Source organism: Flavonifractor sp. An10 (assembly GCF_002161215.1).
Taxonomy (GTDB): Bacteria; Bacillota; Clostridia; order Oscillospirales; family Oscillospiraceae; genus Flavonifractor; species Flavonifractor avistercoris.
The window spans coordinates 452,082-535,123 of record NZ_NFMB01000001.1 but is presented as its reverse complement, the minus strand read 5'-3'; the positions used below and the strand labels follow the sequence as shown (position 1 = coordinate 535,123).

Below are 83,042 nucleotides of genomic sequence, written 5' to 3'. Positions count from 1 at the left end.
GAACTTTTTGAAACTTCAAAAAAGTTTCAAAAAGTTGTTTGATCCAACGCGAAAGGGAACCCTGACGGTTCCCTTTCACACTATCCCTCCCTCCGAATCCTTCGGCCGGTGGGTTTATCGGCAAGCCCGAACAGCCGCACTGGGCGGCTATTTTCTGTACTCTGCCAGCTCGGCCGCCGCCCGGATCAGGCGGCGCAGCTCCTGCTGGGTATTGAAGGCGGAGACGCTGACGCGGACGGTGCCTGTCTCCAGGGTGCCGGCGGAGCGGTGGGCCAGGGGCGCGCAGTGGAGCCCCGCCCGGACGGCGATGCCCCGCCTGCCCAGGGCCTCCCCCGCCGCCTCGCAGTCCATGCCGTCGATCCGGAAGGAGAGCACACCGGCCTGGGCCGCCGGCTCCTCCGCCTGGAACACTGTGATGCCGGGAATCCGGGCCAGTGTCTCCCCCGCCGGACGGAGCAGCCGGCGCTCATGGGCCAGGATGCGCTCCGTCCCCTGGGCCCGGACGTAGCGGAGGCCCTCCAGCAGGCCGGCGATGCCCGGCATGTTGTGGGTGCCCGCCTCCAGCCGGTCGGGGAGGAACTCCGGCATGTCCTGGAGGGCGGAGGCGCTGCCCGTGCCCCCCTGGAGAAGAGGCTTTGTCTCCGCGCCGCACAGCAGCAGGCCGGTGCCCTGGGGGCCGTAGAGGCCCTTGTGCCCCGGCATGGCGATGAAGGCCGCTCCCAGTTCTCCCATCCGCACCGGCAGGCAGCCGGCGGACTGGGAGGCGTCCAGCACAAAGGGGATCCCCCGCGCCCGGCACAGGGCGGCAATCTCCTCAACCGGCAGCACGAAGCCGAATACATTGGACACGTGGGTGCAGAGCACCGCCTTCACGTCCCCGTCCAGCTGCCGCTCAAAGGCCGCCAGCTGGGCCTCCCGGTCAAAAAGGGGTGCCTCCGCCACCCGCACCTCCGCCCCCAGGGCGCGGAGGGGACGGGTGACGGCGTTGTGCTCATAGCCGGAGATCACCACCGCGTCCCCCGGCTCCAGCAGGGAGCGGATGGCGATGTTCAGGCCGTGGGTAGCGTTGAAGGTAAACACCACCTGCTCCGGGTTCTCCAGCTGGAAAAGCTCCGCCGCGGCCCGGCGGCAGGCAAATGCCGTCTCCGCCGCGGCCATGGCGGGGGCGTGGCCGCCCCGCCCCGGGGTGGCCAGATGGTTCACCGCCCGGGCCATGGCCCGGGCCACGGCGGGCGGCTTCTGCAGGGTGGTGGCTGCGCTGTCCAGATAGATCATAACAGCACCTCTTTATAGCCGCCGTCCCCGGACATGATATAGATCCGCCTGGGGGAGAGCCCCACCCGCTCCAGCACCAGCAGCGCGCGGGCCAGGTTCCGCTCCGACACCTTGACGGAGTGGCTGCACCCCTCGCCGGCGATGATTCTGGGCGAGCGGAGAATATAGGCCGTGATGCCCGCCCGCTCCAGGGCGGCCGCCGTCCGCTGGGCGTAGGTCAGCGAACGGCACACGATGAGATAGTAGACCATAGCAAAACGCTCCTCTCGTGCCAGTGTATGCACGAAAGGATCGTCGGGTTCTGCCCCGTTGTCCGCGGTCAGCCGTCCTCCTCCACCAGGCAGACGGCGTGGGCGGCCATGCCCTCCCCCGCACCGGTAAAGCCCAGGCCCTCCTCGGTGGTGGCCTTGACGCTCACCCGGGACAGGGGCACCTGGAGCCGGTCGGCCAGGTTCCGGCGGATGGCGGGCAGGTGGGGGGCCAGCTTGGGGGCCTGGGCCAGCACGGTGGCGTCCACATTGCCCACCCGGAATCCCCCGGCATGGAGCCTGGACACCACCTCGTCCAGCAGGCGGAGGCTGTCCGCCCCGGCGAAGGCCGGGTCGCTGTCCGGGAACAGATGGCCGATATCCCCCAGGGCGCAGGCACCCAGCAGGGCATCCATCACCGCGTGGGTGAGCACATCCGCGTCGGAGTGGCCCAGCAGCCCCCGCTCATAGGGGATCTCCACACCGCCCAAAATCAGCTTTCGCCCCTCCGCCAGCCTATGTACATCATAGCCGTGTCCGATTCTCACTGCTCTTCCCTCCATGCCAGAAGCGCCTCCGCCACCGCCAGATCCTCCGGGGTGGTGAGCTTCAGATTGCAGTAGTCCCCCTCTGTCAGGGCCACGCCGATGCCCAGCCGCTCCACCGCGGCGCAGTCGTCGGTGAGCTCCGCCCCGTCCTCCAGGGCCTTTTGCAGCGCGGTTTTGATCAGATCCACCTGGAACACCTGGGGGGTCTGCACCGCCCGCAGCTCGGCCCGATCCAGGGTGGCCGTCACCAGCCCGTCCCGCGCCCGCTTTACCGTGTCCTTCACCGGTACTGCCGGGGCCGCCGCGCCGCACTCCGAGGCCCGGCGGATCACCGCCTCCAGCACCGCCTGGCTCACCAGGGGCCGGGCCCCGTCGTGGATGGCGGCCAGCTCCGCGTCCGGGGAGAGCTCCCCCAGGCCGGCCAGCACCGAGTGGCTGCGGGTCGCCCCGCCCACGATCACCTTGCGCACCTTCTCCAAAGCGGCATCCCGGCACAGCTGGCCGATGGGGACGATCAGCTCCTCCCGGGTCACCACCACGATCTCCGTGATATAGGGGCACAGTTCCAGCGCCCGCAGGGTGTGCAGCAGCACCGGCTGCTCCCCCAGAGGGAGCAGCAGCTTATCCTGCCCCATGCGGGTGGAGCTCCCCGCAGCCGGCACCACGGCGGAGCAGCGCAGCTCCTCCTCCCGCCGCCGCCGGAACAGGCGGCCCAGCAGTCCGGCCATGTCCATCTCTCCTTTCAAAAAAAGGGAGCCTCTTCGGCTCCCCCCTCCAATTGATTTTGCCCGGCCCGGCCGGGCGGTTCCGCAGAACCGCCCCCTACAGACTTATTGGGCCAGGGCGGTATTTATGCGCGCCTCCACCTCGTCATAGCTGGAATTCTGGGAGAGAACGATCTCGGAGATCAGGATCTGCTTGGCGGAGTGGAGCATCTTTCGCTCCCCCGTGGACAGCCCCCGTTCCCCCTCCCGGAGCATCAGGCCCTTGACCACCCGGGCCACCTCCAGCAGATTGCCGCTTTTCAGGCGCAGCATGTTCTCCCGGTAACGCTGGTTCCAGTTGGGAATCATGTCCACCTTGATGCCCGGAATGGCCGCGATGACCCGGTCGGCCTCCTCGCCCTTAATGACGGGCCGCACGCCGATCTCCTCGCTGTTGGCCGTGGGGATCATCACCAGCATGCCGCCCACCGGCAGCTTGAGAATGTAGTAATCTCTGACGACGCCGTTGACTTTCTTCTGCACGATGCTGTCAATCACGCCGGCACCATGCATCGGATGGACAATTTTGTCTCCCACCTGAAACACGTTTCCACCTCCCAGCAGAACATTCCGTTTCGTATACCTCCAATTTTACCCTACGTAATGTATTATAGTCGCCTTTTTTCCCCTTTGCAAGCCGTTTCCTGTTTATTTTTTGTAAATCCGAAAAAAACAGCGCCATTTCCACAGGAAATGGCGCTGTTTGGTCAATCAGGTGATTACTCTTCGTTGACGTCCTCGTCCTCGGCGGCGGGCTCCTCCAGGAGCGCGCGGATGGACAGGGAGACCTTCTCGTGCTCGTAGTCGATGTCGATGATCTTCACATCCACCATCTGGCCCTCGCTGAGCACGTCGCCGGGCTTGTCGATGCGGTGATCCGCGATCTGGGAGATGTGGATCAGGCCGTCCACGCCGGGGACGATCTCGGCAAAGGCGCCGAAGGTCATCAGCTTGACGATGCGGACATTGGCCACGTCGCCCACGTTGTACTTGCCGGTGAAAATCTCCCAGGGGTTCTGGGTGCGATCCTTCATGCCCAGAGAGATCTTCTTCTTCTCCTTGTCGAAGGAGATGACATACACGTCCACGGTGTCGCCCACGCTCACCACCTCAGAGGGGTGCTTGATGCGGGACCAGGACAGCTCGGAGATGTGAACCATGCCGTCCACGCCGCCGATGTCCACGAAGGCGCCGTAAGAGGTCAGGCTCTTGACGGTGCCGGTGTAGTGCTTGCCCTCCTCGATGTTCTCCCACACCTCGGCGGCCTTGGCGGCGCGCTCCTCGGCCTCCACGGCGCGGATGGAGCCCACCACGCGCTTGCGGGCGCGGTTGACCTCGGTGATGCGCAGGCGCACCTTCTGCTTGACCAGCTGGCTCATGGGAGTGTCCCGGGGCAGACCGGTCTGGGAGGCGGGCACAAAGACGCGCACGCCCTTGATGTTGACGACAACGCCGCCCTTGTTCTCCTCGGTGACCACACCCTCGACGGTGGTGCGCTCCTCGCGGGCCTGCTCAATGTCCTCCCAGCTCTTGACCGTGTCAAGGCGCTTCTTGGAGAGGGTGACCACACCCTCCTGGTCGTTCACGCGCATGACATAGGTCTCAATCTCGTCGCCGACTTTTACCAGATCCTCAACCTTGACCGCAGGGTCGTCGGTCAGCTCGGACACCGGTATGTAGCCGGCGTGCTTAGTCCCAAGATCCACATAGATCTCAGTGGGCGTAATGCCAGTGACAACGCCTGTGACCTTCTCCCCTGTATGCAAAGTTTTGATCGACTTCTCCAGCATTTCAGCAAAGGATTCCTCGATCTCAATGTTTTCGTCGCTCATTTTGTCATAGACCTCCTTTATAATCCACTCAGGCGTGGACGCGCCCGCAGTGATTCCAATAGAAGCCTTCCGACACAGGGTGGAAGGTTCCAGCTCCGCCGCCCGTTCGATCCAAACCACCATGGGGCAGAGCGCCCCGCATAGTTCCGCCAGCCGTTTGGTGTTGGAGCTCTCCCGTCCTCCGATGACGACCACAGCATCGGATCGCGCGGCAAGCGCCTGGGCCTCAGACTGCCGTTTACACGTAGCATTACATATTGTATCAAAAATTTTTAAGTTTGTACACTCTTTTTTTGCTTTTTCTACGCAGGAATCCCAAATAAATCGGGTGGAGGTGGTTTGGGACACCATGGTGAGGGGCATTTCCCGCCGCTCCGGGGCCTCATCCAGCCAGTTTGACAGGGCCTCTGCCCCCTCCAGCACCACGGGACGGGCACACCAGCCGGCAATGGCGGCCACCTCCGGATGGGTGGGCGTGCCGATGATCAGCACCTGCCGCCCCTCCTCCTCCGCCTGGGACACAATGCCGTGGATGCGGGATACGTTGGGGCAGGTGGCGTCAATCACCGTACACCCACGGGCGGCCAGGGCCTCGTGGACGGCCCTCCCCTCCCCGTGGGAGCGGATGAGCACGGCGCTTCCCTCCGGGATCTCCTCCATCGAGGCGGTCAGGCCCACGCCCATGGCCTCCAGCCGGGAGATCTCGTCCCGGTTGTGGATGATGGGCCCCAGCATGACGCAGGGCCTGCCCTGTCCCGCCGCCTCCTCCGCCAGCTGCACCGCCCGGCGGACGCCGTAGCAGAAGCCGGCGGTTCTGGCCAGCTCGACTCTCATCGGCCGGCCTGAGGCTTCAACGCCTCAATGCGCTCCATCAGATCATCCGCCACGGCGTGGTAGTCCTCCTGGGTGGGCTTGCGCCCCTCCGGCACCTTGGGATAGTATGCCTCGCCGAACACCACGGGATTCCACCGGAAGAATCTTTTTTCCGCCGGTAAGTAGATGGGGATGATGGGCACGCCGGTGCGCAGGGCCAGCATGGCCGCGCCGGTCTTGGCGTCGCCGAAGTCGCCGTCCTGGTGGCGGGTGCCCTCGGGGAACATGAGGAGCAGCTCCCCGTTTTTCAGGTACTTGATGGAGGTCTTGATGGCGGCCACATCCGCCTTGCCCCGCTTGACGCCGAAGATGCCGCCGTGGCGGAGCACCCAGCCGATGAAGGGCCAGTGCATGATCTCCTCTTTTGCCATCACATGGATCTGATAGCGCCACCCCAGGGCGTAGGCGATGAACAGGGGGTCGTTGGTGCGGGTGTGGTTGGCGCACAGCAGCGCGCCCCCCCTGGGGCGGTTCTGCTTATTGATGCACCGGGTGGGCATCACAATACGAAACACCACCCAGAGTACAATATAGGCAATACAGTAGACAAGGTTCTTCTTTGGCTTCTTATTCATGCATGCAGCCGCTCCTTTATGGTGTCCAGCAGGACGCCCAGACTCTTCTCCAGAGAGTTGCCGGTGGTGTCCACCAGCAGAGCGTCCTCTGCCTGCCGCAGGGGGGCGGCGGCCCGCCTGGTATCGTGCTCATCCCGCTGAATCACATCCCGCAGGACGGTATCATAGTCGGTCTCCTGCCCCCGCTGGCACAGCTCCTCATAGCGCCGGCGGGCCCGGTCTTCCGGAGAGGCGGTGAGGAAGATCTTCACGTCGGCCCGGGGCAGCACCACGGTGCCGATGTCCCGGCCGTCCATGATCACGTCGTGGGTGCGGGCCAGCTCCCGCTGGCGCTCCAGCAGAAAGTCCCGCACCGCGGGAACGGCAGAGACACAGGAGGTATACCGGGAGATCTCATGCTGACGGATGGCGTCGGTCACGTCCTCGCCGTCCAGGTACATGTGCTGCAGGCCGTCCCCGCCGTATTTCAGCTCGATGTTCAGGCCGGGCAGCAGGGCGGTCACCGCCGCCCCGTCCTCCGGATCCACCCCCTCCCGGTATGCCTTCAGCCCCACCGTGCGGTAGATCGCCCCGGTGTCTACGTACAAAAAGCCCAGCTCCTTGGCCAGCAACTTGGCCAGCGTGGATTTCCCCGCCCCGGACGGCCCGTCCACGGCGATGCTCTTGTGCTCTGTCATGGGTTGCTTCCTCCTCGGTTTTCAGTGCAGGACAGGGCGGCGGCCTCCCCGGCCGCCCGGCCGGTGGCCCAGGCGAGCTGCAGGTTGAAGCCGCCGGTATAGGCATCCACGTCCAGCACCTCTCCGGCAAAATAGACGCCGGGGGCCAGCTTGGACGCCATGGTGGTGGGGTTGACCTCCGACACCTTGACCCCGCCGGAGGTGACGATGGCCTCCTCCACCGGGCGGGGGCCCTTGATGTCAATGCGCAGGCATTTGAGGGTGTCCAGCAGTCGGCGGCGCTGGGCCTTGGTCACAGAATGTGCCTTCTCCTCCGCCGGGATGCCGGTGAGCTCCACCAGCACCGGCACCATCAGTCGGGGCACCAGCCCTTCCAGCACATTGTGGAAATCCCGGTTGGCGTTTTCCTCCAGATCCCGGAGCAGCCGCTTGTCCAGCTTCTCCTCGTCCAGGGCGGGCTTGAGATCCAGGTTGATGTAGTAGTGCTCCTTCTCAAAATCCCGCATGTGGGCGCTGGCGCTGAGGATCAGCGGCCCGGACAGGCCGAAGTGGGTGAACAGCAGCTCCCCCTGCTCGGCGTAGACCGCCTTTTTCTTCCCGTTTCGCACCTGGATGGCCACGTTGCGCAGGGACAGGCCCTGCATCCTGGCGCAGAAATCCTGCTCTGCCACCAGGGGCACCAGGCTGGGCCTGGGGGGCAGAACGGTGTGCCCCACGCTGCGGGCCAGCGCATAGCCGTCGCCGGTGGAGCCGGTGAGCGGGTAGGACACCCCGCCGGTGGCGATCACCGCCGCCCCGCCGGGGTAGAAGCCGCCCTCCCCTTCCACACCCAGGAGGGCGCCGTCCTCCCGCCGCAGGGACACGGCCCGATCCTGCACCACGGACACCCCCGCCCGGCGCAGGGCGCGGAGCAGGGCGTCGATGATGTCGGCGGCCTTGTCCGACTGGGGAAAGACCCGGTTCCCCCGCTCCGTCTTCAGCGGCACGCCCAGGCCCTCAAAAAACGCCTTCACCGCCTCCGGCGGGAAGCGGGTGACGGCGCTGGTGAGGAATCGGCTGTTGTGGGGGACGTTTTGGAGCACCTCCTGCACCGTGCAGTCGTTGGTCACGTTGCAGCGGCCCTTGCCGGTGATGTACAGCTTGCGCCCCAGCTTGGGGTTGCGCTCCAGCAGGGTGACGGAGGCCCCCCTTTGGGCGGCGGCAAGGGCGGCCATGCATCCGGCCGCGCCGCCGCCGACAACAATCACATCACTCAATGGTTCTCTTCCACCTTCTCATAGACCTGATACTCATCCCAGATCTGCTCCAGCGTCTCAAAGGTCTGGGAGAGGTCGTCGTTCTTCTTCCGCCCGATGGCCACGATCAGGGCATTGACCAGGGACAGCGGGGCCACCAGGGAGTCCACGAAGGAGGCCATGTCGCTCTTGGCCAGCAGCTTCAGCGTGGAGATGGGGGCCAGAGGCGAGGTCTCGCTGTCGGTGAGGGCGATGGTGGTGGCCCCCCGGTCGCTGGCAAACTGCATGGCCGTCACCGTCCGGCGGGAGTACCGGGGGAAGCTGATGCCGATCACCACATCCCCGGGCCCCACCCGCAGCAGCTGCTCGAACACCTCACTGGTGGAGGTGGAGTGCACCACCGTCACATGGTCGAAGATAAGGTTGAAATAGAAGCCCAGGAAGCTGGCCAGGGCCGCCGCCGAACGCACCCCCAGGATATAGATGTGCCGGGCCGCCACAATGGCGTCCACCGCCCGGTTGAAATGCTCCCGGTCTGTCTCCTCCAGAGTCATGCGGATCTTTTCCATGTCCGACTGCATCACCATGGACAGGATATCCTGGTCGCCGATGCGGTCGTTGGACACCTCGATGCGCTGGATGGAGGTGAGCTTGGAGCGGATCATCTCCTGGAGGGCCTTCTGCATGGCGGGATAGCCGTCATAGCCCAGTTCTGCGGCAAAGCGCACCACCGTGGACTCGCTGACGCGGACGGTCTTGCCCAGGCGGCTGGCGGTCATGAAGGCCGCCTTGTCATAGGACTCCAGAATGAAATTGGCAATCAGCTTCTGTCCCTTGGAGAAGGTGGGCATATTGCCCTGAATCACCGATAAAATGTCGTTGGACATGGATGGATCCCCCTACTGTCTGTCCGCTCCGGCGGGAGTGGCGCCCAGACGCGGATTTCAATCTTCTTTATCATACCGGGTCTGGCGGGGAAAAGCAATCCCCTTTTGCAAGTTTTTCTCCCAATCTTGCAAAGAGGGACGTCACAGGCCCAGCAGACGGAGCTCCTCCGCCGTCAGGCGGCGCCACTTCCCCGGCGGCAGGGCGCCCAGTCGGAGCGCCCCCTCCCGCACCCGCTTCAGGCGGCGCACCTTCAGCCCGGCGGCGGCGCACATGCGCCGCACCTGGCGGTTGCGCCCCTCGTGGATCACCACGGAGAGCAGCCCGGGCCCCAGCTCCTCCACCCGGGCCGGGTGGAGCGGGATCCCGTCCAGCTCCATGGGGCCCCGCAGCACCGGCAGGGCGGCGGCCACATCCCCCTCCACCCGGACATGGTACTCCTTCTCCACCTCGTGGCTGGGGTGGATGAGCCGCTGGGTGAGCGCCCCGTCGTCGGTAAGGAGCAGCAGGCCCTCCGAGTCCAGATCCAGCCGCCCCACCGGCCACACCCGGGCCCCGCAGCCCGTCACCAGCTCCGCCACGGTTTTCCGCCCCCTCTCGTCGGACAGGGTGGTCACATAGCCCCGCGGCTTGTTGAGCATCACATAAGTACGGCGGGCCGGCTCCGCCAGGAGCCGCCCGTCCACCCGGATCTCGTCCCGCTCCGGGTCGGCCTTGTCCCCCACCCGGGCGGTGCGGCCGTTCACCGTCACCCGTCCGGCGGCCAGCCAGCCCTCCGCCGCCCGCCGGGAGGCCACGCCGCGGGCGGACAGGATTTTTTGCAGCCGCTCCTCCACGGCGCGTCCCCCCTTTTATAGGTTACAACAGAAAGATTCCTCGCTATGCCCCGCCGCGGAGGCGGTTCAAAAGCCCCTCCAGCAGGCCGGGGCCGGCCCGGTCGTCGAACACGGACTGGCTGTACACCAGCTCGGTCTCCCCGATCACCTCTCCGTCCAGGGTGAACACCAGCTGTCCTGCCGTCTCCCCCGCCTGGACAGGGGCCGCCACCGCCTGGGACAGTTCGATTTTTGCCTCCACCCGTTCCCCTTCCGTCAGGGGATAATACACGTCGGAGACCGTCTCCACCGGCACAAACCGGCACAGGCTCCCCGACACCGGCACCGCGGACACCGCCCGGCCCGCCAGGGCCAGCATGGTATTGGGATAGCCGGCAAAGCCGTAGTCAAACAGGGCGGCGTGATCCGCCCAGTCGTTGCGGTCATTGAGGGTGACGGCAATCAGGGTCTGGCCGTCCCGCTCCGCGCTGGACACCAGGGTGCGCCCCGCCGCCTCGGTATAGCCGGTCTTGAGGCCGGTGCAGCCCTCATACTGCCACAGCAGCTTGTTGTGGTTGGTGAGGGAGCGGCCCGCCACCGAGACGGATCGGGTGCTGACGATGCGGGCCAGGGTCTCGTGCTCCAGCACTGCCCGGGCCAGGCGGGCCATGTCGGCGGCGGTGGAGTAGTGCCCCTCCTCGTTCAGGCCGCTGGGGTTGGTAAAACGGCTGTGCTCCATCCTCAGTCGGGCGGCCTTCTCGTTCATCCAGGCCGCGAAGGTCTCGCTGTCCCCGGCACAGTAGCCGGCGATGGCCTCCGCCGCGTCGTTGCCCGACACCAGCAGCAGGCCGTAGAGCAGCGCCTCCAGGGTGAGCTGCTCCCCCGCCTTCAGGTACATGGAGGAGCCCTCAATGCCCGTCCACTCCGGCCGGATGGTGACCACGTCGGACAGCTCCGGATGGCGCTCCACCGCCACCAGGGCGGTCATCAGCTTGGTGATGCTGGCGATGGGCCGCTCCTCGTCGGCATTTTGGGCGTAGAGCACCCGGCCGCTGCCGCCGTCGATCAGGATGGCGGAGGCGGCCGACGTGGACGGCCCCGCCGCGTCGGCGGCGGGGCACAGCAGTACCAGAACCAGCAGAAGGGCGGAGACGCGCTTCAAGGGACATCACCTCGGGCAGAAGATGCCCTTAGTATGTCTCTCCCGTCTCCCCTTTATCCTGGCCCTTGGCCTGCTGCTTCTCGATGAAGTCGGTGACCTTGTCCACCACCTCGGGCACCATCTCCACCACACGATCCACGGTGGTGGCCGCCGGGGGCGCCACGGGCATCAGCTTCACCGTGTCCCCCTTGACGATCAGGAAGGCCACCGGGGACAGGTTCATCCCCGCGCCGCTGCCGCCGCCGAAGGAGTTGTCAGCCTCCGGCTTCTGGTTTTTGGAGACAAAGTCGCTGCCGCCGGAGGCAAAGCCCACCGTCAGGCGGGAGATGGGGATGATGGTCACATTCCCCGCCTGGATGGGCTTACCCACGATGGTGTTCACATCCGCAATCTCCCGGAGCTTCTGCATGGTGGTGCTCATGAGGTCGTCAATGGGATGCTGCTTTTCCATAGCTTAAACCGCCTCTTTCTGTCTGGCCGGGGCCTTGGCCCCGGAATTGGATTGGGAATTTGCTTTCAGAAACCCCGCTGCCAGCCGCAGGGCCAGGGAGATGGCCTGGGCCGCGGTGAGGGTGGCCGCCGCGGAGAGGGCAATCTCCGGCCGCTGGGCGGTAAAGTCCACCCGGGTGCGGATGTCCCTGTCCTTCACGTTAAAATTCTGCTCCACCAGGGGCCAGATCATACCCACCGCCGCATTGGCTCCGCCGAACATCAGGGCCGCCGACGCCGGGTCGGACGCCGCGGCGGTGAACTCCAGGGTAAAGCTGTCGACGCGGATCTTCCGCTTCAAACGCCCTGCCGCGTCGGTGATCAGCGGCAGGTACTGCCTGAGCTGGGCCAGCGGGCTTGCCCTCTCCTTGGGCTTGTCCGGCTCTTTTTTCTTCTTTTTCCGCTTTTGCGGCTTCTCCGGCCTGGGCGGCCGCGGATAGGCCTGAATCCGCAGAGGCCCTGCCTTGACGCGCACGCACAGGCCCTGGGCGGTGTAATCCACCGCCGCTCCCAGGCGGATCTGGCCCAGGAGCACCAGGGCCAGCACCACCGCGGCCAGGATCACAAGGGCTGTCATGGGCTTATTGCGCCTCCTCCGTCTGGGCCAGCTCCCGGGCGGCCTGGAGGATCTCCTCCTCCGTCACATCGGCCGTCTCCCCTTCCGCCTGTTCCTCCGCCTGGAGCTTCTCCAGCGCCGCCTGCATCTCCAGGGTGATCTGTCCGTCCTCCGGGGATGCGTTGGGCAGCTCAGGCAGCTCCTCCAGGCTGGACAGGCCGAAGGCGCGCAGGAAGTTCTGGGTGGTGCGGTACTGGATGGGCCGGCCGGGCACCGCCAGGCGGCCGCACTCCTCGATGAGCTCCCGCTCCAGCAGCAGGCCCACGGTGTAGGAGCTGTCCACCCCCCGGATCTGATCCACATAGGCCCGGGTGACGGGCTGGTAGTAGGCGATGATGGCCAGCACCTCCAGGGCGGGCTGGCTTAGGCGGGCGGGCCGCCGGCTCTCGAAGGCCCTGCGGATATAGGGGGCGAACTCCGGCGCGGAGCAGAGCTGATAGCTGCTGTCCAGCTTCAGAAGCCGGATGCCCCGCCGCTCATAGCTGTAGGCGTCCGCCAGACGCTGGCACACCGCGTCCGCCGTGGCCCGGTCGATCTCCAGGGCCAGGCAGATGCGCTCCACCCCCACAGGTTCCCCGGCGGCGAACAGGATGCCCTCAATGGCGGATTCAATTTCCTTCAATTCCATAGTATAACCCCAATCTGCCCCGATGTAACCCGGCAGTGATGTTCCCCTACTCCGCCGTCTCGGCGTCGGTGGTCAGCTCCAGCTCTCCCGCCGCCCCCTCCTCGGTGCAGGTGACGGTGCAGTCGGTCTCCGTGCCCGCCAGGCGCAGCCGCCGGGCCTTGCACAGCTCCAACACGGCGATGAAGGTGGCCACCACCTCGGAGCGGCTGCGGTTGCCCTTGAACAGGGCCCGGAACCGGGTCACGCCGAAGCGGCTGAGCCGATCCAGGATCTCGCTGGCCTTGTCCGCCACCGGGTAGGGCTCCCGGCCCACGATCCCCTCGAAGGCGGCCATGGGGGGCGGCAGGCGGTGATCCACCCGCTCCAGCACCGACCGCATGGCCCGCACCAGATCCTCGGGCCTGTGGACATAGCGGTAGGTCTTCTCCACCGGCATGGGCTCCGGCGTCTTGGTCAGATAGTCCCGGCCCACGGCGTAGCGGTCGGACAGCTCTGGCACCACCGCCTTGATTTTGGCAAAGTTCTCGTGGCGCTGGTGCTCCTCCAGGGAGGCGATGAGCTGTTCCATCTCGGACAGGGCCTCCTCGTCGTGGATGGACAGGAGCATCCGGGTCTTGATGAACACCAGCTGGGCCGCCATGGTGACGAACTCGCTGGCTACCTCCAGATCCAGTTCCTTCCGCCGGGCCATCCACGCCAGGTACTGATCCAGGATCAGGGAGATCTGGATGTCCTTGATCTCCATTTTATTTTTGCTCAGCAGGTGGAGGATCAAATCCAGAGGGCCGTTGAAGTCCTCCATCTCCTCATCCCGTGCCTTGACCACCTTTTCCAGGTGAAAAATCGGCGTTTCGATGGCGCTCACCTCAAAACAGTTGAAAGATACTGGCCGCGTCCTGGAACACCAGCAGGGCCCCCATGGGCATGCCGGTCACGGCGCAGAAGCCCTGGAGTATATGGAGCATGAGGAAGGACAGGGGCCGGTCAAACGCCCCCAGCAGCACCAGGACGATCAGCACCCCCATGACGTACTTCTCATAGCGCAGGATGGTGTAATACGCCCGGTCGGGCAGCAGGGCGAACAGGATCTTGGAGCCGTCCAGGGGGGAGATGGGGACCAGGTTGAACAGCCCCATGCCCACGCCCAGCAGGGCCAGGTTGGACAGCAGGCACAGCACCGCCACCCACACCGGGTGGAGCGGGGCAATGTGGTAGATCAGGGAGGCAATCGCCGTAGCCGCCAGGGCGGTGAGGAAATTGGCCGCCGGCCCGGCCAGGGCGGTGAGGGCCATGCCCTGCTTGGGGTGCTTGAAATAGCGCATATCCACCGGCACCGGCTTGGCCCAGCCCACCTTGGCGATGAGCATCATCAGCAGGCCGAAGAGATCCAGGTGCTTGATGGGGTTGAGGGTGAGCCGCCCGGCGTTTTTTGCGGTGGGATCCCCCAGCCGCCAGGCCACGAAGCCGTGGGACAGCTCGTGCAGGGTGATGCACAGCAATGCCGCCGCCGCGCTGATGAGCAGGGTGAGCAGGCCCCACCAGTCCATGCCCCGGACAAATTGTGTTACAGAACCCAAAGGCTATTCCTCCAGCAGTTTCTCCCGCAGCCGGTTCAGCTGTCCCTCCGACAGCCCGGCGGCGCGTAAGTAATCCGGCACGGAGCCGTAGGCCCCCTCCAGCCGGTTCAGGCAGTCCTCCAGATACTCCGTCCGGGAGGCGCCCACATAGGCGGGCAGGTTTTCCTGTGTCTGCCTCATCCACTGGATCACGGGGCGGATGTAGGTCTCCGAAACCTGATAGTCGGCCAGAATATCCAGCCGACCCACCCCCGCCAAGGTAAGCAGCAGGGCGGCCACGCAGCCGGTGCGGTCTTTGCCCGCCATGCAGTGGAAGAGCACGCCGCCGGGGGCGTCGGCGATGGCAGCCAGCACAGCGGCCACCTCCTCCTTCCGCTCCAGCATCTGGAAGTACCCCCAGCCCACCAGCTCCTCCTCATGGGGCAGCTTCACGCCCCCGGACAGGGGGAGATGGCGGCAGGTAAAGCCGGGCTGTCCGGCCAGCTCGTCAGGCAGTTTCTCCATCTCCGCCGGGCTGCGCAGGTCGATCACCGTGGTGATCCCCCGCTCCAGCAGCCAGTCCCGGTCGGCCTGGGAGAGCCCCGTCGGGTTGTCGCCCCGGAGCAGCCGCCCCCACCGGGTGGTCTTCCCGCCGGTCGCAGGATAGCCGCCCAGATCCCGCAGATTCAGCATCTTTCCAAGCCGGATGCGGCGGTACATGCCCCTTCCTCCTTCCGCCGCCCCTCCGGGCGGCTGATACGGTAAAGCCAATTATAGCAAATTCCCCCGAAAAGCACAAGGGGATGCCCGCCGTTCCGCCGGAGAGAACCCTTCTCCCCCCTTCCGGCATAGGATGGGCAAAAAGGAGGAATGTCCCTTGGCCTCAATTGGAACCATCATGCTCCGCGTCTACACCTCCCGGGCCCAGCTGCCGGTGCTGGGGGCCACGGTGGCGGTCACCCAGAAGAGCGGCGGCGGGCGGCATACCCTGCTGGCCGTCCGCACCACCGATGAGAACGGCCGCATCGCCCCGGTGCGGGTGGCCACCCCCGACCCGGCCGCCAGCGAATCCCCCGGCACCCCAACCCCTTTCGCCTCCTGCGACGTCTGGGTGGAGGCGCCGGGCTATGAGATGCTCTATCTGGAAAATATGCAGGTGTTCCCCAACACCGAGACCCTCCAGGAGGTGGATCTGACGCCCCTGCCCGAGCAGGCCCCGCCCGCCTCCCGCGGTGAGACCGTCAACGTCACCCCCCAGGAGCTGTAAAGGAGGCCGTCTGTATGCCCACCACCCCCATCACCCCCTATGTGCCACAGTCCATCACCGTCCACCTGGGGCCCCCCGGCGCGGACGCGGAGAACGTGACGGTCTCCTTCCCGGACTATGTGAAAAACGTGGCCTCCAGCGAGATCTACCCCACCTGGGAGCTCGCCGCCATCCGGGCCAACGTGCTGGCCATCATCTCCTTTGCCCTCAACCGGGTGTACACCGAGTACTACCCCAGCCGGGGCTACCCCTTCAACATCACCTCCAGCACCGCCTATGACCAGAAGTTCATCAAAGGACGCAGCATCTTTGAGAACATCAGCCAGATGGTGGACTCCATCTTCACCTCCTACATACGCCGCATCGGCTTTGTGGAGCCTCTGGCCGCCAAGTTCTGCAACGGCACCACCACCACCTGCGACGGCCTGTCCCAGTGGGGCAGCCAGGCCATGGCGGAGCAGGGCGCCGACTCCATCACCATCCTCCGCAGCTACTATGGCGACAACATCGAGATCGTCACCAACGCCCCAGTGATGGGCATCCGGTACTCCTACCCCGGCGCCCCGGTACGGCTGGGAGACCGGGGGGAGGCGGTGCTGCGCATCCAGACCATGCTCAACCGCATCTCCCGGGACTACCCCGCCATCCCCAAGGTGCAGCCGGTGGACGGCATCTTCGGGGAGGGCACCGAGCAGGCCGTGATCAAGTTCCAGCAGATTTTCAGCCTCACCCCCGACGGCATCGTGGGCAGCGCCACCTGGTATAAGCTGGTGTTCCTCTACGTAGGGGTGCTGGATCTGGCGGAGCTGGTCAGCGAGGGCCAGACCTTCTACGCCAACGCCATCCCCCTGGAGTTCTCCGACGTGGTGGCCCCCGGGGACACCGGGGAGGAGGTGCGGGTGATCCAGTACCTGCTCTCCGTGGTGTCCGAGTTTTACAGCAACGTGCCCCCGGTGGCGGTGGACGGCGTCTACGGCCCGGCCACCCGGCAGGCCGTCATCGCCGTACAGCAGATGGCCGGTCTGCCCCAGGACGGAGTGGTGGGGGAACAGACCTGGCAGGCCCTCTACCGCCTCTATGCCGGCATCGCGGACACCATGACCGAGTACACCAACGTGATCCCCGAGCAGTACCGCCCCCAGCTGGCGGAGAGCGACGCCACCAGCCTGACCCAATACCCCGGCCGCCCCCTGACCCTGGGCAGCACGGACGCATAAGGAGGCCCACCCATGATCCGCACCGACACCCACTACATCGGCCGGCCGGTGCGCAGCCTGCAGACCATGCTGCGCACCCTGTCCTATGTCTACCCCTTCCTCCCCCGGGTCACCCCGGACGGGATCTTCGGGGAGCGCACCCTGGAGGCGGTGATGCTCCTCCAGCGGGAGTTCTTTCCCCCGGTCACCGGCAGGGTGGATCAGGGCACCTGGGACGCTATCACGGCCCTCTACCGTCAGGCGGAGCGCCGGCTGTCCGCCCCCCTGCCCGTCACCACCAGCCCCGGGGATGAAATCGTCCACCTCAACAGCGTCCAGTCCATGTTTCGGGGGCTGGGCAGCGTCCTGGACGGGGTGGAGCCGGGGGCGGTGAACGGCCGCCACGACGGCCCCACCACCCGGAACCTCCAGTGGCTCCAGCGTGCCGGTGGAAGACCCGAGACCGGCAGGCTGGATCCGGAGAGCCAGCACACCCTGGAGCAGCTGTACCGCATCTTTGTCACCCACGCCCAGTCGCCCTGGCTCACCCGGCCGGAGCTGCTGGGTGGGAGTTGAATGAAAAAGCGCGCCGGGAGAGGTTCTCCTCCCCGGCGCGCCTGCGTCTCAGGTCTCGTGATCCACGGTTTTCATCTGCTTCAGGTTGCCGATCTTCCGGCTGCGGCGCTCCAGCTCGGCCAGCACCGCCTCCAGAGGAATGTCCTGAGCCGCCAGCAGCACCATCAGGTGGTAGAGCAGGTCGGAGATCTCCTCCACCGTCCGCTCCTGCACGCCATTCTTGGCGGCAATGATGGTCTCGGCGCTCTCCTCCCCCACCTTCTTCAAAATCTTGTCCAGGCCCTGGTCGAAAAGATAGCAGGTGTAGGAGCCCTCCTGGCGCTCCGCCTTACGGCCCAGCACCACCTGATAGAGATCTTGCAGAACAGTATCGCTCATGGTTCTTCCTCCCAAATTTCGTTGAAAAAGCAGCTTTGGGCCCCGGTGTGGCAGGTGGGCCCCTCCGGCACGCAGAGGTAGAGCAGGGTGTCGGTGTCGCAGTCGGTGACCACCTTCTTCACGTGGAGGAAGTGGCCGGAGCTCTCCCCCTTGTTCCACAGCTTCTGCCGGCTGCGGCTCCAGAACCAGGCGGTCTTGGTTTGCAGGGTCAGCTCCGCCGCCTCCCGGTTGGTGAAGCCCAGCATCAGCACCTCCAGGCTGCTCGCGTCCTGAATAATCACCGGGATCAGCTCTGATTTCCGGAAAAGCTGATCCAAATCGAAGGTTGTCTCCATCTTCCTCACCTCACCGGAATATTCCGCGCCCGCAGGTAGTCCTTCACCTGGGGCACAGTCAGCTCCCCGAAGTGGAACAGGGAGGCCGCCAGGGCCGCGTCGCAGCCCGTCTCCTCAAACACCTCCGCGAAGTGGGACAGGCTCCCGCAGCCGCCGGAGGCGATCACCGGGATGCCCACCGCCTCGGTCACCGCCTTTGTCATGGGCAGGTCGAAGCCCGCCTTGGTGCCGTCGGCATCCATGGAGGTGAGGAGAATCTCCCCCGCCCCCAGGGCCTCCCCCTTTTTGACCCACTCCAGCAGATCCAGGCCCGTGGGCTTCCGCCCGCCGGCCACCACCACCTCCCAGGTGCCGTCTCCCCGGCTCCGGGCGTCCACGGCCAGCACCACACACTGGGAGCCGAACCGCTCCGCCGCCTCGGTGATCAGCTCCGGCCGGGCCACAGCCGCCGAGTTGACGGAGATCTTGTCCGCCCCGGCCCGCAGCAGCTCCCGAAAGTCGTCCAGGGTGCGGATGCCGCCCCCCACCGTCAGGGGGACAAACACCTGCTCCGCCGTCCGCTCCACCACGTCGGCCACCGTCTTGCGGGCCTCGTGGGTGGCGGTGATGTCCAGAAAGACGATCTCGTCCGCCCCCTGGTCGGAGTAAAACCGGGCCAGCTCCACCGGGTCGCCGGCGTCCCGGATGTTGACGAAGTTGACCCCCTTCACCACCCGGCCGTCCCGTACGTCCAGGCAGGGGATGATGCGCTTGGCTAACACTGCTCGCCCGCCTCCTTTACCGCCAGGGCCAGATCCACAGCCCCGGTGTAATACGCCTTGCCCACGATGGCCCCGTAGAGACCCATGTCCCGCAGGCGTCGGATGTCCTCGTTGCTGGACACACCGCCGCTGGCGATAATTCGACAAGTAATTTTCCTTTGCAGACTTTCAAGGCGATCCCAGGAGGGGCCTGTCAGCATGCCGTCCGTCTCAATATCTGTAAAGATGACAATCTTTACACCTATTTGCTCCATGGATGCGGCAAAGTCCAGATAGTCCAGCCCGGAGGAGTCCTCCCAGCCGGCGGTTTTGACCACGCCGTCCCTGGCGTCAATGCCCACGGCGATGCGCTCTCCGTACCGCTCCACGGCGGCCCGTACAAAATCCGGGTCGCTCACCGCCGCCGAGCCGATCACCATCCGGGTGACCCCCATTGCGTCGGCGGCCTCCAGATCCGCCAGGGTGCGCAGGCCGCCCCCCAGCTCCACCTTCAGGCCGGAGTGCTCCGCCACGGCGCGCACCTCCGCCTCGTTCTTCCGGGCCCCGCTGCGGGCGCCGTCCAGATCCACCATATGGATGTATTTTGCCCCGGCGGCGGCAAAGGCCCGCGCCGTCTGGAGGGGATCCTCCGCCACCCGGTGGACGGTGTGAAACTCCCCCTTGCGCAGGCGGACTACCTGGTGATCCTTCAAGTCAATGGCAGGCAGCACAATCATCGGCTCAGCCCTCCGAAGTTCTTCAAAATGGTCAGCCCCACTTCCCCGCTCTTCTCCGGGTGGAACTGACAGCCGTACACCAGCCCGTGGTTCACCGCCGCCGTCACCGGCGCGCCGTAGTCGGTCGTAGCGATCACGTCCGCCGGATCGTCGGCCAGGGCGCAGTAGGAGTGGACGAAGTACACCGACGCCCCCTCGTCCAGCCCCCGGAACAGGGGGGATTCCCCGGGAAATGTCAGGGTGTTCCAGCCGATGTGGGGCAGCTTATAGGGGGTCTCAATCTTTTTGACGGAGCCGTGTACCAGTCCCAGCCCCTCACAGGGCCGCACCTCCTCCCCCCGGTCAAAGAGCAGCTGCATCCCCAGGCAGATGCCCAGCATGGGCTTCCTGGCCGCCTGCTCCGTCAGCAGGCCCGCCAGGCCGGTCTCCCGGAGCCTCTCCGCCGCGTCGGGGAAGGCCCCAACGCCGGGCAGGAGGATAGCGTCGGCCCGCTCCAGCTCCGCCCGGTCACTGGTGATGCGGCTGGGCAGGCCCAGGTAGTTCATGGCGTTGGTCAGACTCTTGAGATTGCCAACCCCATAGTCCACAATCGCTGTATAGCTCATTTCCTTGTCACCGTCTCTCTCACAGGACTCCCTTGGTGGAGGTCACGCCGGTGCCGGTCACCTGCACCGCGTCCTTGATGGCCACGCCCAGAGACTTGAACAGGGCCTCGGTGATATGGTGGGCATTCTTTCCATAGAGGGCCTTCGTGTGTAAAGTCAATCCACTGTTCATTGCTAGCGCCCGCATGAACTCCTCCGTCAGGCAGGAGTCGTAGCCCCCGATCATGGGCTGGGGCATCTCGGCGTCGAACACCAGGAAGGGCCGGTTGGAGAAGTCCAGGGCGGTGAAGCACAGGGCCTCGTCCATGGGGATGCAGGCGGAGGCAAACCGGCGGATGCCCTTCCGGTCGCCCAGGGCCCGGCTCATGGCCTGGCCCAGCACGATGCCCACGTCCTCCACCGTGTGGTGGCCGTCCACCTCCAGATCGCCCCGGGCGGTGAGTTCCAGCCCCAGGCCGCCGTAGAAGGCCAAGGCGGTGAGCATGTGGTCGAAAAAGCCGATGCCGGTGTGAACCTCCACCACCCCGCCATCCAGGCATAGGCGGAGATCGATCCGCGTCTCCTTGGTTTCCCGGGTAATCTGGGCCGTCCTCATGCTCTCCCCTCCCCTTTGTCTGCCGGGCCGTCCACGTCCTCAAACCGCACCCGGATGGAGTTGGCGTGGGCGGTCAGGTGCTCCGCCTCCGCCAGCCGGATGATGTCGTTCCGGATGGGCTCCAAGCTGGCCTTGCCATACTGGATGATGCTCATGGTCTTGAGGAAGCTGTCCACGCTCAGTGGTGAGAAGAACCGGGCGGTGCCGCTGGTGGGCAGCACGTGGTCAGGCCCGGCCAGGTAGTCCCCCAGAGGCTCCGGCGACCAGGCCCCCAGGAACACCGCCCCGGCATTTTTGATCTGGGACAGCAGGGCCCGGGGATTCTCGGTCATGATCTCCAGGTGCTCCGGGGCGATCTCGTTGGCCAGGGCCGCGCAGTTGTCCAGGGTGCCGCACACGATGGCGCAGCCGAAGTCCCGGAGAGAGGCCTCCATGATCTCGCTGCGGGTCAGGTAGCCAGTCTGCCGGACAATCTCCCGGTCCACCGCCTCCGCCAGAACCCGGCTGGTGGTGAGCAGCACGGCGGAGGCCAGCTTGTCGTGCTCCGCCTGGCTCAGCAGATCGGCGGCCGCCAGCCTGGGATCCGCCTTTTCATCGGCGATCACCAGCACCTCGGAGGGGCCGGCCACCATGTCGATGTCCAGCTGGCCGTAGGCCATGCGTTTGGCGGCGGCCACGTAGGCGTTGCCCGGCCCCACCAGCTTGTCCACCCTGGGGATGAAGCCCGCCCCGTAGGTCAGGGCGGCCACCGCCTGGGCCCCGCCCACGGCGATCACACGATCCACGCCGGCAATTTTCGCGGCGGCCAGCACCGCGTCGTTCAGGTTCTCCGTGGGGGGCGTAACCATGACGATCTCCCCCACCCCTGCCACCTTGGCGGGGACGGCGTTCATCAGCACCGAGGAGGGGTAGGCCGCCGTGCCGCCGGGCACATAGATGCCCACCCGGCTCAGGCCCCGGACGATACGGCCCACCACGCCCCCGTCGGGGGAGCGCCACTCCTGGCTCTTGAGCAGCAGCTTTTCATTGTAGTCCCGGATGTTGGCCGCCGCCCGCTCCAGGGCAGAGAGCAGTTCTGGCGGGCAGGCCGCGCAGGCCGCCTCCAGCCGCTCCGGCGCAATCTCATAGGGCTCCGCCCCGTCGAATTTCCGGGAGCAGGCCGCCACCGCCGGGTAGCCGTTCTCCCGCACGTCCTCTAGGATGGCCGCTGCGGCCCTGTTGATCTCCGCGCCCGCCTGGGCGGCCCGGGCCCGCATGGCCTGGAGTACCTCCCGCTCCCGCCGCCCGTCGGCTGTCACAATCTGAATCATGCTCTTCTCTCCAATTCCGCCTCACACCGGGCAATAAAGTCCTCGATGGCCTCCTTGTGCAGCTTCATGCTGGCCGTGTTGACGATCAGCCGGGCACTGACCTGGGCCACGTCCTCGATGGGCACCAGGCCGTTCTCCCGCAGGGTGGCCCCCGTCTCCACGATGTCCACGATGGCGTCGGCCAGGCCCAGGATGGGGGCCAGCTCCACCGAGCCCTCGATCTTGATGATATCCACGTCCATGCCCTTCTTCTCGAAGAAGGCACGGGCCACGTTGGGGTACTTGCTGGCAATGCGCCGGGTCTGGTAGGTGCCGTAGAAGTCGCTTCCCTCCTTCACCGCCAGGGCGAAGCGGCACTTTCCGAAGCCCAGATCCAACACCTCATAGAAGGTACGGCCCTGCTCCAGGATGGTGTCCTTGCCCACGATGCCCAGGTCGCACACCCCGTGCTCCACGTAGGTGATCACGTCCGGTGCCTTGGCCAGCACCGCGTCCAGGGGGTAGTTGGGGATGGCGTGTACCAGCCGCCGGCCGGGGTGTTCGATGGGGGTGCAGTCCAGGCCCATGGCGGTGAACAGCTCCACGCTCTTGTCCAGCAGCCGCCCCTTGGTCAGGGCGATGCGCAGTCGGTTTTCCCGGTTCACGCTCATAGCCGCACCAGCCTTTCCGCGCCGTTCTCCAGGGTGAGCACCCCGGAGGCGCCCCGCTCCCTCGCCAACTCCATCGTCTCCTCCAGCGTCTCGCAGGGGGAGAGCTCCCGCCGGCCGCCGCCGCCCTGCTCCAGGGCGGTGAGGGCCCAGGAGAGCTGCCCCGGCTCAAAGTAGACCAGCAGCTCCAGCCGTGGGGACTCCTCCAGGGGCAGGCAGCCCGCCACCGCGTCGGCGTCCACGGCGAAGCCGGTGGCGGGGGCGCTCCGGCCGAAGGCGGCGGTGAGGCCGTCGTACCGGCCGCCGGAGAGCACCGCGTTGCCCGCTCCGTCGGCATAGCCCCGGAACACCACGCCGGTGTAGTAGTCAATCTGGTGAACCAGCCCCAGATCAAACCGGATGAACGCGCCATAGCCGGCCGCCTCCAGCTCCCGGTACAGATTCCGGAGGTAGGTCAGGGCCTCGTGCTCCCCGGCCAGCTTCTCCGCCTCGTCCAGCACCTCCACCCCGCCGAACAGGCGGGAGAGGCGGCGCAGGGCCTGACAGGCCGGACGGTCGCCGTAGGGCTCCAGCAGATCGTTGAGGGCGGCGAAGTTCTTCCCCTCGATGAGGGCGCGCATCCGCTCCACCTCGTCCTCATCCATCTCCATCCGGGCGGCCAGGTTCCGGAAAAAGCCGGCGTGGCCCAGCTCCACGTGGAAGTCCGTCAGCCCGCAGGAGCGCAGGGCGTCCACCGCCAGGGCCACCACCTCCAGATCCGCCCGGGCGCCGGCGGCGCCGATGAGCTCCACGCCGCACTGAGCGATCTCGCTACTGCCCCCCCGGTGGGCATCACCGGAGCGGAATACCGTCTGGTCGTAGTAGAGCCGCTGGGGCAGCGGCAGGTTTTTCAGCTTGGTGGCCGCCACCCGGGCGATGGGTGTGGTGCAGTCGGGCCGCATCACCATGATCCTGCCGCCCCGGTCGATGATTTTCAGCATGGCCTCCTGGGGCAGCGGACTGCCCGACTGGAGAAACAGGTCGTAAAATTCCACCTCCGGGGTGCTGACCTCCCCGTAGCCCCGGCCCTGAAACAGGCCGGTCAGCGCCTGCCGCACCCGCCGGCGCCCCCGGCACTCGGCAAAGAGGCGGTCTCTTGTCCCCTCCGGTGTATTGATAATGGATCTCAATGGGGCTCCCCCCTTCTTGCTTTATCACACTACTACGCTAATATACTATATTGTACTCATCCTGTCAACTGTCAAATAAAACAGCCCCCATCGGATCCGATGAGGGCTGTTGGTGTAGATTGCTTAGAGGGTCAGGCTGGGGGCGGCATAGACACGGGCCGCCAGCTCGCTGTTGAGCATGTACAGGCCCTTGGCGTCGTCGCCGTAGAGCTCCATCTTTTTGATCAGATCCTCGGCGTTCTTCTCCTCCTCGCCCTGCTCCTTGACGAACCAGTCCAGGAACTGCATGGTGCGGAAGTCCTTCACGCTGTAGGCCGCGTCGTAGATGGCGTGGATCAGGCCGGTGACGTAGCGCTCGTGCTCCAGGCCGGCCTGGAGCACCTTTGCCCGGTCGGTGGGGGCGCTCTCCGGCTTGGCAACGGCCTCCAGCGCCGGGCGTACGTTGTTGTTCTGGAGGTACTGGAACATGAGCATGGCGTGATCCCGTTCCTCCTGGGCCTGTACCTTGTACCAGTTGGCGAAGCCGTCCAGGCCCTCGTCCTCAAAGAAGGCGGAGAACTCCAGATAGAGATAGGCGGAGTAGAACTCCTTGTTGATCTGCTCGTTGAGCAGCTCTGCAACTTTCTTGTCCAGCATGTGCTGTCACCCTTTCTGCTTTCAGTAAGTTAAGGATAACACGGACGCTTCCGTTTGGCAACCCAAATTGTTTCCAACGGCCCGGCGCGGCGGGGACGGCACGGCCTTAAAATCCGTCGAACAGGGTGATCTGGCTGGTATCCGGCATGCCGTCCAGGGCCCCGGCGGCCTTGAGCTGCTCGATGTGGGTCTTGGACACCTTGGGGCAGGCGGCGGAGAACTCCTCAATGGAGATGAACTGTTTTCCCTTCCGCTGCTCCATTATCGACCAGGCCGCCGTCTCCCCCAGGCCGGGCACGGAGGTGAAGGGAGGCAGCAGGCTGTTCTTCTCGTTGTCGGGCAGGAAGTTCACCGCGTGGGAGCGGTAGAGATCCATGTGCTCGAAGGTAAAGCCCCGGAGATAGAACTCGTACACCACCTCCAGAGTGACCAGGATATCCTCCTCCACCGGGGTGGGCTTCTCCTTGGACTCAATCTCGCGCATCTTGGCCTTGCACACATCCATGCCCTGGCACATGAAAGTGGCGTCAAAGGCCTTGGCCCGGATGGAGAAGAAGGCGGCATAGAAGGCCAGGGGCCGGTGAACCTTGAACCAGGCGATGCGGAAGGCCATCATCACGTAGGCCACGGCGTGGGCCTTGGGGAACAGGTACTTGATCTTCTTGCAGGAGCCGATGTACCAGTCGGGCACGCCGGCCGCCTTCATCTCGTCCTCCGCCCCCTCGGGCAGGCCCCTGCCCTTGCGCACCGACTCCATGATCTTGAAGGCCCGCTTCTCCGGCATGCCGCAGGAGATCAGGAAGAGCATGATGTCGTCGCGGCAGCCGATGGCCTGGCCGACGGGGATGCCCTGATCCACAATCAGATCCCGGGCGTTGCCCAGCCACACGTCGGTGCCGTGGGAGAAGCCGGACAGGCGGAGCAGGATGTCGAACTGGTGGGGCTGGGTGTCCACCAGCATGCCCCGGGTGAACTTGGTGTTGAACTCGGGGATGGCCACGGCGCCGGTGGGGCCCAGGATGGGGTCGTTCTCAAAGCCCAGCACCTTGGAGGAGGTGAAGATGCTCATGGTGTCCGGGTCGTCCAGGGGGATCTTTTGGGGATCCACCCCGGTGAGATCCTGGAGCATGCGGATCATGGTGGGATCATCGTGGCCCAGCATGTCCAGCTTCAGCAGGTTGGACTCCATGGAGTGATATTCAAAGTGGGTGGTGATGATGTCGCTGTTGGGGTCGTCGGCGGGGTGCTGCACCGGGCAGAAGTCGTAGATCTCCCGGTTCTGGGGGATGACCACCATGCCGCCGGGGTGCTGTCCGGTGGTGCGCTTGACGCCGGTGCAGCCCTGGGCCAGCCGGTTCTCCTCCGCCCGGGTGATGTGCATCCCCCGCTCCTCCATGTACTTCTTCACATAGCCAAAGGCGGTCTTTTCCGCCACGGTGCCGATGGTGCCCGCCCGGAACACGTGGGTCTGGCCGAACAGTTCGAAGGTATAGCGGTGGGCGTTGGCCTGATACTCGCCGGAGAAGTTCAGATCGATATCGGGCACCTTGTCGCCGCCGAAGCCCAGGAAGGTCTCGAAGGGGATGTTGAAGCCGTCCTTCTCGTAGGGGGTGCCGCACACCGGGCACACCGCGTCCGGCATGTCCGCGCCGCAGCCCCAGCCCCCCTCCTTGGCCGCCTCAAAGTCGGAGTGCTTGCACTTGGGGCAGCGGTAGTGGGGCGGCAGGGAGTTGACCTCGGTGATGCCCGACATGAAGGCCACCAGGGAGGAGCCCACCGAACCCCGGGAGCCCACCAGATATCCGTGAGCCAGAGAATCCTGCACCAGCTTCTGGGCGGACATGTAGATCACGTCGTACTTGCACTTGATGATGTCCCCCAGCTCGGCGTTGATGCGGTCTACCACGATCTGGGGCGGTTCCTCACCGTAAAGGGCTTTCGCCTTCCCCCACACCAGGCCTGTCAGCTCCTCCGCCGAGTTCTCGATTTTGGGGGCGAACAGCCCCTTGGGCAGGGGCACCACGTCCTCACACCAGTCGGCCACCAGGTTGGTGTTGCGCACCACCACCTCGTAGGCCTTCTCCTTCCCCAGGTAGGCAAACTCCTCCAGCATCTCGGTGGTGGTCTTGAAGTAGATGGGCAGCTCGGAGTCCGCGTCCTCAAAGCCCTTGGAGGCCAGCAGGATGTGCCGGTAGATCTCGTCCTCCGGATCCAGGAAGTGAACGTCTCCGGTGGCGCACACCGGCTTGTCCAGGGCCTCCCCCAGGGCCACGATGGTGCGGTTGAAGTCCCGCAGCTCCTCCTGGCTCTGCACCATGCCCTTGCGCAGCATGAAGGCGTTGTTGCACAGGGGCTGGATCTCCAGGAAATCGTACCAGGAGGCGATGCGCTTGAGCTCGGCGAAGTCCTTCCGCTTCACCACCGCCTGGAACAGCTCGCCGGCCTCGCAGGCCGAGCCGATGATCAGGCCCTCCCGGTGCTGGTTGATCAGGCTCTTGGGCATAATGGGGTAGCGCCTGAAGTGCTCCAGGTGGGAGGCGGAGATGAGCTGGTACAGGTTGCGCAGGCCCAGCTGGTTCTTTGCCAGGATGATCAGGTGCTTGGGCTGGCGGCGGGCCTTGCCGCCGGAGCGCAGCCTGGTCATGGCCGGGTTGATCTGCTGGAGGGTGTGGACGCCCAGATCCCGCAGCATCTGGAAAAAGGGCACCAGCATATAGCCCACCGTGGCCGCGTCGTCGTAGGCCCGGTGGTGGTTGAAGGCGGGCAGGTTCAGATGCTCCGCCACGATGTCCAGCTTGTGCTTGCCCAGCTGGGGCAGCAGATTCTGGGCCAAAATCAGGGTGTCGATGGAGGTGGGCTCGAAGGGCCGGCCCATGCGGCGGCAGCCCTCGGCGATGAAGCCCAGGTCGAACTCCGCGTTGTGGGCGGCCAGGGGCCGATCCCCCACGAAGTCCAGGAAAGCGCTGATGGCCTCCGCCTGGGAGGGGGCCCCCTCCAGCATCTGGTCGGTGATGCCGGTGAGCTCGGTGATCTCCCGGGTCAGGGGCCGCTCCGGGTCGGCAAAGGTGGAGAACTGCCCGGTGATCTCCCCGTTTTTCAGCACCACCGCGCCGATCTCGGTGATCACGTCCCGCCGGTTGTCCAGGCCGGTGGTCTCGATGTCAAAGCAGACGATCTCCCCGTCGAAGCCCTGGTCGCCCTCCCCGTGGATGGCTACCCGGTCGTCCACGTCGTTGATGAAGTAGGCCTCCACGCCGTAGAGGATCTTGATGTTCTTGGCCGAGTGCCAGGCGTCGGGGAAGGCCTGGGCCACCCCGTGGTCGGTGATGGCGATGGCCCGGTGGCCCCAAGACTCCGCCCGCTTGACCACGTTCTTGTCCGGCCCCGCCTTGGGGCTCACCTGGGTCAGGGCGTCCATGGACGACATGGTGGTATGTAAGTGCAGCTCCACCCGCTTTTCCGGGGCGTCGTCGGTCTTCACCGGCTTGGAGCTCTCCATGATGGCGAAGGGCTCCAGCACCATGTCGCCGGTGAAGCGGTCAATGTTCAGCTTGCCCTGGATGAGCAGGTGCTGCCCCTTCTTCACCCCGTCCACAATGGGCTTGCCCTCCTCGCCGGGGAAGAACTTGGACACCCGCACCGAGCCGGTGTAGTCGGTCACGTCGAAGCAGATCACCCAGGCGCCCCGCTTTTTCAGCTCCCGGTGATCCAACGAGAACACGTCGCCCTCCACGATGACGGTGCCCATGTCCAGCTCCAGGCCGCTCATGGGGACGGGCTCCTTTTTGATCTCGTGGCGGCCATAGAGCAGCTTGCCCCTGGGCGCGCCGCCGCCGGGCTTTTTCTCCCGGGGGCGGGCGGTCTTGAGCCCGGCCAGGGCCTTTCGCCGGATCTCCTCCGTCCGCCGGAAGGCGGCCTGGGGATCATCCGCCGGGGCGGGAGCCGGCGCGCTGTCCGCCGGCACCGCCGGGGCCGTCATCCGCTCCAGAGGGGGCGCCTGCGGTATGGAGGGCGTTGGGGCCGGGGCCGGTTCCCCCGCCATATCCAGCTCCACCTTCTCCACCCGGTAGGCCAGCGCCAGGCTTCTCTCAATCTGCCGCCGCAGCCCGTCGTCCGGCAGGCGGCTGCACGCCACCTCCGCCCGGATAGAACGGGACGCCTTGTCGATCACCGCCCGGGTCACCAGGTACTGATCCACCAGTCCGGCCAACTCCTCCGGCGGACGCCAGGCGGAGAACAGCCGCAAAAAGGGTATCTTCTGTGCTTCTGCCATGCTCACTAACGCTCCTATGTCACAGTTCCTCAATCAGCGCAAACAGCTCGTCCACCAGGGCCTCCTGGGGTACCTTCTTCACAATCTCCCCCTTTCGGAAGAGCAGGCCCTCCCCTACGCCCCCGGCGATGCCCACATCGGCGGCGGAGGCCTCCCCGGGGCCGTTGACCGCGCACCCCATCACCGCAACGGTGATGGGCTTGTCCACGCTTTTCAGCCGCTCCTCCACCTCATTTGCCAGGCCGATGAGGTCGATGCGGGTGCGGCCGCAGGTGGGGCAGGCCACCAGCTCCGGCCCGTCCTTCCGCACCCCGGCGGCCTTCAGAATGTCCCGGGCGGCGTAGACCTCCTCCACCGGGTCGGCGGAGAGGGACACCCGCATGGTGTCCCCGATGCCCAGGGCCAGCAGGCCGCCGATGCCCACGGCGGACTTGAGAATCCCCATGCGGGGGGTGCCCGTCTCGGTGACGCCCAGATGTAAAGGATAATCACTTTTCTTGCTCATCAGGCGGTAGGCCGCCATGGTGACCGGCACGCTGGAGGACTTGAGGGACACGCAGATGTCGGTGAAGCCGAACTTCTCCAGCAGCCTGATATGGCCGAAGGCGGACTCCACCAGGGCCTCCGGCGTGACGCCGCCGTATTTGGCCAGGATGGGCTTCTCCAGGGAGCCGCCGTTGACCCCGATGCGGATGGGGATGCCCTTTTGGCGGCAGGCGTCCGCCACCTGCCGTACCCTGTCCTCCCCGCCGATGTTGCCCGGGTTGATGCGCACCTTGTCACACCCGGCGGCCACGCACTCCAGGGCCAGCTTATAGTCGAAGTGGATGTCCACCACCAGGGGGATGTCGATCTGCTCCTTGATCGCCCCCACAGCCTTTGCCGCGGCCAGATCGGGCACCGCCACCCGGACGATCTGGCATCCGGCGGCGGCCAGGCGGCGGATCTGCGCCACGGTGGCCGCCACGTCGTCGGTGCGGGTGTTGGTCATGGACTGAATGGTGACAGGGGCGCCGCCCCCCATGGGGACGCCGCCCACGAAAATCTGTCGGGTCACGAAAATGCCTCCTTCGAGGATTTACAAAATGAACTTCCGCACGTCGCTGACGGCCACCACCACCATCAGCCCCATCAGGCACACAAAGCCCACCATGTTGATGTAGCCCAGTACCTTTTGATCCAGGGTCTTTCGGGTGATCAGGCGGTACACCGCCCCCACCAGCACGAAAAGGATCTGCCCCCCGTCCAGGGCGGGAATGGGCAGCAGGTTCATGACCGCCAGGTTGACGGCGATCAGGGCGGTGAAACTGAGCAGGTTGAGAAAGGCCCCCGCCAGTCCGGCGGCCTGGGCCCCCTGCTCCCCCATCTGCCCGGCCACCGCGACAATGCCGATGACGCCGGACATGTCGTCCAGCCCCACCGCGCCGCTGATCAGATCACCCAGGCTCATCCACACCGTGCGCACGTAGTCGATGGCCTGGTACCATCCGTAGCGCAGGGTGTCCAGGATGCCCATATCCCGCACCTGGCCCACGGTGATGCCCCGCTTGAGCACCTGCTGGCCGGTCTCATCGGTGAGGGTGCGGTAGGGCAGGTGGAGGGTGCCCAGATCCACCCGCTGGCCGTCCCGCACCACCTCCACCGCCACGTCCTCCCCCGCCCGGTTCAGGAAGAGAAGGGCGTCGCTCTGAAAGTAGATGCGGTGGCCGTTGATGGAGTAAAATTCATCCCCCGGCAGCAGGCCCTGCTCCTGGATGTCCTCCGCCCCCGCCAGGTAGCCGTTCACCACCGGAAGGGAGGGCACGCCGGACACCGCGAACAAAAGCACGATGATCACCAGTCCGGCCACAAAGTTCATGAACGCCCCGGCCACCAGGATGATCAGCTTCTTCCAGGCGGGCTTATTGCTGAAGGAGCGGGGGTCGTCGGAGCTCTCCTCCTCCCCCTCCATGGCGCAGAAACCGCCGATGGGCAGGGCCCGGAGGGAGTAGGTGGTCTCCCCCTTTTTCCGGGAGAACAGCTTGGGCCCCATGCCGATGGCGAACTCCTCCACCCACACCCCCAGGGACTTGGCGGCGATGAAATGGCCGAACTCGTGGACGGCGATGAGCACGCCGAAGAACAGGATGATCAGGACAATGGATAAAATGGTCATAGACACCTCAAATCAGCGGTTTACCAGCGCCCGGGCGGCCTCGTCCGCCGCCAGGATCTCCTCCAGGACGGGGGACTGGATGGCCGGAATGGCGGCCAGGGCCTCCTCCACCTTTTGGGCGATGCCGGCAAAGGAGAGCTTTCCGGCCAGGAACTGCCCCACCGCCGCCTCGTTGGCACCGTTGAGCACCGCCGTGGCGGTGCCCCCTGTCCGGGCGGCCTCCAGCGCCAGGCGGAGGCAGGGAAAAGCCTCGCAGTCCGGGGCGTGGAAGGTCAGGGGCGGGCAGGTGAGCAGATCCAGCGGTTTCGCCACCCCCTCACTCCGGCGGGGCCAGGTGAGGGCGTACTGGATGGGCAGGCGCATGTCGGGCGCGCCCAGCTGGGCCAGGATGGCATGATCAGAGTATTCCACCAGGGAGTGAATGATACTCTCCCGGTGGATGACAATGGAAATTTTCTCCGGCGGCATGCGGTAGAGCCGCATGGCCTCGATAAATTCCAGCCCCTTGTTCATCATGGTGGCGGAGTCCACCGAGATCTTGGCCCCCATAGACCAGTTGGGGTGGGCCAGGGCCTGCTCCACCGTCACGCGGTCGAGCTGCTCCGCCGTCCAGCCCCAGAAGGGGCCTCCGGAGGCGGTGAGGATCAGCCGGCGCACCCCCCCCCTGTCCCGGCAGCCCTGGAGGCACTGGAACAGGGCCGAGTGCTCCGAGTCCACCGGCACGATCTCCGCGCCAGAGCGGGCGGCCCCGTCCATCACCAGCTCGCCGCCGCACACCAGGGTCTCCTTGTTGGCCAGGGCGATGCGCTTGCCCGCCTCCACCGCCGCCAGGGTGGGCCGCAGGCCCACAATGCCCACCACGGCGGTGAGCACCGTGTCCGCCTGGGGCAGGACGGCGGCCTCCAGCAGGCCGTCCATGCCGGCGGCCACCCGGATTCCTGTGTCCGCCAGGCGCACCCGCAGATCAGACGCCGCCGCCGGATCCATCATCACCGCCAGCGCCGGGCGGAAGCGGCGGCACTGCTCCTCCAGCCGATCCACGTCCCGGTTGGCCGTCAGGGCGGCCACGGCCATATCCTCGGCCGCAATCACCTCCAGGGCCTGCCGGCCGATGGAGCCGGTGGAGCCCAGCAGGGAGATACAGCGTTTTTCCTCCACGGCACTACACCCCCACCGCGGGCAGAACGTGGAGCAGAAGCTCCATCAGCGGCGCGCAGAAGATCACGCTGTCAAACCGATCCAGGATGCCGCCGTGTCCGGGCAGAATATTGCCGAAATCCTTCAGCCCGTACTCCCGCTTGATATAGGAAAAGGCCAGATCCCCCAGCTGGGAGGCCGCGCTGCCCAGTGCGCCGTAGACGGCCAGATACAGATAGTTCACCGGCACCTGGAACCCGAACTGGAGCACGGCGCCGTACACCACGGTACAAACCACCGCGCCGGCAAAGCCGCCCACGGCCCCCTCCACCGTCTTTTTGGGGGAGAGCTCCGGGGCCAGTTTGTGCTTTCCAAAGGCCATGCCGGCAAACAGGGCAAAGGCATCGCTGAGGAAGGCCGCCTCCAGGGGCAGGAGGATCAGGTACTGCCAGTGCTCCATCTGCCGGATGCGCAGGAAGGAGGACAGGAAGAAGGGGATCACGATGGACAGGAAAAAGGCGCCTCCCAGCTTCTCCAGGCTGATGCGCTTGTGGGCGGCGATGGCCTCGGCAAAAAGGAGCACCACATACACAAACAGGCCGCACAGGGCGGGCAGGCTCTCTCCGTCGTAGTAGACCCAGAAGGGGATCAGGCCCGCCAGCACGATGGAGTAGCCGGAGATGCGGGCGTGCTTCAAAAAGCCGGTAGACCAGAGCACCTCATGCACCGAGATCATGGACAGTCCGGCAACCAGCAGGCACAGGGCCCAGGGGTAGGCAGGTGCAATCCCGTAGATGAGCACCAGCAGCAGCGGGATAAAGATCACCGCCACAAGGATTCGCTTGCCCATTGTCATACACCTCCAAACCGGCGGTCACGGCTCTGATAGGCCGCCAGCGCCCGGCACAGCTCTTCCGGCGTAAAGTCGGGCCACAGCACATCCGTCATATAGAGCTCGGCATAGGCCGACTGCCAAAGCAGGAAGTTGGACAGCCGCATCTCCCCGCTGGGACGGATCACAAGATCCGGATCCGGTACCCCGGCGGAGTAGAGATACTCCCCGAACATGCCCTCGGTCAGCTCCTCCGGCCGCCGGCGCCCAGCCGCACAGTCCAGGGCAAAGGCCCGGGCGGCCCGGACGATCTCGTCCCTCCCGCCGTAGTTGAAGCAGACGTTGACCTGCATACCGTCATACCGCTTGGAGATCTCGTTGGTTCGGTCGCACATCTCCCGGAGCTCTCCGGGCAGGGGCTCCAGATCCCCGAAGAAGTGGAGCTTGATCTTATCCCGCTCCATCTTCTGGATGGACTCCAGCAGATATTTTTTCAGCAGGCCCACAATGGCGGAGACCTCCTCCAGCGGCCGCTTCCAGTTCTCCGTGGAGAAGGCGTAGACGGTGAGATACTCCAGCCCGATGTCCTTGCAGTAGGTGGCGATGGTGCGGAAGGTCTCCGCCCCGGCGGCGTGGCCCGCCGTGCGGGGCAGGCCCCGGCGCTTGGCCCAGCGTCCGTTGCCGTCCATGATGATGGCCACGTGGCGGGGCAGCCGGGAAAAATCCACCGTCGGCTCATCCTTCGGTTGAGTTGGTTTGATAAAAGCCATGATGAAACCCTACCTGGTCACATGAATAGGGGTGCGGGACACACAGGTGTCCCGCACCAGGATAACGTATTGCCGTTTTTCGGCTCAGACCGCCATCAGCTCCGCCTCTTTCTTGGCGGTGAGCTCGTCAATCTGCTTGCAGCGCTTCTCGGTGATGTCCTGAAGCTCCTTCTCGTAGTCCTTCCGGTCGTCCTCGGTGATCTCCGACTTCTTCTCCAGGGCCTTGAACTTGTCCATGGCATCCCGGCGGATGTTGCGGATGGCCACCTTGCCGGCCTCGCCGTACTTGCGCACCTGCTTGGTCAGCTCCTTGCGGCGCTCCTCGGTGAGCTGCGGGAAGGCCAGGCGGATCACCTTGCCGTCATTCTGGGGGTTGATGCCCAGGTCGGAGGTCTGGATGGCCTTCTCAATGGCCTTGAGCAGGGTGCCGTCCCAGGGCTGGATCATCAGGCTGCGGGGGTCGGGGGAGGAGATGGCCGCCACCTGGTTCAGGGGGGTGGGCGCGCCGTAGTAATCCACGGTGATCTTGTCCAGCACGGCGGCGTTGGCCCGCCCGGCCCGGACGCTGGCGAAATCGCTCATGACCACGTCAATGGTCTTCTGCATCTTTGCATCGAATTCCTTGTTGACCTCTTTCATTTCACGGTTCCTCCTTGACAATGGTTCCAATTTTCTCTCCCATGACGACCCGGAGAATGTTCTCCGGATCCTTCAGCGCGAACAGAATGACCGGAATCTTGTTGTCCATCGACAGCGACGTGGCGGTGGAATCCATGACCTGGAGGTGCTGGGCCAGCACGTCGTCATAGGTGATGGTATCGTACTTCACCGCAGTGGGATCCTTTTTGGGGTCGGCGCTGTAAACGCCGTCGATGTTCTTGGCCAGCAGGATGGCGTCCGCGTCGATCTCCGCGGCCCGCAGCACCGCCGCCGTGTCGGTGGAGAAGAAGGGATTGCCGGTGCCGCAGCCAAAGATAACCACCCTTCCCTTCTCCATGTGCCGGATGGCGCGGGAGCGGATATAGGGCTCGGCCACGGCGCGCATCTCAATGGCGGTCTGCACCCGCACATCCACGCCCTTCTGCTCCAGCACGTCGGCCACGGCCAGGGCGTTGATGGTGGTGGCCAGCATGCCCATGTGGTCGGCCCGGGTGCGCTCCATCCGGTCGCCGCCGTCCTTGAGGCCGCGCCAGAAATTGCCGCCGCCCACCACGATGCCCACCTGGACACCACAGTCTACACACTTCTTGATCACGTCGCACACGCTGCCGATCACGTCGAAGTCCAGGCCCCGGCCGGCCCCGCCGGCCAGCGCCTCGCCGCTCAGCTTCAGAAGAACCCGCTTGTACTGCGGTTCGCTCATACTGTCATCTCCTTTGAGGGGATTATGGAGTCCTCTCTATTTTAATATAAACCGGCCTATAATGCAATCATTACCGTCAGAATAATTTACAGTCCTGCCCGCCGCCGGGCCCGGACAAAAAATTCGGCCCGGCGCACTCCCGCGTCGGGCCTTTGACCTGTGTATCTCTCTGTTTCCATGCAAATCCGGGTGTCCGGCTCCTCAGGAGCGGCGGAAATCGTCCACAACATCGGCCAGATGGAGCGGTGAGAGTCCGGCACTGTTGCAGCTCTCGGCCAGCCGGTTCACTTCCTGGAAGTCCGTGGAAATCCGACCCACGCTGACGCCATTTGTCCCCCGAATTCCGTACATGTGCGGGCGGGAGGCCACGTCCAGAAATACACAATAGGTCTTGTGATGGTTTCTCATGGTTAGCTCTCTCCTCATTCCTACAACTTTTCCGGTGATAAACGACAGATTTTGACCAGGTTTTTCCGGTTTCTCTGGTATAATGCACGTTGCGCTACAGCCTATCCTCTCTCAGCCATCCCCCTTATCTTGCGTTTTGCCCCAGAGCCTATCACTATATTATGTATTTTCCGCCGTTTGTCAACCGGATCTGCCCAATTGACCCGGTTGCCCGGGCTTTTTTACCAGATCCGGTTAACACTGCGGGAGGTGCTCCTCTTGTCCATGACAGAGAAACTGGCCTACATCAAAAAACTCCGGCACCTGACCACGGAGGAGATTGCCCGGCACTCGGGGGTGCCGGTGGGGACGCTGAACAAGATCTTCTCCGGGCAGACCAGGCATCCCGCCGCGGAGCCCATGGCCCGGCTGGCCCAGAGTCTCCGTGTGCCCATCCGCTACCTGCTGGACGACGCCCTGCCCCTGGAGTGCTACATCAGCCTCAACGGAAGCGACGGCCCCATCCTGCTCTCCGACGAGGAGATCCGCCTGCTCATGCGCCTGCGGGAGCTGGAGCCCCGCAGCAGGCGTGCGATGGGGATCATGGCCGAGCTGCTGGGCGCCCCTGCGCCCTGCCTGGCCGGCGGCATTGCCACGCGCCACCTGTTCTGTTTCCTGGCCGCCGGCTCTGAGGCGGAGAACCCGGCCTGGGGCGTGCTCCGCCCCCGTCCCGTCCTGATCCCGGAGCCGGACGCCGCCGCCCGGGAGGCCGACTTTGCCGTCCTCCTGCCGGACGGAAGCCTGGAGCCCCTCTATTCCGCCGGGGCTGTCCTGCTCTGCCGGAGGGAGCGCACTCTCCCCCGCCAGGGATATGCCCTCTTTCTTCTCAACGGCGCACCTCTTCTCCGCCGCCTTTACCGGCGCAACGGCGCCTCCAAGCTGGTGGCCCCCAATGTGGACTTCAAGGCCATCCCCGTCGGGGACGGGGACTGCCTGGAGTATATCGGCACGATTACCGGCCAGGCCAAGAATTTCCGGTGGGAGTAGCGGCCGCACCGTCTCCTCTCCCCCGCCGTCCTCATTCTTTATTTATTAAATTTTAAGAAAATTTTCATTTTTTGTCTTGACACTTCCCGGGGTTCCGCTAGTATATTAAGAGATTTCTTTCTATTTTCTTGCAAACCCCTTAAGAAGGATGTGTTGACGATGAACAAGCGGAAAATTCTGAAGCGGCTGATCATCGCCGCCGTCTGCGTGGTGTGTGCAGTGGTGGTGTTTGAGATCGTCGTCCGGGTCATGATGGACTCGGAGATGCGCAGCCGGGATGACTGGAATGTGCAGGTGGGCGAGCATCAGTACACCAGCGAGGAGCGGGCCGTGTCGGTCTACGACGCCTCGGTGGAGTCCACCATCTCCGTCTCCCGGATCGTCCCCGACGAGTATGAGGAGGACGGCTTTACATACTACGACGAGGACGTGCAGCAGCGCCTGGGCCAGCAGCTGATGGAGATTGTCGGACAGGACGCCTCCATGGACGCCCCCCTGGCCATTCTGGATCCCTTCGGCACCGGGAGTAACGGTCTGCTGCTGTCCTTCCAGACCGAGCGGCGCAGCCAGATCCGCTATACCGTCCACACCACCAGCGCTGAGCTGCCGGACTACACCGCCGTGGCCCAGAGCTCGGCGGACGGCAATTCGTTCAGCCGGAACCACTGCTTCCTGCTCATCGGCCTGGTTCCCGGCGAGACCAACGAGGTCACCCTGGAGGCCCTGGGAGAGCGGGGCCGGGTTCAGCAGACCGTTACCTTCACCATCAACATGCCGGAGGCCATCTCCGGCTACGCCAACCAGCTGGACACCAGCGACGGGGACAGCACGGCGGCCCTCACCGACGGGCTCTACTACGCCATGGGCCTGGGTGACTATTACGGCTATACCTTCTTCTTCGACAACGACGGCGTTCTGCGCTATGAGATGGTGCTGGAGGGCTTCCACTCCGACCGCTTCCTCTACACCGACGGCGGTCTCTACACCTGCGTCAGCAGCCGCAAGATCGCCCTCATGAGCCCCCTGGGACAGGCCGTCCGGGTGTACGACCTGGGCCAGTATGAGCTCCACCACGACATCAACTGGGGGCCCGACGGCACCATCCTGGCCCTGGTCAACGACACCGAGCAGGACACCGTCATGGACGTGGTAATCTCCCTGGATCCCGCCACCGGCGAGGTGTCCGAGGTGGTGGACTTCTCCGAGCTGATGGACGGCTACTACGGCGAGATGACCCACCCGGTGCCCATCACCGGCGGCTCCTTCTGGCAGGCCGGCGAGGACGACTGGCTCCACCTGAACTCCGTGCAGTACATGGAGAAGGACGACAGCATCCTGGTCAGCTCCCGGGAGACCTCCACCATCATCAAGGTCAGCGACATCGGGGGCACCCCCACCCTCTCCGCCTTCATCGGCGACCCGGCGTTCTGGGCGGACACCCCCTATGCCGACCTGTGCTATGCCATGGACGGCGACTTTGTGGCCCAGTACGGCCAGCACGATGTGGAGCTGGTGGCGGACGACAGCCTGGAGGACGGCCAGTACCTGCTGCGCATGTATGACAACAACTACTGGAGCCTGAGTACCCGGGACGGCTACGCCCCCGAGCTGGCGGACAGCGTCAGCACCTCCCTCACCAGCGGCGACGCCTCCTACATCACTTTCTACCTGGTGGACGACAATACAAAAACCTTCTCCCTGGTGGAGCAGCACGCGGTGCCCTACTCCGCCATCGTGTCCAACGCCCAGGAGATCGGCGGCAACTTTGTGGTCAACAGCGGCGTGGCCCACCAGTTCGGCGAGTACGACAGCGACGGCAATTTGATCCGCGCCTTCGACTACGACTGCATGATGAACGGCTACCGGGTCATGAAGGGCGACTTTGTCGGCTACTGGTTCCAGGAGACTGACGCATAATCTGTTCCAAATCACAAGGGCCGTCGGCGGTTGCCGGCGGCCCTCTCTGTTATCTCTGCTTTTGTTCGTCGATCATCTGGTGGAGGCAGGCCAGGGCGTCGGACAGGCCGCCGATGGCGTCGATGAGGCCGATGCGCACCGCCTCCTCCCCGTAGATCACACTGCCCACATCGGCGGCCAGCTCCCCGGTCTGGAGCATCAGCTTTGTAAAGGTTTCCCGCTTCACGGCGCTGTTGCGGGTGACGAACTGGATGATCCGCTCCTGGATGCGCTCAAAATAGGTAAAGGTCTGGGATACGGCGATCACCAGGCCGTTGAGCCGCACCGGGTGGATGGTCATGGCCGCCGAGGGCGCGATAAAAGACCGCTTGGCCGACACCGCCAGGGGCACCCCGATGGAGTGGCCGCCCCCCAGCACCAGGGAGACGGTGGGTTTGGACATGGAGGCAATCAGCTCCGCAATGCCCAGCCCAGCCTCGATATCGCCCCCCACTGTGTTGAGGAGCACCAGCAGGCCGTCCACCTCGTCGCTCTCCTCAATGGCCGCCAGCAGGGGCATCACGTGCTCGTACTTGGTGGTCTTGGCCGTGGATGGCAGGAGCTGATGGCCTTCGATCTGTCCCACGATGGTCAGGGTGTGGATGGTGCCCCGGGCTGTGGTGATGGTGGTGGAGCCCATGTCCACGATCTGCTGCTGCCGCTGTTCATACTGGTTCTCGCTGTCGCCAACCGTCTCGCCGGTGGGCTTCGTCTCGTCCATGCCGCCGCCTCCCATGCTGTCCTGTTGGATTCAGTATGGGAATTTTCCGCTTTTTTATGCGCCGGGCTTGACACTTCCCTTACGTCAGATGGTATGCTGGAGGGGAAAGGAGGCACGGAGATGAAAATGAAGGAGGTCTGCACCGCTTCCGGGCTTACCGAGCGGGCGGTGCGGTTTTATGTGCAGGAGGGGCTGGCCGCCCCGGACGCCCAGCGCCGGGGCGGGCGCACCTGGCTGGACTTCTCCCCCGCCGATGTGGAGCGGCTGAAAGCCATCGCCACGCTGCGAAGGGCCGGCTTTACGGTGGAGGAGCTGCGGGCCATGACAAAGGACTTCCCGCAGGCCGCCCCCGAAGCCGCCTTTGCCCTGAGGCGGCGGCTTCGGGAGCGGCTGGACGCCTATGAGCGGGTGTGCCAATCCGACCCGGCCCTGGCGGAGGGCCTGGAGGATTACGCCGCCCAACTGCGGGGCGACGTGGCCCGGGAGCCCCTTCCCGCCGCTGACCGGGCCCGCTCCCCCCTGCCGTGGGAGCGCTGGGTGGAGTGGGGCTCCATGGCCCTGGCCGCCTGGCTGGGCTTCCGGCTGTACGTCCCCCTGTACAGCCCCCTGGGGGGGCTGCTGTTCTCCCTGGGGATGAACCCTGTGAACACCCTGCTCTTTCTCATGCTGTTTCTGGCGGTTGTCCTTCCCATCTGCCTGGCGCTGGGCAGCCGGTTCGGGAAATGGCTGGCCAGCCACCTGGACTTTTAGCCCGCCCGGCCGGACTCCTGCGCGGGCAGCTCCGCCAGCCAGTATCCCGGCCCGGCGGTATCGTCGGACTGGATGGGGATATAGCGCATGCCGATGGAGACCCCCACAACTTGGCCGGGGTCGATGGGGGCCTCTGTGCTCCAGTGGTTGAAGGAATACCCCTGTCCGTTGGAGGTGGTATCCGGCTTGCCCAGGGCCAGCGTGGTTCCGTCCGAGAAAAACAGTGAGGCGGGGTACCCCAGGGTATCCGGCGTCTCTCCCGGGTCGCTCTCCACCGACATCCCCATGGCGGTCAGGTCAAGATAGGTCAGCTTGATGTGTCCGATGTACTCCCCCACCGGAATGCGGCGGTGGGGCACATTTTCCAGCGGGATGGACAGGTTCCACTCCCCTTCGATCAGTTCTCCCCCGATAAACCGGCCGGATACACCGCCCAGAGAGACATCCTCCCAGTCGGAGGGCCAGATGTTATAGCATGTGTCCTGGTACCATGCCCCCCCGTACTCAAACAGCGTCTCTCCGCCGTCCTCTCCCATGTCGAAATACCGCAGGAGCCGGTCATAGGCCGCCTGATCCCCGCCGCCCGACGCCTCATAGCTTCTGGAGCCCACTTCCAGGTGCAGGGTGCTCTCCGCGGCGTTGATCCCCTCTCCATACCGGAATTGGATGTGCAGCCGTCCGTCTGTGCCGAACCCGACGGCGGACAGGAACCCACTTTGGATCCCCTCCAGGCCGGTGGGCGTCTGCTCCGGCACCAGCACCGTCTCCCCGGTCTCCAGCTCCATGACCTCCAGCAGATCCTGCGTCAGCAGCTCCTGAGGCATGGCGCTCTCCTCCGTCCACAGGGACGGCGTGAAGCTCCTGATCCCCAGCTCCAGCGTGCCGCCGCTGGCCGGGGGGCCGTCTCCGGTAAAGGTGAACCGCATCAGAGCCGTGTGCGTTTCCGCATCATAGCTGACCGTCTGGCCGCTGCTGAACGTGCCTCCGACGTAAGCTGCTTCCGGCCGGTCTACCCACAGGGTCTGGAATGTGGTCTGTGCGCCGAGCCGCTCCTGCTCCAGATCCCGCGCCTCCAGATATATCACCGTCTTGTTGCCGTCGGACAGGGCGGAGACCACCCGCAGCTGGATGCTCTGATCCGTGGCGGCCACTCCCTCCACCTCCTGGGCGTAGGGCTCAAAGCCGCCCAGCATATGGGCCAGTGCCTCCCGCAGGGATGGGGACGCCGCCACGGCGGTCACCGCCAGGGCGGCACACAGGGCCGCCGCCGTCAGGCACACCCGCCAGGGCCGCCCGCCCCGGCGGCGGGCTCCGGCCCCACCTGCAGCAGCCAGAATGGCGGCCCTGCGGGCCTCGCTCAGCCGAACCGGCGCCAGCTCCGCCTCCAGAGCGTCATGAAGTGTCTGCCTATTCTTCCCCGTCATAATACCACCCCTTCAGCTTCTCTTTCAGCATGCCTCTGGCCCTGGACAGCCGCACCGTCACCGTGGAAACCGGGATGTGCAGCCGCTGGGCGATCTCCCAGGCCCTCCACTCCTGGTAGTAGTAGAGGATCACCACCTCCCGGTACTTGGGCGGCAAGGCCTGCACCGCCTTCACCAGGGTGTCGTCCTCCGGCTCCGGGCCCTCGGCGCGCAGCCCCTCCAGCGCCTCCGCCGGGGCGCGCCGCGTCCGCCAGGGGCTCTTCATCTGGTTCTTGCACACATTGATGGCGATGCGCACCAGCTAGGTCTCCACCGTGGACTCCCCCCGGAATTTGGGCCACGCCTGGAGCGCCCGCAGGAAGGTGTCCTGCACCGCGTCCTCCGCCTGGCTCTGCTCCCCCAGGTACAGGGTGCACAGCCGCAGCAGATGGTCGCCGTGCTCCTCCACCAGGGCCGCCAGATCCAGCGGCCCCGGCGCCGCCGCCTCCAGTGGCTGTTCCATATCTCTGCGCCTCCCCTCTTGCTTCCTGCTGATTAGACAACCCATGCCCCGGTTTTGCTTCAAAAAAATCCGCCCGCGGAGTCCGCGGGCGGATTTTGGTTTCCGTCTTTATTTCGCCTCGTAGAAGGCCTTGATCCCCTTGTAGGTCATGAAGCAGTCCAGCTTGGACACGGTCTCAAAGGGGGCGTGCATGCTCAGCACCGGAACGCCGGCGTCGATGGTGTCGATGTCGCGCTCGGCCATGAAGCAGGCCACGGTGCCGCCGCCGCCGGCGTCCACCTTGCCCAGCTCGGCCATCTGCCACACCACGTTGGCCTCGTCCAGCACCTTGCGGACGTAGCCCACCACCTCAGCGGAGGCGTCGGAGGCGCCGGACTTGCCCCGGGCGCCGGTGTACTTGCACAGGCCCACGCCGTAGTTCACCCGGGCGCTGTTGCGCTTCTCGTAGACCTCGGCGAAGTTGGGGTCAAAGGCGGCGGTCACGTCGGTGGACAGGCAGAAGGACTTCTCATAGCAGGCCTTCAGGGGCACCCGCTGGGCATCGCACAGGTCGCTGACGAAGGTGTCGAAGGCGGCGGACTTCATGCCCGTCACGCCCTGGGAGCCGATCTCCTCCTTGTCAGCCAGCATGCAGATGGCGGTCTTGTCCGGGGTGCCCAGGGCCAGGGCGGCCGCCAGGCAGGCAAAGCCGCACACCCGGTCGTCGTGGCCGTAGGCGCCGATGAGGGAGCGGTCAAAGCCGATGTCGGTGGCCTTGAAGGCGGGCACCACCTCCAGCTCGGCGGAGATAAAGTCCTCCTCCACGATGCCGTACTTCTGGTTGAGCAGCTCCATGACGGCCAGCTTCACCCGGTCGGCGCCCTCGTCGTCCTTAAAGGGGCGGCTGCCGATGAGCAGGTTCAGGCTCTCGCCGGGGATGGCCTCGCCCAGGGGCTTCTTGGACTGCTCCGCGCCCAGATGAGGCAGCAGATCGTCGATGGTGAACTGGGGGTCGTCCGCGCCGCCGCCGATGGACACCTTGACGGTGGAGCCATCCTTCAGGGCCACCACGCCATGGAGCTCCAGGGGGATGGTCACCCACTGGTACTTGCGGATGCCGCCGTAGTAGTGGGTCTTGAAGAAGGCCAGCTCGGCGTCCTCATAGAGGGGATTGGGCTTGAGATCCAGCCGGGGGGCGTCGATGTGGGCCGCGCCGATGTTGACGCCCTCGCTGAGGGGCCTGGTGCCGATCACCGCCAGCATCAGGGCCTTTCCCCGGTTCACCCGGTAAAACTTGTCGCCGGGATTCACCGCCATACCCCGGGTGAAGGGCTTGAAGCCCTTGGCCTCGGCCAGGCGCACCGCCTCGTCCACGCACTCCCGCTCCGTCTTGCCGGCATCCAGAAATTTCTTGTAATCGCCGCAGTAGGCGTTCATATCCGCCTCGTCCTGAGCGCTGAGTCGGTCATATCCGTTCTTGGGCTGATAGAACAGCGCCTCCCGGCGCAGCTCGCCGGCCTTTTTCTGCTTTTCTTCCATGGTTGCTTCCTCCTTATATGAATGTCAAATCTGCAAAATCTGCTCAAACAGGGCACGGGCACGGGCGCGGAAGGCCTCCGGCGTGTCGTCCTCCCGGTTTTCCAGGATATAACCGCAGTGGGCGCGGAAAAAGCCGTCCCCCTGCTGGGCCTCCACCCGCCTGCGGGCGTAGTCCTCAGAAATGCCCTCCCGGGCCATGATGCGCCGGATGCGCACCTCTTTGGGGGCCAGAACCCCCACCACCGCGTCACAGCCCTCCCCCAATCCGCTTTCGATGAGGGCAATGGCGTCAATGGCCGCGGCAGGGCGGCCATCCCGCTCCGCCTGCGTGAGCTGGCGGTGGATCTCCTCCCCGATAAAGCGGTGGGTAATCGTGTTCAGCTCATCCAGGGCTTCGGGGTCGCCGAACACCACATTGCCCAGCGCCTTCCGGTCTATCCGCCCCTCCGGGGTCAGGATGGAAGGGCCGAAGCGTTCCGCCAGGGCGGCGCGCAGGGGGCCGCTCTCCTCCAGCAGGCGGTGGTACACCGCGTCCGCGTCGATGATGTGGGCGCCCAGGTCGGTCAGAACCCCCAGGGCCGTGGTCTTGCCCGCCCCGGTTGGGCCGGTGATGCCGATTCGCTTCATGGGGCCTCGCCTCCGTGGTGTAAGTATAGCATATCCCATGCCGAGTGTGTTATGGATTTGTGAATTTCCGCAGCTGTTCCCGCAGCAGACGGAAGCGGCGCTCCATGTCCAGCAAAATCGGCGCAGCGGCTGGTTGCGGCCCTCATTCCGCCTGGACGATGTGAAATCCCGCCGCCTTGTTCAGCCGGTTGGCCACCGCCAGGCCGATGCCGGCGGCCTCGGGGCACTGGGCCCAGATCTGCTGCACGTCGGTGCCGTCAAACCACCGCAGGGCGTCGAACACCCGCCGGGCCTGCTCCGGCACGTCGGTGCTGGGGCCCAGCTGCTCCAGGGGGTGGCCGTCAAACAGACCGGCGTACTCGTCGAAGCAGATCACCCCGTCGCCGGGGGCCATGTGATCCTGGATGTACCGGGCCGCCGCCGCCGGGGCCCCCTGCACCACCGTCACCGGGGCCTTGGGGGCGTAGTGGCGGTACTTCATGCCCGGGGCCCGGGGCTTCTCCCCCTCGCCCATGAGCCGGGTCACGGCGGGATCCACCGCCACCTCCCCCAGCACCTCCCGGAGCTGCTCCAGGGTGATCCCGCCGGGCCGCAGCAGCCGGGGCGGCACGCAGGTCAGGTCGATGATGGTGGACTCCACCCCCACGGCGCAGGGGCCGCCGTCCACGATACCGTCGATTTTGCCGTCCATGTCCTCCAGCATGTCCGCCATATTGGTGGGGCTGGGCCGGCCGGAGGTGTTGCCGGACGGGGCCGCCACCGGCACACCGGCGGCGGCGATAATGGCCCGGCACACCGGGTGGGCCGGGCAGCGCATGCCCACGGTGTCCAGTCCGGCGGTCACCGCGTCGGGCACGATGGGCTTATGCCTGAGGATCATGGTCAGCGGCCCGGGCCAGAACCGCTCCGCCAGGGCATAGGCCGAGGGCGGGATATCCTCGCAGTACCGCTCCAGCCAGTCCGCCGATGGGATATGGAGGATCAGCGGATTGTCCTGGGGGCGGCCCTTGGCCGCGAAGATGCGGCCCACCGCGCCGGCGTCCAGGCCATTGGCCCCCAGGCCGTACACCGTCTCCGTGGGGATGCCCAGCAGGCCGCCCCGGCGGAGGATCTCCGCCGCCGTCTCCACCTGTTCCGCCGTCAATCGCAGGGTCTGCACTTGCCTCGCCCCTTTGCTCAGAAGTGGCGGGTAATGCTCCGCCGCCGTGCCCGGGGCCGCTGCGCCAGGGTCAGGATTCCGGCCGCCAGCAGGGCCGCGCCGGACAGAAGAACCAGGATGCCAATCGCTTTTTTCATGGATCTCTTCTCCTTTGTTGTGATTTTCCATCTATGGATGCGGGCGCGCGCACAGGTGCGCCCCTACTCGTAGATGCCCACCGGCGTACCCGCCAGTTCGATGGTGGTATCGGGGGCAAACCGGGCCTTTTGCAGGTAGTTCTTCACGGTGAGTATGCCATACTTGGGGTTGACCTTCTCGTCCTCCAGCTCCATCTCGATGTAGTCCGCCCCGGAGCCGGTGAGCCAGCCGTCGTCCTCCAGCAGCTCCGCCAGGTCGGACTTGACCATGTCCAGAGACAGCTTCTCCGGCAGGGTGGTAAAGTGAATGATCAGTTCCACGTCTGTCTTGCTCCTTTTCTAGTTCTGTTCGCTGTTCTTTAGTCTTTCCGCCTGATCAGCTGTAACCAGCGCGTCGATGATCTCGTCCAGGTTCCCGTCCATGACGCTCTCCAGCTTGTAGAGGGTCAGGCCGATGCGGTGGTCGGTGAGCCGCCCCTGGGGGAAGTTATAGGTGCGGATGCGCTCGTTGCGCATGCCGGTGCCCACCTGGCTGCGGCGCTCGGCGGTGACGGCCTCCTCCTGCTCCTGCACCTTGGCCTCGTACAGCCGGGAGCGCAGAATCTGCATGGCCTTGTCCCGGTTCTGGAACTGGCTGCGCTCCTGCTGGCACTCCACCACCGTGCCAGTGGGCTTGTGGATCAGCCGCACGGCGGAGGAGGTCTTGTTGATGTGCTGCCCGCCGGCGCCGGAGGAGCGGAACACCTGCATCTCGATGTCCGCCGGATTGAGCTCGAAGTCCACCTCGTCCACCTCGGGCAGCACCGCCACCGTGGCGGTGGAGGTGTGGATGCGTCCGCCGGACTCGGTCTCCGGCACCCGCTGCACCCGGTGGACGCCGCTCTCGAATTTCAGCCGGGAATAGGCCCCGTCCCCCTCGATGGTGAAGCAGATCTCCTTGATGCCGCCCAGCTCGGTCTCGTTCACCGAGTCCACCTCCACCTTCCAGCGGCGGGCGTCGGCGTACATGGAGTACATGCGGAACAGGGAGTGGGCGAACAGGGCCGCCTCCTCCCCGCCCACGCCGGCCCGGATCTCCACGATCACGTTCTTGTCGTCGTTGGGATCCCGGGGCAGCAGGAGCACCTTGATCTCCTCCTCCAGCCGGGCGATGTCCTCCCTGGCCTGGTGAAACTCCTCTTGGGCCAGCTCCTTCATGTCAGGGTCGCCCATCAACGCCTCGGCGTCCGCCAGATCCTGCCGGCGGCGCTGCCAGGCCCGGTAGGCGGACACCACCGGCTCCAGCTCCCGCTGCTCCTTGTTGAGCTTTGCCACCAGGGCGGGGTCGTCATAGGTCTCCGGCGCGCCCAGCCGGGCCTCCACATCCGCGTAGTGGAGATCCAGCGAGCGTAGTTTTTCCATCATTTCCAAATCGTATCACCTGTCAAACAAAAAGGACTTTACCAGGGCAAAGGGCTCCCGGAAGAACATCTGCACCCGGGAGGGAAAGTGGCTCACCGGCGCGGCCAGGGTGGAGAGGGTGTCTCCGCCGCCGCTGGCCCGGTTCCACAGCATCTGAATGCGGGTCAGGTGGAAGTCGCTGGACACCAGCAGCACCCGTTCCGTATCCGCCGCCTCTCCGCTCTGAAAAAGCTCCAGCGTGTAGTTGATGTTCTGCCAGGTGTTGCGGGACTGATCCTCCCGGATGATCTGAGCCCCGTCCACCCCGTGCTCCACCAGGTAGTCATACATGGCCTGGGCCTCGCTGACGGGCTCGTCACTGCCCTGGCCGCCGGCCACCACAACCGTCATATCCGGGTGAGCCTCCAGATAGCCCAGGGCGGTGTCCAGCCGATCCCGGAGCAGGATGGACGGCCCGTCCGGCTCCACCTTGCACCCGAAGATCACCATGACCTCCGGGGCGCCGTCCCCCGCCGCCACCCGGGTGCGGCCGCCGGAGAGCACAATGCCCTCCAGCACGGCAAAGGCCACCACCGCCAGCAGCACCAGTGCAAGCAGAATTTTCAGCCACAGGGGCTTCCTCCGCCCCTCGTAGGGGTGGTAGTAGTTTTTCTTTCTCTGTCTCAGCTTCACCCTTTGGCCTCCTCCAGCTCCGCCGCCAGGGTCTCCCACCTGGTGTAGAGGGTGGCGATCTCCTCCTCCAGGGCCTTCTGCTCCTCATAGACCTTCTGGAGCTCCAGGTAGTTGGAGGCCACCTCCTCGGCTTTCAGCGACAGCTCGTACTGCCGCTCCTCCGCCTTGGCCACCGCCCGCTCCGCCGCCGCCACCTGCTTCTCCAGCTCCTTGGTGCCGCCGGGGCGCTTGGGCTTCTCCTTTTTGGCGGACTGCTCCTTTTCGGCGGGGGCAAGCCCCCGCCCTACCTGTTTCTCCTTGCCGGAGGCCGCAGCCTTGGCCCGCTCCTGGGCCGCCCGGTACTCCTCAAAGGTACCCCGGAAGTCAGTGATCTGCCCGTTTTCCAGCATCCAGATGCGGGTGGCGAAGCGGTTGATGAAGTAGCGGTCGTGGGAGACGAAGAGCAGGTTGCCCTCGTAACTCTCCACCGCCTCCTCGATCCACTCCCGGCTGGCCACGTCCAGGTGGTTGGTGGGCTCGTCCAGGATCAGCAGGTTGATCTTCTCGTCCATGAGCATGCACAGGCGCAGGCGGCTCTGCTCCCCGCCGGACAGGGCGGACACCGGCTTGAACACGTCCTCCCCCCGGAAGTTGAAGGCCGCCAGGCGGTTGCGGGCGGTCTGGGTGGAGCAGTCCTGGTCGTAGATCATAGTGTCCACCAGGTTCCGCTCCGGGTGGGCGAAGTGGATGATCTGGGGCAGGTAGCCGATCTTCACCGTGGGGCCCATGCGGATTTTTCCGCTGTCCGGCGCCTCCTCCCCCAGCAGGATTTTCAGCAGGGTTGATTTGCCGGTTCCGTTGTCCCCCAGCAGGGCAATCCGTTCCCCGCCGATCACCTCCAGGTTCACGTGGTCGAAGAGCACCCGGCCGTCAAAGGACTTTTTCAGCTCCTTGATGGTGAGCACCTCGTCTCCCCGGAACTGGCTCTCCCCGAACTTCCTGTCCAGGCGGCGCTCCCTGGTGGGCTTGTCGGTGGTGCGGATGCGCTCAATGCGCTTCTCCATGGACTGGGCCCGCTTGAAGATCTTGTCGTTGCCCGAATAGGCCCAGATGCGCAGCTGCTCGGCGGCCTTCTCCAGCTGTTCGATCTTGGCCTGCTCCTTCTCGTACTGCCTGAGCCGCTCCTGATACCGCTGCTCCTTCTCCACCACGTAGAAGGAGTAGTTGCCGGAGTAAAACTCCGCCTTGCCGTCGTGGATCTCGATGATCCGCTTGACCACCCGATCCAGGAACCAGCGGTCGTGGGAGATGGCCAGCACCGTGCCCTTGTAGCGATCCAGATACTCCTCCAGCCACTCGGTGGCGTGGAGATCCAGGTGGTTGGTGGGCTCGTCCAGCAGGAGGATGTCGGTGTCCTCCAAAATCAGGCGGGCCAGGTTGACCCGGGTCTTCTCCCCGCCGGACAGGGAGGAAAAGAGCTGTCCCCGCATGTCCGGGGAGATCTCCAGGCCGTTGCACACCTTGTTCAGCTCGGTCTGGGTATCGTAGCCGCCCCCCGCCTCAAAGGCGGCGGTGAGGGCGTCGTACCGCTTCAGCAGGGCGGGGTCGCTGTCGCTGGCCATGCGCCCGGCCAGCTCGGCCATCTCTTTCTCCATGGCGTGGAGCCTGTCAAAGGCGGTCTGGAGCACGTCCTCCACGGTATAGGCCGGCGGATAGACCGGGATCTGGGAGATGAGGCCCACCCCCTTGCCCGGGGCGATGTGCACCTCCCCCTCGTCCCAGTCCAGCTCCCCGGTGAGGATCTTGAACACCGTGGTCTTGCCGGCGCCGTTCTTGCCCAGCAGACCCACCCGCTCCCCCTGATCCACCTGGAAGGTGAGGCCGTCCAATATTTTTTTGCCTACCTCGAACTCCTTGGACAGGTTCGAGACGGATATGTCAATCATTTGTTTACTCCCGTTGTCCGTTGTGTTATAGTAACAAGTGAAATCAAGGAATGGAGGTTTTCCCTATGGACGCCATCCGCTGGGAAGGAAATACCCTTTACTTACTGGATCAGACCAAGCTCCCCGTCACCGAGGCGTGGATTTCCTATACCGACTACCGCCCCGTGGCCGATGCCATCCGCACCATGGTGGTGCGGGGGGCCCCCGCCATCGGCGTCACCGCCGCCTACGCCTACTGCCTGGCCGCCCTGGCCGGGGAGGATCTGGGGGAGGCCAGGGCCGTCCTGGCCTCCAGTCGCCCCACAGCGGTGAACCTGTTCTGGGCGCTGGAGCGCATGGCGAACAGGGCGGAGGACTGCGGCGGTGACCCCGCCGTCCTGGTGGAGGAGGCCAAGGCCATCCACGCCGAGGACGTGGCCATGTGTAAAGCAATGGGGGCTTACGGGGCGGCGGTGGTGCCGGAGCACGCCCGCATCCTCACCCACTGCAACGCCGGGGCCCTGGCCACCGGCGGCTACGGTACCGCCCTGGGGGTGATCCGGGCGGCTCACGAGCTGGGTAAAGTGGAGATGGTTTACGCCGACGAGACCCGCCCCCTGCTCCAGGGCGCCCGCCTCACCGCCTACGAGCTGGTTCACGACCACATCCCCGCCACCCTGATCGCCGACAACATGGCGGCCAGCCTGATGGCCAAGGGGAAGATCGACCTGGTGGTGGTGGGGTGCGACCGCATGGCCGCCAACGGCGACTTCGCCAACAAGATCGGTACCTATTCGGTGGCGGTCAACGCCCACCACCACGGGGTGCCCTTCTATGTGGCCCTCCCCTGCTCCACCATCGACCTGACCCTGCCCGACGGCAGCGGCATTCCCATCGAGGAGCGGGACAAGGACGAGGTACGCACCCTCTACGGCGTCCAGACCGCCCCGGCCCAGGTGGAGGTGTACAACCCCGCCTTTGACGTGACCCCCCACAGCCTGGTCACCGGCATCATCACCGAGAAGGGGGTCATCTACCCGCCTTTCAAAGAAAACCTGTCCAAGCTTTTCGGGTGAGTGAACGGCTGCGGCGCGTCAGGGATGCCGCGCCCTGCACGGATTTTTCCAACGCAAATGGCAGCAGGGCGGGGCTTGCCCCCGCCGTCCGCCCGCCGGATCAGCTGATCCGGCGGGCACTTTTTATGCCTCCTTGGTGATCTCCAGCAGGTAGTCCACCAGCTCCTCCATAGCCATGCCCCGGGATGCCTTGACCAGAATGGTGGTGTTGGGCCTCACCAGGCCGTCCAGCACGGGCTTGGCCGCCTCCTTGGTGGGGCAGTAATGGCACTCGGGCACGCCGGCGGATTTGGCCGCGTCGTAAATGTGCTTGGCCAGCTCCCCCACCGCCACCAGGCAGTGGATGCCCGCTTTTCCCAGGTAATCGCCGATGCCGGCGTGGAGGGCGGGGGCCAGGGGGCCCAGCTCGAACATGTCGCCCAGCACGGCCACCTTGTACTCCCCCCTGGCGCCGGAGAGCACCTGCACCGCCGCCCGCATGGACTGGGGATTGGCGTTGTATGCGTCATTGAGGACGGTAATCCCCTCCCCCCGGTGGAGGATGTTCATCCGCATCTTGGTGGGGGCGAAGTGGAGCACGCCGTCGGCAATCTGCTGGTGGGTCAGGCCGAAGTGCTCTCCCACCGCCGCCGCCATGAGGGTGGGGTAGATCATGTGCGCCCCCAGGGCGGGGATCTCCACCGGGAACTCCCCGGAGGGGGCGACGATCCGGCAGGTCATGCGGCTGGCGCCGTCGCTCTCCACGTCCACGGCCCGGTAGTCCAGACCCTCCCCGGCACCGATGCGGGTGAAGGAGAAGGGCAGCCTGCCGGGCAGGGTGCTGAGCAGGGGGTCGTCCCCGTTGATCACCACAAAGGCGTCCGGCCTGGCGTGGTGGAAGATCTCGCTCTTGGCCTCCAGGATCTTCTCCCGGGAGCCGAAGTGCTCGATGTGGGAGTCGCCGATGTTGGTCATCAGCACCACGTCGGGCTCCACCATGGCGGAGAGATAGTCGATCTCCCCGGCGTGGTTCATGCCCAGCTCCAGCACGGCGATCTCGTGCTCGCTGCTCAGCCGCAGCAGGGTCATGGGCACCCCGATCTCGTTGTTCAGATTGCCCTCGGTCTTGAGTACCCTGTACTTCTCCCCCAGAACCGCGGCCACCATGTCCTTGGTGGTGGTCTTGCCCACCGAGCCCGTCAGGGCCACCACGGGTATGGGAAACTTTTTCTTGTAATACCTGGCCAGATCCCGCAGGGCACGCTGGGTGGAGTCCACCTTGATGTAGAACTTGCCGGGCAGGTAGCTCTCCCGCTCCCGCTGGGTGAAGCAGCCCGCCGCGCCCCCCTCCAGGGCGGAGTTGATATAGGCGTGGCCGTCAAAGCGCTCCCCCATCAGGGGCACAAAGAGGGATCCGGCGTGGATGGTGCGGCTGTCGGTCTCCACCCGGCTCACCGTGCGGTTCACGTCGCCGAACTCGCCCAGCAGCCTGCCGCCCACCGCGTCCAGAATCTCTCGAATGGTCATGGGCTCCATAATCCTGTCCTCGCTTCCTTATCTTCCCTGTTTTCGGGCCTCCAGAGAGGCGTACACAATGCGCTCACACAGCTGGTTGTAGTCGATCCCCGCCGCGGCCGCCTCCTGGGGCAGCAGGCTGGTGGGGGTCATGCCGGGCAGGGTGTTGATCTCCAGGAACCAGGGCTCCCCGTCGGCGGTGAGGATGAAGTCCGCCCGGGAGTACACCGACAGGCCCAGGGTCTGGTACACCCGCAGGGCGGCGGCGCGCACCTTCTCCTCCTCCGCCGGGGTGATCTCCGACGGGCAGACCTCCAGGGCCGCGCCGGGCTGGTACTTGTTCTCGTAGTCGTAGAACCCCTGCTTGGGGATGATCTCAATGGAGGGCAGGGCTTTGTCCTCCAGGATGCCCACCTGGATCTCCCGGCCCTTGATGTACTCCTCCAGCACCGTGCGGCCGCCCAGGGCCAGGCCGTCGGTGAGGGCCTTCCGCAGCTCGTCGTGGGTGTGGACAATGGACACGCCGATGGAGGAGCCACTGGCCACCGGCTTCACCACCAGAGGCAGCCGGGCGGTTTTTACCAGTCCCTCGATGTCCCCCTCGGTGTACTCCACCGTCTTCCAGCCGGGGGTGGACACCACGTCGGCCACCATCCGCTTGGTCAGATCCTTGTCCATGGCGATGGCGCTGCCCAGGTAGCCCGCGCCGGTGTAGGGGATGCCCAGCAGCTCAAAGGCGGCCTGCACCCGGCCGTCCTCCCCGCAGGTGCCGTGGAGGGCCAGGAACACCAGATCCGCCATCCGGCACAGCTCCAGCACGCCGGGGCCGAACAGGCTCCCGCTGTCCCCCGGGCGGCTGCGCCGCACCTCCTCCAGATCCGGCGCCTGCCGGCTCACCTTTTTGTAGGCCTCGGAGATGGGCGCGTCAAAAAAGGACTCGTCCGCCCCGCCGCCCTCCAGGCCGAAGTACATATCGATCAGGCCCGCCCGGTGGCCCAGGGCCCGCAGGGCCTCCGCCACCATGGTGCCCGTAGAGAGGGACACATTCCGCTCCGGGGAGAGGCCCCCCGCCAACACAACGATTTTCATAATACACCTCGATAGAGAGTCTACGATCACATCATACGCGCTAGTGGTATATTATAGCACGACCAGCCCCGATTCTCAACCTGTTTCCCGCTTTTTCCCCGGAATAACAGCGCGGCCAGGCGCATAAAGGCGCCTGGCCGCAGTCTCGGAGCTCAGAACCAGCCCGTGTCCCGGCTGTCCAGCAGCTCCAGCGCGGAGCAGAGCATCTGGGCGGCCTCTCCCCGGGTGAGGGTCTCGCCCAGGCTGCTGCCCGCCGGAAGCACCCCGCAGGTCGCCAGATTGGCCGCCGACTGGGCCGCCCAGGCGGGCACCCCTTCCGCGGCCCAGGTCTCGGCGGATACATCGGTGACCTGGAGGGCGCGATCCAGAAGCACCGCCGCCTCGGCGGCGGTAATGGGCTCCTCCGCCTGGAACACCACCTGGCCGTCCGCGTCACGGCTGCCCTGCACCAGGCCTGCCTTCAGGGCGGAGGCGGCGTATGCCTTGGCCCAGGTGGGGATGGCCTCGTCGTCGGCAAAGCCGGTGCGCTCCACACCGGCCAGGGCCTCCACGCCGGCGGCATCCATGGCCATGGCCACAAACTCCCCCCGGGTGACGGCGGCATCCGGCTGGAAGAAATAGGCCCCGCCCATGCACTCACCCACGTAGATGCCCTCCTCCGCCAGTCGGATGGCCGCCTTGTGGGCGGGATCTCCCTCCATGTCGCTGTAGGTGACCTTGGTATCGGGCTTTTCGATCCTGAGCTTCACCGTGGCCGGGTCGGAGGCGTTGCCCACCGCGTCCACCGCCACATAGGTGAAGGAGTCCTTGCCGGTCTTGTCCTCATAGGGGGTATAGACGAAAGTGGAGCTTCCCTCCTCCGGCATAGTGACTGCACCGCGGGCCGGCTTTTTGATCAGGTGATAGGTGATCAGATCCCCCTCGGGATCCACCGCCGAAAACTGCCCGGTGACCGCCACATTTTTATAGGTGGTGAGGGTCAGGTGCTCCGCCACCGGGGCTCCGTTGGCCTCAGACAGCAGGTGGAGCTCCACCGATACCTCCTCCCCGCTCTGCCCATCGGCAAAGACAGGGGTGAACCGGAAGCCGGCCGCATCTGAGGCCGGGGCGGCCATGGGAGTGAAGCAGAGGCCCGCCACGGCGTCCATGGCGATCACATCCCCCACCTGGATGGCCCGGCCGCCCAGGTTCAGGATGCCGGCGCCGGTGTCCGGCAGGCTGGTGATCACAATGCTGTCCAGCTTACCGGAGCCGTCCACCACAAAGTCCGCCTCAGAAAAGGAGATGGGCTCCCCCAGCGGGCCGTTTTTGGAGATGGGCGCCACCGTGGATTCCTCCGTCTGTCCAAAGAAAAAGGCGGAGGCGGGCAGCTGGAGCGCGAACAGGAAGGCCGCCAGCACTGCCAGGGGCAGGGCGCGGCGCAGAAGGGCGCGGTGTTTCAAGTCAAAAACCTCCTTGTTTGGTTGTCGCCCATAGTCTTTGCCAAAACAAGGAGAATATACAGAAGGAGCCCGCCGCATGATCTACACGGCGGGCCCCTTTTTCTTGTTGATCAGTTCAGGAAATCCTTCAGCTTCTTGCTTCTGGAAGGATGCCGCATCGCCGTCACGGGCTGCGTATCCTTCGCTTCCGCCTCTGGCGAAAGCTCACTCACTCCGCCGCTCCGGCTCTCCCCACGGAACCCGCAGGGCTGGGCTTCCGTGGGGGCCCCAAACTGCGCCCACACCTGCCAAGCAGCTTCCCCTATCTCAGTTCAAAAAATCCTTCAGCTTTTTGCTCCGGCTGGGGTGGCGCAGTTTTCTGAGGGCCTTGGCCTCAATCTGGCGGATGCGCTCCCGGGTGACGTTGAACTCCTTGCCCACTTCCTCCAGGGTGCGGGTGCGGCCGTCCTCGATGCCGAAGCGCAGCTTGAGCACCTTCTCCTCCCGGGGGGTCAGGGTGGACAGCACGTCCACCAGCTGCTCCTTGAGCAGGGTGAAGGAGGCGGCCTCAGAGGGCTCGGAGGCGTCCTCGTCGGGGATGAAGTCTCCCAGGTGGGAGTCCTCCTCCTCACCGATGGGGGTTTCCAGGGAGACGGGCTCCTGGGCGATCTTCAGGATCTCCCGCACCTTGTCCACGGGCATGCCCATCTCCTCGGCGATCTCCTCGGGGGAGGGGTCGTGCCCCAGCTCCTGGAGGAGCTGGCGGGACACCCGGATGACCTTGTTGATGGTCTCCACCATATGGACGGGGATGCGGATGGTGCGGGCCTGGTCGGCAATGGCCCGGGTGATGGCCTGGCGGATCCACCAGGTGGCATAGGTGGAGAACTTGTAGCCCTTGGTGTAGTCGAACTTCTCCACCGCCTTGATCAGGCCCAGATTGCCCTCCTGGATCAGATCCAGGAAGAGCATGCCCCGGCCCACATACCGCTTGGCGATGGATACCACCAGGCGCAGGTTGGCCTCGGCCAGGCGCTGCTTGGCCGCCTCGCCCCGCTTCAGCAGGCGGCGCAGCTCCTTCTCGTCCTCCTCGGAGATGGGGCTCTCCTCCCCCGCCTTGCGGGCCTTCTCCAGCTCGGCCAGCTGCTCCTTGGCGGCGTCGCCGGCGCCCATATCCTGGGCCAGCTGGATCTCCTCGTCGGGAGTGAGCAGGTTCACCTTGCCGATCTCCTTCAGATACATGCGCACGGGGTCGTCAATGCCGAAGGAGTCCACCAGCGTGTTGGGATCTACGATCTCCTCCTCGGGGATCTCCTCGATGTCGCCCAGATCCTCCAGCTGCGGGCCCACGTCGTCGGCCAGCTCGGTGAGATAGTCATCCCCCACCGTGTCAATGCCCAGGTTCTCCAGGGTATCGTAGATCTTGTCCATCTGGTCGCTTTCCAGGGCCATGTTCTCCAGCACGTCCATCAGCTCACTGGCCGACAGCTTGCCGTTCTTCTTGCCCTTTTCAATCAGCTCCGCCAGCTTTTCGGCACCCTGGACACCCTCCACCACCTTCATGACCTCGATCTTGCCCTGCTCCATCTTCTTGGCGTTGGCCTGGGCCAGCTTGGCCTGATCCTCCAGGGTAAGGGTGTGCTCCTGCTTGCCGGTGGTCTTCTTCTCGCTCATTCGGTTATCCTCCATACGCTTTTCTTTCTCTGAACTTTTCCCGCGCCGCCAGCAGGGGGTCGTCCTGCCCGCCCCCGCCCCGCTTGAGGGCCTCGGTCTGAATGATCTCTATGTAATCGCGGAGGGCCTGGCTGCTGTGGGCCAGTGCCTCCGGCTGATCCATCACGCGAACCAGGTGGCTCATCTCGTCCGCCGTCAGCGCCCCGGTGAGGGCCGCCAGCTGGGTGGAACGCCCCTCCCGGTGCCGCTGGCACAGCAGGGCGTAAATCCTGGCCAGCACCGGGGCGGAGAACTGCTCCGGCCCCAGGGCCCCCTCCACCTGGGGAAACAGGGCCGGCTCCAGCAGGAGCAGGCGGATCACCCCCTCCTCCGCCCGGGCGGAGCGGATGTTCTCGTACCGCAGCTCCCGCTCCCTGGGCTGGAGCTGGGCCGCCGGGGTCAGCTCCTTCCGCTCCTGCCGCTTTCTGGCCTGCCACGCCCGGTTTTTCCGGTACCGCTCCACCTCCTGGGCGAAGGCAGTGCCGGAGATGCCCGCGGCGGCGGCGGCCTTGTTTCCGTAGATCTCCCGCTCAATAGGGCTGGGGAGGGCCGCCACAGTCTCCACCGCCTCCCGCAGAAAGGCCATGCGGCCCTCCTCGTCTGCCGTGTTGTGCTTTTGCAGCAGGGTCTCCAGCCGGTAGTCATTCTGCCCCGCGCTGCCGTTGAGGCACTTCTCAAAGGCGGCGGGGCCGAATTTCTTTACAAAATCGTCGGGATCCTGCTTGATGGGCTTGCCCTCAGCGTCGTAGGCGTTGGGCAGCTGGAGCACCCGCACGTTCAGGTTGGCGTTCTTCAGGATGTTGAGCACCCGGTCGGTGGACTGCTTCCCCGCCGCGTCGTTGTCGTAGCAGAGCACCAGCTCCTTGGTGTACCGGGCCAGGATGCGGGCGTGCTCCTCGGTGAGGGCGGTGCCCATGGTGGCCACCACATTGTCAAAGCCCGCCTGGTGGAGGGTGATCACATCGATGTTGCCCTCCACCAGCACCAGGTTGGGCCGCTTGGTGCTCTTGGCGAAGTTGAGGGCGTAGATCAGCCGGCCCTTGTGGAACACCATGGTCTCCGGGGTATTCAGGTACTTGGGCCCCTCCACCCCCGGCAGGATGCGGCTGGTGAAGCCCACCACGTCCCCCCGCACATCGATGACGGGGAGCATGAGCCGGGCGCGGAACTTGTCGTAGATGCCGCCGTTTTTCCCAGCCACCGCCAGGCCCGCGTCGATGAGCTCCATCTTGCTGTAGCCCTTTTCCGTGAGGGCCCTTGTCAGGCCGTCCCACTGGTCGGGGGCGGCCCCCAGGCCGAAGCGGGTGGCGGTGCGGGGGGTGAGCTGCCGCTGGGCGATGTAGTCCCGCACCCGCGCGCCCCCCGGGCTTTTCAGATAGTCGTGGTAGAACCGGGCGGCGTCCTTGTTGGCCGCCAGAAGCCGGGCCCGCTTTTTCCGGCCCGCCTCGTCGGTGCCCGTCTCCGGCACCTCCATCCCCGCCCGCTGGGCCAGCAGGCGCACCGCGTCGGGGAAGGACAGGTTCTCCATCTCCATAATAAAGGAGATCACCCCGCCTCCCTTGCCGCAGCCGAAGCAGTGGTAGATCTGCTTATCCGGCGAGACGGAAAAGGAGGGGGTCTTTTCGTTGTGAAAGGGGCACAGGCCCCACAGGTTGTTCCCCTTCTTGGTCAGGTGGACATAGGAGGAAACCACGTCGGAAATCTCGCTGCGGGCCACCAGCTCGTCGATAAATTGTTCCGGGATCGGCACGGCCCGCCCTCCTTCCGACTATGTTTACCACAATATACCAGATTCATACGCCCCGCGCGGCCTGCGGCCGCCGTATTTGGCGGCCCTACTTCACGCTCCACGACTTGGGGATGAACGCCTCGCCGAACCGCTCCACCGCGTACTTGTCCGTCATGCCGGAGATGTAGTCGCAGACCGCCCGCTCCACACCCTCCTCATACCGGATGTCCTGGTACTCCGGCGGCAGCTTGTCCGGCTCCTTTACATAGTACTCGAACAGGCGGCGGAGCATGTCCTGGGCCTTGCCCTCCTCCCCCTTGGCCACCGGGTTGCGGTAGACATACTCAAACATGAACTCCCGCAGCTCGTGCATGGCGTCCCGGCAGGCGGGGGACTGGAGAATCTCGTCCTTTCCGGCGCTGGCGGTGATCACGTCCACCGTCAGGGTGTTGATCCGCTCCGAGTGGGTGAAGCCCAGCACCTGGGAGACGGACAGGGGTATGTCCATGGGGTAGATGATCCTGCCCCGGATGGCATCGTCGATGTCGTGATTGATGTAGGCGATCTTGTCCGCCAGGCGGAGAAGGCGCCCCTCCAGGGTCTCCGCCCGGTCGGGGCCGGTGTGGCAGAGGATGCCCCGCCGCACCTCATAGGTCAGGTTGAGGCCCTCCCCGTCCTTCTCCAGCCGGTCTACCACCCGGAGGGACTGCTGGTTGTGGGCAAAGCCGCCGGGCATGATCTCCGCCAGCACCCGCTCCCCGGCGTGGCCGAAGGGGGTGTGGCCCAGATCGTGGCCGTAGGCCGCCGCCTCCGCCAGATCCTCGTTGAGCCGCAGGCCCCGGGCGATGGTGCGGGCGATGCGGCTGACCTCGATGGTGTGGGTCATGCGGGTGCGGTAGTGATCCCCCTCCGGCTCCAGGAACACCTGGGTCTTGTGCTTGAGCCGCCGGAAGGCCTTGGAGTGGACAATCCGGTCGATGTCCCGCTGAAAGCAGGTGCGGGTGGGGCAGGGCTCCAGAGGCACCTGCCGCCCCCGTGATCGGGAGGACAGGCAGGCATAGGGGGAGAGCATCTCCCGTTCCATGGCCTCGGTCTGTTCACGCAGGGTCATCCGGTTCACCCTCCTATCCGCCGATTTGCTCTATAGCTATATACGCCGCTCCGCCGAAAAATCCTTCTTTTTCGCAAAAGATTCACGAATTGTTCATATTATTTTCTGGGGACGGCCTTGAAGGCCTCCCCGGACACGGTGCAGGCCGAGCCGCCGGCGGTCAGCTCGGTGACCCGGGCGGAGAAGGCCTCCACCGCCCCCTCGGGCAGCAGGGCGTGGACCGTCACGTCGGCGGCGTACTCGGTCTCCCCCAGCACGCCCCCCACGGCCTCCACCTCCAGCCTGAGGCGCTCGAAGAAGGAGTAGGGGCAGGGTACGGTGACCTCCACCCACCGGCGCATCACCGAGATGCCCGCCGCGTCCAGGGCGTCCTTGGCACTCTGGGTGTAGGCCCGCACCAGGCCGCCGGCCCCCAGCAGCACCCCGCCGAAGTACCGGGTCACCACGCAACAAACGTTGGTGACTCCCTCCCGCTGGAACACGTTGAGCATGGGCTGGCCCGCGGTGCCCTGGGGCTCCCCGTCGTCGGAGTACCGCTCCACGCCCCCCTCCCGGATGCGGTAGCACCAGCAGTTGTGCCGGGCGTCATAGTGCTTCTTCTTGGTCTCCTCGATGCGGGCCCGGGCCTCCTCCTCGCTCTCCACCGGCCACACCTGGCCGATGAAGCGGGAGCGCTTCTCCACCAGCTCCGTCTCGGCGCGGCCAGTGGGGATCAGGTATTCCGTCATCGTTCCCACTCCCTCCTGCTGATGGCAAAGTAGTGGGCCAGCCGGGTCTCCCCCAGCTGCTCCACCGGCTCCACCCGGGAGAGGCGGTAGGTCATACCGCACTTGAGCATCACCCGCTTGGACTTGCGGTTGCCGTCGTAGTAGGCCGCCCAGATGGCCTGATAGCCCAGATCGGCGAAGGCGTGGCGGAGGATCTCCCGAACCGCCTCGGGGATGAGCCCCCGGCCCCAGCAGTCCCGGGCCAGGGAGTAGCCCACCTCCTCGCTGGGCAGCCCCAGCTCCTTCCGGTGCTTGCCCACAAAGCCCGCCGAGCCGATCAGCCGGCCGTCGGCCTTACGCACCACTGCCAGGGTGTCCGAGGGAATAAAGATGCTCTCGATGACCTGCCGGCTCTCCTCCAGGCTCCGGTGGGGATGCCACCCCGCCGGGGGGCCCACCTCCGGGTGGCTGGCATAGGCGTACAGCCCCTCCGCGTCGTCCAAAGTGAAGGGGCGCAGGATCAGGCGTTCGGTCTCCAGGGTCTGCATGGTGTTACCTCCTTTTTGCGCGTGCCGGGTCGTCACGCGCCACGAATGGGGTGGGCTGAGCCGCGTGGGGCGCGGCGAACCGACGCGCCATACCTCAGTCCTCCCAAAACTCCTTGGGCGGCGTCCAGCCGGACACCACGTAGTCCTTCAAGCGCCCCAGCTGGACAGGGGTGCACACGGCGGTGACCTGGATGGTCTCGCCGTAGTCCACCTGCTCCACCCTGGCCTCCCGGTGGAGGAGATCCACCAGCCCCCCCTTGTCGTAGGGGATGGACAGCTCCACCCGGCAGGCGCCGGTGTCCAGGTGGCCGCCGATCTTCTCCAGCAGCTCGTCCAGCCCCTGGCCGGTCTTGGCGGAGATGGATACGATGTCCGCCCCGTGGGGCAGGATCTCCGCCGGGCACTTGTCGCACTTGTTGAATACGTCGATGCGGGGGGTCTGCTCCGCCCCCAGCTCGGCGATCAGCTTCTCCACCACCTCCGCCTGCTCCCGCCACTCCGGGTTGGAGGCGTCGATCACGTGGAGCAGAAGGTCGGCATAGCTCAGCTCCTCCAGGGTGGCCTTGAAGGCCTCCACCAGATGGTGGGGCAGCTTGCGGATGAAGCCCACCGTGTCGGAGAGGAGCACTGTGCAGGTGTCGGAGATCTCCAGGGTACGGGTGGTGGTGTCCAGGGTGTCGAAGAGGCGGTTGTTGGCGGGGATGTCCGCCCCGGTCAGCCTGTTGAGCAGGGTGGACTTTCCCGCGTTGGTGTAGCCCACGATGGCCACCACCGGCACCTCGTTCTTCTCCCGGCGGGAGCGCTGGGTGGCCCGCACTCTCCGAACCTGCTCCAGCTCCTCCCGCAGCTTGGAAATTTTCCGGCGGATGTGCCGCCGGTCGGTCTCCAGCTGGGTCTCGCCGGGGCCCCGGGTGCCGATGGCTCCCTCCTGCCGCTCCAGGTGAGTCCACATGCCCAGCAGCCGGGGCAGCAGGTACTGGTACTGGGCCAGCTCCACCTGGAGGCGGCCCTCCTTGGTGCGGGCCCGCTGGGCGAAGATGTCCAGGATCAGGGCCGCACGATCCAGCACCTGGACGCCCAGCTCCTCGGACAGCACCCGCTGCTGGGACGGGGACAGGGGGTTGTCCACGATCACCATGTCCGCCCCCATGGCCCCCACCAGCTCCTTCAGCTCCGCCACCTTGCCCTCTCCCAGGAAGGTGCGGGGATCCGGCGTGTCCTTGTTCTGGAACACCGTCCCCACGCACACGCCCCCGGCGGTCTGGAGCAGCTCCTCCAGCTCCTCCATGGAGGTCTCGTCGGCGTTCTCCTCGTCGGGCAGGCAGCGGGCGTTCAGGCCCGCCAGCACCGCCCGGTTGATGTTGGTCTTGTTCTCTTCTGTCATTCGTTCCTCCGCAGCGGGGGCAAGCCCCCGCCCTACTCTTTTCGCAGTGCTTCCACAATCTCCCCGATGAAAATCCGGTGATAGTCCTTCCCGGGGTACCATTTGTTGTCGATCTCCCCGTCCAGGAAGTGGGCGGGATCCATGTCCTGCCAGTATGCCTTCCGGCACACCAGCACCAGCTCCGCCTCGGCAAAATAGGGCGCGCCGCACCCGGCCTCCGCCACCGTGAAGCCGCACTCCTTTACCTTGTCGATCTCCCGGCCGCTCTTGGACCCGCACAGGGCCAGGGCCTTGCGGTATGCCTCGCCAAAGAAGGACAGGGTAAAATAGCCGCTATTCTCCACAAACTCCAGGGTGTACCGCTGGGGGCGGATATAGACGGTGGCCACCGGCCCGCCCCACAGCACCCCCAGGCCGCCCCAGCTGGCGGTCATGGTGTTGCACTTCTCCTTCGTCCCGGCGGTGATGAGCATCCACTGGTCACCGATCAGGGAAAAAACGTTCTGGTTCAGCTCCTTGGGGTCGATTCTGGTAAACATCATCACTACCTCCAGCCGTTTCGTTTTTACCGCATCCTCCTTATTGTTATGCCGCACCGGCGGCGGGTATCCTCGGGATGCGCTTCGGATGGAAAAGAGCCCGTACCGAAACCGGTACGGGCTCTTGAATTGACCAACTTACTTCTTGTCCAGGCCGAACTTCTTGTTGAAGCGGCTGACGCGTCCGCCAGTATCCACCATCTTCTGCTTGCCGGTGAAGAAGGGGTGACACTTGGAGCAGACTTCCACGCGGATGTCCTTCTTGGTAGATCCGGTTTCGATCACGTTACCGCAGGCACATCTGATCGTGGTCTGTTCGTAGTTGGGATGGATGCCTTCCTTCATGTTGTGTTCACCTCTTTCTCGTTCTGGGTGAGACGGCGCAGCAAACCTCCACGCCTTATAAACGCTAGAATATGATAGCACAATCAAATGGGAATTGCAACACTTTTTTCGAGAAAATTTTCAAGGATTTTTCCTTTACACCTCCACCGCCTGGTCGATGGCAAAAAACCACAGGCAGCGGCGGACCACCGGCTTCCCGGTGATCTCCTCCAGGGCCCGGCTGTAGGCGGTGAGCTGGGGCCGGTACTCCTCCGCCCGCTCCGCCACGGTTCGTTTGGTCACCCGGTCGGTCTTGAAGTCCACCACCGTGATGCCCTCCAGGGTCTCGAAGCAGCAGTCCACCACGCCCTGGAGCAGCACCTGCTCCCCTTCCTCAGCCTCTTGATAGTAATCCGCCGCCGGCACCAGGATGGAGAACTTGAACTCCCGCCGCAGGGAGGTGGAGGACATCAGCTCCCGGCCCAGGTCGGAGGAGAAAAAGGCCGCGATGCGCTCCGGGTTCACCGCCTCCCCCTGCTGGGGGGTGAGAAAGGCCTGTTCCACCAGCCGGTGGATCTCCGCAGTCACCCCCTCCGCCGTCTCCGCCCGTTCAAAGTCGATGTACTGCATCACCAGGTGGAGGGCGGTGCCCCGCTGGGCCGGGGTGAGGCCGAACTCCTCGGCGGCAAACCGGGGCCGGCCGAAGGTCAGGGGCCGGGGCGGCCTGGGGGCCTCCTCGGCGGCCTCTTCGTCCAGGGGCCGCCCCTTCAACTGGGTAGCGGTGAGCTTGGAGGGCAGCTCCACCTGGGCGGCGTGGGGGTAGATCCAGGCCAGCTTGGCCGCCAGGGCGGCCGCGTCCTCCCCGCCCTCGCCGGAAATCGTCTCTCCGTCCGGCGGCCCGGATGGGCTGATCATTTCCTCCGCCGGTTCCGCCTGGAACTCCATCCCGTCCACGAAGCGGATGTCCCAGCCAGGGCCGCAGTCCGCCGCCGTCAGGGGCACCTGTACCCCGGCGGCCCGCCGCAGGGCCTCCCCGTCCGGCCGGGCCAGGGCGGGCAGCAGCACCCACTGCCCCACGCTCTGGCAGCCCGCCAGCACCTGGGGCTCCACCGGGCAGGCGGCGTCCCCCGCCAGCTTCTCCAGATCCCGCCCGCCGCCGGTGAGGGCCACCGACAGGATCAGCTTCTCCTTGGCCCGGGTCACGGCCACGTACAGCAGCCGCAGCTCCTCCGCCATCATCTCCAGCTCCAGCTGCCGGGCCACCGCCCGGCGGGCCAGGGTGGGGTACTCCACCCCACGCTCCACATCCAGCCGCTTGGGCCCCACACCCAGCTTGGGGTGGAACAGGATGGGCCGGTTCATGTCCTCCCGGTTGAGTCGTCGGGCCAGCCCGCACACCAGCACCACCGGGAACTCCAGGCCCTTGGACTTGTGGATGCTCAAAATGTGCACGCCGCCCCCCTCCCGGCCGGGAGCGGGCAGCACCAGCTTCTCCCCGTTCTCCCGCAGGCGGGTCAGGTAGGAGAGAAAGCCAAACAGGCCCTTGTGGCCCGCCCCCTCGAACCGGCGGGCCAGCTCCGCCAGGGTGAGCAGGTTGGACTGCCGCTCCTCTCCCCCGCTCATGGCCCCGAAGATGCCCAGCAGGTTGGTGCGGTCGTAAATCTGCCAGATTAGCTCATGGCTGCTCAGCTCCCCCGCCCCAAAGCGCAGCTCGTCCAGCTCCGCCAGGAAGGCCCGGCTGTCCTCGCCGCCGTCGGCGGCCAGGGCGGCGTAAAAGTCGGTGTCCGGGCTGCCCGCCCGCAGTTCCGCCAGCCGGTCGGCGGAGAAGCCGTACACCGGGGAGCGGAGCACCGAGATCAGGGGCACGTCCTGCCGGGGATTGTCCACGATCTGCAGCAGGGACAGGGCCACCGAGATCTCGGTGGAGCCGAAAAAGTCCCCGCCCCCGTCCGCCTCCCAGGGGATGTTCCGCTCCCCCAGGGCTCGGGCGTAGTGGTGGAGCACCGTGCCCGGGGAGCGGAGGAGGATCACGATGTCGGAGGCCCGGACGGGCCGCTCGCCCCCTTCCCCGTCGGACACGGGGAAGCCACCGTCCAGCAGTTCCCGGATGCGATTGGCGGCAAAGCGGGCCTCCATCAAGTCACGGGGGGGCTTCTCCCCGTCGTCCCTGTCCTCCGCCGAGGCGTCCAGGGCGTCCAGCTCCACCGCGTAGCGGCCGTCGGGCCGGTACGCCGCGCCGGGGTACAGGGCCTCGTCGTCGGTGTAGTCCATCTCGCCGAAGGCGGTGGACATGAGATTGCGGAACAGGAAGTTGGCCCCCTCCAGCACCTCGGGCCGGGAGCGGAAGTTCTTGGACAGGATCAGCCGCCGGGGCTTCCCCTCCGCCGCGCCGGTATAGTCGGGCCAGGCCCGGTACTTGCCCAGGAAGATGGTGGGGTCGGCCAGGCGGAAGCGGTAGATGGACTGCTTCACGTCCCCCACCAGGAAGAGGTTGGTGCCGTCCCTGGACAGGGCGGTGAAGATGGCGTTCTGCACCTCGTTGGTGTCCTGGTACTCGTCCACCATGATCTCGTCATACCGGGCCGACCACTGGCGGGCCAGCTCGGTGGGGGCACCGTCTTCCCCCACCAGGAGCTCCACCGCCATGTGCTCCAGATCCGCGAAGTCCACCATGCCCCGGCGGGCCTTCTCGGCGGTGTAGGCCGCCTCGAAGTCCTTCACCAGGGCGAACAGGCCCCGCACCGCCGGATGAACCGCCCGGAGATCCTCCAGCAGATCCGCCCCGCTGTCCTCGAACCAGTCGGACAGCTTGTCCATCCGCTTCTTGCAGGCGGCGCGGAGGCGCTTGACCTCCTCCGCCGCGTCGGGGCAGTCCACAATCTTCTTCCGCCCCGCCGGGGGGAACGGGATAGGCAGGACGGCGCGGGCCGCGTCCCAACCCTCCGCCGCCCCCTTGACGAAGGCGTCCAGCCCCGCCAGAGTGGCGGACAGGCTGGGGCCGTAATTGGCGTCCAGGTTGGCGTCGCAGGGGCAGAGCTCCAGAGCGGCGGCGATCTTCCCCCGCCAGTAAGCCCCCTGCCGGGCCGCGTCATCCAGCAGCAGGTGGCCCCAGGTGGTGTGGGCCGGGTCGCTCACGCCATCCAGTGTAAAGGTCTTCTCCTGTTCATCCAGCCAGGCGGCGGGGTTGGGGTGGGCCTGCACCCGGCCCCGGATGTCCAGGACAATCTGCATCAGCCGGGAGTCATCCCGCCCGGCGGCCATGGTGTCCACCAGCTGGGCGAAGTCGCTGCCCGGCGTGATGTCCTCATAGCGCCGCTCCAGCACGTCGTTGAGGGCCCGGAGCATGAGTATGCCCGCCTCTCCCTCGTCACACAGCCGGAAGTCCGGGTCTAAGTCCAGCAGGTGGCCGCACTCCCGCAGCAGCTGGGCGCAGAAGGCGTGAACCGTGGAGATCTGGGCCTTGTAAACCAAAGTCGCCTGACGGCGCAGCTGGGCGCAGAAGGCGTGAACCGTGGAGATCTGGGCCTTGTAAACCAAAGTCGCCTGACGGCGCAGATGGGCGTCGACAGGGTGCTCCGCCAGCCGGGCGGACAGCTCCTCCACGATGCGGCCCCGCAGCTCGGCGGCGGCGGCCTTGGTGTAGGTGATCACCAGGAAGCGGTCGATGTCCAGCCCCTCCCCCGTCACCCGGGCCAGGAGCCGCTCCACCAGCACCCGGGTCTTGCCCGACCCGGCTGCGGCGGACACCAGCAGCCCGCCGCCCCGGTTGTCCACCGCGGCCTGCTGTTCGGTTGTCAGGGAGAATGCCATGGGCGCTGCTCCTTTCTGGTGGGTTGTAAAACAATCTGTAGGGGCGGATATCATCCGCCCGCCTGGTGGAGGCCCGGCCTCCCGGCGGGGGCCTGCCCGGCCGGGGCCCCCATTTCTTCCCGAAGAAATGGGGGGAAAGAAGGGCCGGGGGGCTCCGCCCGCCCTGGACCCCCCAGTACGGGGGTTCATGGCGGCGGTGGGCTGTGTTTGGTCTGCAAGAACCGGGCTTGCATTGCCGCCCGCTCTACGGGAGATTACGTTACAGGCGCTGCCGCGCCCCGGGTGGCACGCATCGGGATTACCCTGCAAGCCCTGCAAAGGGCTGCGCTGTACCGGCTTGGCCCGCCGGGCCGCCGTCGGTACCATGCCTCTGAAAAACTTTGGCGGTTGTGGTAATTATCTGTAGGGGCGACCTGCGGTCGCCCGCCCCGAGCCGAGGGGGCGTTACAACGTAAGCCCCCTCGGCCGGTATGTTACCTGTAGGACAGCTCCGGGGGGTACATCCAATAGGGGGGACCGCAGTCCCCCCTGATTGGTCGTTTCAAGGAGGGGGTGCAGGGAGGTTTGGGCGTAAAGAAACGTGCCGGTGGCACGTTTTAGCCCAAAAGAAATCCAGGCGAAGCCACCTTAACCCGTGGAATCGAAATCCCTCCCCCTGCTGGTTTTCCCCCCGCTTTTGACATCAAAAGCGGGGCGCCCGCCGCGCAGGCGCGCCCTCGGGGGTGCCCCGTTTAGCGGACAATATCCCGGTGGTCGGAACGGCCCACCAGGTAGTCCAAAGACACATTGAAATAGTCCGCCAGGGCAATCAGGCCGTTGAAGTCGGGACGATTTTTGCCCGCCTCATAGTTATGGACGGCCCAGCGGGACACCTCCAAAACGTCGCCAATGGTCTGCTGGGATACGCCCGCATTGGTACGCAGCTCCACAAGCCGCTCCTCAAATGTGGCCATTTTGTTCTCACCTCTTGACAAGTAGAGTTATACTCACTATAATGATTGTAGAGTTAAACTCTACAAAGGAGGTATTACCGTGTTTGACCTATCAGAATTGGAACACCTGCTTCCCGACGAACCCTCTCCAGAATACAACGAGCAGCTCTCTAAAATCAACGACTACTTAGTACGGATCAAGCCCGAAGTCCCCGCGGGTATCCTGGAACGCCTCTCCACCGAGTACATCCGCCTGAATGAGATCGACGCCAGGGAGATGTTCCTCTCCGGGTTATACCTGGGGGCTAACCTGATTCTTGCTCTCTCGCAACCGCCTGCCAGAATTCCTCGCCGGTGACCGAGGGCAGCCAGCGGCGGCAGTCTCCGCCGTGCCCCTCCTCGAAGTGGCAGGCCTCGGCGTAGTCGCACCACTGGCAGGCGTTGTGCTCCGGCCCCCGCCAGAAGGGGTCGGCGGCGATGTTGCCCGCCGCCAGCTCCTGGCCGATCTCCTCTAAAATCCGCCCGGTGTGGCGGGCCAGCTTGCCCAGCCGCTCGGCGGACACCAGGGCCTCGCCGGTGATGGCCCCCGCCCGGTTCACCCGCACGGGCAGGAACCGGGGGCCTCCCTCCCCCAGCTCCTCCATGGCGGAGAGCACCTCCGGGTCATCCAGCACGATGCCGCGCCGCCGCAACTCGGCGTCCACCTTCCTGCGGCGCTCTTCCTCGGTCATGGCCCGACTGCCCGCTACCACCGCCTCCCGGGCGGGCAGGTAGAGCACGCCGGCCGGCTCAATCTGCTTTCCGTACAGGGCCTCCCCCTCGTCGGCCAGGGTGAACAGGTAGAGCAGCATCTGGAGGCCCATGCCGTTCCAGATATCTGTCAAGTCAAAGGACTTGCGCCCCGTCTTGTAGTCCACCACCCGCAGGCAGAGCTTTCCGTCGTGCTCCCAGCCGTCCACCCGATCCACAAAGCCGGAGATGCTGACGGTGACCCCGTCCACGGTGAGCTCCACCGGGGGCAGATCCTTCCCCGCGCCGAAGCCCAGCTCGAAGGAGATGGGCTGGAACTGGGAGGCGCGCAGCTCCTCCGCCACATTGTCCACCACGGCGAACACCGATTTCAGCAGGCGGCGGAACAGGTACTGGAACCGGGCGGTCTCGTGCTCCAGCCCGCCCAGCTCCTCGGCCACGTAGCGCTCCACCGCCTCCCGGGCCAAAGCCCGCAGCTCCTCCCGGGAGACCTCCTTCACGCCCCCCCGCGCCTGGCAGGCGCGGAGCACGTGTTCCAGCACGTAGTGGACGAAGGTGCCGTACTCCGGGGCCTGGAACCCAGCGGCCTTGCGGGCCTCGGCCTTCAGGCCGTACTGCATGAAGTAGGAGAAGTGGCAGGACTTGTACTTGTCCATCCGGGAGGCGGACATGGGCACCCGCTTTCCGTAGAGGGCGTCCACCGCCGGGCGGGTGAGGTGTCCCCGGGTGAGCCCGGCGGCCCGCTCCATCCGCCCCACCAGGGGAGCGTAGTCCGGCAGGGTTTTCAGCGCCGCCCCCGCCTGGGGGAAGCGCCCCGCCAGCTCCAGGGCGGGCCGGGGGGCTGCCAGCCGGAAGGAGCCGTCCAGCAGCCCCTCCTCCACCCGTTTCGCATGGGGGAACAGCACCTTTAATTTGGAGAGCAAAAAGGAGGGCCGCTTCTCCTCCCCGTCGGCCCCGGCGGCGGCCCAGCTGACACAGAATCGCTTCTGGGGCAGGGCACAGGCCTCGTAGACGATGGTCATCTCCCGGTACAGCTTGTCGGACAGCCGGGGGGCCAGCTCCAGCCCGTAGGAGGCCAGCAGGCTTCGGTCGTCGTCGTTGAGCAGGCCGGGCGACGGCGCGGCGGCGGGGATGGCCCCGTCGTCCGCCCCCAGCAGGAACACCACCGGGCAGCTCCGGTGGGCCAGGCGGGGCATCTCCCCGGCGCTCACCCGATCCAGGGACACGGGGATGGAGCCCACGTCGTACTGGGAGAGCACCAGGGCGAAGAGCCTGGAGAACTCGTCCAGCTCCATGGGGGCGTCCCCCAGGATCTGGGCGCACTGCTCCAGACCGCCGCACAGGATGTCCCACAGCTGGGCGTACTCCTCCGCCAGGGCGGCCTGGCCCCGGCGGTTCAGCTCCGCCGTGCGCTCGGCCAGCCGCTCCGGCACCCCCGCCGCCTCCAAAAAGCTGTAAAGGGCGACCGCCTGCCCGCGTCCTGTCCTGTCCGGGTTCTTGCGCAGGGCCTCCAGGGGGGCAGCCACCTGCTTCCGCAGGGCGTTGAGCCGAGAGAGCAGGGCGGTGTCCTCCTCGGTGAAGGTGCGGCCGTAGCCCTTGGGGTGGTTGGCCCAGTCCCGCTTGGCCGTCCAGGCGCTCCCCTCCAGGTTCCACTTGAGCACGTAGTTCTCCAGCAGATCCACGTCCTCCGCCGACAGGGCGGTGAGGCCGGTTTTCAGGTAGCGGAACACGTCGTCGTAGCGGTAGCCCCCGGCGGCCGTCTCCAGGGCGGAGGTGATCAGGGCCAGGATGGGCTTCTGGAGGATGTCGCTCATGCGGCTGAGGAACACGGGGATGCCGTACCGGGCGAACACCGTCTCGATCAGGGAGCCGTAGCCCTCCATGCTGCGGGCGCACACGGCGATGTCCCGGAAGCGGCACCCCTCCTCCCGCACCAGGCGGAGGATCTCCGAGGCCGTCCACTCCACCTCGGAGTAGGGGGAGTTGGCGGTGAACAGGGTGAGGGCGTCCCCCTCCCCCGTCCAGGGGGCGGGCGAGGGGGCAAAGAGCTCCCGCTCCAGGTGGGCCAGGGCGGGGGCCTTGGGCCCGGCCTGGCCGGTGCGCACCACGATTTCCCGGGAAATGCCCCGCTCCTTGGCCAGCCGGAGCAGCTGCCGGGCGGTGCGCCGGGCCGGGGAGAAGATCCCCGCGCCCCCCTCGTCCTCCTCCAGGTGGTCGCAGGTCAGGGCCACGGTGACGGAGTTGGCCCTGGCCAGCAAAGCGGAGAGCACCTGCCGCTCCTGGGGGGTAAAGTCGGTGAAGCCGTCCAGATAGAAGTCCTTCCCCGCCGCCCAGTCCTCCCGGGCGAGCACCTCCGCCAGCCGGGTCAGCCTGTCCCGGGGGTCGGCCCCCTGCCGGGCGGTGAGGGCCTCGTAGGCGCCGTAGATCAGAGACAGGTCGGTGAGCTTGTCCCCCTCCGGCCCCTCCGCGTCCACCCCCGCCGTCCAAAGGTGCTCCGGCGTGATGCAGCAGGTTTTCAGCTCCTCCACCGTGGCCAGCAGGCCGGAGAGGAAGGCGGGCTTGCGGGAGGGCCGCTGGTACACCTTCAGCTCCGGCGCCACGGACTTGAGGGCGGCGCACAGCAGCAGGAGCCGCCCGCCCCCGTCCAGGGCCGGGGCGGCCAGGCCGCCGTACACCGAAAATACCCGGCTGGCCAGACGGGTGAAGGAGAGCACCTCCGCGTGGAGGGAGACCTGGTTGCCCCCCAGGGCGCACAGCTGCCGCTCCATGTTGTGGGAGTGCTGCTCCGGCACGATCAGCACCTGGGGCCGGTCGGACTGGGCGGCAATGGCCTCCAGCAGGGCGTGGGTCTTACCCGTCCCCGCCCGGCCCAGCAGCAGCTTCAGCATGGCGCTTCCTCCTTCCCGCGTTCAGTAAAAAGTATTATAGCATACCCCGCTGCCCTAGGGCAATGCTCCAGTGAAAAGCCCTCCGCTCCAATCAGGAAGTTTCAGCTCAAGCAGCTTTACAAAAGCCCGCGACTGGGCAGATGTCCGGCAATCCACTACTCCCAGGATAGCTCACATCTTCCAGTAGCTTTTCTAAATTCCCAGCGGAAAAAGTATTTGTTGTTTTTTATCCAGTTTCACCACTCCCGTGGGAGCGCATCGGTTCAGTCTCAACAGCGGCTGTTTCTTTGCGTCTGATATCACAATCTCCGCGTCTCCCTTAGACAGACCGCCATGGAAATGAAACTGATAGGAGCGGCTTTCCGGAAATCTGACCGTGTGCCTGAGCGAACCGGAGCAGGAATCCACAGTCGCACTTTCTCCATTCTCACTGCGCCGGAATACAAACAGAGCCGCGGCTATCCGTTTCGATGTCAAAAAGCCCTGGCGGTATCCGACATTCAGGAAAGCCATAAGGGCCGCTACCGAAACAACCGTGAACAAGCAGATACCGATTTTCATAGACATCGCCTCCTGCCCCGCTGTTTCAGCGTATCATATTTCATTACCTATTGCAATCATTTCAATTGGGGGCGTTTTCTTTGTTTTCTGTCCGCACATCTTTCCTGCATTGAGTCCCGAAAGATCCCATGGTACGGCCACGCCCATTCTGTTATACTAACTAAGGAAACCGTAGAGGAAGGAGATCTTTCATGCGCTCTGTCATTCTCTATATCGCCATGAGCCTGGACGGCTATATCGCCGACCGGGAGGGCGGGGTGGACTGGCTGGCTGGCCAGGAGCCCGGTCAGGACATGCCGGACAGCTACAACACCCTGCTGGAGCGGATCGACACCGTGCTTCTGGGGTGGAACACCTACCACCAGCTGACCACCCAGCTCTCGCCGGAGCAGTGGCCCTACGAGGGGCTGGACTGCTATGTATTCACCCACCGGTCTCTCCCGCCAAAGGAGGGGATCACCTTTTCCGATGCCGACCCCTGCGCCCTGGTGCGGGAGCTGAAGGCCCGGCCGGGCAGGGACATCTGGCTGTGCGGCGGGGCCGTCCTGGCCCAGGCCCTGGCGGCGGCCGGCCTCATTGACCGCTACGAGATCACCGTCATTCCCACCCTGCTGGGGAGCGGCGTCCCGCTGTTCGGCGCGCTGGTACAGGAACAGAAGCTCCGCCTGCTCGGCACCGGCACCTTCAACGGCATGGCCGAGCTTATTTATGTACCCAGATAAGCAAGACCCGCCGCCCGAAATCGGGCGGCGGGTCTGAGGCTGTCGATAAACCCACCAGCCGAAGGATTCGGAGGGAGGGATAGTGTGAAAGGGAACCGTCAGGGTTCCCTTTCGCGTTGGATCAAACAACTTTTTGAAACTTTTTTGAAGTTTCAAAAAGTTCTGCAGCGTGTCGAAAAACTTTTTCGACACGCTGACCCGCCGCCCGAAATCGGGCGGCGGGTCTGATTTTACTGGATGCCGCAGGTCTCCCACAGCGTCAGGGTGTTCTGGATGGTGAGCTTCTCCGCGAAGAGCTCCCGGAACTGGGCGGTCTTCTGCTTCCCTTCGGCCTTGAGGGCCTCCATCCGGGCGGTGACCTCCCCCTGGCGGGCCGTCAGGCGCTCCCAGGCGTTTTCAAAGGATGCCAGCCGCCGGGCGGCCGCGCTCTCCTTCCCCTCGGGAATCTCATACGTCCCGTCCGGGCCGGATACCGTGATGCGCTCCATAGCCTTACCCGATTACTGCGGATTGAGGGTGTAGTTGGGGGCTTCCTTGGTGATATAGATATCGTGGGGGTGGGACTCCTTCAGGCCGGCGGAGGTGATCTGCATGAACTGGGCCTTGGACTGGAGCTCCTCCACGGTGTGGCAGCCGGTGTAGCCCATGCCGGCCCGCAGGCCGCCCATCAGCTGGTAGATGGTGTCGCCGGTCAGTCCCTTGTAGGGCACGCGGCCCTCCACGCCCTCGGGCACCAGCTTCTTGTTGTTCTGCTGGAAGTAGCGATCCTTGGAGCCGCAGGCCATGGCGCCCAGGGAGCCCATGCCGCGGTAGACCTTGAACTGGCGGCCCTGGTAGACCTCGGTGTCGCCGGGGGACTCCTCACAGCCGGCCAGCAGGGAGCCCAGCATGACCACGTTGGCGCCGGCGGCCAGAGCCTTGGCGATGTCGCCGGAGTACTTCACGCCGCCGTCGGCGATGATGGGCACGCCGTACTCGGCGGCCACGCAGGCGGCGTCGTAAACGGCGGTGATCTGGGGCACGCCGATGCCGGCCACCACGCGGGTGGTGCAGATGGAGCCGGGGCCGATGCCGATCTTCACGCAGTCGGCGCCCGCCTCAATGAGGGCGCGGGTGCCCTCGGCGGTGGCCACGTTGCCGGCGATGAGCTGCACGTCGGGGTACAGGGCCTTCACCCGGCGCACGCAGTCCAGGATGTTGTGGGAGTGTCCGTGGGCGGAGTCCAGGCAGAGCACGTCCACACCGGCCTCCACCAGGGCCCGCACGCGATCCAGCACGTCGGCGGTGACGCCGATGGCGGCGCCCACCAGCAGGCGGCCCTTCTCGTCACGGGCGGAGTTGGGGTACACAGTGGCCTTCTCGATGTCCTTGATGGTGATGAGGCCCTTCAGGTGGTAGTTGTCGTCCACGATGGGCAGCTTCTCGATCTTGTGGCGGCGGAGGATCTCCTTGGCCTCCTCCAGGGTGACGCCCTCCTTGGCGGTGACCAGGTTCTCCTTGGTCATCACGTTGTCCACCAGCTGGCTCATGTCGGTCTCAAACTTCATGTCCCGGTTGGTGATGATGCCGATGAGCTTGCCGTCCTTGCAGATGGGCACGCCGGAGATGCGGTACTTGGCCATGAGCTCGTCGGCCTCGGCCAGGGTGTGGCCGGGGGCCAGCCAGAAGGGGTTGGTGATGACGCCGTTCTCACTGCGCTTCACCATGTCCACCTGCTCGGCCTGGGCGCCGATGGACATGTTCTTGTGGATGATGCCGATGCCGCCCTCCCGGGCGATGGCGATGGCCATGCGGTACTCGGTAACGGTATCCATGGCCGCGCTCATCAGGGGGATGTTCAGCCTGATCTTGCGGGTGAGCTGGGTGTGCAGATCAATGTCTGCGGGCAGGACGTCGCTCTCCGCGGGGATAAGCAGCACGTCGTCGAAGGTGAGGCCCTGCCGGGTGAACTTCTGGCGCTCGTCAGTGTTGACCATATCGCATCTCCTTTATCTTTCTCTCAGAATCTCAAAAGCTGAAATTTTATCTATTTTACTCGATGCCCCACCGTCTGTCAAGGGGTGATGTGGGACAGCTCCACCGCGCCGTCAAAGCGGCTCTTTCCGGCCGGATCCGCGCCGTGGACATACCAGATTCCGTCCTCCTGCCCGGTGCAGAGCTCAATGGTCTCCCCCGCCCGGCACTCGGCCAGATAGCCCACCTGGAGGGAGGACACATACCGCTCGGGGCCCAGGTTCTCCATGTGGAGGGCGTCGCAGATGAAGTCCACGTAGCGCACGTTGTTCACGTGGCCGTTGACGTCGGTGTCGCTGTAGTGGAGGGCACGGCTCTCCACGTGCTCCATGTGCGCCGGCAGGTGGAGGCCTGAGAGGGTGCGGCTCTTGCACAGCTCCCCGCCGTCGGTGCCCTGAAACTCGTCCACCCTGCTCATGCGGAAAATCCGGTGGGTGTCCGCGTCGGCCAGCACCCAGGTGGACACCGCCTCCCCCACCAACTTTCCCTCCACATACAGGTCAAAGTCCCGGTAGGTGGACGCCCCCCGGGCGCCCCGGTGCCAGGTGCGGATGGTGACCTGATCCCCCCAGCTCAGGGGCCGGTTCAGGCGGTACCACATCCGAACCAGCATCCAGAAGCAGTGGTACTTGGCCATGGTCTCGTCCCGGGAGACGTGGAGGGCGCAGGCCGCCTCCACCGCCGCCTCCTGAAGGGCGCCCAGCAGGCCGGAGGGGCGGCAGTGGTACCAGGGATCGATGTCCCGGGAGTCCACCAGGTATTCCTTTTCGTAGTACATCAGCGCCGCCCCCTATGCCTGGCCATGGATGACCAGCTTGTCCTTGCAGCAGATGTCGTCGATGTCGCTGGCGGTGGCCGCCGGGATGCGCATGGCCCCGCCGCAGTCGGCGCAGAACAGATCCACCGAGCTGTAGTTGACCTGGAGCTTCCAGTTCCGGGAGCCGCAGGTGCAGGAGATGCCGCCCCGCTGGGCGATGTCCTTGATCTCGGAGAGCACCTCGTGCATCACCAGCTCGTCCAGGAAGGTGCCCTTCTCCCCTGCCTGGGCCTCCAGCTTGTCCACCGCCTCCTCCAGGCGCTTCAGGGCGGCGAACACCGGCCCCTCCTCCCCCACATAGCAGCAGTCCAGCCCGGAGGCGGCGCAGGAGAAGGCCAGCACCTTCTCGTGGAGGAAAGCGTGGGAGGAGCAGGTGACGCTGTGATCCTTGCCGCAGAACAGGCAGGGCACGGTGAGGCGCACCCGGTCGCCCATCATCTCCACCCGCAGGGAGGATTTGCCGCAGGGGCAGGGCAGCTCGTTGGCGGATGCAGCCAGCTGGAAAATGCTGCGCTCCACCGCGACGCTCTGCCGGCAGGACGGGCAGAGATAGGCCAGGGTGCGCTTGGCTTGCTCAACCATGAAAAACCTCCTAAAATTTCGCGCAGGATGTTGTTTTTATTATAGCGCAAACCGCCCCGTTTGACCAGCGTATCCGGGAACAAAATCCGTCCTCATATTTTCCCGCCTTTTCGTTCAAAATAGCACCATCCTGTGAGAAAAGGAGGCGGCGCGGTGGAATCGAAAAAGCGGGGGCGGCAGACCGTCGCCCTGTCCCATCCGCCCGCTGTGGCGGGCTTTGCCAGCATTGTGGGCAAAAAGGAGGGGGACGGCCCCCTGGCAGACACCTTTGACCTGGTGAACCAGGACGACACCTTTGGGGAGAAGAGCTGGGAGAAGGCGGAGAGCGCCATGCAGAAGCTGGCCCTGTCCACCGCTCTGGACAAGGCGGGGCTGTCCGCCTCCCGCCTGGACTATATCCTGGCGGGAGATCTGCTCAACCAGTGCATCGGCACCGGCTTTGCCCTCCGGGGGCAGGACGTGCCCTTTTACGGGCTGTACGGGGCCTGCTCCACCATGGCGGAGAGCCTGTCCCTGACGGCCCTGCTGCTGGACGGGGGCTTCGGCGGCTGTGCCGCCGCCATGACCTCCTCCCACTTCTGCTCCGCCGAGCGGCAGTACCGCACCCCCCTGGAGTACGGCGGCCAGCGCACCCCCACCGCACAGTGGACGGTGACCGGCTCGGGCTGTGTGATCCTGTCCGCCGAAGGGGCGGGCCCCAGGGTGACCCACGTAACCACGGGAAAAATCGTGGACAAGGGCATCAGGGATGCCAACAACATGGGGGCGGCCATGGCCCCGGCGGCCTATGAGACGATCAAGGCCCATCTGGAGGATCTGGGGCGGAAACCGTCGGACTACGATCTGATCCTCACCGGCGATCTGGGCAGCCTGGGCAAGGAGATCCTGCTGGATCTCTTTCACCGGGACGGGATGGAGCTGCCCAATCTGGAGGACTGCGGCGTGCTCATCTACGACGCGGAGAAGCAGGACGTACACTGCGGCGGGTCGGGCTGCGGCTGCTCCGCCGTGGTGCTCTGCGGGCTGATCCTCAACGGGATGAACCGGGGGCGCTGGAAAAAGCTGCTCTTTTGCGGCACCGGGGCCCTGCTCTCCCCCACCTCCACCCAGCAGGGGGAGAGCATCCCCTGTATCTGCCATGCCGCGGCCCTGGAAGGGCCGAAGGATTGAGGTGTCTGAAATGGAAATCTTCTGGGAATATGCCCGCGCCTTCCTGTGCGGGGGCGTGCTCTGCCTGATCGGGCAGGTACTCATCGACAAGACCAAGCTGACCCCCGCCCGCATCCTGGTGCTCTATGTGGTGTCCGGGGTGGTGCTGGGGGGCCTGGGCATCTACAAGTATATCGCCCAGTTCGGCGGCGCGGGGGCCACGGTGCCCCTCACCGGCTTCGGCTGGCTGCTGGCCAAGGGCACCGCCAAGGCGGTGTCCGAGCAGGGGGTGCTGGGGGCACTCACCGGCGGCGTCACCGCCGCGGCGGGGGGGATCGCCGCCGCCGTGTTCTTCGGATTGCTGGCGGCCCTGATCTTCAAGCCAAAATCCAAATCATAGCATAAGTCAGGGGGACGCTGTACGGATCAGCGTCCCCTTGGTCTGTCAGCGTGTTCTGTTCAAGCCTCCGCCAGCCACTCGTAGGCCAGGCGGGGGGTGCCGTCCTCCACCCAAATGGTGCCGCAGGGGGCAAAACCGTGTTTGAGGATCAGATGCTGCATCACCCCGTTGTCCCGATGGGTGTCAATGCGCAGATGGTTCACACGAGCCCTGCAGAAGTCCATGCAGGCGGCAAACAGGCCGGGCACCGCCCCGTCGCTGGCCACCCGGTGGATGGTGCCGTAGGGGGTGTCAGAGCGCCATGCCCCCTGGATCTCCCGGTAGTTGGCCTCCTCCCCCAGCTGGAGGACAAAGGCCCCGTGGACGGCCCCGTCCGGCGCCCAGACGTACAGCTGCCCCTTGCCGATGTCCTCCTCCAGATCCTCGGTCAGGGGATAGCGGTCGCTCCACTGGGTGGGGTTTCCGTTTTCGGCCATGAAGCGGCGGGCGGCCGCGTAGACCGGGCCCAGGGCGGGCAGATCCTCGGGTGTTGCAGTTCGTATCATGGGCAGCTGTCTCCTTTACTCGGGCAGGGTAAGGCCGGAGGCCCTGGCGGCGGCCTCCAGCACATGGCGGGCCAGCACGGTGGTGGTCACCGCGCCCACACCGCCGGGCACAGGGGTGATGGCCCGAACCACATCCTGAGCGGCGGCGAAATCCACGTCCCCCGTCAGGCTGCCGTCCTCATCCACGTTGATGCCCACGTCGATCACCACCTGGCCGGGGGCCAGGTGATCCGCGCCGATCACCTTTGCCTTTCCGGCGGCGGCAATGAGCACGTCGGCCCGGCGGCACTCGGCGGCCAGGTCGGCGGTGCGGGTATGGCAGAGGGTGACGGTGGCGTTGCGCCCCAGCAGCAGCATGGCCGCCGGTCTGCCGATCACCAGGCTGCGGCCAATCACCACCGCCCGCCTGCCGGTGAGATCATATCCATAGTAGTCCAGCAGCTCCATGCAGGACTGGGCGGTGCAGGGGGGATAGCCCAGCCGGTCGCCGGAGAACACCGACGCCAGAGAGCCGGGTGTGATGCCGTCCACATCCTTGGCCGGAGAGAGGGCGGCGCACACCGCGCTCTCGTCCATGTGACGGGGCAGTGGGCGGAACAACAGGCAGCCGTGGATCTCCGGCGTCCCGTTGATCTTCCGGAGCAGCGCTGTCAGCTCCTCCTGGGAGGCATCCTCCGACAGGATAAACCGCTTGACAGCAATGCCCACCTTCTCGCACCGCTTCACGGCCCCCCGCTCATAGGACAGATCCTCCGGCCGCTCCCCCACCCGGACAATGGCCAGGGCGGGAACCACGCCGGCCTGCCGCAGGGCGGCGGCCTGGACGGCCAGCTTCTCCGTCAGGGCCGCCGCCGCCGGCGCGCCCTTCCACAACTCTGCCATCAGGAAAACCTCCCCATGACCGCCTCATAGACCTGCTCGGCGATTTTCCAGTACTGATTCACCAGTTGGTCGGCCTCGCGGTTCATGGCCTCGGCATAGGCCCGGTCGGCCATGCTCTTGGTGTTCACCTTCACGTTGAGGCAGGCGCCGTACAGGGCGCTCCAGCAGAATATGACGCCCGTGCCCACGTCGGAGAGCATCATGACGCTGCCCTTGTCCAGCATCTCTCTGTGAAGGTCAATTGCTTCACAGCTCAGGCGGAGGATCTCCATGGGGGCGGCGGCCGCGTCCCGCAGGCACTGCTCCATGATCTCTCCCCGCCCGGGGTCGTCCTTGGGGATGGAATATGCCCTGGACAGGGGTTCAAAGGCAGCGGCGTCCGCGTCCACCAGGGCCAGCAGCCTGGCCCGGATGTCCTCCGCCTTTCCCATGAGAGCTTTCACGTCCTCCTCCACCCCGGCATATTTCTTCTTGCCCACCGTGTAGTTGCCCACCATGGTGCACAGGGCAGTCCCCAGGGCCCCCACCAGGGCAGAAGCGCCGCCGCCGCCGGGTGTGGGCGCCTTGGAGGCCAGCGCGTCCAGAAACGCGCCGCAGGTCTGGTTGGCGGTATCCATTGTATTCACTCCTCATTTGACCGGGCGGCCAGAGGCCGCCCCTACAAGTCGGATGTAGGGGCGGTCTGTGGTCGCCCGTGCATGCAGCATACGTTCAGAACAGCCCGGAGATCCTGCCGTTCTCGTCCACGTCCACCTTCTCTGCGGCGGGCACCTTCGGCAGCCCCGGCATGGCTCCCCACAGAACGGCGTTCTGCGGGGCCCCGGATAATTTTATCTGCACGGGCGGAGTGAATCCGCCCGGCATCAAGGTTTTGGCTGCGCCAAAACGCTTGGACGCCGCATCCGCGGCGGACATGACCATGCCGGGATCAGAACAGCCCGGAGATTCTGCCGTTCTCGTCCACGTCCACCTTCTCTGCGGCGGGCACCTTGGGCAGTCCCGGCATGGTCATGATGTCGCCGGTGAGGGCCACCAGGAAGCCGGCGCCGGCGGACACCTTGAGATTGCGCACGGTGACGGTGAAGCCGTCGGGAGCGCCCAGCAGGCTCTGGTTGTCGGAGAAGGAGTACTGGGTCTTGGCCATGCAGATGGGCAGATTTCCGAAGCCCAGGGCGGTGAGCTCCGCCGCCTGCTTCTTGGCGGCGGGGGTGAGCACCACACCGTCGCCGTGGTAGATCTTTGTCACGATGTCGTGGAGCTTGGCCTCGATGGGCTGCTCCAGCTCATAGGCGAAGGTGAAGTGGTTGGGCTCGCCGCACAGGCGGATGACCTCCTGAGCCAGGGCCTCGCCGCCCTCGCCGCCCTTGGCCCACACCTCGGACAGGGCCACGTTGACCCCAAGGGCGCGGCACTTGTCCTCCACCAGACGCAGCTCCGCCTCGGTGTCGGTGGGGAAGCGGTTGATAGCCACCACGCAGGGCAGGCCGTAAACCTTGGTGATGTTCTCCACGTGGCGGAGCAGGTTGGGCAGGCCGGCCTCCAGGGCGGCCAGATTCTCCTGGCCCAGCTCGGCCTTGGGGCAGCCGCCGTGGTGCTTCAGGGCCCGGACGGTGGCCACCAGCACCACCGCGTCGGGTTTCAGGCCCGCCAGGCGGCACTTGATGTCCAGGAACTTCTCCGCGCCCAGATCGGCGCCGAAGCCGGCCTCGGTGACCACGTAGTCCCCCATCTTAAGGGCCACCCGGGTGGCCATGACGGAGTTACAGCCGTGGGCGATGTTGGCGAAGGGGCCGCCGTGGATGAAGGCGGGGGTGCCCTCCAGGGTCTGCACCAGGTTGGGCTTGATGGCGTCCTTGAGCAGGGCGGCCATGGCCCCCTCGGCCTTGAGATCGTGGGCGGTAACGGGAGCTCCGGCGCGGGTGTAGGCAACCACCATGCGGCCCAGCCGGGCCTTCAGATCCGCCAGACCGCTGGCCAGGCAGAGCACCGCCATGATCTCCGAGGCCACGGTGATGTCAAAGCCGTCCTCCCGGGGCACGCCGTTGACCTTGCCGCCCAGACCGCAGACAATGCTGCGCAGCTGCCGGTCGTTCATGTCCACGCACCGCTTCCAGGTGATGCGCCGCACATCGATGTCCAGCTCGTTGCCCTGCTGAATGTGGTTGTCCAGCATGGCGGCCAGCAGGTTATTGGCCGCGCCGATGGCGTGGAAGTCGCCGGTGAAGTGGAGGTTGATGTCCTCCATGGGCACCACCTGGGCATAGCCGCCGCCGGCGGCGCCGCCCTTGACGCCGAATACCGGGCCCAGGGAGGGCTCCCGCAGGGCCACCACGGTGTTCTTGCCCAGCCGGCGCATCCCGTCCGCCAGGCCCACGGTGGTGGTGGTCTTGCCCTCCCCCGCCGGGGTGGGGTTGATGGCCGTCACCAGGATCAGCTTGCCGTCGGGCCTGTCCGCCCGGTCGGCAAGCAGCTTCAGGTCGATCTTGGCCTTGTACTTTCCATAGTACTCCAGGTACTCCTCGTCCACCCCGGCCACCGCCGCGATGTCCCGGATGGGCTTCATGGCACAGGCCTGTGCGATCTCAATATCCGACTTCACTTCCGCATCCACGCTCCTTCATGTTATCTGTTGTGATGATCCGCCAGACGCCCCGTCTGTTTGGAGAACTTAATCGTATCATCCTTTTTCTCCCTTGTCAACCGAGAGCCGTCCGGGGCGGCGGGTACCAAAACCGCCCGCTGCAAGGGCAGCGGGCGGTCTCCGTTTGCACTATTCCTCTTCCAGCACCTGCCGGGCGGTGTCCGCCAGGCTGAGGCGCCCGTCCATGCTCCGGCGTCGGAGCATGCGGTAGGCCTCCTCCTCCGACAGGGCATGGCGGGCCATCAGCCGCTCCTTGGCCCGGTCGATCAGGGCCTGCTCCCCGGCACTCCGCCGGGGAGGCCGGAGGCGGCCCAGCCGCTCCCCCATGCGCAGGAGCATCTGCACCGACACCACCAGCTCCCGCCGGGTGGCGGGGGCGGGCAGGCGGAACAGGGCCTCGTTCTGGATCAGATCCAGCAGGCCCTGGGATGCCACCACCAGCACGTTGCAGGTATCGTACAGATCCTCCGCCAGCTCCTCCGCCGTGCCGTCCGGGAACTTGTAGCCGCAGACCACGGTGGTGATGCGCTGCTGGCTCACCAGTCGCCGAACCTGGTCAGCGGAACGGCAGAGCAGACAGGAGGCCGCGCCGGCGCTCTCCAGAATCTCCTTCACCCGGCGGCCGTTCTGCTCGCCGGCGAAGGCCACCACCACCGTCTCCATGGCGCTTAATAGTTGATGATATACTTCTCCCGCTCCCAGGAGGACACCCGGGTGCGGTACTCGTCCCACTCCCGCCACTTGCCGGCCAGGTAGTTGGCGGCCACGTGCTCGCCCAGGGCGTCCAGGATCAGCTGGTCGTCCTCCAGGGCGTGGAGGGCCTCCTCCAGGGAGCCGGGCAGGCTCTCGATGCCGTGGGCCTTTCGGGCGGCGTCATCCATGGCATAGATGTTCTCGGTGATCTCCGCCGGCGGGGTCATGCCCTTCTCAATGCCGTCCAGGCCGGCGGCCAGGCAGACGGCGAAGGCCAGATAGGGGTTGCAGGCCGGGTCGGGGGAGCGCAGCTCCACCCGGGTGCCCTGCCCGCGGCTGGCGGGAATCCGAATCAGGGCGGAGCGGTTGGAGGCCGACCAGGCCAGGTAGCAGGGGGCCTCGTAGCCCGGCACCAGCCGCTTGTAGGAGTTGACCAGGGGGTTGGTGATGGCGGCCATGCCCCGCATGTGGTGGAGCAGGCCGGCGATGAAGCTGTACGCCTCCCTGGACAGGCCCTTGGGATCGTTGGGATCGTAGAACACGTTCCTGCCGTCCCGGAACAGGGACATGTTGGTATGCATACCAGAGCCGGCCACCCCGAAGATGGGCTTGGGCATGAAGGTGGCGTGGAGGCCGTTGCGCTGGGCCAGGGTCTTCACCGCCAGCTTGAAGGTCATGATGTTGTCGGCGGCATGGAGGGCCTCGGCGTACTTGAAGTCGATCTCGTGCTGGCCCTGGGCGCACTCGTGGTGGCTGGCCTCGATCTCGAACTCCATCTGCTCCAGGGCCATGCAGATCTCCCGCCGGGTGGACTCCCCGTGATCCAGGGGGCCCAGGTCGAAGTAGCCCGCCTCGTCGTTGGTCTTGGTGGTGGGCTTGCCCTCGTCGTCGGTCTGGAACAGGAAGAACTCCGCCTCGGGGCCCACATTGAAGCGGTCAAAGCCCATGGCGTTGGCCTTCTCGATCACTCTCTTGAGCACATACCGGGGGTCGCCCACGAAGGGGGTGCCGTCGGTGTTGTACACGTCGCAGATGAGCCGGGCCACCTTGCCGTGGCTGGGCCGCCAGGGGAAGATGCGGAAGCTCTTGAGGTCGGGATAGAGGTACTGGTCGGACTCGTCGATGCGGACGAAGCCCTCGATGGAGGAGCCGTCGAACATGCACTGGTTGTTGACCGCCTTCTCAATCTGGGAGGCGGTGATGGCCACGTTTTTCAGCATGCCGAAGATGTCGGTGAACTGGAGGCGGATGAACTCAATCTCCTCCTCCTTTACAATACGGATGATGTCCTCTTTGTTGTAGACCACCATTGGCCGGTGCCCCTTTCTTCTTACAAATGAAGGCGCTCCGCCCTCCGGGTCGGAACGCCTTTGTTCACAACGATTGTCCCAAGTATATCCCGCCGGGCCGCCCGCTGT

84 protein-coding genes and 1 pseudogene are annotated in these 83,042 nt (G+C 65.6%); 11 read left to right on the top strand and 74 right to left on the bottom strand.

The window, feature by feature from the left end; genetic code table 11:
- Positions 1-147: 147 nt before the first annotated feature.
- The 18 genes from B5E42_RS02705 to B5E42_RS02620 form a co-directional block, all read right to left on the bottom strand.
- Entirely contained in the window at positions 148-1,275 is a 1,128-nt protein-coding gene (locus tag B5E42_RS02705) for an aminotransferase class V-fold PLP-dependent enzyme (RefSeq protein ID WP_087236614.1), read from the bottom strand.
- Positions 1,272-1,526 carry a DUF3343 domain-containing protein gene (locus B5E42_RS02700; protein ID WP_087236613.1) on the bottom strand — a complete coding sequence of 85 codons (255 nt, stop codon included), beginning with the start codon at positions 1,524-1,526 and terminating at the stop codon, positions 1,272-1,274. The genes B5E42_RS02705 and B5E42_RS02700 overlap by 4 nt, the downstream gene beginning before the upstream one ends.
- 68 nt (positions 1,527-1,594) lie before the next feature.
- Complete coding sequence (gene ispF, locus B5E42_RS02695; protein WP_087236612.1) at positions 1,595-2,071, bottom strand: 2-C-methyl-D-erythritol 2,4-cyclodiphosphate synthase; 477 nt, start codon at positions 2,069-2,071, stop codon at positions 1,595-1,597.
- Positions 2,068-2,799, bottom strand: a complete 732-nt coding sequence (gene ispD, locus B5E42_RS02690) for a 2-C-methyl-D-erythritol 4-phosphate cytidylyltransferase (RefSeq protein WP_242966992.1) — start codon at positions 2,797-2,799, stop codon at positions 2,068-2,070. Before ispD ends, ispF begins: the two co-directional genes overlap by 4 nt.
- 102 nt (positions 2,800-2,901) lie before the next feature.
- Positions 2,902-3,381: a CarD family transcriptional regulator gene (locus tag B5E42_RS02685; protein ID WP_087236610.1), complete on the bottom strand. Its 480-nt coding sequence runs from the start codon at positions 3,379-3,381 to the stop codon at positions 2,902-2,904.
- A 173-nt stretch (positions 3,382-3,554) separates the two neighbouring features.
- On the bottom strand, positions 3,555-5,501 hold the full coding sequence (locus B5E42_RS02680) for a bifunctional 4-hydroxy-3-methylbut-2-enyl diphosphate reductase/30S ribosomal protein S1 (RefSeq protein ID WP_087236609.1): 1,947 nt from the start codon (positions 5,499-5,501) through the stop codon (positions 3,555-3,557).
- Positions 5,498-6,115, bottom strand: coding sequence for a lysophospholipid acyltransferase family protein (locus tag B5E42_RS02675; RefSeq protein WP_087236608.1), 618 nt, complete (start codon positions 6,113-6,115; stop codon positions 5,498-5,500). Before B5E42_RS02675 ends, B5E42_RS02680 begins: the two co-directional genes overlap by 4 nt.
- Positions 6,112-6,792, bottom strand: a complete 681-nt coding sequence (cmk, locus tag B5E42_RS02670; protein ID WP_087236607.1) for a (d)CMP kinase — start codon at positions 6,790-6,792, stop codon at positions 6,112-6,114. Before cmk ends, B5E42_RS02675 begins: the two co-directional genes overlap by 4 nt.
- On the bottom strand, positions 6,789-8,006 hold the full coding sequence (locus B5E42_RS02665; RefSeq protein WP_242966997.1) for an NAD(P)/FAD-dependent oxidoreductase: 1,218 nt from the start codon (positions 8,004-8,006) through the stop codon (positions 6,789-6,791). Before B5E42_RS02665 ends, cmk begins: the two co-directional genes overlap by 4 nt.
- A gap of 38 nt (positions 8,007-8,044) precedes the next feature.
- Positions 8,045-8,914 carry a MurR/RpiR family transcriptional regulator gene (locus tag B5E42_RS02660; protein WP_087236605.1) on the bottom strand — a complete coding sequence of 290 codons (870 nt, stop codon included), beginning with the start codon at positions 8,912-8,914 and terminating at the stop codon, positions 8,045-8,047.
- Positions 8,915-9,055: 141 nt separating this feature from the next.
- Positions 9,056-9,748, bottom strand: coding sequence for a pseudouridine synthase (locus B5E42_RS02655; protein WP_087236604.1), 693 nt, complete (start codon positions 9,746-9,748; stop codon positions 9,056-9,058).
- A 43-nt stretch (positions 9,749-9,791) separates the two neighbouring features.
- Entirely contained in the window at positions 9,792-10,889 is a 1,098-nt protein-coding gene (locus B5E42_RS02650; protein WP_087236603.1) for a D-alanyl-D-alanine carboxypeptidase family protein, read from the bottom strand.
- Between the two features lie 28 nt (positions 10,890-10,917).
- Positions 10,918-11,340, bottom strand: coding sequence for a GerW family sporulation protein (gene ytfJ, locus B5E42_RS02645; protein WP_087236602.1), 423 nt, complete (start codon positions 11,338-11,340; stop codon positions 10,918-10,920).
- 3 nt (positions 11,341-11,343) lie between these two features.
- On the bottom strand, positions 11,344-11,955 hold the full coding sequence (locus tag B5E42_RS02640; protein WP_087236601.1) for a DUF2953 domain-containing protein: 612 nt from the start codon (positions 11,953-11,955) through the stop codon (positions 11,344-11,346).
- 4 nt (positions 11,956-11,959) lie between these two features.
- Positions 11,960-12,622, bottom strand: a complete 663-nt coding sequence (scpB, locus tag B5E42_RS02635) for an SMC-Scp complex subunit ScpB (RefSeq protein ID WP_087236600.1) — start codon at positions 12,620-12,622, stop codon at positions 11,960-11,962.
- Between the two features lie 46 nt (positions 12,623-12,668).
- The gene (locus B5E42_RS02630; protein WP_087236647.1) at positions 12,669-13,424 is read right to left on the bottom strand and encodes a segregation/condensation protein A; all 756 of its coding nucleotides are present in this window, start codon (positions 13,422-13,424) and stop codon (positions 12,669-12,671) included.
- A gap of 64 nt (positions 13,425-13,488) precedes the next feature.
- A complete protein-coding gene (locus B5E42_RS02625) occupies positions 13,489-14,199 on the bottom strand; it encodes a site-2 protease family protein (protein ID WP_087236599.1) in 711 nt (236 codons plus the stop codon).
- 3 nt (positions 14,200-14,202) lie between these two features.
- On the bottom strand, positions 14,203-14,898 hold the full coding sequence (locus B5E42_RS02620) for a tyrosine-protein phosphatase (protein WP_087236598.1): 696 nt from the start codon (positions 14,896-14,898) through the stop codon (positions 14,203-14,205).
- A gap of 157 nt (positions 14,899-15,055) precedes the next feature.
- Between B5E42_RS02620 and B5E42_RS02615 the strand changes: the two genes are divergently transcribed.
- From B5E42_RS02615 to B5E42_RS02605, 3 genes are read left to right on the top strand one after another with little or no spacing between them, the layout of a single operon-like run.
- Positions 15,056-15,445: a spore cortex-lytic protein gene (locus B5E42_RS02615; protein ID WP_087236597.1), complete on the top strand. Its 390-nt coding sequence runs from the start codon at positions 15,056-15,058 to the stop codon at positions 15,443-15,445.
- Positions 15,446-15,459: 14 nt separating this feature from the next.
- Complete coding sequence (locus tag B5E42_RS02610; protein WP_087236596.1) at positions 15,460-16,662, top strand: peptidoglycan-binding protein; 1,203 nt, start codon at positions 15,460-15,462, stop codon at positions 16,660-16,662.
- Between the two features lie 12 nt (positions 16,663-16,674).
- Entirely contained in the window at positions 16,675-17,217 is a 543-nt protein-coding gene (locus tag B5E42_RS02605; protein WP_087236595.1) for a peptidoglycan-binding protein, read from the top strand.
- Between the two features lie 48 nt (positions 17,218-17,265).
- Here the strand turns inward: B5E42_RS02605 and hisE are convergent, their stop codons facing one another.
- The 19 genes from hisE to B5E42_RS02510 form a co-directional block, all read right to left on the bottom strand.
- Positions 17,266-17,595: a phosphoribosyl-ATP diphosphatase gene (gene hisE / locus B5E42_RS02600; protein ID WP_087236594.1), complete on the bottom strand. Its 330-nt coding sequence runs from the start codon at positions 17,593-17,595 to the stop codon at positions 17,266-17,268.
- Positions 17,592-17,930 carry a phosphoribosyl-AMP cyclohydrolase gene (gene hisI / locus B5E42_RS02595; protein WP_087236593.1) on the bottom strand — a complete coding sequence of 113 codons (339 nt, stop codon included), beginning with the start codon at positions 17,928-17,930 and terminating at the stop codon, positions 17,592-17,594. Before hisI ends, hisE begins: the two co-directional genes overlap by 4 nt.
- A gap of 5 nt (positions 17,931-17,935) precedes the next feature.
- Positions 17,936-18,691, bottom strand: coding sequence for an imidazole glycerol phosphate synthase subunit HisF (hisF, locus tag B5E42_RS02590; RefSeq protein WP_087236592.1), 756 nt, complete (start codon positions 18,689-18,691; stop codon positions 17,936-17,938).
- Positions 18,685-19,407, bottom strand: a complete 723-nt coding sequence (gene hisA, locus B5E42_RS02585; RefSeq protein WP_087236591.1) for a 1-(5-phosphoribosyl)-5-[(5-phosphoribosylamino)methylideneamino]imidazole-4-carboxamide isomerase — start codon at positions 19,405-19,407, stop codon at positions 18,685-18,687. The genes hisF and hisA overlap by 7 nt, the downstream gene beginning before the upstream one ends.
- Entirely contained in the window at positions 19,404-20,012 is a 609-nt protein-coding gene (gene hisH / locus B5E42_RS02580) for an imidazole glycerol phosphate synthase subunit HisH (RefSeq protein ID WP_087236589.1), read from the bottom strand. Before hisH ends, hisA begins: the two co-directional genes overlap by 4 nt.
- A gap of 19 nt (positions 20,013-20,031) precedes the next feature.
- Positions 20,032-20,607, bottom strand: coding sequence for an imidazoleglycerol-phosphate dehydratase HisB (gene hisB, locus B5E42_RS02575; protein WP_087236587.1), 576 nt, complete (start codon positions 20,605-20,607; stop codon positions 20,032-20,034).
- Positions 20,604-21,917 (bottom strand): histidinol dehydrogenase, encoded by a 1,314-nt coding sequence (hisD, locus tag B5E42_RS02570; protein WP_087236585.1) that lies wholly within the window; start codon positions 21,915-21,917, stop codon positions 20,604-20,606. The genes hisB and hisD overlap by 4 nt, the downstream gene beginning before the upstream one ends.
- The gene (gene hisG, locus B5E42_RS02565; RefSeq protein WP_191378782.1) at positions 21,914-22,561 is read right to left on the bottom strand and encodes an ATP phosphoribosyltransferase; all 648 of its coding nucleotides are present in this window, start codon (positions 22,559-22,561) and stop codon (positions 21,914-21,916) included. Before hisG ends, hisD begins: the two co-directional genes overlap by 4 nt.
- Before the next feature lie 2 nt (positions 22,562-22,563).
- Positions 22,564-23,733: an ATP phosphoribosyltransferase regulatory subunit gene (gene hisZ / locus B5E42_RS02560; RefSeq protein ID WP_087236581.1), complete on the bottom strand. Its 1,170-nt coding sequence runs from the start codon at positions 23,731-23,733 to the stop codon at positions 22,564-22,566.
- A 123-nt stretch (positions 23,734-23,856) separates the two neighbouring features.
- A complete protein-coding gene (locus B5E42_RS02555) occupies positions 23,857-24,369 on the bottom strand; it encodes a ferritin (RefSeq protein ID WP_087236579.1) in 513 nt (170 codons plus the stop codon).
- A 106-nt stretch (positions 24,370-24,475) separates the two neighbouring features.
- On the bottom strand, positions 24,476-28,642 hold the full coding sequence (locus B5E42_RS02550; RefSeq protein WP_087236577.1) for a PolC-type DNA polymerase III: 4,167 nt from the start codon (positions 28,640-28,642) through the stop codon (positions 24,476-24,478).
- Positions 28,643-28,661: 19 nt separating this feature from the next.
- Positions 28,662-29,699 (bottom strand): flavodoxin-dependent (E)-4-hydroxy-3-methylbut-2-enyl-diphosphate synthase, encoded by a 1,038-nt coding sequence (ispG, locus tag B5E42_RS02545; protein WP_087236575.1) that lies wholly within the window; start codon positions 29,697-29,699, stop codon positions 28,662-28,664.
- 21 nt (positions 29,700-29,720) lie between these two features.
- Positions 29,721-30,797 carry a M50 family metallopeptidase gene (locus B5E42_RS02540; protein ID WP_087236574.1) on the bottom strand — a complete coding sequence of 359 codons (1,077 nt, stop codon included), beginning with the start codon at positions 30,795-30,797 and terminating at the stop codon, positions 29,721-29,723.
- Positions 30,798-30,809: 12 nt separating this feature from the next.
- Positions 30,810-31,955 (bottom strand): 1-deoxy-D-xylulose-5-phosphate reductoisomerase, encoded by a 1,146-nt coding sequence (locus B5E42_RS02535; protein WP_087236572.1) that lies wholly within the window; start codon positions 31,953-31,955, stop codon positions 30,810-30,812.
- A 4-nt stretch (positions 31,956-31,959) separates the two neighbouring features.
- Positions 31,960-32,784: a phosphatidate cytidylyltransferase gene (locus tag B5E42_RS02530; RefSeq protein ID WP_087236570.1), complete on the bottom strand. Its 825-nt coding sequence runs from the start codon at positions 32,782-32,784 to the stop codon at positions 31,960-31,962.
- Between the two features lie 2 nt (positions 32,785-32,786).
- The gene (locus B5E42_RS02525; protein ID WP_087236568.1) at positions 32,787-33,536 is read right to left on the bottom strand and encodes an isoprenyl transferase; all 750 of its coding nucleotides are present in this window, start codon (positions 33,534-33,536) and stop codon (positions 32,787-32,789) included.
- Positions 33,537-33,620: 84 nt separating this feature from the next.
- Positions 33,621-34,175, bottom strand: a complete 555-nt coding sequence (gene frr / locus B5E42_RS02520; protein ID WP_087236566.1) for a ribosome recycling factor — start codon at positions 34,173-34,175, stop codon at positions 33,621-33,623.
- Position 34,176: 1 nt separating this feature from the next.
- Positions 34,177-34,899 (bottom strand): UMP kinase, encoded by a 723-nt coding sequence (pyrH, locus tag B5E42_RS02515; protein ID WP_087236564.1) that lies wholly within the window; start codon positions 34,897-34,899, stop codon positions 34,177-34,179.
- Positions 34,900-35,100: 201 nt separating this feature from the next.
- Positions 35,101-35,307, bottom strand: coding sequence for a DUF6514 family protein (locus B5E42_RS02510; RefSeq protein WP_087236562.1), 207 nt, complete (start codon positions 35,305-35,307; stop codon positions 35,101-35,103).
- Between the two features lie 264 nt (positions 35,308-35,571).
- Between B5E42_RS02510 and B5E42_RS02505 the strand changes: the two genes are divergently transcribed.
- Entirely contained in the window at positions 35,572-36,333 is a 762-nt protein-coding gene (locus B5E42_RS02505) for a helix-turn-helix domain-containing protein (protein WP_087236646.1), read from the top strand.
- A 159-nt stretch (positions 36,334-36,492) separates the two neighbouring features.
- On the top strand, positions 36,493-38,250 hold the full coding sequence (locus B5E42_RS02500) for an aryl-sulfate sulfotransferase (RefSeq protein ID WP_087236560.1): 1,758 nt from the start codon (positions 36,493-36,495) through the stop codon (positions 38,248-38,250).
- Positions 38,251-38,299: 49 nt separating this feature from the next.
- On the opposite strand, the gene B5E42_RS02495 is transcribed toward B5E42_RS02500, so the two are convergent.
- On the bottom strand, positions 38,300-39,010 hold the full coding sequence (locus tag B5E42_RS02495; protein WP_087236558.1) for an ATP-dependent Clp protease proteolytic subunit: 711 nt from the start codon (positions 39,008-39,010) through the stop codon (positions 38,300-38,302).
- 120 nt (positions 39,011-39,130) lie between these two features.
- On the opposite strand from B5E42_RS02495, the gene B5E42_RS02490 reads away from it, so the two are divergent.
- On the top strand, positions 39,131-39,760 hold the full coding sequence (locus tag B5E42_RS02490; protein WP_162613893.1) for a helix-turn-helix domain-containing protein: 630 nt from the start codon (positions 39,131-39,133) through the stop codon (positions 39,758-39,760).
- On the opposite strand, the gene B5E42_RS02485 is transcribed toward B5E42_RS02490, so the two are convergent.
- The 10 genes from B5E42_RS02485 to B5E42_RS02440 all read right to left on the bottom strand — a co-directional run bounded on the left by B5E42_RS02485 (position 39,757) and on the right by B5E42_RS02440 (position 49,125).
- Positions 39,757-41,184: a hypothetical protein gene (locus B5E42_RS02485; RefSeq protein WP_087236554.1), complete on the bottom strand. Its 1,428-nt coding sequence runs from the start codon at positions 41,182-41,184 to the stop codon at positions 39,757-39,759. The two genes, B5E42_RS02490 and B5E42_RS02485, sit on opposite strands and share 4 nt — an antisense overlap.
- Positions 41,168-41,482: a sigma-70 family RNA polymerase sigma factor gene (locus B5E42_RS02480; protein ID WP_087236552.1), complete on the bottom strand. Its 315-nt coding sequence runs from the start codon at positions 41,480-41,482 to the stop codon at positions 41,168-41,170. Before B5E42_RS02480 ends, B5E42_RS02485 begins: the two co-directional genes overlap by 17 nt.
- Positions 41,483-41,485: 3 nt before the next feature.
- Entirely contained in the window at positions 41,486-41,686 is a 201-nt protein-coding gene (locus B5E42_RS02475) for a sigma factor (protein WP_162613892.1), read from the bottom strand.
- A gap of 108 nt (positions 41,687-41,794) precedes the next feature.
- Positions 41,795-43,204, bottom strand: coding sequence for an aminopeptidase (locus tag B5E42_RS02470; RefSeq protein WP_087236548.1), 1,410 nt, complete (start codon positions 43,202-43,204; stop codon positions 41,795-41,797).
- Positions 43,205-43,228: 24 nt separating this feature from the next.
- Complete coding sequence (coaE, locus tag B5E42_RS02465; RefSeq protein WP_087236546.1) at positions 43,229-43,831, bottom strand: dephospho-CoA kinase; 603 nt, start codon at positions 43,829-43,831, stop codon at positions 43,229-43,231.
- Positions 43,832-43,973: 142 nt separating this feature from the next.
- Positions 43,974-44,990 carry an L-threonylcarbamoyladenylate synthase gene (locus tag B5E42_RS02460; protein ID WP_087236544.1) on the bottom strand — a complete coding sequence of 339 codons (1,017 nt, stop codon included), beginning with the start codon at positions 44,988-44,990 and terminating at the stop codon, positions 43,974-43,976.
- A gap of 200 nt (positions 44,991-45,190) precedes the next feature.
- Positions 45,191-45,448, bottom strand: coding sequence for a hypothetical protein (locus B5E42_RS02455; protein WP_087236541.1), 258 nt, complete (start codon positions 45,446-45,448; stop codon positions 45,191-45,193).
- Positions 45,449-45,466: 18 nt separating this feature from the next.
- Positions 45,467-46,531, bottom strand: a complete 1,065-nt coding sequence (gene prfA, locus B5E42_RS02450) for a peptide chain release factor 1 (RefSeq protein WP_087236539.1) — start codon at positions 46,529-46,531, stop codon at positions 45,467-45,469.
- A 12-nt stretch (positions 46,532-46,543) separates the two neighbouring features.
- Positions 46,544-47,200 carry a YdcF family protein gene (locus B5E42_RS02445; protein ID WP_242966991.1) on the bottom strand — a complete coding sequence of 219 codons (657 nt, stop codon included), beginning with the start codon at positions 47,198-47,200 and terminating at the stop codon, positions 46,544-46,546.
- Positions 47,197-49,125, bottom strand: coding sequence for an ABC-F family ATP-binding cassette domain-containing protein (locus B5E42_RS02440; protein ID WP_087236537.1), 1,929 nt, complete (start codon positions 49,123-49,125; stop codon positions 47,197-47,199). Before B5E42_RS02440 ends, B5E42_RS02445 begins: the two co-directional genes overlap by 4 nt.
- A gap of 65 nt (positions 49,126-49,190) precedes the next feature.
- Between B5E42_RS02440 and mtnA the strand changes: the two genes are divergently transcribed.
- Positions 49,191-50,180, top strand: coding sequence for an S-methyl-5-thioribose-1-phosphate isomerase (gene mtnA / locus B5E42_RS02435; protein WP_087236535.1), 990 nt, complete (start codon positions 49,191-49,193; stop codon positions 50,178-50,180).
- A gap of 123 nt (positions 50,181-50,303) precedes the next feature.
- Here mtnA and murF read toward each other — a convergent pair whose 3' ends face one another.
- The 13 genes from murF to B5E42_RS02370 all read right to left on the bottom strand — a co-directional run bounded on the left by murF (position 50,304) and on the right by B5E42_RS02370 (position 67,002).
- Positions 50,304-51,695 (bottom strand): UDP-N-acetylmuramoyl-tripeptide--D-alanyl-D-alanine ligase, encoded by a 1,392-nt coding sequence (gene murF / locus B5E42_RS02430; RefSeq protein WP_087236532.1) that lies wholly within the window; start codon positions 51,693-51,695, stop codon positions 50,304-50,306.
- 18 nt (positions 51,696-51,713) lie between these two features.
- Positions 51,714-52,763, bottom strand: coding sequence for a D-alanine--D-alanine ligase (locus B5E42_RS02425; protein ID WP_087236530.1), 1,050 nt, complete (start codon positions 52,761-52,763; stop codon positions 51,714-51,716).
- Between the two features lie 152 nt (positions 52,764-52,915).
- Positions 52,916-54,205: an Ig-like domain-containing protein gene (locus tag B5E42_RS02420; RefSeq protein WP_087236527.1), complete on the bottom strand. Its 1,290-nt coding sequence runs from the start codon at positions 54,203-54,205 to the stop codon at positions 52,916-52,918.
- A gap of 306 nt (positions 54,206-54,511) precedes the next feature.
- Positions 54,512-55,747 (bottom strand): RNA polymerase sigma factor RpoD, encoded by a 1,236-nt coding sequence (rpoD, locus tag B5E42_RS02415; protein WP_087236644.1) that lies wholly within the window; start codon positions 55,745-55,747, stop codon positions 54,512-54,514.
- A gap of 115 nt (positions 55,748-55,862) precedes the next feature.
- The gene (gene dnaG / locus B5E42_RS02410; RefSeq protein WP_087236525.1) at positions 55,863-57,647 is read right to left on the bottom strand and encodes a DNA primase; all 1,785 of its coding nucleotides are present in this window, start codon (positions 57,645-57,647) and stop codon (positions 55,863-55,865) included.
- 85 nt (positions 57,648-57,732) lie between these two features.
- Positions 57,733-58,737 (bottom strand): deoxyguanosinetriphosphate triphosphohydrolase, encoded by a 1,005-nt coding sequence (locus B5E42_RS02405; protein ID WP_087236523.1) that lies wholly within the window; start codon positions 58,735-58,737, stop codon positions 57,733-57,735.
- A gap of 98 nt (positions 58,738-58,835) precedes the next feature.
- Positions 58,836-59,465 (bottom strand): YigZ family protein, encoded by a 630-nt coding sequence (locus B5E42_RS02400; RefSeq protein WP_087236521.1) that lies wholly within the window; start codon positions 59,463-59,465, stop codon positions 58,836-58,838.
- Positions 59,462-59,992 (bottom strand): GNAT family N-acetyltransferase, encoded by a 531-nt coding sequence (locus B5E42_RS02395; RefSeq protein ID WP_087236519.1) that lies wholly within the window; start codon positions 59,990-59,992, stop codon positions 59,462-59,464. Before B5E42_RS02395 ends, B5E42_RS02400 begins: the two co-directional genes overlap by 4 nt.
- A gap of 94 nt (positions 59,993-60,086) precedes the next feature.
- Complete coding sequence (hflX, locus tag B5E42_RS02390; protein ID WP_087236517.1) at positions 60,087-61,376, bottom strand: GTPase HflX; 1,290 nt, start codon at positions 61,374-61,376, stop codon at positions 60,087-60,089.
- A gap of 32 nt (positions 61,377-61,408) precedes the next feature.
- Complete coding sequence (locus B5E42_RS02385; protein WP_087236643.1) at positions 61,409-61,915, bottom strand: flavin reductase; 507 nt, start codon at positions 61,913-61,915, stop codon at positions 61,409-61,411.
- Positions 61,916-62,053: 138 nt separating this feature from the next.
- On the bottom strand, positions 62,054-62,260 hold the full coding sequence (gene rpmE / locus B5E42_RS02380) for a 50S ribosomal protein L31 (protein ID WP_087236514.1): 207 nt from the start codon (positions 62,258-62,260) through the stop codon (positions 62,054-62,056).
- A gap of 135 nt (positions 62,261-62,395) precedes the next feature.
- Positions 62,396-66,049 carry a helicase-exonuclease AddAB subunit AddA gene (gene addA, locus B5E42_RS02375; protein WP_087236512.1) on the bottom strand — a complete coding sequence of 1,218 codons (3,654 nt, stop codon included), beginning with the start codon at positions 66,047-66,049 and terminating at the stop codon, positions 62,396-62,398.
- A gap of 731 nt (positions 66,050-66,780) precedes the next feature.
- Positions 66,781-67,002, bottom strand: coding sequence for a helix-turn-helix transcriptional regulator (locus B5E42_RS02370; RefSeq protein WP_087236510.1), 222 nt, complete (start codon positions 67,000-67,002; stop codon positions 66,781-66,783).
- A 79-nt stretch (positions 67,003-67,081) separates the two neighbouring features.
- Here B5E42_RS02370 and B5E42_RS18620 point away from each other — a divergent pair, with 79 nt between their 5' ends.
- The gene (locus B5E42_RS18620) at positions 67,082-67,339 is read left to right on the top strand and encodes a hypothetical protein (RefSeq protein WP_162613891.1); all 258 of its coding nucleotides are present in this window, start codon (positions 67,082-67,084) and stop codon (positions 67,337-67,339) included.
- Here B5E42_RS18620 and B5E42_RS02365 read toward each other — a convergent pair.
- A complete protein-coding gene (locus tag B5E42_RS02365) occupies positions 67,287-70,619 on the bottom strand; it encodes a PD-(D/E)XK nuclease family protein (RefSeq protein ID WP_204244366.1) in 3,333 nt (1,110 codons plus the stop codon). The genes B5E42_RS18620 and B5E42_RS02365 overlap by 53 nt on opposite strands.
- A gap of 192 nt (positions 70,620-70,811) precedes the next feature.
- Positions 70,812-71,180: a hypothetical protein gene (locus tag B5E42_RS02360; protein WP_087236508.1), complete on the bottom strand. Its 369-nt coding sequence runs from the start codon at positions 71,178-71,180 to the stop codon at positions 70,812-70,814.
- A 191-nt stretch (positions 71,181-71,371) separates the two neighbouring features.
- On the opposite strand from B5E42_RS02360, the gene B5E42_RS02355 reads away from it, so the two are divergent.
- Positions 71,372-71,902: a dihydrofolate reductase family protein gene (locus B5E42_RS02355; RefSeq protein WP_087236506.1), complete on the top strand. Its 531-nt coding sequence runs from the start codon at positions 71,372-71,374 to the stop codon at positions 71,900-71,902.
- 230 nt (positions 71,903-72,132) lie between these two features.
- Here the strand turns inward: B5E42_RS02355 and B5E42_RS02350 are convergent, their stop codons facing one another.
- The 4 genes from B5E42_RS02350 to B5E42_RS02335 all read right to left on the bottom strand — a co-directional run bounded on the left by B5E42_RS02350 (position 72,133) and on the right by B5E42_RS02335 (position 75,314).
- Positions 72,133-72,390 carry a hypothetical protein gene (locus tag B5E42_RS02350; protein ID WP_087236504.1) on the bottom strand — a complete coding sequence of 86 codons (258 nt, stop codon included), beginning with the start codon at positions 72,388-72,390 and terminating at the stop codon, positions 72,133-72,135.
- Between the two features lie 12 nt (positions 72,391-72,402).
- Positions 72,403-73,878, bottom strand: a complete 1,476-nt coding sequence (gene guaB / locus B5E42_RS02345; protein WP_087236502.1) for an IMP dehydrogenase — start codon at positions 73,876-73,878, stop codon at positions 72,403-72,405.
- Between the two features lie 77 nt (positions 73,879-73,955).
- Positions 73,956-74,693 carry an acyl-ACP thioesterase domain-containing protein gene (locus tag B5E42_RS02340; protein ID WP_242966990.1) on the bottom strand — a complete coding sequence of 246 codons (738 nt, stop codon included), beginning with the start codon at positions 74,691-74,693 and terminating at the stop codon, positions 73,956-73,958.
- Positions 74,694-74,705: 12 nt separating this feature from the next.
- On the bottom strand, positions 74,706-75,314 hold the full coding sequence (locus B5E42_RS02335) for a hypothetical protein (protein ID WP_087236498.1): 609 nt from the start codon (positions 75,312-75,314) through the stop codon (positions 74,706-74,708).
- Between the two features lie 153 nt (positions 75,315-75,467).
- Between B5E42_RS02335 and spoVAD the strand changes: the two genes are divergently transcribed.
- Entirely contained in the window at positions 75,468-76,484 is a 1,017-nt protein-coding gene (spoVAD, locus tag B5E42_RS02330) for a stage V sporulation protein AD (protein ID WP_087236496.1), read from the top strand.
- Positions 76,485-76,494: 10 nt separating this feature from the next.
- Positions 76,495-76,863, top strand: a complete 369-nt coding sequence (gene spoVAE / locus B5E42_RS02325; protein WP_087236494.1) for a stage V sporulation protein AE — start codon at positions 76,495-76,497, stop codon at positions 76,861-76,863.
- A 59-nt stretch (positions 76,864-76,922) separates the two neighbouring features.
- On the opposite strand, the gene B5E42_RS02320 is transcribed toward spoVAE, so the two are convergent.
- From B5E42_RS02320 to glnA, 7 genes and pseudogenes are all read right to left on the bottom strand, one after another.
- A complete protein-coding gene (locus B5E42_RS02320) occupies positions 76,923-77,408 on the bottom strand; it encodes a hypothetical protein (RefSeq protein WP_087236492.1) in 486 nt (161 codons plus the stop codon).
- A gap of 15 nt (positions 77,409-77,423) precedes the next feature.
- The gene (locus B5E42_RS02315) at positions 77,424-78,290 is read right to left on the bottom strand and encodes a tetrahydrofolate dehydrogenase/cyclohydrolase catalytic domain-containing protein (RefSeq protein WP_087236490.1); all 867 of its coding nucleotides are present in this window, start codon (positions 78,288-78,290) and stop codon (positions 77,424-77,426) included.
- Positions 78,290-78,907, bottom strand: coding sequence for a cyclodeaminase/cyclohydrolase family protein (locus B5E42_RS02310; RefSeq protein WP_087236488.1), 618 nt, complete (start codon positions 78,905-78,907; stop codon positions 78,290-78,292). The genes B5E42_RS02315 and B5E42_RS02310 overlap by 1 nt, the downstream gene beginning before the upstream one ends.
- Before the next feature lie 94 nt (positions 78,908-79,001).
- Positions 79,002-79,079, bottom strand: a pseudogene (locus tag B5E42_RS18615) (formate--tetrahydrofolate ligase); the annotation flags it as partial.
- A gap of 139 nt (positions 79,080-79,218) precedes the next feature.
- Complete coding sequence (locus tag B5E42_RS02300) at positions 79,219-80,889, bottom strand: formate--tetrahydrofolate ligase (protein WP_087236484.1); 1,671 nt, start codon at positions 80,887-80,889, stop codon at positions 79,219-79,221.
- Positions 80,890-81,060: 171 nt separating this feature from the next.
- Positions 81,061-81,594 carry an ANTAR domain-containing protein gene (locus B5E42_RS02295; protein WP_087236482.1) on the bottom strand — a complete coding sequence of 178 codons (534 nt, stop codon included), beginning with the start codon at positions 81,592-81,594 and terminating at the stop codon, positions 81,061-81,063.
- A 5-nt stretch (positions 81,595-81,599) separates the two neighbouring features.
- On the bottom strand, positions 81,600-82,934 hold the full coding sequence (gene glnA, locus B5E42_RS02290; protein ID WP_087236480.1) for a type I glutamate--ammonia ligase: 1,335 nt from the start codon (positions 82,932-82,934) through the stop codon (positions 81,600-81,602).
- Positions 82,935-83,042 lie beyond the last annotated feature (108 nt).

Excerpts from the sequence above, each read along its gene's own strand:
- B5E42_RS02705 (WP_087236614.1), bottom strand. The coding sequence starts at position 1,275 with ATGATCTATCTGGACAGCGCAGCCACCACCCTGCAGAAGCCGCCCGCC.
- B5E42_RS02700 (WP_087236613.1), bottom strand. The coding sequence starts at position 1,526 with ATGGTCTACTATCTCATCGTGTGCCGTTCGCTGACCTACGCCCAGCGG.
- ispD (WP_242966992.1), bottom strand. The coding sequence starts at position 2,799 with ATGGCCGGACTGCTGGGCCGCCTGTTCCGGCGGCGGCGGGAGGAGGAG.
- B5E42_RS02680 (WP_087236609.1), bottom strand. The coding sequence starts at position 5,501 with ATGAGAGTCGAGCTGGCCAGAACCGCCGGCTTCTGCTACGGCGTCCGC.
- B5E42_RS02675 (WP_087236608.1), bottom strand. The coding sequence starts at position 6,115 with ATGAATAAGAAGCCAAAGAAGAACCTTGTCTACTGTATTGCCTATATT.
- cmk (WP_087236607.1), bottom strand. The coding sequence starts at position 6,792 with ATGACAGAGCACAAGAGCATCGCCGTGGACGGGCCGTCCGGGGCGGGG.
- B5E42_RS02665 (WP_242966997.1), bottom strand. The coding sequence starts at position 8,006 with ATGGCCGCCCTTGCCGCCGCCCAAAGGGGGGCCTCCGTCACCCTGCTG.
- B5E42_RS02660 (WP_087236605.1), bottom strand. The coding sequence starts at position 8,914 with ATGTCCAACGACATTTTATCGGTGATTCAGGGCAATATGCCCACCTTC.
- ytfJ (WP_087236602.1), bottom strand. The coding sequence starts at position 11,340 with ATGGAAAAGCAGCATCCCATTGACGACCTCATGAGCACCACCATGCAG.
- B5E42_RS02640 (WP_087236601.1), bottom strand. The coding sequence starts at position 11,955 with ATGACAGCCCTTGTGATCCTGGCCGCGGTGGTGCTGGCCCTGGTGCTC.
- scpB (WP_087236600.1), bottom strand. The coding sequence starts at position 12,622 with ATGGAATTGAAGGAAATTGAATCCGCCATTGAGGGCATCCTGTTCGCC.
- B5E42_RS02630 (WP_087236647.1), bottom strand. The coding sequence starts at position 13,424 with ATGGAGGACTTCAACGGCCCTCTGGATTTGATCCTCCACCTGCTGAGC.
- B5E42_RS02620 (WP_087236598.1), bottom strand. The coding sequence starts at position 14,898 with ATGTACCGCCGCATCCGGCTTGGAAAGATGCTGAATCTGCGGGATCTG.
- B5E42_RS02610 (WP_087236596.1), top strand. The coding sequence starts at position 15,460 with ATGCCCACCACCCCCATCACCCCCTATGTGCCACAGTCCATCACCGTC.
- B5E42_RS02605 (WP_087236595.1), top strand. The coding sequence starts at position 16,675 with ATGATCCGCACCGACACCCACTACATCGGCCGGCCGGTGCGCAGCCTG.
- hisE (WP_087236594.1), bottom strand. The coding sequence starts at position 17,595 with ATGAGCGATACTGTTCTGCAAGATCTCTATCAGGTGGTGCTGGGCCGT.
- hisI (WP_087236593.1), bottom strand. The coding sequence starts at position 17,930 with ATGGAGACAACCTTCGATTTGGATCAGCTTTTCCGGAAATCAGAGCTG.
- hisA (WP_087236591.1), bottom strand. The coding sequence starts at position 19,407 with ATGATTGTGCTGCCTGCCATTGACTTGAAGGATCACCAGGTAGTCCGC.
- hisH (WP_087236589.1), bottom strand. The coding sequence starts at position 20,012 with ATGAGCTATACAGCGATTGTGGACTATGGGGTTGGCAATCTCAAGAGT.
- hisB (WP_087236587.1), bottom strand. The coding sequence starts at position 20,607 with ATGAGGACGGCCCAGATTACCCGGGAAACCAAGGAGACGCGGATCGAT.
- hisD (WP_087236585.1), bottom strand. The coding sequence starts at position 21,917 with ATGATTCAGATTGTGACAGCCGACGGGCGGCGGGAGCGGGAGGTACTC.
- B5E42_RS02555 (WP_087236579.1), bottom strand. The coding sequence starts at position 24,369 with ATGCTGGACAAGAAAGTTGCAGAGCTGCTCAACGAGCAGATCAACAAG.
- B5E42_RS02550 (WP_087236577.1), bottom strand. The coding sequence starts at position 28,642 with ATGGCAGAAGCACAGAAGATACCCTTTTTGCGGCTGTTCTCCGCCTGG.
- B5E42_RS02540 (WP_087236574.1), bottom strand. The coding sequence starts at position 30,797 with ATGACCATTTTATCCATTGTCCTGATCATCCTGTTCTTCGGCGTGCTC.
- B5E42_RS02530 (WP_087236570.1), bottom strand. The coding sequence starts at position 32,784 with ATGGGCAAGCGAATCCTTGTGGCGGTGATCTTTATCCCGCTGCTGCTG.
- B5E42_RS02525 (WP_087236568.1), bottom strand. The coding sequence starts at position 33,536 with ATGGCTTTTATCAAACCAACTCAACCGAAGGATGAGCCGACGGTGGAT.
- frr (WP_087236566.1), bottom strand. The coding sequence starts at position 34,175 with ATGAAAGAGGTCAACAAGGAATTCGATGCAAAGATGCAGAAGACCATT.
- pyrH (WP_087236564.1), bottom strand. The coding sequence starts at position 34,899 with ATGAGCGAACCGCAGTACAAGCGGGTTCTTCTGAAGCTGAGCGGCGAG.
- B5E42_RS02510 (WP_087236562.1), bottom strand. The coding sequence starts at position 35,307 with ATGAGAAACCATCACAAGACCTATTGTGTATTTCTGGACGTGGCCTCC.
- B5E42_RS02505 (WP_087236646.1), top strand. The coding sequence starts at position 35,572 with ATGACAGAGAAACTGGCCTACATCAAAAAACTCCGGCACCTGACCACG.
- B5E42_RS02500 (WP_087236560.1), top strand. The coding sequence starts at position 36,493 with ATGAACAAGCGGAAAATTCTGAAGCGGCTGATCATCGCCGCCGTCTGC.
- B5E42_RS02495 (WP_087236558.1), bottom strand. The coding sequence starts at position 39,010 with ATGGACGAGACGAAGCCCACCGGCGAGACGGTTGGCGACAGCGAGAAC.
- B5E42_RS02490 (WP_162613893.1), top strand. The coding sequence starts at position 39,131 with ATGAAAATGAAGGAGGTCTGCACCGCTTCCGGGCTTACCGAGCGGGCG.
- B5E42_RS02485 (WP_087236554.1), bottom strand. The coding sequence starts at position 41,184 with ATGACGGGGAAGAATAGGCAGACACTTCATGACGCTCTGGAGGCGGAG.
- B5E42_RS02475 (WP_162613892.1), bottom strand. The coding sequence starts at position 41,686 with ATGGAACAGCCACTGGAGGCGGCGGCGCCGGGGCCGCTGGATCTGGCG.
- B5E42_RS02470 (WP_087236548.1), bottom strand. The coding sequence starts at position 43,204 with ATGGAAGAAAAGCAGAAAAAGGCCGGCGAGCTGCGCCGGGAGGCGCTG.
- coaE (WP_087236546.1), bottom strand. The coding sequence starts at position 43,831 with ATGAAGCGAATCGGCATCACCGGCCCAACCGGGGCGGGCAAGACCACG.
- prfA (WP_087236539.1), bottom strand. The coding sequence starts at position 46,531 with ATGATGGAAAAACTACGCTCGCTGGATCTCCACTACGCGGATGTGGAG.
- B5E42_RS02440 (WP_087236537.1), bottom strand. The coding sequence starts at position 49,125 with ATGATTGACATATCCGTCTCGAACCTGTCCAAGGAGTTCGAGGTAGGC.
- mtnA (WP_087236535.1), top strand. The coding sequence starts at position 49,191 with ATGGACGCCATCCGCTGGGAAGGAAATACCCTTTACTTACTGGATCAG.
- murF (WP_087236532.1), bottom strand. The coding sequence starts at position 51,695 with ATGGAGCCCATGACCATTCGAGAGATTCTGGACGCGGTGGGCGGCAGG.
- B5E42_RS02425 (WP_087236530.1), bottom strand. The coding sequence starts at position 52,763 with ATGAAAATCGTTGTGTTGGCGGGGGGCCTCTCCCCGGAGCGGAATGTG.
- rpoD (WP_087236644.1), bottom strand. The coding sequence starts at position 55,747 with ATGAAGGTGGTGGAGGGTGTCCAGGGTGCCGAAAAGCTGGCGGAGCTG.
- B5E42_RS02405 (WP_087236523.1), bottom strand. The coding sequence starts at position 58,737 with ATGACCCTGCGTGAACAGACCGAGGCCATGGAACGGGAGATGCTCTCC.
- B5E42_RS02400 (WP_087236521.1), bottom strand. The coding sequence starts at position 59,465 with ATGACGGAATACCTGATCCCCACTGGCCGCGCCGAGACGGAGCTGGTG.
- B5E42_RS02395 (WP_087236519.1), bottom strand. The coding sequence starts at position 59,992 with ATGCAGACCCTGGAGACCGAACGCCTGATCCTGCGCCCCTTCACTTTG.
- hflX (WP_087236517.1), bottom strand. The coding sequence starts at position 61,376 with ATGACAGAAGAGAACAAGACCAACATCAACCGGGCGGTGCTGGCGGGC.
- B5E42_RS02385 (WP_087236643.1), bottom strand. The coding sequence starts at position 61,915 with ATGTTTACCAGAATCGACCCCAAGGAGCTGAACCAGAACGTTTTTTCC.
- rpmE (WP_087236514.1), bottom strand. The coding sequence starts at position 62,260 with ATGAAGGAAGGCATCCATCCCAACTACGAACAGACCACGATCAGATGT.
- addA (WP_087236512.1), bottom strand. The coding sequence starts at position 66,049 with ATGGCATTCTCCCTGACAACCGAACAGCAGGCCGCGGTGGACAACCGG.
- B5E42_RS02370 (WP_087236510.1), bottom strand. The coding sequence starts at position 67,002 with ATGGCCACATTTGAGGAGCGGCTTGTGGAGCTGCGTACCAATGCGGGC.
- B5E42_RS02365 (WP_204244366.1), bottom strand. The coding sequence starts at position 70,619 with ATGCTGAAGCTGCTGCTGGGCCGGGCGGGGACGGGTAAGACCCACGCC.
- B5E42_RS02360 (WP_087236508.1), bottom strand. The coding sequence starts at position 71,180 with ATGAAAATCGGTATCTGCTTGTTCACGGTTGTTTCGGTAGCGGCCCTT.
- B5E42_RS02355 (WP_087236506.1), top strand. The coding sequence starts at position 71,372 with ATGCGCTCTGTCATTCTCTATATCGCCATGAGCCTGGACGGCTATATC.
- B5E42_RS02350 (WP_087236504.1), bottom strand. The coding sequence starts at position 72,390 with ATGGAGCGCATCACGGTATCCGGCCCGGACGGGACGTATGAGATTCCC.
- guaB (WP_087236502.1), bottom strand. The coding sequence starts at position 73,878 with ATGGTCAACACTGACGAGCGCCAGAAGTTCACCCGGCAGGGCCTCACC.
- B5E42_RS02340 (WP_242966990.1), bottom strand. The coding sequence starts at position 74,693 with ATGTACTACGAAAAGGAATACCTGGTGGACTCCCGGGACATCGATCCC.
- B5E42_RS02335 (WP_087236498.1), bottom strand. The coding sequence starts at position 75,314 with ATGGTTGAGCAAGCCAAGCGCACCCTGGCCTATCTCTGCCCGTCCTGC.
- spoVAE (WP_087236494.1), top strand. The coding sequence starts at position 76,495 with ATGGAAATCTTCTGGGAATATGCCCGCGCCTTCCTGTGCGGGGGCGTG.
- B5E42_RS02320 (WP_087236492.1), bottom strand. The coding sequence starts at position 77,408 with ATGATACGAACTGCAACACCCGAGGATCTGCCCGCCCTGGGCCCGGTC.
- B5E42_RS02315 (WP_087236490.1), bottom strand. The coding sequence starts at position 78,290 with ATGGCAGAGTTGTGGAAGGGCGCGCCGGCGGCGGCGGCCCTGACGGAG.
- B5E42_RS02310 (WP_087236488.1), bottom strand. The coding sequence starts at position 78,907 with ATGGATACCGCCAACCAGACCTGCGGCGCGTTTCTGGACGCGCTGGCC.
- B5E42_RS02295 (WP_087236482.1), bottom strand. The coding sequence starts at position 81,594 with ATGGAGACGGTGGTGGTGGCCTTCGCCGGCGAGCAGAACGGCCGCCGG.
- glnA (WP_087236480.1), bottom strand. The coding sequence starts at position 82,934 with ATGGTGGTCTACAACAAAGAGGACATCATCCGTATTGTAAAGGAGGAG.